100 protein-coding genes and 3 tRNA genes (2 of these 103 only partly in view) are annotated in these 112,108 nt (G+C 67.6%); 47 read left to right on the top strand and 56 right to left on the bottom strand.

Annotation, left to right across the window (positions count from 1 at the left end):
* From ACH0CP_RS04575 to ACH0CP_RS04555, 5 genes are all read right to left on the bottom strand, one after another.
* A protein-coding gene (locus ACH0CP_RS04575) for a crotonase/enoyl-CoA hydratase family protein (protein WP_406875864.1) crosses the window boundary here: on the bottom strand, positions 1 to 717 show its 5' portion. 87 nt of this gene lie to the left of the window's left edge; the window shows 717 of its 804 coding nt (coding positions 1-717); it begins with the start codon at positions 715 to 717; its stop codon lies beyond the left edge, outside the window.
* 15 nt (positions 718 to 732) lie between these two features.
* Positions 733 to 3,009, bottom strand: coding sequence for a CoA transferase (locus ACH0CP_RS04570; protein ID WP_406875865.1), 2,277 nt, complete (start codon positions 3,007 to 3,009; stop codon positions 733 to 735).
* On the bottom strand, positions 3,006 to 4,415 hold the full coding sequence (locus tag ACH0CP_RS04565; protein WP_406875866.1) for a phosphotransferase family protein: 1,410 nt from the start codon (positions 4,413 to 4,415) through the stop codon (positions 3,006 to 3,008). The genes ACH0CP_RS04570 and ACH0CP_RS04565 overlap by 4 nt, the downstream gene beginning before the upstream one ends.
* Positions 4,412 to 5,524 (bottom strand): hypothetical protein, encoded by a 1,113-nt coding sequence (locus ACH0CP_RS04560; RefSeq protein ID WP_406875867.1) that lies wholly within the window; start codon positions 5,522 to 5,524, stop codon positions 4,412 to 4,414. The genes ACH0CP_RS04565 and ACH0CP_RS04560 overlap by 4 nt, the downstream gene beginning before the upstream one ends.
* A gap of 148 nt (positions 5,525 to 5,672) precedes the next feature.
* Positions 5,673 to 6,275 (bottom strand): NADPH-dependent FMN reductase, encoded by a 603-nt coding sequence (locus tag ACH0CP_RS04555; protein WP_406875868.1) that lies wholly within the window; start codon positions 6,273 to 6,275, stop codon positions 5,673 to 5,675.
* Positions 6,276 to 6,334: 59 nt separating this feature from the next.
* Between ACH0CP_RS04555 and ACH0CP_RS04550 the strand changes: the two genes are divergently transcribed.
* Positions 6,335 to 8,464, top strand: coding sequence for a transglycosylase domain-containing protein (locus ACH0CP_RS04550; protein ID WP_406875869.1), 2,130 nt, complete (start codon positions 6,335 to 6,337; stop codon positions 8,462 to 8,464).
* Positions 8,465 to 8,528: 64 nt separating this feature from the next.
* On the opposite strand, the gene gltB is transcribed toward ACH0CP_RS04550, so the two are convergent.
* From gltB to ACH0CP_RS04530, 4 genes are all read right to left on the bottom strand, one after another.
* On the bottom strand, positions 8,529 to 13,043 hold the full coding sequence (gene gltB, locus ACH0CP_RS04545; RefSeq protein ID WP_406875870.1) for a glutamate synthase large subunit: 4,515 nt from the start codon (positions 13,041 to 13,043) through the stop codon (positions 8,529 to 8,531).
* Positions 13,043 to 14,491, bottom strand: a complete 1,449-nt coding sequence (locus tag ACH0CP_RS04540; RefSeq protein WP_406875871.1) for an NAD(P)-dependent oxidoreductase — start codon at positions 14,489 to 14,491, stop codon at positions 13,043 to 13,045. Before ACH0CP_RS04540 ends, gltB begins: the two co-directional genes overlap by 1 nt.
* Positions 14,492 to 14,625: 134 nt before the next feature.
* Positions 14,626 to 15,426 (bottom strand): undecaprenyl-diphosphate phosphatase, encoded by an 801-nt coding sequence (locus ACH0CP_RS04535; RefSeq protein ID WP_406875872.1) that lies wholly within the window; start codon positions 15,424 to 15,426, stop codon positions 14,626 to 14,628.
* Between the two features lie 56 nt (positions 15,427 to 15,482).
* Positions 15,483 to 16,409: a complex I NDUFA9 subunit family protein gene (locus tag ACH0CP_RS04530; RefSeq protein ID WP_406875873.1), complete on the bottom strand. Its 927-nt coding sequence runs from the start codon at positions 16,407 to 16,409 to the stop codon at positions 15,483 to 15,485.
* Between the two features lie 109 nt (positions 16,410 to 16,518).
* Between ACH0CP_RS04530 and ACH0CP_RS04525 the strand changes: the two genes are divergently transcribed.
* The 3 genes from ACH0CP_RS04525 (at position 16,519) to ACH0CP_RS04515 (ending at position 19,184) form a co-directional block, all read left to right on the top strand.
* Positions 16,519 to 16,605 (top strand) — tRNA-Leu (locus ACH0CP_RS04525).
* 94 nt (positions 16,606 to 16,699) lie between these two features.
* Entirely contained in the window at positions 16,700 to 18,655 is a 1,956-nt protein-coding gene (locus tag ACH0CP_RS04520) for a hypothetical protein (protein WP_406888369.1), read from the top strand.
* Positions 18,656 to 18,881: 226 nt separating this feature from the next.
* A complete protein-coding gene (locus ACH0CP_RS04515) occupies positions 18,882 to 19,184 on the top strand; it encodes an ATP-binding protein (protein ID WP_406875803.1) in 303 nt (100 codons plus the stop codon).
* A gap of 51 nt (positions 19,185 to 19,235) precedes the next feature.
* Here the strand turns inward: ACH0CP_RS04515 and lepA are convergent, their stop codons facing one another.
* Positions 19,236 to 21,032 (bottom strand): translation elongation factor 4, encoded by a 1,797-nt coding sequence (lepA, locus tag ACH0CP_RS04510; RefSeq protein ID WP_294443978.1) that lies wholly within the window; start codon positions 21,030 to 21,032, stop codon positions 19,236 to 19,238.
* A gap of 382 nt (positions 21,033 to 21,414) precedes the next feature.
* Between lepA and ACH0CP_RS04505 the strand changes: the two genes are divergently transcribed.
* Positions 21,415 to 22,194, top strand: coding sequence for a CsgG/HfaB family protein (locus ACH0CP_RS04505; RefSeq protein WP_294443979.1), 780 nt, complete (start codon positions 21,415 to 21,417; stop codon positions 22,192 to 22,194).
* 39 nt (positions 22,195 to 22,233) lie between these two features.
* Here ACH0CP_RS04505 and ACH0CP_RS04500 read toward each other — a convergent pair whose 3' ends face one another.
* Together ACH0CP_RS04500 and pnuC are read right to left on the bottom strand one after the other, a co-directional pair.
* A complete protein-coding gene (locus ACH0CP_RS04500; protein WP_294443980.1) occupies positions 22,234 to 22,752 on the bottom strand; it encodes an ATP-binding protein in 519 nt (172 codons plus the stop codon).
* Positions 22,749 to 23,321, bottom strand: coding sequence for a nicotinamide riboside transporter PnuC (pnuC, locus tag ACH0CP_RS04495; RefSeq protein WP_294443981.1), 573 nt, complete (start codon positions 23,319 to 23,321; stop codon positions 22,749 to 22,751). Before pnuC ends, ACH0CP_RS04500 begins: the two co-directional genes overlap by 4 nt.
* Positions 23,322 to 23,388: 67 nt before the next feature.
* Between pnuC and ACH0CP_RS04490 the strand changes: the two genes are divergently transcribed.
* Both ACH0CP_RS04490 and ACH0CP_RS04485 read left to right on the top strand, forming a co-directional pair.
* Positions 23,389 to 24,702 carry an FAD-dependent oxidoreductase gene (locus tag ACH0CP_RS04490; protein WP_294443982.1) on the top strand — a complete coding sequence of 438 codons (1,314 nt, stop codon included), beginning with the start codon at positions 23,389 to 23,391 and terminating at the stop codon, positions 24,700 to 24,702.
* 66 nt (positions 24,703 to 24,768) lie between these two features.
* Positions 24,769 to 24,845, top strand: a tRNA-Pro gene (locus ACH0CP_RS04485).
* A gap of 149 nt (positions 24,846 to 24,994) precedes the next feature.
* On the opposite strand, the gene ACH0CP_RS04480 is transcribed toward ACH0CP_RS04485, so the two are convergent.
* The 4 genes from ACH0CP_RS04480 to ACH0CP_RS04465 form a co-directional block, all read right to left on the bottom strand.
* Positions 24,995 to 26,305 (bottom strand): c-type cytochrome, encoded by a 1,311-nt coding sequence (locus ACH0CP_RS04480; protein WP_294443983.1) that lies wholly within the window; start codon positions 26,303 to 26,305, stop codon positions 24,995 to 24,997.
* The gene (locus ACH0CP_RS04475) at positions 26,302 to 28,629 is read right to left on the bottom strand and encodes a xanthine dehydrogenase family protein molybdopterin-binding subunit (RefSeq protein WP_294443984.1); all 2,328 of its coding nucleotides are present in this window, start codon (positions 28,627 to 28,629) and stop codon (positions 26,302 to 26,304) included. The genes ACH0CP_RS04480 and ACH0CP_RS04475 overlap by 4 nt, the downstream gene beginning before the upstream one ends.
* A complete protein-coding gene (locus ACH0CP_RS04470) occupies positions 28,629 to 29,099 on the bottom strand; it encodes a (2Fe-2S)-binding protein (RefSeq protein WP_294443985.1) in 471 nt (156 codons plus the stop codon). The genes ACH0CP_RS04475 and ACH0CP_RS04470 overlap by 1 nt, the downstream gene beginning before the upstream one ends.
* A gap of 125 nt (positions 29,100 to 29,224) precedes the next feature.
* Complete coding sequence (locus ACH0CP_RS04465; RefSeq protein WP_294443986.1) at positions 29,225 to 30,667, bottom strand: M48 family metalloprotease; 1,443 nt, start codon at positions 30,665 to 30,667, stop codon at positions 29,225 to 29,227.
* A gap of 315 nt (positions 30,668 to 30,982) precedes the next feature.
* Between ACH0CP_RS04465 and ACH0CP_RS04460 the strand changes: the two genes are divergently transcribed.
* Positions 30,983 to 32,050 carry a fatty acid desaturase gene (locus ACH0CP_RS04460; RefSeq protein ID WP_294443989.1) on the top strand — a complete coding sequence of 356 codons (1,068 nt, stop codon included), beginning with the start codon at positions 30,983 to 30,985 and terminating at the stop codon, positions 32,048 to 32,050.
* 117 nt (positions 32,051 to 32,167) lie between these two features.
* On the opposite strand, the gene ACH0CP_RS04455 is transcribed toward ACH0CP_RS04460, so the two are convergent.
* The 5 genes from ACH0CP_RS04455 to ACH0CP_RS04435 all read right to left on the bottom strand — a co-directional run bounded on the left by ACH0CP_RS04455 (position 32,168) and on the right by ACH0CP_RS04435 (position 40,673).
* Positions 32,168 to 32,812 carry a hypothetical protein gene (locus tag ACH0CP_RS04455; protein WP_406875802.1) on the bottom strand — a complete coding sequence of 215 codons (645 nt, stop codon included), beginning with the start codon at positions 32,810 to 32,812 and terminating at the stop codon, positions 32,168 to 32,170.
* 259 nt (positions 32,813 to 33,071) lie between these two features.
* On the bottom strand, positions 33,072 to 35,003 hold the full coding sequence (locus tag ACH0CP_RS04450) for a glycoside hydrolase domain-containing protein (RefSeq protein WP_406893880.1): 1,932 nt from the start codon (positions 35,001 to 35,003) through the stop codon (positions 33,072 to 33,074).
* A gap of 8 nt (positions 35,004 to 35,011) precedes the next feature.
* Positions 35,012 to 36,571 (bottom strand): sulfatase, encoded by a 1,560-nt coding sequence (locus ACH0CP_RS04445; protein WP_294443993.1) that lies wholly within the window; start codon positions 36,569 to 36,571, stop codon positions 35,012 to 35,014.
* Positions 36,571 to 37,995: a sulfatase gene (locus ACH0CP_RS04440; RefSeq protein WP_294443994.1), complete on the bottom strand. Its 1,425-nt coding sequence runs from the start codon at positions 37,993 to 37,995 to the stop codon at positions 36,571 to 36,573. Before ACH0CP_RS04440 ends, ACH0CP_RS04445 begins: the two co-directional genes overlap by 1 nt.
* A 194-nt stretch (positions 37,996 to 38,189) precedes the next feature.
* Complete coding sequence (locus ACH0CP_RS04435; RefSeq protein WP_294443995.1) at positions 38,190 to 40,673, bottom strand: TonB-dependent receptor; 2,484 nt, start codon at positions 40,671 to 40,673, stop codon at positions 38,190 to 38,192.
* A 164-nt stretch (positions 40,674 to 40,837) separates the two neighbouring features.
* Between ACH0CP_RS04435 and ACH0CP_RS04430 the strand changes: the two genes are divergently transcribed.
* From ACH0CP_RS04430 to ACH0CP_RS04420, 3 genes are all read left to right on the top strand, one after another.
* On the top strand, positions 40,838 to 41,878 hold the full coding sequence (locus ACH0CP_RS04430) for an alpha/beta hydrolase (protein ID WP_294443996.1): 1,041 nt from the start codon (positions 40,838 to 40,840) through the stop codon (positions 41,876 to 41,878).
* A gap of 3 nt (positions 41,879 to 41,881) precedes the next feature.
* Positions 41,882 to 43,486 carry an alpha,alpha-trehalase TreA gene (gene treA / locus ACH0CP_RS04425; protein WP_406875801.1) on the top strand — a complete coding sequence of 535 codons (1,605 nt, stop codon included), beginning with the start codon at positions 41,882 to 41,884 and terminating at the stop codon, positions 43,484 to 43,486.
* A 67-nt stretch (positions 43,487 to 43,553) separates the two neighbouring features.
* Positions 43,554 to 44,279, top strand: coding sequence for an HPP family protein (locus ACH0CP_RS04420; RefSeq protein ID WP_294445191.1), 726 nt, complete (start codon positions 43,554 to 43,556; stop codon positions 44,277 to 44,279).
* Positions 44,280 to 44,315: 36 nt separating this feature from the next.
* On the opposite strand, the gene ACH0CP_RS04415 is transcribed toward ACH0CP_RS04420, so the two are convergent.
* The gene (locus ACH0CP_RS04415) at positions 44,316 to 45,950 is read right to left on the bottom strand and encodes a long-chain-fatty-acid--CoA ligase (protein WP_406888372.1); all 1,635 of its coding nucleotides are present in this window, start codon (positions 45,948 to 45,950) and stop codon (positions 44,316 to 44,318) included.
* Positions 45,951 to 46,069: 119 nt separating this feature from the next.
* Positions 46,070 to 47,227 (bottom strand): acyl-CoA dehydrogenase family protein, encoded by a 1,158-nt coding sequence (locus ACH0CP_RS04410; RefSeq protein WP_294444574.1) that lies wholly within the window; start codon positions 47,225 to 47,227, stop codon positions 46,070 to 46,072.
* 141 nt (positions 47,228 to 47,368) lie between these two features.
* Here ACH0CP_RS04410 and ACH0CP_RS04405 point away from each other — a divergent pair, with 141 nt between their 5' ends.
* Entirely contained in the window at positions 47,369 to 47,710 is a 342-nt protein-coding gene (locus ACH0CP_RS04405) for a hypothetical protein (protein ID WP_294444573.1), read from the top strand.
* An 8-nt stretch (positions 47,711 to 47,718) separates the two neighbouring features.
* Here the strand turns inward: ACH0CP_RS04405 and ACH0CP_RS04400 are convergent, their stop codons facing one another.
* Complete coding sequence (locus ACH0CP_RS04400; RefSeq protein WP_294444572.1) at positions 47,719 to 48,555, bottom strand: CoA ester lyase; 837 nt, start codon at positions 48,553 to 48,555, stop codon at positions 47,719 to 47,721.
* Entirely contained in the window at positions 48,552 to 49,565 is a 1,014-nt protein-coding gene (gene galE, locus ACH0CP_RS04395) for a UDP-glucose 4-epimerase GalE (protein ID WP_406888374.1), read from the bottom strand. The genes ACH0CP_RS04400 and galE overlap by 4 nt, the downstream gene beginning before the upstream one ends.
* Before the next feature lie 65 nt (positions 49,566 to 49,630).
* Here galE and msrA point away from each other — a divergent pair, with 65 nt between their 5' ends.
* Both msrA and ACH0CP_RS04385 read left to right on the top strand, forming a co-directional pair.
* Positions 49,631 to 50,176, top strand: coding sequence for a peptide-methionine (S)-S-oxide reductase MsrA (gene msrA, locus ACH0CP_RS04390; RefSeq protein WP_046407003.1), 546 nt, complete (start codon positions 49,631 to 49,633; stop codon positions 50,174 to 50,176).
* Between the two features lie 4 nt (positions 50,177 to 50,180).
* A complete protein-coding gene (locus ACH0CP_RS04385) occupies positions 50,181 to 50,486 on the top strand; it encodes a hypothetical protein (RefSeq protein WP_294444569.1) in 306 nt (101 codons plus the stop codon).
* Positions 50,487 to 50,489: 3 nt separating this feature from the next.
* On the opposite strand, the gene ACH0CP_RS04380 is transcribed toward ACH0CP_RS04385, so the two are convergent.
* The gene (locus ACH0CP_RS04380) at positions 50,490 to 51,407 is read right to left on the bottom strand and encodes an L-threonylcarbamoyladenylate synthase (RefSeq protein ID WP_294444568.1); all 918 of its coding nucleotides are present in this window, start codon (positions 51,405 to 51,407) and stop codon (positions 50,490 to 50,492) included.
* A gap of 37 nt (positions 51,408 to 51,444) precedes the next feature.
* Here ACH0CP_RS04380 and ACH0CP_RS04375 point away from each other — a divergent pair, with 37 nt between their 5' ends.
* Together ACH0CP_RS04375 and ACH0CP_RS04370 are read left to right on the top strand one after the other, a co-directional pair.
* Positions 51,445 to 53,127, top strand: coding sequence for an acyl-CoA dehydrogenase (locus ACH0CP_RS04375; RefSeq protein ID WP_294444567.1), 1,683 nt, complete (start codon positions 51,445 to 51,447; stop codon positions 53,125 to 53,127).
* Positions 53,124 to 53,951 (top strand): arylamine N-acetyltransferase, encoded by an 828-nt coding sequence (locus ACH0CP_RS04370; RefSeq protein ID WP_294444566.1) that lies wholly within the window; start codon positions 53,124 to 53,126, stop codon positions 53,949 to 53,951. The genes ACH0CP_RS04375 and ACH0CP_RS04370 overlap by 4 nt, the downstream gene beginning before the upstream one ends.
* A gap of 109 nt (positions 53,952 to 54,060) precedes the next feature.
* Here ACH0CP_RS04370 and ACH0CP_RS04365 read toward each other — a convergent pair whose 3' ends face one another.
* From ACH0CP_RS04365 to ACH0CP_RS04355, 3 genes are read right to left on the bottom strand one after another with little or no spacing between them, the layout of a single operon-like run.
* Complete coding sequence (locus ACH0CP_RS04365) at positions 54,061 to 55,914, bottom strand: AMP-binding protein (RefSeq protein ID WP_294444565.1); 1,854 nt, start codon at positions 55,912 to 55,914, stop codon at positions 54,061 to 54,063.
* A gap of 52 nt (positions 55,915 to 55,966) precedes the next feature.
* Positions 55,967 to 56,185, bottom strand: coding sequence for a hypothetical protein (locus tag ACH0CP_RS04360; protein ID WP_294444564.1), 219 nt, complete (start codon positions 56,183 to 56,185; stop codon positions 55,967 to 55,969).
* Between the two features lie 41 nt (positions 56,186 to 56,226).
* The gene (locus ACH0CP_RS04355; protein WP_294444563.1) at positions 56,227 to 57,024 is read right to left on the bottom strand and encodes a PaaX family transcriptional regulator C-terminal domain-containing protein; all 798 of its coding nucleotides are present in this window, start codon (positions 57,022 to 57,024) and stop codon (positions 56,227 to 56,229) included.
* Between the two features lie 52 nt (positions 57,025 to 57,076).
* Here ACH0CP_RS04355 and ACH0CP_RS04350 point away from each other — a divergent pair, with 52 nt between their 5' ends.
* The 5 genes from ACH0CP_RS04350 (at position 57,077) to ACH0CP_RS04330 (ending at position 63,015) form a co-directional block, all read left to right on the top strand.
* Positions 57,077 to 57,979, top strand: a complete 903-nt coding sequence (locus ACH0CP_RS04350; RefSeq protein ID WP_294444562.1) for a fatty acid desaturase family protein — start codon at positions 57,077 to 57,079, stop codon at positions 57,977 to 57,979.
* Between the two features lie 51 nt (positions 57,980 to 58,030).
* Complete coding sequence (locus tag ACH0CP_RS04345) at positions 58,031 to 58,873, top strand: MaoC family dehydratase N-terminal domain-containing protein (protein ID WP_294444561.1); 843 nt, start codon at positions 58,031 to 58,033, stop codon at positions 58,871 to 58,873.
* A 39-nt stretch (positions 58,874 to 58,912) separates the two neighbouring features.
* On the top strand, positions 58,913 to 59,338 hold the full coding sequence (locus ACH0CP_RS04340) for a hypothetical protein (RefSeq protein ID WP_294444560.1): 426 nt from the start codon (positions 58,913 to 58,915) through the stop codon (positions 59,336 to 59,338).
* Positions 59,339 to 59,429: 91 nt separating this feature from the next.
* A complete protein-coding gene (locus ACH0CP_RS04335) occupies positions 59,430 to 61,619 on the top strand; it encodes a TonB-dependent siderophore receptor (RefSeq protein WP_294444559.1) in 2,190 nt (729 codons plus the stop codon).
* Between the two features lie 10 nt (positions 61,620 to 61,629).
* A complete protein-coding gene (locus ACH0CP_RS04330; protein ID WP_294444558.1) occupies positions 61,630 to 63,015 on the top strand; it encodes a PepSY domain-containing protein in 1,386 nt (461 codons plus the stop codon).
* A 63-nt stretch (positions 63,016 to 63,078) separates the two neighbouring features.
* On the opposite strand, the gene ACH0CP_RS04325 is transcribed toward ACH0CP_RS04330, so the two are convergent.
* Both ACH0CP_RS04325 and cpdR read right to left on the bottom strand, forming a co-directional pair.
* A tRNA-Val gene (locus ACH0CP_RS04325) sits at positions 63,079 to 63,153 on the bottom strand.
* A 47-nt stretch (positions 63,154 to 63,200) separates the two neighbouring features.
* The gene (gene cpdR / locus ACH0CP_RS04320; RefSeq protein WP_294442104.1) at positions 63,201 to 63,578 is read right to left on the bottom strand and encodes a cell cycle two-component system response regulator CpdR; all 378 of its coding nucleotides are present in this window, start codon (positions 63,576 to 63,578) and stop codon (positions 63,201 to 63,203) included.
* A gap of 119 nt (positions 63,579 to 63,697) precedes the next feature.
* Here cpdR and ACH0CP_RS04315 point away from each other — a divergent pair, with 119 nt between their 5' ends.
* Positions 63,698 to 64,531 (top strand): N-formylglutamate amidohydrolase, encoded by an 834-nt coding sequence (locus ACH0CP_RS04315; protein ID WP_294442105.1) that lies wholly within the window; start codon positions 63,698 to 63,700, stop codon positions 64,529 to 64,531.
* 257 nt (positions 64,532 to 64,788) lie between these two features.
* Here the strand turns inward: ACH0CP_RS04315 and ACH0CP_RS04310 are convergent, their stop codons facing one another.
* Both ACH0CP_RS04310 and ACH0CP_RS04305 read right to left on the bottom strand, forming a co-directional pair.
* Positions 64,789 to 65,562 (bottom strand): SapC family protein, encoded by a 774-nt coding sequence (locus tag ACH0CP_RS04310; RefSeq protein ID WP_294442106.1) that lies wholly within the window; start codon positions 65,560 to 65,562, stop codon positions 64,789 to 64,791.
* Between the two features lie 54 nt (positions 65,563 to 65,616).
* On the bottom strand, positions 65,617 to 67,065 hold the full coding sequence (locus tag ACH0CP_RS04305) for an FAD-binding oxidoreductase (RefSeq protein ID WP_294442107.1): 1,449 nt from the start codon (positions 67,063 to 67,065) through the stop codon (positions 65,617 to 65,619).
* Positions 67,066 to 67,123: 58 nt separating this feature from the next.
* Between ACH0CP_RS04305 and ACH0CP_RS04300 the strand changes: the two genes are divergently transcribed.
* The 4 genes from ACH0CP_RS04300 to ACH0CP_RS04285 all read left to right on the top strand — a co-directional run bounded on the left by ACH0CP_RS04300 (position 67,124) and on the right by ACH0CP_RS04285 (position 69,744).
* Positions 67,124 to 67,585 carry a hypothetical protein gene (locus ACH0CP_RS04300; protein WP_294442108.1) on the top strand — a complete coding sequence of 154 codons (462 nt, stop codon included), beginning with the start codon at positions 67,124 to 67,126 and terminating at the stop codon, positions 67,583 to 67,585.
* 97 nt (positions 67,586 to 67,682) lie between these two features.
* Positions 67,683 to 69,071, top strand: coding sequence for a DEAD/DEAH box helicase (locus tag ACH0CP_RS04295; protein ID WP_294442109.1), 1,389 nt, complete (start codon positions 67,683 to 67,685; stop codon positions 69,069 to 69,071).
* A 2-nt stretch (positions 69,072 to 69,073) separates the two neighbouring features.
* Positions 69,074 to 69,544: an NUDIX domain-containing protein gene (locus ACH0CP_RS04290; protein ID WP_294442110.1), complete on the top strand. Its 471-nt coding sequence runs from the start codon at positions 69,074 to 69,076 to the stop codon at positions 69,542 to 69,544.
* The gene (locus tag ACH0CP_RS04285; RefSeq protein ID WP_406875798.1) at positions 69,538 to 69,744 is read left to right on the top strand and encodes a DUF1289 domain-containing protein; all 207 of its coding nucleotides are present in this window, start codon (positions 69,538 to 69,540) and stop codon (positions 69,742 to 69,744) included. The genes ACH0CP_RS04290 and ACH0CP_RS04285 overlap by 7 nt, the downstream gene beginning before the upstream one ends.
* Here ACH0CP_RS04285 and ACH0CP_RS04280 read toward each other — a convergent pair.
* From ACH0CP_RS04280 to ACH0CP_RS04245, 8 genes are all read right to left on the bottom strand, one after another.
* Positions 69,730 to 70,539, bottom strand: a complete 810-nt coding sequence (locus tag ACH0CP_RS04280) for an energy transducer TonB (protein WP_294442112.1) — start codon at positions 70,537 to 70,539, stop codon at positions 69,730 to 69,732. The genes ACH0CP_RS04285 and ACH0CP_RS04280 overlap by 15 nt on opposite strands.
* 61 nt (positions 70,540 to 70,600) lie before the next feature.
* On the bottom strand, positions 70,601 to 71,215 hold the full coding sequence (locus ACH0CP_RS04275) for a glutathione S-transferase family protein (RefSeq protein WP_294442113.1): 615 nt from the start codon (positions 71,213 to 71,215) through the stop codon (positions 70,601 to 70,603).
* A gap of 51 nt (positions 71,216 to 71,266) precedes the next feature.
* A complete protein-coding gene (locus tag ACH0CP_RS04270) occupies positions 71,267 to 72,139 on the bottom strand; it encodes a dienelactone hydrolase family protein (RefSeq protein WP_294442114.1) in 873 nt (290 codons plus the stop codon).
* Positions 72,140 to 72,230: 91 nt separating this feature from the next.
* Entirely contained in the window at positions 72,231 to 72,968 is a 738-nt protein-coding gene (locus tag ACH0CP_RS04265; RefSeq protein ID WP_294442115.1) for an NYN domain-containing protein, read from the bottom strand.
* A gap of 98 nt (positions 72,969 to 73,066) precedes the next feature.
* Positions 73,067 to 73,831: a ZIP family metal transporter gene (locus tag ACH0CP_RS04260; protein ID WP_294442116.1), complete on the bottom strand. Its 765-nt coding sequence runs from the start codon at positions 73,829 to 73,831 to the stop codon at positions 73,067 to 73,069.
* Between the two features lie 71 nt (positions 73,832 to 73,902).
* On the bottom strand, positions 73,903 to 74,358 hold the full coding sequence (locus ACH0CP_RS04255) for a GNAT family N-acetyltransferase (protein ID WP_294442117.1): 456 nt from the start codon (positions 74,356 to 74,358) through the stop codon (positions 73,903 to 73,905).
* Positions 74,358 to 75,494, bottom strand: a complete 1,137-nt coding sequence (locus ACH0CP_RS04250; protein WP_294442118.1) for a M14-type cytosolic carboxypeptidase — start codon at positions 75,492 to 75,494, stop codon at positions 74,358 to 74,360. The genes ACH0CP_RS04255 and ACH0CP_RS04250 overlap by 1 nt, the downstream gene beginning before the upstream one ends.
* Positions 75,491 to 76,090, bottom strand: coding sequence for a hypothetical protein (locus tag ACH0CP_RS04245; RefSeq protein WP_294442119.1), 600 nt, complete (start codon positions 76,088 to 76,090; stop codon positions 75,491 to 75,493). The genes ACH0CP_RS04250 and ACH0CP_RS04245 overlap by 4 nt, the downstream gene beginning before the upstream one ends.
* A 130-nt stretch (positions 76,091 to 76,220) precedes the next feature.
* Here ACH0CP_RS04245 and ykgO point away from each other — a divergent pair, with 130 nt between their 5' ends.
* On the top strand, positions 76,221 to 76,346 hold the full coding sequence (ykgO, locus tag ACH0CP_RS04240; protein WP_003046794.1) for a type B 50S ribosomal protein L36: 126 nt from the start codon (positions 76,221 to 76,223) through the stop codon (positions 76,344 to 76,346).
* A gap of 17 nt (positions 76,347 to 76,363) precedes the next feature.
* Positions 76,364 to 76,978: an HAD family phosphatase gene (locus ACH0CP_RS04235; RefSeq protein ID WP_294442120.1), complete on the top strand. Its 615-nt coding sequence runs from the start codon at positions 76,364 to 76,366 to the stop codon at positions 76,976 to 76,978.
* A 36-nt stretch (positions 76,979 to 77,014) separates the two neighbouring features.
* Here ACH0CP_RS04235 and pyk read toward each other — a convergent pair whose 3' ends face one another.
* Positions 77,015 to 78,469, bottom strand: coding sequence for a pyruvate kinase (pyk, locus tag ACH0CP_RS04230; RefSeq protein WP_294442121.1), 1,455 nt, complete (start codon positions 78,467 to 78,469; stop codon positions 77,015 to 77,017).
* Between the two features lie 72 nt (positions 78,470 to 78,541).
* Between pyk and ACH0CP_RS04225 the strand changes: the two genes are divergently transcribed.
* The 3 genes from ACH0CP_RS04225 (at position 78,542) to ACH0CP_RS04215 (ending at position 80,741) form a co-directional block, all read left to right on the top strand.
* Entirely contained in the window at positions 78,542 to 78,835 is a 294-nt protein-coding gene (locus tag ACH0CP_RS04225) for a DUF1244 domain-containing protein (protein WP_294442122.1), read from the top strand.
* 113 nt (positions 78,836 to 78,948) lie between these two features.
* Entirely contained in the window at positions 78,949 to 80,337 is a 1,389-nt protein-coding gene (locus ACH0CP_RS04220; RefSeq protein ID WP_294442123.1) for an amidohydrolase family protein, read from the top strand.
* A 161-nt stretch (positions 80,338 to 80,498) separates the two neighbouring features.
* Positions 80,499 to 80,741 carry a DUF2312 domain-containing protein gene (locus ACH0CP_RS04215; protein ID WP_227771924.1) on the top strand — a complete coding sequence of 81 codons (243 nt, stop codon included), beginning with the start codon at positions 80,499 to 80,501 and terminating at the stop codon, positions 80,739 to 80,741.
* A 79-nt stretch (positions 80,742 to 80,820) separates the two neighbouring features.
* Here the strand turns inward: ACH0CP_RS04215 and ACH0CP_RS04210 are convergent, their stop codons facing one another.
* Entirely contained in the window at positions 80,821 to 82,284 is a 1,464-nt protein-coding gene (locus tag ACH0CP_RS04210; protein ID WP_294442124.1) for an ATP-binding protein, read from the bottom strand.
* A 94-nt stretch (positions 82,285 to 82,378) separates the two neighbouring features.
* Between ACH0CP_RS04210 and ACH0CP_RS04205 the strand changes: the two genes are divergently transcribed.
* The 11 genes from ACH0CP_RS04205 to ftsH all read left to right on the top strand — a co-directional run bounded on the left by ACH0CP_RS04205 (position 82,379) and on the right by ftsH (position 93,904).
* Positions 82,379 to 82,915 carry a DUF1003 domain-containing protein gene (locus ACH0CP_RS04205; protein WP_294442125.1) on the top strand — a complete coding sequence of 179 codons (537 nt, stop codon included), beginning with the start codon at positions 82,379 to 82,381 and terminating at the stop codon, positions 82,913 to 82,915.
* Positions 82,916 to 82,962: 47 nt separating this feature from the next.
* Entirely contained in the window at positions 82,963 to 83,706 is a 744-nt protein-coding gene (locus tag ACH0CP_RS04200; RefSeq protein ID WP_294442126.1) for a YebC/PmpR family DNA-binding transcriptional regulator, read from the top strand.
* Between the two features lie 10 nt (positions 83,707 to 83,716).
* Positions 83,717 to 84,220 (top strand): crossover junction endodeoxyribonuclease RuvC, encoded by a 504-nt coding sequence (gene ruvC / locus ACH0CP_RS04195; RefSeq protein ID WP_294442127.1) that lies wholly within the window; start codon positions 83,717 to 83,719, stop codon positions 84,218 to 84,220.
* 78 nt (positions 84,221 to 84,298) lie between these two features.
* Positions 84,299 to 84,895 (top strand): Holliday junction branch migration protein RuvA, encoded by a 597-nt coding sequence (ruvA, locus tag ACH0CP_RS04190; protein ID WP_294442128.1) that lies wholly within the window; start codon positions 84,299 to 84,301, stop codon positions 84,893 to 84,895.
* Positions 84,896 to 84,967: 72 nt separating this feature from the next.
* On the top strand, positions 84,968 to 85,990 hold the full coding sequence (gene ruvB, locus ACH0CP_RS04185) for a Holliday junction branch migration DNA helicase RuvB (protein ID WP_294442129.1): 1,023 nt from the start codon (positions 84,968 to 84,970) through the stop codon (positions 85,988 to 85,990).
* A 54-nt stretch (positions 85,991 to 86,044) separates the two neighbouring features.
* Positions 86,045 to 86,422: a hypothetical protein gene (locus tag ACH0CP_RS04180; protein WP_294442130.1), complete on the top strand. Its 378-nt coding sequence runs from the start codon at positions 86,045 to 86,047 to the stop codon at positions 86,420 to 86,422.
* Positions 86,423 to 86,529: 107 nt separating this feature from the next.
* Positions 86,530 to 88,803, top strand: coding sequence for a phosphoenolpyruvate--protein phosphotransferase (gene ptsP / locus ACH0CP_RS04175; RefSeq protein WP_294442131.1), 2,274 nt, complete (start codon positions 86,530 to 86,532; stop codon positions 88,801 to 88,803).
* 158 nt (positions 88,804 to 88,961) lie between these two features.
* A complete protein-coding gene (locus tag ACH0CP_RS04170; RefSeq protein WP_294442132.1) occupies positions 88,962 to 89,852 on the top strand; it encodes a helix-turn-helix domain-containing protein in 891 nt (296 codons plus the stop codon).
* A gap of 66 nt (positions 89,853 to 89,918) precedes the next feature.
* Entirely contained in the window at positions 89,919 to 90,860 is a 942-nt protein-coding gene (locus ACH0CP_RS04165; protein WP_294442133.1) for an outer membrane protein assembly factor BamD, read from the top strand.
* Positions 90,861 to 90,864: 4 nt separating this feature from the next.
* Positions 90,865 to 91,848: a tRNA lysidine(34) synthetase TilS gene (tilS, locus tag ACH0CP_RS04160; protein WP_294442134.1), complete on the top strand. Its 984-nt coding sequence runs from the start codon at positions 90,865 to 90,867 to the stop codon at positions 91,846 to 91,848.
* Positions 91,849 to 91,933: 85 nt separating this feature from the next.
* Positions 91,934 to 93,904 carry an ATP-dependent zinc metalloprotease FtsH gene (ftsH, locus tag ACH0CP_RS04155; RefSeq protein ID WP_294442135.1) on the top strand — a complete coding sequence of 657 codons (1,971 nt, stop codon included), beginning with the start codon at positions 91,934 to 91,936 and terminating at the stop codon, positions 93,902 to 93,904.
* Between the two features lie 176 nt (positions 93,905 to 94,080).
* Here the strand turns inward: ftsH and ACH0CP_RS04150 are convergent, their stop codons facing one another.
* From ACH0CP_RS04150 to ACH0CP_RS04135, 4 genes are all read right to left on the bottom strand, one after another.
* Positions 94,081 to 95,196, bottom strand: a complete 1,116-nt coding sequence (locus ACH0CP_RS04150) for a DUF3667 domain-containing protein (protein WP_294442137.1) — start codon at positions 95,194 to 95,196, stop codon at positions 94,081 to 94,083.
* A gap of 100 nt (positions 95,197 to 95,296) precedes the next feature.
* Positions 95,297 to 96,544 carry a cytochrome P450 gene (locus tag ACH0CP_RS04145; protein ID WP_294442138.1) on the bottom strand — a complete coding sequence of 416 codons (1,248 nt, stop codon included), beginning with the start codon at positions 96,542 to 96,544 and terminating at the stop codon, positions 95,297 to 95,299.
* 55 nt (positions 96,545 to 96,599) lie between these two features.
* A complete protein-coding gene (locus ACH0CP_RS04140; RefSeq protein ID WP_294442139.1) occupies positions 96,600 to 97,856 on the bottom strand; it encodes an ABC transporter permease in 1,257 nt (418 codons plus the stop codon).
* Positions 97,853 to 98,782 carry an ABC transporter ATP-binding protein gene (locus ACH0CP_RS04135; protein ID WP_406875794.1) on the bottom strand — a complete coding sequence of 310 codons (930 nt, stop codon included), beginning with the start codon at positions 98,780 to 98,782 and terminating at the stop codon, positions 97,853 to 97,855. The genes ACH0CP_RS04140 and ACH0CP_RS04135 overlap by 4 nt, the downstream gene beginning before the upstream one ends.
* Before the next feature lie 75 nt (positions 98,783 to 98,857).
* On the opposite strand from ACH0CP_RS04135, the gene queG reads away from it, so the two are divergent.
* The gene (gene queG / locus ACH0CP_RS04130) at positions 98,858 to 99,901 is read left to right on the top strand and encodes a tRNA epoxyqueuosine(34) reductase QueG (protein WP_294442141.1); all 1,044 of its coding nucleotides are present in this window, start codon (positions 98,858 to 98,860) and stop codon (positions 99,899 to 99,901) included.
* On the opposite strand, the gene ACH0CP_RS04125 is transcribed toward queG, so the two are convergent.
* A complete protein-coding gene (locus tag ACH0CP_RS04125) occupies positions 99,876 to 100,241 on the bottom strand; it encodes a hypothetical protein (protein ID WP_294442142.1) in 366 nt (121 codons plus the stop codon). The two genes, queG and ACH0CP_RS04125, sit on opposite strands and share 26 nt — an antisense overlap.
* Positions 100,238 to 100,906 (bottom strand): EI24 domain-containing protein, encoded by a 669-nt coding sequence (locus tag ACH0CP_RS04120; protein WP_294442143.1) that lies wholly within the window; start codon positions 100,904 to 100,906, stop codon positions 100,238 to 100,240. Before ACH0CP_RS04120 ends, ACH0CP_RS04125 begins: the two co-directional genes overlap by 4 nt.
* A gap of 165 nt (positions 100,907 to 101,071) precedes the next feature.
* Between ACH0CP_RS04120 and ACH0CP_RS04115 the strand changes: the two genes are divergently transcribed.
* The 4 genes from ACH0CP_RS04115 to ACH0CP_RS04100 all read left to right on the top strand — a co-directional run bounded on the left by ACH0CP_RS04115 (position 101,072) and on the right by ACH0CP_RS04100 (position 105,357).
* The gene (locus tag ACH0CP_RS04115; RefSeq protein ID WP_294442144.1) at positions 101,072 to 102,064 is read left to right on the top strand and encodes an adenosine kinase; all 993 of its coding nucleotides are present in this window, start codon (positions 101,072 to 101,074) and stop codon (positions 102,062 to 102,064) included.
* A gap of 92 nt (positions 102,065 to 102,156) precedes the next feature.
* Positions 102,157 to 102,570, top strand: a complete 414-nt coding sequence (locus ACH0CP_RS04110) for a hypothetical protein (RefSeq protein ID WP_406875792.1) — start codon at positions 102,157 to 102,159, stop codon at positions 102,568 to 102,570.
* Positions 102,571 to 102,600: 30 nt separating this feature from the next.
* A complete protein-coding gene (gene hrpB / locus ACH0CP_RS04105; RefSeq protein ID WP_294442146.1) occupies positions 102,601 to 105,066 on the top strand; it encodes an ATP-dependent helicase HrpB in 2,466 nt (821 codons plus the stop codon).
* 9 nt (positions 105,067 to 105,075) lie between these two features.
* Positions 105,076 to 105,357 (top strand): ETC complex I subunit, encoded by a 282-nt coding sequence (locus ACH0CP_RS04100; RefSeq protein WP_294442147.1) that lies wholly within the window; start codon positions 105,076 to 105,078, stop codon positions 105,355 to 105,357.
* 49 nt (positions 105,358 to 105,406) lie between these two features.
* Here ACH0CP_RS04100 and ACH0CP_RS04095 read toward each other — a convergent pair whose 3' ends face one another.
* The 7 genes from ACH0CP_RS04095 to thpR all read right to left on the bottom strand — a co-directional run.
* Positions 105,407 to 106,312, bottom strand: coding sequence for a hemolysin family protein (locus tag ACH0CP_RS04095; protein ID WP_294442148.1), 906 nt, complete (start codon positions 106,310 to 106,312; stop codon positions 105,407 to 105,409).
* A complete protein-coding gene (ybeY, locus tag ACH0CP_RS04090) occupies positions 106,313 to 106,822 on the bottom strand; it encodes an rRNA maturation RNase YbeY (protein WP_294442149.1) in 510 nt (169 codons plus the stop codon).
* A gap of 56 nt (positions 106,823 to 106,878) precedes the next feature.
* Positions 106,879 to 107,883 carry a PhoH family protein gene (locus tag ACH0CP_RS04085; protein WP_294442150.1) on the bottom strand — a complete coding sequence of 335 codons (1,005 nt, stop codon included), beginning with the start codon at positions 107,881 to 107,883 and terminating at the stop codon, positions 106,879 to 106,881.
* 229 nt (positions 107,884 to 108,112) lie between these two features.
* Positions 108,113 to 109,453, bottom strand: coding sequence for a tRNA (N6-isopentenyl adenosine(37)-C2)-methylthiotransferase MiaB (gene miaB / locus ACH0CP_RS04080; RefSeq protein WP_294442151.1), 1,341 nt, complete (start codon positions 109,451 to 109,453; stop codon positions 108,113 to 108,115).
* 10 nt (positions 109,454 to 109,463) lie between these two features.
* Positions 109,464 to 110,198 (bottom strand): 1-acyl-sn-glycerol-3-phosphate acyltransferase, encoded by a 735-nt coding sequence (locus ACH0CP_RS04075; RefSeq protein WP_294442152.1) that lies wholly within the window; start codon positions 110,196 to 110,198, stop codon positions 109,464 to 109,466.
* A gap of 7 nt (positions 110,199 to 110,205) precedes the next feature.
* Positions 110,206 to 111,783 (bottom strand): MFS transporter, encoded by a 1,578-nt coding sequence (locus ACH0CP_RS04070; protein ID WP_294442191.1) that lies wholly within the window; start codon positions 111,781 to 111,783, stop codon positions 110,206 to 110,208.
* A gap of 48 nt (positions 111,784 to 111,831) precedes the next feature.
* Positions 111,832 to 112,108, bottom strand: partial view of an RNA 2',3'-cyclic phosphodiesterase gene (gene thpR, locus ACH0CP_RS04065; RefSeq protein ID WP_406875791.1) — the 3' portion only. Its footprint extends 266 nt past the window's final position; only the last 277 of its 543 coding nucleotides appear in the window; its start codon lies beyond the right edge, outside the window; its stop codon occupies positions 111,832 to 111,834.

Genomic DNA, 112,108 nt, shown 5'->3' with positions numbered 1-112,108 from the left:
CTCGGCGCGATTCTGCGCCCAGGCATCTTCCTCACGCTCGATCTTTCCGTCGACGATGCCCTGCGCCATCCGCTTCGACGCCTGCACCGACAGCGGCGCGTTGACGGCGATCCGCTCAGCGAGCGCAAAAGCTGTGTCGAGCAGCTGCTCGCGCGGCGCGACGGCGTTGATCAGGCCAAGCTCCAGCGCGCGATTGGCGTCGATCGGATCGCCGGTCAGGATCATCTCCATCGCGATCTTCTTCGGCAATTGCTCGGGCAGGCGGAACACGCCGCCCGCCGCCGCGAACAGGCCGCGCTTGGGCTCCGGCAGGCCGAACTTCGCCTCCTCCACTGCGACGGCAAGGTCGCAGGCCAGCGTGATTTCCAGCCCGCCGCCCAGCGCCATGCCGTTCACCGCGGCGATCACCGGCTTCGAAATCGCATGGCTGACGATCCCGGCAAAGCCCCAGGCGGCCTTGGTCTTGTCGTCCGGCGCCAGGCTCTCACCGCGTGACAGCGCGACAAGGTCGGCGCCCGCGCAGAAGGACTTATCGCCCGCGCCGGTCACGATGACGACGCGGATCTCGGGATCCTTGTCGGCCGCCTCCAGCGCATCGCCCACGCCCTCGTGGACGAAGCGGTTGACCGCGTTGCGCGCTTCCGGCCGGTTGATCGTGATGAGCATCACGTTGCCGCGCGTCTCTACGGTGACGGCCTCGTTGCCGAGTTCAGCCATTTCTACAGTCCCTTTCTAGGCAGCTTGTTCGATGATCTTGTCGGCAAGCAGCGGCGCGATCGCGTCATCGCCGAGGCCGAGCCAGTGCTTGAGAACCGCCACGCTGTCCTCGCCGATGCGCGGCGCCGGCCGCTGGTCGGGCTCCGGCACTCGCTCGAAATGCGCGATCGGCCCTTCCGCCTGGAACGGCGCGTCCAGCAGCGGATGATGCGCGGTGCGGAACGTTTGAAGCGCGCGATAGCCGGGCGCGTCGGGCATCTCGATCACGCGGATCATCATCCCCGCCGGCACGCCTGCCGCCTGTAAGGTTTCCATCACCTCTTCAGGCGCTTTGGTCCGCGCCCATTCCTCCGCCGCGCTACGTGCCGCCTCGCCCACCACGCTCGCCAGTGCCGCCCGGTCTGCCGCATCGCGCAGCGTAACGGCGCACCATTCGTCCTCGCCGACGCACGGCAGCAACCAGTCCTCCGCGGGTATGCCGCCGTCGATCTTGATGCCGGCCTGCCGCGCCGCCAGCGTCGCGATCTCGGCCGCCTTGTGGCCCAGCATCACCTCGGCCTGACTCACGCTCGCCGTCCCGCCGGTGCCGGTGCGCAGCCGCCGGATCAGCAGCGCCAGCGCGCCGACCGTGCCGATCCGTCCTGCGACATGATCGGGGTACACCGTCACCGTGTCGGAAAAGCTGTCCGGCTCGCCGGGATACACCCATTGCTTGGTCAGCCCGGCAGAAGCGCGCACCAGCGGGCCGTAGCCAAGCCGCCCGGACCATGGCCCCGTCGGTCCGAACGCCGAACTGTCGATTGCCAGCAGCCGCGGGTTTGCCGCTGCCAGCGTCGCCGCGTCGAAGCCCAGGGCGGCAAGCGTCCCGGGCTTGAAGTTCGACAGCAGCACGTCCGCCTGGCGCACCAGGTCGAGGAACAGCGCCTTGCCGCGGTCGGACCGCAGGTCGATTGACAGGCCACGCTTGTTGCGATGCCCCGCGGCCCAGGTCAGGCTGACGGGCGCATTGTCGCGCGACTGGCGCTGTCCGTCCGGGAAGGCGGCATTCTCTACCTTGATCACGTCCGCGCCCAAGTCCGCGAGCACGCGACCCGTCTCGCCGCCGACGACGATCACGCCCATGTCGAGCACCCTGATGCCCTCCAGCGGGTAATTCGCCCGCGGCGGCGCCCGGAATATAGCGCGCGGCGTCTCGAACGTCGCGGTGCCGCCTGCCGCCGGTGCCGGTCCGCAGACGCCGGCCCGCGCGCCGTCGATCTCGATCGTCCCGTTGGGGAAGGGGAGGGTGCAGCCCGGCGCCATCTCCACCGGCACGAATGCCTCGCGCGCGGTCATATGCGCCGTCACCACCGCCTCGTCGAGATCGAGCAGGCCCGCTACCGGAATGCCCCGTGCAGCGCCTTCTTCCTCGATCTCGGCGCGCGTCTTGTCCGCGAAGAAGCGGGTGATCGCCGGCAGCAGCGTGGTCGATCGGAAGCGCGTCGCCAGCTTCTCCCACTCCGGTCCGGCAAATTCCGCCGGCTCGCCCATCCAGGCATACATCGCGCGCCACTGCCGCGGCGCCAGCACGCACAGCCGCACCAGTCCGTCGGCGCACGGAAGGATGGGGTAGCGGAAGCGTTCGTCGGTCCGCCCGCGATCCATCTTCCAGCTCGGCACGCCCGATTGCGCACTGCCGTTCAGGCCGAAGCCGGGGTCGAGAGCCTGCATCCCCGCTTCCAGCAGCGACACGACCACATGGTCGCCCTCGCCCGTCCGCAACCGGCGAAAGAAAGCAGCGAGGGTCGCCACCGCAATGTGCGGCGCAGCAGTCTCGTAGGTGAGCTGCCCCGGCGGCAGCAGCGGCGGCCGCCCCGGCAGGCCCGAACGGGACAATCCGCCCGTCAGTGCCTGCAGCACCGCCTCGCTCGCCTGCCAGTCCCGCCACGGGCCCACGGGTCCGAAGTCGCTGATCGTTACCAGGATTAGTTCGGGCGCGGCGGCGCGGATGGCAGCGTGATCAAGCCCGGCGAACCCGGCCTCGATCATGATGTCCGCCTCGCGCGCGAGGTCGATGAGCCGCGCTGCGTCTGCCGGCAGGTCGATCGTGGTGGCCTTCTTGCCCAGGTTCGCGGCGACGAACGACAGGCTGGTGCCGCCGACCTTGGCGCCAGCCTTTCGATCCGCCCCGCCGCCGCTCGGCTCGATCCGGATCACCTCCGCGCCAAGCTCGCCCAGCAACCGCCCGATCGCGCCCAGCACGCCCGGGGCGGCATCGATCACGCGGATTCCCGAAAGCGGCAGGTCCGTCATAACGGCCAGGCCAGCTCCCGCCGCGCCGCGCTTTGGCGGTAGAAGTCGAAGAACGGCGTCTCGTCCCCGCCCGCTTCGGCCACCGCGTCATGCTGTGCGATCAGAGCCGTCGCCAGCGCGGCCCAGATGCCGTCGAGCGCGTCGAGCGTCTCGCCATCATGGGTCACCGGGGCATCCTCGCCCAGCAGGGCTCGCATGTCGGCGATGTCCGCGCGTCGCCACGCCGCCGCCTTCTCCGCTTCCTGCGCGCCGAGCAGCGCGAGCAGCGCCGCCACGGTCAGGGTCGATCCGGCGAACGCATCGACGGCGCCCACCTTCTCGCCTGCGCCCGCCGCCGCGATCCCGGCGCCGATCAGCACCTGCGCCAGGTCGCTCGAAGGCATTACAGGCACCGGGTCATAATGCCGCCCGCCCAGCTGCGCGGCGATGATCGCGTCCTGCCGCCGCGCCGTGTACCAGCCCGAAACCGCCAGCACCGGATCCTGCCTTCCACCGTCGACGAACTCGCGGAAGGCGGAAATCCAGATCGCCATTCCCTTCACCGAGGCGAACAGCGACCACCAGCGCATCGCGGCAGGATCGACGCTCAGCCCGCTCGCCCGCTCCCAGATCGCGATCGCATCGGGGCGGGGCAGCATGCCGCTCGCCGCACCGGGGATGAAATGGTCCCAGATCGGGTCCAGTGCCCAGCCAAGATCCTCCAGCGGATCGCCGAGATGCGCCATCTCCCAGTCGAACATCGCGCGCATTCCGCCCGCGCCGTCATGCATGACATTGCCGGAGCGATAATCGCCATGGACGATCGCGACACGCTGCGCCGGCGGCGGCGGATTGGCGCGCAGCCAGCGGATCGCGGCACGCGCGATCGGCTGCGGCTGCAGCGAATCCTCCTCGATAACGCCTTCCCAATAATCCAGCGCGATGCGCCAGCACTGGTCGGGTTCGGGCATCGGCACATGATCGGCGAGCGGTGTGCCGGTCGGATCATGCGCCGCCAGCCGGCCGAGCGCGCCGAAGAACGCCTCGCCGAGCGCCGCGCCATGGGCGCCGAATGGATCGCGGGCGAAGCTGCTCGCGACTTCGCCGCCCTCGATCCGCTCCATGATGAAGAACGGCCGGCCAAGCTCGGCGCCATCAGGCTCCAGCGCCACCGCGCGCGGCACGGGAACGACACCGGCCGCGCTTTGGTAGGCGCGAAACTCCGTCGCGCTCTCCGTATCGATCAGGCCCTTGGCCGGCTCGCGCCGCAGGATCAGCTGGTGGACTTCCGTCCCGGCATGGGCATCGAAGCGATAGGTCTCACGGCTCGCGCCGCCGGGGATCCTGGCAAGATCCGCGACCCGCACCGGCTGTTCCCAGACGCGGGTGAGATAGGCTTCGATCTCGGTTGGGGTCAGCGTCGTCATGCCGGGTCGAGCACGCCCTTGAAGCCCGACGGCGCGTGCGGCCCCATCACAAGTTGCTCAAGCACCCCCTTGCCGCGCCTCACCTTGCCGTCCGGCCCGGTCATCGTGACGGTGGCCAGCGCCTGGATGTGCAGATGGTGCGGCTGCATCGGGTCCATCTCGGCGGGCACGAAATCCTCGCGCTCCACCGTCAGCCCGTCGCCCTGGTGCCGGCCGTGGCTCCATTTGGGATGGGTGTAGCCAAGGCCGAGCATCATGAACTGCTGGCCAAGGTCGAAGTCGACCTTCGTCTCCTGGCCCTGTTCGTCCTTCAGCGTGACGCTGGCGGCCTGGGCGTGGCGCGAACCCTGCTTCCACTGGATCTTGTAGTCGGATTCGAAATGCGTCTCGTCCTCGATCCCGCCACCCAGCGGCTTCCACGCCGCGCGGCGGTTCCAGAAGCGGCCGTGCTCGTCGTCGTTGGTGTGGAAATAGAAGTCGCCGTCCTCCATCGCGGTCGGGCTCCACAGCCAGAAGAACTGCGGCGCGATCGGCGGGCTGGCCGGCTGCGCATCGGGCGCACCGATCGGGCGCACGCCCCAGGAGCGATCACGCGTCCCGAGCCAACCATTCACCTCCGTTCGCACGCCATCGACGTCGATCCAGCCCCGATAGCTGCCATTCTGGGTCATCCGCGTCACATCCATCAGCACGCGGGGACCATTTCTGCGCGTGAATCGCGGCTCCTCCAGCGGGAAGGCGCGACCAGTGAAGGTCAGTTCGGCGCGGATCTTGTGCTCGGGCGAATCCACCGTGAGCTTCACCGACTTCAGCGGCTCGAGCACCTCGACCGCTATCCCGCCAACCTGCGTGTCCATCCGCTCCATGTTGAGGCCGCGGCTGGCGTGCAGGTTCACCTGCTTGCCGTCCTTCAGCCAGCAGAAGCTCGCGTCGATGATGTTGATATGCGGATAGACGCCCATCGCGGCGGCGAAAAAGCCGTCCTCGTCCGCGCCCGGGGCATAGCCGTTGAAGAAAAAGCGATCGTAGAAATTCCGGTCCGTTCCCGCATAGGCGACCGGCTCGGCCGTCTGGTGGATCGGATATTCATCGCCCTTGGTCAGCACCATGCACGCTCTCCCGACTGGAACCTGCCGCTCTCATGGCGGCTCGGAAGGCGGGTTGGACCAGCGGCGGCGGCGCTGTCAACGCTGCAATAACATTAGTTACGCCGGCGCGCCCAGCGCCAGCGACGAAGGGAGGGCGCTTCTCATCTCCTCAGGCCGAACCCACCAGCGGCGCGAAGCGGGCCACCTGCCGCCCAACCATGCGCAATTGCTCGATAACCGCAGGATCGTTTGCGCCACCCTCGTCGTCGAACTTGGTGATCGCGCTGTTGATCGCGGCGGCGAACGGCGTCGGCCAGCCGCGCAAAGCATGGACGATCGAGCGCAGCGCCGCGATCGTCGATCCGGTCGCCTGCCAGCCATAAGCGGTCGCGATCAGCCCCACCGGGATGTCCGCCAGATATGCCCGTTCGGTATCCCGCGCGGTCTCCTCCAGCAGGTCGAGTGCGTTCTTCACCACGCCCGAAATGCTGCCGTGATAGCCGGGCGAGGCGATGATCAGCGCGGAGGCGCCGCGAACCGTATCGACGAATTCGCGTTCCTCGGGCGTACGCTGTGCCGCGCGCGGATCATACAGCGGCAGCTTCGCCATGTCCGCGCCCCCGAACATGCGGGTGCGAAAGCCCTGCTCGCATGCGGCATCCAGCGCGATGCGCAAGGCGCGTTCGGTAGAGGAGGGGCCACCGATCGTCCCGCCGATGCCTACGACCAAGGGTCGCTCATTCATTTCAAGTGCTTCCGCTTGGCCGCTCATTTCCCTATTCCTCGCACGATGCGCATTCTTGCGGCAACTGTCATAGTGACGTAATACAGATGGCAGAACGCCGGAACGACGATATGCGCCCCGATCCCTTTGACCCAAGTCCCTTTGATCGGGGGCGTCTGAGATATAATCATGCTCCCGGCGAGCCGCGTTCGCCGCTGCCGGATTTCGAGCCTTGGCAGGAAGCCGATCAGCCCGCAACCGAGCTTGGATTTGCGGATGTTCCGCCGCGCCGCCGCCGCATACCGTGGCGCTGGGTTTCACGGGCGATGGGCGCCCTCGTGATCCTGTTCGTGCTGGCGATCGGCTGGCTCGCCGTCACCGCGCCCTTGTCGCAGTCGCTTAAGCCGCCGACGCCCCCTTCGATCACGCTCACTGCCGCCGATGGCACGCCGATCGCGCGCCGCGGTGCGATCATCGGCGAACCGGTCGATGCGACGAAGCTGCCGGCGCATGTGCGCGAGGCGTTCCTCGCAATCGAGGACCGCCGTTTCTATTCCCACTGGGGGATAGATCCGCGTGGCATCGCGCGCGCCGCATTCGCCAATCTGGGGTCGGGCGGCGTCCGTCAGGGTGGCAGCACGATCACGCAGCAGCTGGCGAAGAACGCCTTCCTCGATTCCGATCGCACCGCCGCGCGCAAGATCCGCGAAGTGCTGATCGCCTTCTGGCTGGAGGCGTGGCTGTCGAAGGACGAAATTCTCTCGCGGTACCTGTCGAACGTCTATTTCGGCGACAACGTCTACGGCCTGCGCGCGGCGTCGAAACATTATTTCGGGCGTGAGCCGGAGAAGATGAACATCGGCCAGGCCGCGATGCTAGCCGGTCTTGTGAAGGCGCCGTCGCGGCTCGCACCGACCAGCAACCTCAAGGGTGCGCGCGAACGCCAGGCCGTGGTCGTCGCAGCGATGGAGGATGCCGGCTTCCTCACGAAGCGTGAGGCCGATGCGGTGCAGCCGCAGCGCGTGCTCGCCCGCCGCGCGCAAACCTTGCCGAGCGGCACCTACTTTGCCGATTGGGTGCTTCCCGAGGCGCGCGACCAGGCGGGCGAGATCAAGACCGAGGCCACCGTGCGCACCACGCTGGATCGCGATCTGCAGCGCAATGCAGAGCGCGTGATCCGGCAGGCCGGCCTCCGCCAGGCGCAGGCGGCACTCGTCGCGATGAAGCGCGATGGCTCGGTGGTGGCGATGGTCGGCGGGCGTGATTACAAGAAGAGCCCGTTCAATCGTGCGACGCAGGCGCGTCGTCAGCCCGGTTCCACCTTCAAGCTCTTCGTTTATCTCGCCGCGCTGCGTGCCGACATGTCGCCCGACACGACCGTCGACGATTCGCGGGTCGAGATCGCCGGATGGAAGCCGAAGAACGACGACAATCGCTATCTCGGCGAGATCACGCTTCGACGCGCCTTCCAGCGATCTTCGAATGTCGTTGCGGCGCGGCTGACGCAGGAAGTGGGCGTGCGCAACGTCATCCGCGCCGCGCGTGATCTCGGCATCACCACGCCGATCGCCAACGAGGCGACGATCGGTCTTGGCACTTCCGAAGTCTCGTTGCTGGAGCTTACCTCTGCCTTCGCCGGCGTCGCCGAAGGTCGCTATCCGGTGCAGGCGCATGGGCTCCCGGATGCGAAGGACAAGAGCTGGTACCAGTCGCTCACCGGCGGGCAGAAGCAGATGCCCAGCCGCATCCATGATGACATGCTGACACTGCTCGCCTCGTCGATCCGGGGCACCGGGCGCGCGGCGGCGCTCTCGGTCCCGGCTTATGGCAAGACCGGCACGTCGCAGTCTGGTCGCGATGCATGGTTCATCGGCTTTGCCGGCGATCTCGTGGTCGGCGTGTGGGTCGGCAATGACGACAATACGCCCAACCCTGGCCTGCACGGCGGCGGCATCCCGGCGCAGATCTGGCGCAACTTCATGGTCAGTGCGCTCGACCTCGCGCCCGTGGTCAAGGTGCCGGAGGTGGAGGATGTCGATCCCGAGGCGGGCATGATGGGTATGGTCGAGAATGAAGTCGCGCCCATCGCGGGCCGGCTTGAAGGGCTCGGCATGGATCTGGAGATCGGCCCCGACGGCTCGGTCAGCATCGCCCGTCAGCCGCCGCCACCGCCGCCCGCCCCGCGCCGCCGCGAGGAACTGGAGCCGGCCTTCGAGGAAGAAGGCCCGAACTTCTAGCGCGTGAAAAGTGGGCGGGGGCATCGGCATGCCCCCGCCCGTTCTACTAGCGCCGAGCGCTGCGTCACTCCGCGGCTTCCATCGCCGGCGTGTCGTCCAACGGGTGAGTCAGCCGCTCCAGCATCTCCCGCGGCACCACTTGCCAGAAGCGGCCCGCCGTGCGGTCCCAGTCCTCCAGGATGCCGCGCGCCCACTTCGAATCCGTCGCCCCGGCGTGCCGCTCGATCAGGCCGCGCAGCACGCCGGCCCAATGGGCCGAGGCCAAGCGCTGCCACACGATGCTTTCCGGGTTGGCGCGCCGCGCAAAGCTGTCGTCATGATCGTAGACGAAAGCCATGCCGCCCGTCATGCCGGCGCCGAAATTGTGGCCGACTGAGCCCAGCACCACGGCCGTGCCTCCGGTCATATATTCGCAGCCGTTGGCGCCGCAGCCCTCGACCACGACGGTAGCGCCCGAGTTGCGTACCGCGAACCGTTCACCAGCCTGTCCGGCCGCGAACAGCGCACCCGATGTTGCACCGTACAGCACCGTGTTGCCGACGATCGTATTATCCTGGCTGCGGAGCGGTGAGGACACCGCCGGCCGCACCACGATCACGCCGCCCGACAGGCCCTTGCCGACGTAATCGTTGGCGTCGCCGAACACTTCCAGCGTGATGCCCTTGCACAGGAAGGCGCCCAGGCTCTGCCCGGCCGACCCGCGCAGGCGGATCGTGACGTGGCCATCGTTCAGCGCGCTCATCCCGAAGGTGCGCGTGATCTCGCTCGACAGGCGGGTGCCGACCGCGCGGTGCGTGTTGCGCACCGAATAGGTCAGCTGCATCTTCTCCCGGCGCGAGAAGACGGCGGCGGCATCCTTGATAATCTGCGCGTCCAGGCTGTCGGGCACCTCGTTGCGGAAGGTGTTGAGCGAAAAGCGCCGCTCCGCATCCGTCGCATCGACCTTCGCCAGGATCGGGTTGAGATCGAGGTCGTCGAGATGCTCCGCACCGCGGCTCACCTGCCGCAGCAATTCGGTGCGGCCGATCACTTCGTCCAGACTGCGCACGCCCAGCCGCGCCAGGATGTCGCGCACTTCCTCGGCAATGAACGTCATCAGGTTGATGACCTTCTCGGGCGTGCCGACGAACTTCTCGCGCAGCCGCGGGTCCTGCGTGCACACGCCGACCGGACAGGTGTTCGAATGGCATTGGCGCACCATGATGCAGCCCATCGCGACGAGGCTCAGCGTACCGATGCCGAACTCCTCCGCGCCCAGAATCGCGGCGATCACGATGTCGCGCCCGACGCGCAGGCCGCCGTCGGTGCGCAGCTTGATCCGCCCGCGCAGGCCGTTCAGCGTCAGCACCTGGTTGACCTCGGAGAGGCCCATTTCCCACGGCGTGCCGGCATATTTGATGCTCGTCTGCGGGGACGCGCCGGTGCCACCGACATGGCCGGAAACCAGAATCACGTCGGCATGCGCCTTGGCAACGCCTGCCGCGACCGTCCCGATGCCTGCCGACGACACGAGCTTCACGCACACCCGCGCCCGCGGATTGATCTGCTTCAGATCGTAGATCAGCTGCGCCAGATCCTCGATCGAATAAATGTCGTGATGCGGCGGCGGCGAGATCAGCGTCACGCCCGGTGTCGCGTGGCGCAGCTTGGCGATGAACTCGGTCACCTTGAAGCCGGGCAACTGCCCGCCCTCGCCGGGCTTGGCGCCCTGTGCGACCTTGATCTCGATTTCCTCGCAGGCGTTCAGATATTCGGCCGTCACGCCGAAGCGCCCCGACGCGATCTGCTTAATCACCGAATTGGCGTTGTCGCCATTTTCGTACGGCTGATACCTGCTCTTGTCCTCGCCGCCCTCGCCCGACACGGCCTTGGCGCCAATGCGGTTCATCGCGATCGCCAGCGTTTCGTGCGCTTCGGGGGATAGCGCGCCAAGGCTCATGCCAGGCGTCACGAAGCGCTTGCGGATCTCGGTGATCGGCTCGACCTGGTCGATCGGCACGCCTTCCGCGGGGAAATTGAACTGTAGCAGATCGCGCAGATAGATCGGTGGCAGATCGCCGACGCCGCGTGAGAATTGCAGGTACGTCGAATAGCTGTCGGTAGAGACGGACGTCTGCAACAGATGCATCAGCTGCGCTGAGTAGGCGTGCGCCTCGCCCGTATGCCGCTGGCGATAGAAGCCGCCGATCGGCAGGTTCACCACCGCCTCCTCGAACGCCGCGTCGTGCCGGTCCTTGGCGTTGATGTGCAGCGAGGCATAGCCTTCGCCCGAGATCTTCGCCGGCATGCCCGGGAAGAAGTCGTTCACCAGCGCGCGGGACAGGCCCACCGCCTCGAAGTTATAGCCGCCGCGATAGCTGGAGATCACCGCGATCCCCATCTTCGACATGATCTTCAGCAGCCCTTCCTCGATCGCCTTGCGATGGCGCTTCAGGCATTCGTCCAGCGAAAGATCACCGAACAGCCCACGCGCTTGGCGATCGGCGATCGCGGCTTCGGCGAGGTAAGCGTTCACCGTGGTCGCGCCGACGCCGATCAGCACCGCATAATAATGCGTGTCGAGGCACTCCGCCGTCCGCACGTTCACCGATGCGTAGGAGCGCAGCCCACGCCGCACGAGGTGCGTGTGCACGGCCGCTGCGGCCAGCACGCCGGGGATCGCGATCCGCTCCGGTCCGACATGTTCGTCGGTCAGGAAGATCTCGCTCTTACCCTGCCGCACCGCCTGCTCGGCCTCGTTGCGGATGCGCTGGATTGCGGCGCGCAGCTTGTCCGCACCGCCGCTCGCCTCGAACGTGCAGTCGATTTCTGCCGCCGCGCTCCCGAAATAGGTCTTCAGCCGCGCCCAGTCGGTAGAGGTTAGCACCGGCGAATCCAGGACCAGCACGCGCTCGCGCCGATCCTCGGTGTCGAGGATGTTGGCAAGGTTCCCGAACCGCGTCTTGAGGCTCATCACGTAGCGCTCGCGCAGCGGGTCGATCGGCGGGTTCGTCACTTGGCTGAAATTCTGCCGGAAGAACTGGCTGATCAGCCGCGGCTTGTCGGAAATGACGGCGAGCGGCGTATCGTCGCCCATCGATCCGATCGCTTCCTTGGCGGTCTCCACCATCGGCGCGAGGATCAGCTCCATGTCCTCCAGCGTCTGGCCGGCCGCCACCTGGCGCTTTGCCAGCTCCGCGCGGTCATAGCGCGGCACGCCGGCGGCGGGCGCAGGTGGCAAGTCGTCGATCGTCGCGAAATTGCCGATCATGCCGGCATAGTCCGCCTCGGCCGCGATCCGGTCCTTGATCGCGCGATCGTCGTACACCTTGCCCTCAGCGAGATCGACCGCGATCATCTGCCCGGGTCCAAGGCGCCCTTTGGTGGTGATGGTCGATTCCGGCACCACCACCATGCCGCTTTCCGATCCCACGATCAGCAGGCCGTCGGCGGTCTGGGTGTAGCGCAGCGGGCGAAGCGCGTTGCGGTCCATCCCCGCCACGGCCCAGCGCCCATCGGTCATCGCCAGCGCCGCCGGCCCGTCCCACGGCTCCATGACGGAGGCGAGATACTGGTACATGGCGGCATGCGCCGGCGGCATGTCGCCGCTCATCTCGCCCTGCCACGCTTCGGGCACCAGCATCAGCTTCGCGGTCGGCGCGTCGCGCCCCGAGCGGCAGATCGCCTCGAACGTCGCGTCCAGCGCCGCCGTGTCAGACGCGCCGGCCGGGATCACTGGCTTGATGTCCTCCGAATGCTCGCCGAACGCGATCGACGCCATGCGGATCTCGTGGCTCAGCATCCAGTTCTTGTTGCCGCGGATCGTGTTGATCTCGCCATTGTGCGCGAGGCACCGGAACGGCTGCGCGAGCCACCATTGGGGGAAGGTATTGGTCGAATATCGCTGGTGGAAGATCGCGACCCGGCTCTCGAAGCGCTTGTCGGTCAGGTCCGGATAGAAGACCGACAGGCTCTCGGCCAGGAACAGCCCCTTGTAGATGATCGAGCGGCAGCTGAGCGAACAGATGTAGAAGCCTTGGATCTGCGCCGCGATCACGCGCTTCTCGATCCGCCGGCGGACGAGATAGAGGTTCTTCTCGAATTCCGCGGCGTCGACTTCGTCGGGCATCGGCCCGGCGATCATGATCTGCTCGATCTCCGGCCGTGTCGCCTGCGCCTTCAGCCCGATGACGCTGACGTCGACGGGCACCTGCCGCCAGCCGTAGATGGTATAGCCCGCCTCGATGATCGCACTTTCCACGATGGTGCGGCACGTCTCCTGCGCGGCAAGATCGGTGCGTGGCAGGAACACCATGCCCACCGCCAGCCGGTTCGGCCGCACCTTGTGCCCGCTCATCGCGATTGCATCGTCGAAGAACCGCACCGGCAGGTCGACGTGCAGCCCCGCGCCGTCGCCGGTCTTGCCGTCAGCGTCGACCGCGCCGCGGTGCCACACCGCCTTCAGCGCATCGATCGCCGATTGCACCACGCGGCGCGACGGCTTGCCATCGGTTGCTGCGACCAGGCCGACACCACACGCATCGCTCTCGAATTCCGGGCGGTACATGCCATGGGTGGCGAGATATTCGCGCTGATCCATCACGCCGCCTCCTTCGCGGGCTGCGCCGCGACCTTGCTCTTGAGATATTTGTGCATCGTCGCCGCGACATCGCGGCCATCGCGGATCGCCCATACGACCAGGCTCGCCCCGCGCACGATGTCACCCGCGGCGAACACGCCGTCGAGGCTCGTCATCAGCGTCTTGTTGTCGACCAGCACCGTGCCCCAGCGCGTAACGCCAAGCTCCGGCGTGTCCCACAGGTGCGGCAGTTCCTCCGCATCGAAGCCGAGCGCCTTAATCACCATGTCCGCAGGCATCTCGAACGGGCCGCCCGGATCCGCCTCGGGCGCGCGTCGACCGCTCGCGTCAGGCGCGCCCAGCCGCATGCGGTTGGCGCGCACCGCCGACACATGCGCGTCGCCGACGAAGGAATGCGGCGCCGAAAGCCAGACGAACTCCGCGCCTTCCTCCTCAGCATTGGTCACCTCTCGCTGCGATCCCGGCATATTCGCGCGGTCTCGGCGATAGAGGCAGCGCACGCTTTTGGCGCCCTGGCGGATCGCGGTGCGCACACAGTCCATCGCCGTGTCGCCGCCGCCGATAACGACGACATTCTTGTCTTTGGCGTCAAGCCCGCCGTTGTCGAACGCTGGCACCGCATCGCCAAAGCTCTTGCGGTTGGAAGCGGTGAGATAGTCCAGGGCGGCGATGACGCCCGGCACGTCTTTGCCTGGCGCGTCGATCTCGCGCGCCTTGTAGACGCCGGTCGCGATCAGCAACGCGTCATGCCGTTGGCGCAACTCGGCAAAGCTAGCGTCCTCGCCAACCGCAAAGCCTTCGTGGAAGACGATCCCCGCCTCCTTCAGCCGATCGACCCGGCGCACCACGACGGGCTTCTCCAGCTTGAAACCGGGGATGCCGTAGGTCAGGAGCCCGCCCGCCCGATCGTGCCGATCATAGACGTGCACCTCATAGCCATAGCCGCGCAGATATTCCGCGGCCGTCAGGCCGGCGGGGCCGGCCCCGATCACGCCGATGGATTGGCCGCGCGCCGGCCCCGGCACCAGCGGCTCCACCCAGCCTTCTTCCCAAGCCTTGTCGGTAATGAATTTCTCGACCGATCCGATCGTCACCGCACCATGGCCGGAGAATTCAATCACGCAATTGCCTTCGCACAGGCGATCCTGCGGGCAGATGCGCCCGCAGATCTCCGGCATGGTCGACGTCGCGTTGCTCAGCTCATAGGCCTCGCGAAGCCGGCCCTCGGCGGTCAGCCGCAGCCAGTCGGGAATGTGATTGTGGAGCGGGCAATGCACCGTGCAATAAGGCACGCCGCATTGTGAGCAGCGCCCGGCCTGCTCTTCCGCGCTCGGCACCGCATAGCGGTTGGCGATCTCGCGAAAGTCTTCCGCGCGCAATTCGGCCGGTCGCTTGTCCGGATAGGACTGCGGGGTCGTCACGAATCGAAGCATGGTATCAGCAGCCATAAGCCCTCCGGAAACGGAGGTCTCACATATGCTACCGACCATCAAGGCAGCACTGATGACCTATTTCACTGTTCCCCGCCGCGCTTGCCCATTCTGCGACCTTCAGCAGCATCAAAGAAGGTCCGGATCAGTACCTATCGAAAATTCACCATCACGAGCGCCAGCGCGCCGGCGACGATCCGATACCAGGCGAACGGTGCGAAGCCGTGCTTTGTCACCACCGCCATGAACGCCTTCACCACCACCAGCGCGACGATGAAAGAGACGAACGCGCCAACCCCGATCAGCTGCAGGTCATTGGCGGTGATCGCGTCGCGATGCTTCACCATCTGCAGCACGGTCGCGCCCGTCAGTGTCGGGAGGGCGAGGAAGAAGGAAAACTCGGCGGCCGTGCGCCGGTCAATTCCAAGTGCCATGGCGCCCATGATCGTCGCGCCGGACCGGCTGACGCCCGGGATCATCGCGATGCACTGGACCAGGCCGATCTTAACCGACTGCCCCGTCGTCACACCCGAGATGCCGCCAACGTCGCGCGTCTTGGCCAGTTTCTCGACCACCAGGATGCCGATGCCGCCGATGATCAGCGCCCAGGCGACCACAACCGCATTTTCCAGCAGCGCCTCGATCTCGTCGTTGAAGGCAAGGCCCAGCGCCACGGCGGGGATGAAGGCGATCAGCAGGTTGCGCACGAAAGCGACGGAGTGCGGCTCGCCCTTCATCAGGCCGGACAGCACCGCCATGAACGTGCGCCAGTACAGCACCACGATCGCCAGGATGGCACCTGGCTGGATCGCGATGTTGAACACCGCCCAGCGCTGCGGATCATAGCCGAGCAGTTCGGTGGCGAGCACGAGATGCCCGGTCGAGGAAACGGGCAGGAACTCGGTGACGCCCTCGACAATGCCGAGGATGATCGCGGTCAGCAAATCGGACATGACAGCCTTTCAGGTTGCCCGCCGCTGCGGGCCGATGCGCGAAGCGATGGGGCGGATCAGGCCGCGGTGGGCTGTGCGAAGCGGCCGGCGCGCTGATATTTCACCAGCCAGCCCGGCGCCACGGCCGCTAGCGGCGTCGGCGTGATGCCAAGCGCCTGCAGCCCCTCTGCGCCGTCGCCCACGATGCTGTCACGTTGCAGCAGCTTCCACTGATCGCGTGAGATCGGGGCACCCGGCAGCGCGGCGAGCAGCGCGCCGGCGGCATCGGGCAGCTCCAGGAACGAGCGATGCCGCCCGATCATCCGCGCGATCCACTGGTGCAGCTCCATCATCGTCATCACGTCCGGCCCGCCGAGCTCGAACGTGCGCCCGCCGAATTGCGCGCCGTCCGCCATGGCGGCGGTGACAGCGTCGCCCACATCGCCCGCGAACACCGGCTGGAAGCGCACATTGGGCCTCAGCACCGGCACGAACGGAAGCGCCGCGATCATGCCCGCGAACATGTTGATGAACTTGTCCTCGCGTCCGAACACCGTGGACGGGCGAAGGATCGTCGCCTGCGGGAAGGCGAGCCGCACCGCTGCTTCGCCCGCGCCCTTGGTCTGCGCATAAAGCGACGGCGCATGCTCGTCCGCGCCGATCGCCGACAGGTGCACCAGCGTGGATGCGCCCGCCGTCCGCGCGGCCTCGGCCACGTTCCTGGCCCCGGTCACGTGGATTCGGTTGAGATCGCCGGTGAAGCTGCCGACGAGGTTCACCACCGCGTCGGCGCCGCTCACGGCGCGCGCAATCGTGTCCGGCTTCGTCACGTCGGTCGCGACGAACTGCGTCTGCCCCAGCCCGCCCAGGGGCTTCAGGAACCAGGCCTCGCGCGGATCGCGCTGGGCAATGCGCACGCGGGCGCCTGCCTTGAGCAGAACCTGTGCGACGTAGCGGCCAAGAAAACCGCCGCCGCCGATCAATGTGACCAGCTTGTCCTTCATGTTTCGCTCCGCGGAAAAGATGCGCTGCCACTAGCCGCCACACACGGCTGTTGACAAGGCCGCCGCCCCGGCCCTAGAGGCGCCGGCCTACCGGGGCTTCAAGCCCAGTGCCCAGATGGCGGAATTGGTAGACGCACCAGCTTCAGGTGCTGGCGATCGCAAGGTCGTGGAGGTTCGAGTCCTCTTCTGGGCACCACCTTCCCCGCAAGGGGTTGAAAATGCGCAAAACCTTCAGAATTCCGTAACTTGCAGCGAGCGAGACGGTACAAATGAAGGTACAAAACGCCGACATGGCCGCGCACCTCCCGCACATCGAGGTCGACAAGAAAACTGGCAGGCTACGCTACAGGCGGGTCTATCGCGAGGCTCTTCGACCCTACATCCAAGGCAAGCCTGTCCAGCTGAAGCGAGCGCTCGGCGCGACGCTCCCTGTGAAAGACCGGGCCGTGATCCAGCGGTACTGGCAGTTCAACGAGGAATGGGAACGCAACGTCCGTCGAGCCCGCAACATCCTGTCGGGTACTGGCGATGCTCTTGGCGAGGACGTCGTCTCATTTCTTGCGGAGAAGTTCGCCCGGGATTGGCACCAGGGCGACGAACGTGCCTTGGTCGAGAAGGGAGGCGCGTGGGTCGAAGGAGCTCCCGACGCGTGGGACACGCATTTGTCCGATTTCATGGAGTGGCGGCTCGACCAGGATGAGCAGGCCATGGTCGAGTTCTGGGGTAGCTCGGCGAAGCGGCTGCTTGCTGATGCCGGTATCGATCATGACCCGAGTGAGTCTCTCGGGTTCGATCGGCTCTGCCGAGCGCTCAACGATAAGGCGATTGAGATCAGCGAGGCCCTCCAGGCCCGTCTACGCGGGAAGATTTTGCCGATCCCGGCGGAGCCGATCCCGCCGACTCGCGTGGAGCCTCAACCCGCGGCAGCGGGGCAATCCTTCGCCTCGATCGTGCGAGAGATGCTCGACAACCCGCGATATGGTGTGGGTGCAAGCACGAAGCAGGCTTGTGGAACAGCCCTCCGGCTATGGACCGAGGTGCACGGCGACGCGACACCTGAGACTATCACCAAGCGCATGGTCACAGATTGGCTGGATATGCTCGCCAAGCGTCCGACCGGTCTCACGCCAACCGAGCAGCGTCTGCCGCTTCCCAAGCTCGTTGAGCGATTTGAGGGACGCGACGTCCCACACATGGCCCTTAAGACCCAGAAGCAGCACCTGAGAATGCTCGCGGCCCGCTGGGTCAAAGGCCAGCAGGAGGGCTATATCTCCGATGACCTCCACAATCCGTTCAAGCCGCCGATGCCGGCTGCGGCTCGGAAGGATGACCCGCCAGAGTTTAGCGTCGCCGAACTGTCGGCGATCTTCCGCCTTCCGGTGTTCACGCTCGGTGAGCGCCCCACGCGCGGCAAGGGAGAGGCCAGCTTCTGGATGCCGCTGATCCTCCTGTGGACCGGTGCTCGACCAGAAGAGGCGGCGCAGCTTACAGTCGCGGACTTCGCCGACGATCCCGAGATCGGTCGCTGGATGATGACGATCACTGATCAGGGCGAGCATCCGATCAAGGGGGATCAGAACCTGAGGACCTCGAAGCGTGGCACCGGGCGTCGTACATTTCCGGTTCCACAGGCGCTCATCGACCTCAACCTCCGCGACGAGGCGGCCGCCGAATGCCCCGTCTGCAAGGCCCGCGCGAACAAGGACCCGCGGCAGGCCGAGGCGACGAAAGAGATGAGCGAGAAGGACAAGGAGGAACTCCTCGTCCACCTCATGCGCACCTATGAGATGAAGGTCGCCGCGGAACGCTGCGCCCGGCTCGACGGAGACATCGTCGCGGCGGACCTCTACATCCGCCAGCTCACCTTCTTCGAGCTGATCCTTGAAGGCTGCGGCAAGGGGATGGACGTCATCGATCTCCACACCCGCCGCCCCCAAACGCCGGGCGAGGGCGACCGGGACGTCAACTGCGGCCCGCTCACCGACATCCTCGACAAGCTCCGCCGCGACGCGTGGAAGGAAGCCGGCGAGCCCGCCGGCCCGTCGATCGACCTGCGCGAATTCCAGCCCGATGGCGCCATGAGTACGTACGGCGACATGAGGCCGGAACGTGAATACGCCCGTAATCAGGCGCAGGCGCGGATCGCAGAGGCGCAGGCCGTGTGGGAAGCCGCGGCGCGGGAGGATACCTGGGCGGCGTTCAAGGAACAGGCGGGCGCGGCGTCGTGGATCGGGCGGTATGATTGAGGCCGCTTCAAGGCGCTAGGCGGAGCCTGGCGACTGGCGCGGAAGCGGCGCCGGGCGTGTCGATCGATGACGCGGCTTTGCCGCGGGAGGTTGAGTGGTCAAATCTCCGTTTTCCGCCCCCTGCTTTTGGTAAGGAGTCAATAAGTTGGCGGGAGTCATCCGCAAACGTCAGCAAGGCGAAACCGATATGTCTTTTGTTGCAGTTCCGAAGGGTTAGCGTCTAGCAATGGTGCTGGGGGGGCAGCACATGAGCGACGACGTTCTGTTTGGCGAAAAGTTTTTGACCCGATATGCGGGTCAGATAATAGCTGACCCGGCAACCGCGATAGTTGAACTCGTGGCAAATGCTTGGGACGCTCATGCGACCCGCGTTGACATTACCTGGCCCGATGGAAAACGGGCGTTTACGATACGTGACAATGCAACGAGGTGGGCCGAGTGTGGATCAATCCTCCCCGCCGCGGCAAAGCCGCGTCGTCGATCGACACGCCCGGTGGACCCGGGCGGCCGTCGGCCGCGCTTGCGCTGATCTTCGCCTAACCCGCCGATCGCTGCGCGATCGACGTGTTAGCCTCGGGCGCTACGCGTCGTCGCCCATCCTCAGCGCCGCGATGAACGCCTCCTGCGGGATGCTCACCGAGCCGTATTCCCGCATGCGCTTCTTGCCTTCCTTCTGCTTCTCCAACAGCTTGCGCTTGCGCGTCGCGTCGCCGCCATAGCATTTCGCGGTCACGTCCTTGCGCAGCGCCGCGATCGTCTCGCGCGCGATCACCTTGCCGCCGATCGCCGCCTGGATCGGGATCTTGAACATGTGGCGCGGGATCAGGTCCTTCAGCCGCTCGCACATGCCGCGCCCGCGCGTCTCCGCGGTGCCGCGGTGGACGATCATGCTCAGCGCATCGACCGGCTCGTTGTTGACGAGGATGCTCATCTTGACGAGGTCGCCCTCGCGATAGCCGATCTGGTGATAGTCGAAGCTCGCATAGCCGCGGCTGATGCTCTTCAGCCGGTCATAAAAATCGAACACCACTTCGTTGAGCGGCAGTTCGTACGTCACCTGCGCGCGCCCGCCGACATACGTCAGGTTCTTCTGGATGCCGCGGCGGTCCTGGCACAGCTTCAGGATGCTGCCGAGATATTCGTCGGGGACGTAGATGGTCGCCTCGATCCACGGCTCGCTGATCATCGCGATCTTGTTGGGATCGGGCATGTCGGCCGGGTTGTGCAGCTCGATCATGCCGCCGTCATGCGTCAGCTCGATCTCGTACACCACGCTCGGCGCGGTGGTGATCAGGTCCAGATCGTATTCGCGCGTCAGCCGCTCCTGGATGATCTCCAGGTGGAGCAGCCCCAGGAAGCCGCAGCGGAAGCCAAAGCCCAGCGCCGCGCTCGTCTCCATCTCGAAACTGAACGATGCGTCGTTCAGCCGCAGCTTGCTGATCGATTCGCGCAATTTCTCGAAATCGTTGGCGTCCACCGGGAACAGCCCGCAGAACACCACCGGCTGCACTTCCTTGAACCCGGGCAGCGGCGCGGCCGCGGGCTTCTTCGCATCGGTCAGCGTGTCGCCGACGCGCGCCTGCGCCACGTCCTTGATCTGCGCGGTGATGAAGCCGATCTCGCCCGGCCCCAGGTCCGCCAATTGCTCGATCTTGGGGCGGAAACATCCGACGCGGTCCACCAGATGCTGCGTGCCCGCCTGCATGAAGGTGACCTGCTGGCCCTTCTTCAGCGTGCCGTCGATCACGCGCACCAGGATGACGACGCCCAGATACGGGTCGTACCAGCTGTCGACCAGCATCGCCTTCAGCGGCGCGTTGGGATCGCCCTTGGGCGCCGGGATCCGCTCGACGATCGCGTCCAGGATCTCCTCGATGCCGATGCCCGACTTGGCGCTGGCGAGGATCGCGTTCGACGCGTCCAGGCCGATGACATCCTCGATCTCCTTGCGCACCTTTTCCGGCTCGGCCGCGGGCAGGTCGATCTTGTTGATGACGGGCACGATCTCATGGTCATGCTCGATCGACTGGTACACGTTGGCCAGCGTCTGCGCCTCGACCCCCTGCGCCGCGTCCACCACCAGCAACGCACCCTCGCACGCGGCCAGGCTGCGCGACACTTCGTAGGCGAAATCGACGTGCCCCGGCGTGTCCATGAGGTTGAGGACATGGCCCTTCCACTCCAGGCGCACCGTCTGCGCCTTGATGGTGATCCCGCGCTCCTTTTCAATCTCCATGTTATCAAGCACTTGCGCCGACATCTCCCGCTCGGAGAGGCCCCCCGTGCGTTGGATCAGCCGGTCGGCCAGCGTCGATTTGCCATGGTCGATATGGGCAATGATCGAGAAGTTACGGATCTTGGAAAGCTCGGTCGCCACGAAATTCTGCCAGCTTGAGTGAGTGCCGCGGCCGTTAGCACCTCCGAAGACAATCCCAAAGCGGCGCTCTGGTCGCATCTTCGTCCCCCCGGTCGCGGGGCGAATGCGCGGTTGCACGAAGGCGCGCAGAAACGACGCATCGGATCAGGAGCCACGTCATCATGAAACGTCACTTCCTCTCGCTCGTCGCAGCCTTCGTCGCCAGCGCCCTCTGCCTCGCGCCCGCCATCGCTGCGGACTTGACGCAGATCAGCACTCACGCAATCGCGTAACCGTCCGCCGGCAAGGCGCGAGGCTAGATGCCAGTCTCGTGCTGCCGGGGTCGCACAATGAAATATCGCCTGCACACCAAGGTGGTGCTGGCGACTTAAGGGGGAATCTCATGCGCATTCCGTTTGTCGCCGCCGCCACCGCCATGCTCATCGCGGCCACACCCACGCTGGCGCAGAACAAGGGCTCTTCCGCCCATCAGGCGCAGCAGAAGGGCGAGGCGCAGATCCCGGTCTGCACCAAGCGCCTCGGCTCGCTCGCGATCGTCGAGCCTGACAACCAGTGGTGGCGCGAGTTCAATCTCGGCAGCCCGGAAGCGATCATCAAGATCTTCGTCCAGAAATCGGGTTGCTTCACCATGGTCAACCGCGGCCGCGCGATGGTGAGCCGCAACATGGAACGCGCCATGGCGGACTCAGGCGAGCTGCAGGCGGGGTCCAACCTCGGCAAGGGCCAGGTGCGCGCGGCGGATTACTTCCTCCAGCCCGATATCGTAACGGCGAACCGCAACTCTGGCGGCGGCGGCCTCGGCGGCGCGATTGGTGGCATCGGCGGGCTGTTCGGCGGCGCTGGCCGGACGATCGGCGCGATCGCCGGCGGCATCAACGTGAAGAAAGGCGAAGCGAAGACGACGCTCAGCCTCGTCAACGCGCGCACCACCGAGGAAGAAGCGATGACCGAGGGCTATGCCCGCAAGTCGGACGTGAGCTTCGGCGCAGGCGGCGGGCTCTTCTCCGGCGGTACCTTCGGCGGCGCGGCCGGCGGCGGCTATCAGGATACCGCGATCGGTCAGATCATCGTGCTGAGCTACCTCGACGCCTACACCAAGCTCGTGAGCCAGCTCGGCGGACTGCCCGACAACGCCGCCGCTGCTGCGCCGCGCGCGCGGTAAGGATGGCGAGGGCGGTGCCGCTCAGTACTGGCGCCGCCCCTAGGCCATGTGACGGCGGATCGCGTCCAGTGCGGTGCGCGTCCGCTGCTCGCCATGGCCGCTGACCAGCGCCCAAGGGACGGCACGGCGATCAAGCTCGCGGCGCGACAGGTCGAAGAACTTCCGCCGCAAATCGGGCGTGCCGAACAGGCGGGTGCCATCCTCCTCCCACGGCAGATCGATGTCGAAGAGGAGATACAGATCCGCGGTGTTGGTCCAGCGGTCGAACCATGGATCGCGCTGGTCGAACAGCATGTCGGCCCAGACCGCCGTCATCAGCGGATCGGTATCCAGGATCACCGGCAGCGGCCCCGCCGCGACCGCCGCGCGGGTTTGATTATCGTGCGTCCGGGCAATCGTCACCAGATCCGCCATGGTGAGATCGGTGCCATTCCGCTCGCAATAGGTGCGGCCATATTCGGCCACCACTACGGAGCCGAACTGCTCCGCGAGGTGGGGCGCGATGGTCGACTTGCCGGTTGATTCCGGGCCGTGGAGGCAGATCGTGCGCAAGGTCATGCCAGTCTCAGTGTGCGGCGCATCACGGCTAGCCAGCTGATGAGGCCAGCAACCGCAAGTGCCAGATAGATGAGATACAGTCCGGCGAAGAGGTAGAGCCCCTTTGCCAGGTAAAGCGGGATGGAGGCGAGGTCCACGGCGATCCACAACCACCAGTTCTCGATCCGCCGCTGTGCCATCAGCAACTGCGCAGCGACGCTGGCGGCCGCGATCGCCGCGTCCCACCACGGATAGGAAGCATCGGTGAAGCGGTGCATCGTCATGGCCCATGAGGCGCCGAGGATGATCGTCACCGCGGCCCAGCGAACTCGCGAGAGCGGCGACATGGTGCCGACAGCCACCTCACCGAGCGTGCTACGGGCACGTTTCCACTGCGCCCAGCCGTAGAGATTGGCGGCAGCGAAGAACCCCTGAAGTGCCGCATCGCTGTACAGCCGAGCTTCGTACACGACGACGCCGAACAGAGTGACAGAGGCGACGCCGGCAGGGAACGTCCACATGCTCCGCCGCGCGGCCAGTGCGACACAGGCGATCCCAAGCGCGGTCGCAAGCCATTCCATCACTGACATGGGGATGGATAAGCATGCTTGCCCTGAAGCGCCAAGCGGTTAGCTTGCGCTGGGAGGAGAGCGAAATATGCGCCACATCGCCGTCATCGGCTCGGGCCCGGCCGGCTATTACACGGCCGAAGGCTGCCAGAAGCAATTTGGCGACGGCGTCCGCGTGGACATCATCGATCGTCTGCCCGTGCCTTATGGCCTCATCCGCACGGGCGTTGCGCCTGATCACCAGTCGATCAAGGCGGTATCGCGCCGCTACGAGACCACGGCGCTCAGCGACAACGTGCGGTTCGTGGGCAATGTGACGGTGGGCCAGGACGTCACCATCCCCCAACTGCTCGAGATGTACGACGCCGTCGTGCTCGCGACCGGCGCCCCCCATGATCGGCCGCTCGGTATCCCGGGTGACGATTTGCCCGGGGTCGTGGGATCAGCAGCGTTCGTCGGGTGGTACAATGGCCACCCTGATTTTGCCGATCTGGCACCTGCTCTCCACGGCCCGGGCGCGGTGGTTGTCGGCGCGGGGAATGTGGCGCTCGACGTGGCACGGATCCTTGCCAAGACAGGCGACGAGTTCGCCGGATCGGACATCGTTGCCCATGCCCTGGATGCGCTGGGGCCGCACACCATCGAGAACGTGACGATCCTCGCCCGTCGCGGACCGCACGAGATTGCGATGACGCCCAAGGAACTGGGCGAACTGGGTCACCTTTCACGCGCGACGCCGATCGTCGACCCCGCCGACCTGCCCCCGGCAGAGGCCGACGCGGTGCTCGATCCGGGGCTGCGCAAGGCGGTCGGCCACCTGCGCGCATTTGCGGTGAATACGCCCACGTCGCCGATCACCGTCACGTTCGACTTCTTCGCCATGCCGGTGGCGATCGAGGGCGAGGGCCATGTGGAGCGCGTGATCGTTGAGCGGACGGCGCTGGATGCCACGGGTCGTGCGGTCGGTACGGGGGAGACATATTCCATTCCCGCCAGCCTCGTCGTCAGCTGCATCGGCTATCGCACGCCGCCGATCGACGGGGTCCCGTATGACGAGGCATTGGGGCGGTTCGCCAATGTCGAGGGGCGGATCGGCGATGGGTTGTACGCCGTGGGCTGGGCACGAAGGGGGCCGACGGGGACGATCGGCACCAACCGGCCGGACGGGTTCATGATCGCCGATCACATCGCGGCGGACACGGCAGACGACAGCGGCAAGCAGGGACGCGCGGCACTTGATGCGCTGCTGGCGGAGCGGGGTGTCGACGTCGTCACGTTCCGTGACTGGCAGAAGATCGACGCGGCCGAGATCGCCGCGGCGCGGGATGGTTCACCACGAGAGAAATTCACCGCCGTACAGGCGATGCTCGCTGCGCGGGATCGGGACGAAATCCTCTCTTGATGCAGTGAGTTTCGCTGATATAAGCCGCCGCCTGTCACCGGCCCCGTGCCGGCCGACAGCCCTGGTCGGGGAATAGCTCAGCCTGGTAGAGCACTGTGTTCGGGACGCAGGGGCCGGAGGTTCGAATCCTCTTTCCCCGACCAACTTCACCATCAGATAGATGATTTACCGCCACCGGCGGGCGCCGAAATGGCGTGCAAAGCCGGTCGTTCGGCGCGCACGCGATGGCGCCGGGCGTTCGCGTATGGCGCGCGACCGGTAGCAGATGGAGCGTAATGGTCGTCGATGGTGGCTATTCGGACTCGGTTCTCGCCTTTTTCACGCGATCCGGCGTCACCGTCGGTCGCTTGTTGCCGAAATGCTGGAGCACGTAGTTCGCCACCGCGGCCACTTCGGCATCGGTGAAGGACGCGCCGAAGCCGGGCATTGCCACATGGCCTTCCGGCGTTTCGATCGACGAGCCGCGCAGGATCACCTGGACCAGGTTGGTCGCGCCGGGATCGTTGACCGTCTGCGAGCCGCGTAGCGCGCCGTACTTCGTCTGCACGCCTTCGCCATTCCAGCCGTGGCAGCTGGCGCAGTGACCCTCGAAGAGGCGCAAGCCCAGGAGATCTTTGCTGCCCGTTTTCGCGCCCGCCGGTGCGTACAGCGTCGAGGCGGCCATGAGCGGCGGATTGGGATCGACCTTCCCGCCACGCTCGCTCTGCTGCGGCGGCAGCGAGCGGATATAGACCGCCATCGCGCGCAGATCCGCGGGCGTCAGGTGCCTGAGGCTGAGGCTGATCGCTTCCGCCATCGAGCCGCTTGCCGGACCCCGGCCGGGTGCATGTCCGGTGCCGAGATACGTCGCGATCTCCTCGACCGACCAGCCGCCCATGCCAGTCTCGCGATCGGAGGTGATGTTATAGGCCTTCCACCCCTGGGTGATCGCGCCGGCATAATTGCGGCTGCGATCGAGGCCGTACATGAAATTGCGCGGCGTATGGCATTCGGCGCAGTGACCGGCGCCTTCGACGAGATAGGCCCCGCGGTTCCATTCGGCCGAACGCGCGGGATCAGGCTGGATGGGATCTCGCGGACCGTTGAACAGCTTCCACGCGCGCATCGCGTAGCGCTGATTGAACGGGAAGCTGAGGCCGTTGGGCTGCACCGCCACCGCGACCGGTGCGAGCGTGTTGAGATACGCGCGGATCGCCAGCACGTCATCGACGCTCATGTTGGCATAAGCGGTGTACGGAAAGGCGGGATAAAGCTCCCGCCCCTCATCATCAACGCCATGGCGCATGGCGCGCACGAACTGGGCATCGCTCCAGGCGCCGATGCCATGCTGACGATCGGGCGTGATGTTCGAGGAATAGATCGTGCCGAACGGCAGCTTGAAGGCAAGGCCGCCGGCATAGGCCTGACCGCCCGGCACTGTGTGGCAGGCGATGCAATCGCTGGCGGTGGCGAGATAGCGGCCCTTCTCGATCAGCGCCGCACCCCTGGGCTGCGCTGCGCTCGCCTGCACCGCCTCCAGCCGGGCAGGCCAGAAGAAGAAGGCGCAGGCACCCAGGAACACCAGCACGGCAAGGCCGAGCGCGATCCGGCCCCAGCGCTTCATGCTGCGTCTCCCTTGCGGCTGAGCATCGCGGCGGCGGCAGCACCCGCCACCATCGCGCCGCCGACCACCGTCTTGCGCGCATCATCCGCCATCAGCAGTTCGCGATCGATCGGCAGCTTGCGCAGCCGGACGCCCGTGGCGGCGAAGATCGCGTTCGTCAGGGCCGGCGCCGCTGACACGGTGCCCGATTCGCCGATACCGCCGGGTTCGTCCTCGCTGTCGACGAGCTTCACCTTGAACGGCGGCACTTCATTGATCCGCATCTGGCGATAATCGTTGAAATTGCCCTGATCGACCTGGCCGTTGGTGAAGGTGATTTCGTTGTAGAGCGCGGCCGACAGGCCGAAGATCGTCCCGCCTTCGATCTGCGCGACGACGCTGTTCGGATTGATGACGACGCCGACGTCAGCCGCGGCGGTGAGCCGGCGCAACTGGACCTCGCCCATCGGGGTCACATGCACCTCGCACACCAGCGCGATGTGGCTGCCGAAACTGTCGTGGAGCGACACGCCCATCCCGGTGCGCGGGCCGAGCGCGCGGCCCCAGCCGGCCTCACGCGCCGCGACCTTCAGCACGTTGCGCGAGCGCGGATTGTTCGCGAGCATCCGCAGCCGGTAGGTCACCGGATCCTGGCCGACCGAATGAGCGCATTCGTCGATGAAGCTTTCGATGACGAAGACATTGTGCGTCGGCCCGACCCCGCGCCACCAGTTGACCTTCACCGGCGCATTCTCGCGCACCCAATCCACCCGCACGGTGGGGATGGCGTATGGCGTCTCCGCCGCGCCTTCGACGGCGTCGGTATCGATCGTGCCGTCGGGAAGCCCGGTCGGCAGATAATCGCCCAGCACCGAGCCGCCCGTCACCCGATCGGTCAGCACCACGGGCAGGCCATCGGCATTGAGGCCGGCGGCGATCCGATCGTGATAGGCGGGCCGGAACAGATCGTGACGGATGTCCTGCTCGCGCGTCTGGATCACCTTCAGCGGGTAGGGCACCTGGCGCGCGAATTGCGCCGCCTGAACGATATATTCGGGCACAAGCCGGCGCCCGAAGCCGCCGCCGAGATACTGATTGTGTACCCGCACCTGCTCGGCCGGCAGGCCAAGCACCTTGGCCACCTGGCCCTGCGCCGCGGTGGGCACTTGCGTCCCGGCCCAGATGTCACAGCCGTCGGGCGTCACATGAACGGTGGCGTTAACTGGCTCCATCGTCGCATGGGCGAGGAAGGGAAGATCGTAGCGCGCCTCGACGCGGGAATGCGCGTCGCGCATTGCGGCGTCGGCATCACCCACCACGCGGCCGACGATCGGCTTGCCGTCATCAGCCGCCTTTACCAGCCGATCGCGTATTCCCGCCGTCCGCACGCCGGCGCGGGGGCCGAGATCCCATTCCACCTCGAGCGCCTGCAGCCCCTTGTGCGCCGCCCAGAAATGATCGCCGACCACCGCGACGGCATTGTCGATGCGCAGCACATCAACGACGCCCGGCACCTGGCGGGCAGCTGCATCGCCGAGCCGCTTCAGCCGGCCGCCCGGGACGGGGCAGATGTCGAGTGCGGCGACCTTCATGTCCGGCAGGCGGATGTCGATCCCGAACACCGCGGAGCCGTTGGTCTTGGAAGGCGTATCGACCCTTGGCGGCGAGCGGCCGATGAGCTTGAACTCGCCCGGCTTCTTGAGCGGCACATCCTGTGGCACCGGACGGTTGGCGACGGCATCGACCAGCGCGCCGTACAGCATCGATTGGCCATTGGTGCGGCAATAGACGCGGCCCTGATCGGCGAAACACTGATCGACCGGCACGCCCCAGCGCTCTGCCGCCGCCCCGATCAGCATCGTGCGCGCTGCAGCGGCGGCCTGGCGCATCGGTTTCCACGCGCCGCGTACCGAGGTTGACCCGCCGGTCGCCTGGCTCTTCAGGATCGGCTGGCTGTAGAGCTTCTCGTCGGGCGGCGCGTGCGCCACCTCGATCTGATCGAGCGACAGTTCCAGTTCCTCCGCCATCAGCATCGCCTCGGCGGTGTAGATGCCCTGCCCCATCTCCACCTGCGGGATGATGAAGGTGATCTTGCCGGTGCGGGGGATGCGGATGAAGCCGCCGGGCGCGAAACCCTGGAAGGCGGCGCCTTCCTCCGGCCCGCCGGGCGTGATGGCGCGCAGCGTCGGCTGTTCGCCTTTTCCCTTCGCCTGGGCCCACGCCTTTCCCGAGGCCGCAAAGCCCATCATCACCGCACCGGCGAGGAGGAAGCGACGGCGGGTCGGCTCGCTGAGGTCGGCCGGCTGGAGGAGGGCATAGGCCGGGCCGTGAGGGCGGGTGGGCATCAGGCCTGCTCCGCCGGGAGGCCGGCGGCGCGCTTGATCGCGGCGCGGATGCGCGGATAGGTGCCGCAGCGGCAGATGTTGCCGGCCATGGCGGCGTCGATCGCGGCATCATCCGGCGCGGGATTGCGGCCGAGAAGCGCGGCGGCCGACATGATCTGGCCCGACTGGCAATAGCCGCACTGGATGACTTCGTTCGCCAGCCACGCCTGCTGCACTGCCTGCCCCTGCGGCGTTTCGCCCACGCCCTCGATCGTCGTGACCGCGCGGTTGCCGACGGCGCTGATCGGCAGCACGCACGAACGCACCGGCTTCCCATCGAGATGGACGGTGCATGCGCCGCATTGCGCGATACCGCAGCCGAACTTGGTGCCCATCAGGCCGACCACGTCGCGCAGCACCCACAGCAGCGGCATATCGTCCGGCACATCCACCGGATGCGGCTCGCCATTGATCTGGAGAATCTGCTGCACACCCCGTCCTTCCCGTAAGCGGCGACCAACGAACGAGATCACATCTTGTTCGGACGGGCCGCCGCCGATGTACGCAACGCAGGTTAGATGCGGAGCTTCCGGAAGGAAGCGGGCGGCGTCAAGCCTCAGTTGCTGCCGGCGAAGGTGACGATCTTGACTGGCTCGCCCGGACGGATCGGCTGATCGGCTGGCCGACCGTTCAACAATTCGAACAAGGCGCGTGGCGCGGGATCGGCGACGCGTCGAACCAGCGATTCCGTCGTGTCACCCTGTCCGGCAATGACGGTTCGTACGAAACGCGGGCGAAGCGCCGCCGCCTCGGCCGGCGTGAGCATGCGGAACGAGCGGAACAGGCTGGCGATCGCAGCGGCTGAACGATCGGCCGGGGGCGAGGCGATGATGAAGTGGTACGCCTGCCCGTCGCCGCCGTCATAAACGGCGATGGCGAGCGGCACGTAGCCGTTCTGCACCGCGACGTTGATCTGCATGATGATCGCGGGAAGGCCGTTGATCACGGTGCGCGTCACATCGGCCACTTCGCCATGCGCGGCACCAACGATGTGCGCGGCCAGGCGCTCGGCATACAAGCCGAGGTTGCCGGCGACGAGCGGCCCGCCGCCGAATTCGCCGGAGATCCCGTCCGGCCCCTGGATGCTGATCGCGTCCGGCGCATTGGTGAGCGAGAAGCCCGGCGGGGCCTCGAACGAGATCCGCATGATCGGATGCGCAAAGCGCCGGCCGAGGACGAAACCCTGTTCGGGATCGTCGCCGTAAAGGAGGCCATCGACTTCCGCGAAATAGCGCGCGGCATTGTCCGGCAGTTCGTTGTCGGCAAGGCCGGTCTTGCGCGCCGCGGCTTCCGCGCGCTCGATGCGGCGCTTCGTCAGCGGGTGGCTCAGCGCCCATTCCGGGACGCCGCGGGCACTGTCCCGCCCCGACGTGGCGGTGAGATATTGTTCCTGTCGCTGGAGCGCCGACAGCATGTCCGCCGCCTCGTAGACGTCATAGCCGGCACGGCGCAGGTAATCGACGCTGAGATCGTCCGCTTCATATTCCTGCGCCCGCGAATAGCGCTGCCCAAGATATTGCGCGGCCTGGTTGGCGAGCCGGGTCAGCCGCTCCGACCCGGTGACGCTTGCCGCGATGACGCCAAGCGTGCGCCAGATCGAGCGGCGTTCCTGGCGCTGCGCGTGGCGGCCGGCGATATGGCCGACCTCATGGCCCAGCACCGAGGCGAGTTCCGCCTCGCTGGTAACGATCGCGAGCAGGCCGCGGGTGACGTAGATGAAGCAGCCGGGGACGGCGAAGGCGTTGGGTACGTCGCTGTTGACGAGGGTGAAGGTGCATTGGCCCGGCAGCCCCGCGGCGGCGGCCACCCGCTCACCCACCGCGGCGACATAGGCCGCTTCCTCGCCCCGATAGGGACCGCCGAACCCCGCCAGAAGCTCCGGATGGACCGCCGCGCCATAGGCGTGTTCCTCCTCGGTAACCTCGGGCGGTGGCTCCGGGCGGCTGCACGCCTGGAGGAGGCAGGCGCTCATGGCCAGCGACAACAGCGCGCGGCGCATCGTCACAGCCAGCCCAGGAGCGCGAGCAGCAACAGCGAAACGCCGGCCGACAACGCGAGCGAGCCGGCACAACCCAGCTTTCGGGAAAAGAGGAAGAACATCACGCCTCCTGAACGCCTGTGCCGAACGGCTGAACGCGAAAGGAGTTCGATGCGTCGTCTCGCTGTCGACTCCCATGCGGGCCGGGCGGCCTTCGCGACAGGCCGTGCCGGGCGCAACGGAAAAACGGTTCGCAAACGGGCCTCCAGCATCTAGAGTATCGTACGCCTTGAATCACGCCGCCCGGCGTACGCCCCTGAGAGTTCCCCCGAATCCATGTATCTGCCGACATCGACCGTTCCCGCGGACGCTTCTCATGCGGGAGCGCCCGGCGCTCCGGCCGAGCTCGCGCTCGATCTGAAGACGATTGCCCGCCAGGTGGCGGCCTTTCGTGAGCCGAACAATGCGCGCGGGGTTGCGGAACTGGCGGTGAGCGCGGCGCCGCTGGCGGTGCTGTGGATCCTGATGTGGCTGTCGCTCGACGTGCATTACGGGCTGACGCTGCTGCTGGCGGTTCCCGCCGCGGGCTTCCTCCTTCGCCTGTTCCTGATCCAGCATGATTGCGGGCACGGCGCCTTCTTCAAGGGGCGGCGCGCGAACGACTGGGTGGGCCGGTGCATCGGCGTGCTGACGCTCAGCCCCTATGATTTCTGGCGCCGCACGCACGCGATGCATCATGCGGGGACGGGCAACCTCGACCGGCGCGGGATCGGCGATGTCGACACGCTGACGGTGCGCGAGTTCGCGTCGCTCACCCGCTGGGGACGGTTCCGCTATCGCCTGTATCGCAGCCCGCTCGTCATGTTCGGGATCGGGCCGGCGTATCTGTTCTTCCTTCGCTATCGCCTGCCGCTCGGTTTGATGCGCGGCGGTTGGCGGCCGTGGGCGAGCACGATGGGCACCAATATCGCGATTGCCGCGCTCGCCACCGCGCTGATCCTGACGGTGGGGATCAAGGCGTTCCTGCTGATCCAGCTGCCGATCACGCTGATCGCGGCGACGGTGGGCGTGTGGCTGTTCTACGTCCAGCACCAGTTCGAGCACACCTATTGGCAGCAGAGCCAGCGCTGGAGCTTCCACGAGGCCGCGCTCTACGGCAGCTCGCATTATGCGCTGCCGCCGGTGCTGCGCTGGTTCACCGCCAACATCGGGCTGCACCAGATTCACCACCTCTGCAGCAACATCCCCTTCTATCGACTGCCCAAGGTGGTTCGCGCGCTACCGGAGCTCGCCCAGATCAACCGCCTGACGGTGAAGCAGAGCCTGAAATCGGTGCGGCTGGTGCTGTGGGACGAGACGGCCGGGCGGCTGGTGTCCTTTACGGAGGCGCGTGCCAAGGCCTGACGCTGCTGCAATCGCGGCGATTTTTGCGCAGCGGGAAATAAGGGTACGCGCCGTATCCTCCGTCGTAAATGCATCGAGAGGCGGATTGGCCGCCCGGCTCATGTGCGACGGCAACAATCAAAGCCCGGCGGGACAAAGCTTCGGGCCGGTCATGGAGCTCGACCAGCTCCTGCATACGGACCGACGTAAAAGCGGAGCGGGCCGCAGTTGACGTCCCGGTCGCCCTCGGCGGGTGTGGAGATCGATGACGTCCATCCCCTTGCCGCAGCCTTCAAGGATCAGCTCGAAGAAGGTGAGCTGGCGGATGTAGAGGTCCGCCGCGACGATGTCTCCGTCGAGCCGGGCGCAGCGTTCCGCGGCGATCTTCATCTCATAGGTGCGCATGAGGTGGACGAGGAATTCCTCCTTGTCCTTCTCGCTCATCTCCTTCGTCGCCTCGGCCTGCCGCGGGTCCTTGTTCGCGCGGGCCTTGCAGACGGGGCATTCGGCGGCCGCCTCGTGGGCGAGCGTATCGGGGTGCTTGGTGCCGGGGCGCAGGGGGGCGTGGCCGTAGCGATCGGGCTGGTGGTGCTTCAGCATGAACATCAGCAAGCGATCATTGTACCAGCGGCGCTCGCCGACCTGCTCGCCCTTGTGGAAGACGGGGATAGGGACGCCCTCCACCGCGCGCTCCATGGCGATATCGGTGAGGCGCTGGACGCCGCTGGCGAGCGCGGCCTCCCACGCGGCGCGGAAGCTGTCGGCGCCGGGGTGCAGGCGCATCTGGTACGCGCCCTCCGTGGTTTTGCCGATGCGGCGGGCGGCGGCCTTTACCGATCCGGTTTCGGCGAGCGCGCGGATGAAGCCGCGCTGCCGCTCCGCCGTCCAGCCGTTGTGCCGCTTCTTGCGGGGGAGGGGGGGTGAAGGCGAGCGGATCGGGGAGATCGGCGGGGATGAGAGCGGGCGGTTCCATGGGGCGGAACGTTGCGCGAACGGCGGCGTGTAGGACAGAGCGCCGCCCGGGAGGATGGGGCGGCGCGGCTCAGGGGTGCGGGGCGGGGACCAGCGGCACGCGCGTGCCGTCGTCGCGGCGCAGGGTGGCGCGGCTGACCAGCGCGGTGGCGGCGACGAGGCGCGGCGTGCCGGGCACGATCGGGTAGAGGCCGAGGCTGCCCCAGACGTACCACGCCGTCATCGCGCCGGCGTCATCATCCATGCCCTCCGCGAAGCCCTGCGGCGCGAGGGCGAAGCTGCGGCCGTGCCAGGGCTGCGGGCGCTTGCCCTCGTTGGCATAAGGGTGATCGACCGGCTGGGTGAGGTAGCGGTGGACGATCGCGCTGGTCGCCGCCGGCCGGCCGAGTGCGGCGTAGAGCCACGGGACGTGGATGTCCGGCTGGTTGGTCATGTTGTAGAGGCCGCGGGCGAAGAAGGTGTCGAGTTCGCGCAGGAAGCGGTCCCGGCCGAGCGTCTCCACCATCCAGTCGAGATCGAACACCGGCGCCCAGCGATATTGCCACAAGGTGCCCTGATAGAGGCCGCGCGCCTTCACCACGTCCGCGTCGGCGCCGAGGTTTTCGAAGGTGGCGCGCCACATCGGGCGGTATGCGAGCGCCTTCGCGCGGAAGCGGGCGGCGGTGGCGGTGTCGCCGAGATCGGCGGCGAGCTCCGCAATGGCCCAGTCGTCATAGGCCGCCTCGATCTGCTGATCGGGCGTGTCGCGCTGGAGCGTGTCGGATTCGCGCACCATGCCGTCGAGCGCGGCGCGGGCGTCGAAGCCGGTGATGCCGCGGCGGCGGAAATCGAGCAGCGCGACGCCGGCATGCTCGGTACGGACGGTGAGGAAGGGCTCGGTTCGCGTCGCCCAGCGCTGCTTGCCCTCGCCGTAGAGCGCGACGAGCGAGCGGGCGATGTCCGCGGCGCGGGCGGGATCGATGAGCGCGATGAGCGGGAGCTGGGTGCGGTAATTGTCCCACAGCGCCCAGCTGGCGTAGCGCGTCTCGCCCGGAAGGGAGCGGTGGATGCGCCCGTCGCTGCCGCGGTGGCGGCCGTCCGGATCCTGGATCGCGACCGGCGTCTGCATGACGCGGTAGAGCGAGGTGTAGAAGAGCGCGCGGCGTTCGCGCGGGGCGGAGACGTCGAGGCGGGAGAGCTCGTGCTGCCAGCGCGCGCGGGTGGCGGCGAGGACGGTGGCGAAGGGGCGGGCGCCGAGCTCGGTATCGCGCACCATTGCCGCGGCGGCGGGATCGACGGTGGAGAGGCCGGTGCGCACCTCCACCACCGCGCCGCGCCTGAGGGTGAGCGGCAGGGTGGCGGCGGCGCCGGTAACGGTGGCGAGGGGGGCCGGTCGGCCGTCGATCGTGACGCGGCTGGCGCTGTGGATGGTGTACGCGCCCTCGTCGCACACGGTGCCCGCGGTCATGCTGGCGCGAAGAACCGCGGTGATGGTCGCGGCGTGGCGGCGGGTATAGGCGTTCGCCGCGTCGAGCCGGAGGAGGTAGCGGCCGGGCTTCGTCACGGTGAAGCGCAGCAGGCCGGCGCCGCGCGTCGCCGTCATCTCTGCGGTGATGCCGTTGGCGTAACTGACGCGGTAGCGGCCGGCGGAGGCGCGCTCGCTTGCCTTGTCGAACGCGGCGAGCGGCGGGGCGCCTTCGGGAAGCAGCGAGACGAGCAAGTCGCCGCCGCCGCCGCCGCAGCCGACGCCGACCGCGCGGGTGTGCGAGAAGCCGCGTAGCTGGCGGGCGGCGAAGTCATAGCCTGCGTGGTTCTTGGGATGCGTGTCCGGGCCCAGCTGCACCATGCCGTAGGGTGCGACGGCGGCGGGGGTGAGCTGGCCGAAATCACCGAGCGTGCCGACGAAGGGATCGACGAGGTCGACTGCCTTCTCCCGCGCGGCCGCGGGCGCGGCGACGAGGAGGGCGGTGGCGGCCGCGAAAGCCGTGCAGACGCGGTGCCATCGCGCGCGGCAAACGAGCATCATCGGTATCACTTGTGCGGCGGACGGAAGAAACTGGCCGGGAATGGCGCCATGGCGGGGCCGTTTGGATCGCGCAGTTCGTTGCGCTCGCCAGCGTCGGCGCTCAGCGGGATCTGCATGCCGTTGGTTTCTTCGAGCAGCCGGAAGAGCTTGGCGCTCATGCGTTCGGCGAGATCCTCATGGCCGGGGCGGGCGAGGAGATTGTCGTTCTCGTGCGGGTCGGCGGCGAGGTCGTAGAGCTCGTCGAGGTCCCAGATGCCATGGAAGTGGATGTACTTGTAACGATCCTCGCGCAGCGCGTGGACGGTCGGCGTCTGCGGGAAATTCCGTTCCCAGTAATATTCGTACATCAGTTCCTTGCGCCACGGCACCTCGGCCGCGCCGCCGCTTGCCGGCGGGACGGTGACCAGCGGGAGCATGTTCGATCCCGCGAGGCCGTCCGGCGCCTCCAGCCCGGCGGCGGCGAGCATGGTGGGGGCGACATCGATGTTGGCGACGACCTGTTCGACGGTGCCGGCGCCGAACAGCGACGGGCAGCGCATCAGCATCGGCACGCGCATCGATTCCTCATAAGCCGCGCGCTTGTCGATCAGGCCGTGTTCGCCGAACATGAAGCCATTGTCGCCCATGTAGAGGATCAGCGTGTCATCGAGTTCGCCGCGCTGGTCGAGCAGATCCATGATCCGCGCGATGCCTTCGTCCACCGCCAGCAGCGTTTCCATGTAGCGCTTGTAATAATCCCCGATGTCGAGCGTGCCGTGGTACGGATAGTCGACGCCGTGCCAGCTGTTGCGCTGGTTCTCAACCCACATCGGGCGGCCGGGAACGCCCGGCTTCATGTTCGCCGGATAGCGGAACGTTTCCTTGTCGTAGCGGCCCTTGTGGCGTTCCGCCGGGATGAATTCGGAATGCACCGCCTTGTGCGCGAGGTGCATCATCCACGGCTTCTTTCCATCGCTCTGGCCGATCCAGTCGAGCGCGTAGTCGGTCAGCTCGTCAGTGATATAGCCCTTCTGCGGGACATGCCGGCCGTTGACGTTGAGCCCGTCGGGGTGCGGCAGATAATAGCCCTGGCCCTTGAAGCTGACCCAGTGATCGAAGCCGGGCTGCGGCGAATCCGTCTCGATCCCCATGTGCCACTTGCCGATGAACGCGGTCTCATAACCCGCGGCTTGGAGATATTCGGGATAGTAAGTGAGGCCGGGCGGGATCGGGTGATTGTTGTCCACCACGCGATGCTGGTGCGCATAGAGGCCGGTGAAGATCGAGGCGCGGCTGGGCGAGCAGAGCGCGGTGGTGACGAAGGCGTTGCGGAAATGAATGCCCTCGCGCGCCAGGCGATCGAGCGTCGGCGTCTCGCCGAAATCCTGCGCCTTCATGAAGCCCATCGCGTCATACCGATGATCGTCGGTGAGGATGACGAGGATGTTCTTGGGCTTCACGCCGGCCTTGCGGTGCAGCTTCAATTGCTTCGTCGCAGGCGCGGCGCCGGCGGCGAAGCTGTAGAGGCCGAAGGCGCCCCCGGTGCCGGCGAGAAGCACGCCGCGGCGGTCGATACCCTTGGTCATCAATGTTGGCCCACGTGGGAGTAAGGATCGGTCTGCCCGGCGAGCCAGGGGTCGCGGGTCTCGCCTCGGATGGCGCGCAGCCGCTCGGCGAGCTGGGCCTTGATCGCGGCATAGGCAGGATCGGCGGCGACGTTCACCAGCTCGTCCGGATCGCGGGTGAGATCGTACAATTCCTCCGCCGGGCGCTGAAGGTACGCCGCCTGGCTGCGCTTGCCGAGCGGGAGGGCGGGATCGGCGCTGATCGCCTTCCACGATGGCGAGCCCGCCACGTCCCCGGCGATCGGGTACGGCAGCTGCCACGCGAGGTTGAGGATGTAATTGTGAGTGCGCGTGCGGATGCTGCGCATCGGATAATATTGGTTGATCTCGTGAAAATCGTGGCTGGCGACCACGGCGTCGCGCGCGGGATCGCCGGCCTTGCCGAGGATCGGCAGCAATGACGTGCCGGACAGCTTGTAGGCGGCAGGCGGGGCGACGCCGGTCCAGTCGAGCACGGTGGGAGCGATGTCCGTCCAGCTGACCATCGCGTCGTTCACCGCCGGGGCGCTGCCCGGCGCGTGGACGATGAGCGGCAGGTGGAGGCCGGCATCGTAGAGGTTGGTTTTCGCACCGGGGAAGGGGCGGCCGTTGTCGCTGAGGAAGATCACCAACGTATCATCGGCGCGGCCGGTGGCGGCGAGATCATCGAGGATCATGCCGACGCCGGCGTCGAGGCGGCTGAGCGATTCATAATATTCTGCGATGTCCTGCCGCACGGCCGGAAGATCGGGCAGATGCGACGGGATCTGCACGCGGCGCGGATCATAGCTTTCCGGCTTCACGCCCGGCCAGGCACGATCGTTGCCGTAGTCCACCGCGGCGCGATGCGGATCGCTGTACGCGATGGTGACGAAGAAGGGCCGCTCGTCCGTCGAGCGGATGAAGCTCGCCGCGGCGATGGCGAGTTCGCGCACGTCGCGGATGCCGCCCCGCTCGGGCACCAGTTCCGCCTCATAGGGAAAGGCGCTGTCCGGCCCGACATGCTTCTTGCCGACGAGCGCGGTGGCATAGCCGGCGCGGCGCAGCATCGCGGGCAGCGTTTCGATCCCCGGCAGCAGCGACTGATGATGCACGTCGTGCTGCAGGCCGTACATGCCGTTCTGATGCGTGTAGAGCCCGGTGTTGATCACCGCGCGGCTAGGGCTGCACGAGGAAACGGCGGCATAGCCGTGGCGGAAGAGCGTGCCGCCGCGCGCGAGGCGATCAAGCCGCGGCGTCTTCACCGCAACGCCATAGCAGCCAAGATCAAGGCCCTGATCGTCGGAGATCAGCAAGAGGACATTGCGCTGCTTCTTCCCCGGCGGGGTGACGGCCTGAGCAAAGGCCGGGGCGGCGCTGGCGGCGGCGATGCCGGCCATGCCCTTCAAGACGTTACGTCGATCCATGATCGCAACGATAGCGGCACAGGCGGCGCGCGCGAAGAAAGGAATGCGGAGACGGGAATGCGGGAGCGGCTGGGCCTGAACGAACGTCACCCCGGGATCGGCGCGGGATCCTGCCTCTCGCGGGTTGGCGAGGAAGCGGGACCCGGGGCCGAGCCCGGGGTGACGAAGGTTCAGGCTAGATCAGTGGTGTTCGATCAGAACTCCACCGCCGCGCTGAAGCGGAACGAGCGGCCGAGGATCGGACGGGCGAGGATCGCCCCCGTGCCCTGGCCACCGATGATCCGCGGATTGCCTTCAGTGAGGCCGATCTCGTCCGTCAGGTTGTTGCCGGTGACCTGCAGGCGGATCCGCTCGTTGAGCAGCACCGAGACGCCGGCATCCAGCTGATAGAAGTGCGGCAGCAGCTGCAGGTTCTCCGGATCGGAGAAGCGATCGCCGGTGTATTGCAGCGTGGCGAACAGCGACGGGCGGATGTTGCCGACGTCGACGTCAACCGCGGGCGTCACGCGCCATGCCCATTTCGGCTGGCGCTGCACCCGGTTGCCGGTGTTGTCGATCGCGCCGTTGCCGGTGAAGAAATCCCGGTACTTCGCGTCGAGATAGGTGCCGGCAGCGGTGATGCTGAACCACGAGGTTGGCCGGATCGCGCCTTCCACTTCGACGCCGGTCGCCTTCGCGCCGCCGTTCGAGCTGGTCGGCACGTTGTTGATCAGCGTGGTGGTGGCGAGGCCCTTGAACCGGTTGTGGAACACGGTTGCGTAGAGATTGGCGATCCCGGTCGAGACCTTCACGCCGCCTTCGTAGGTGTCGACTTCCGCGGTGGCGGCAAGGCCGGTCTTGTCGGCAATGTTGATCGCCGAGGCTTCGCGCAGATTGTCGAACTGCGGGAAGCTGTTGCCGCGGCTGTAGCGGGCGAAGACGCCGATCTCGCGATTGAAATCGTAGTTCGCGCCGGCCGTCCACGACCAGGCATCGTTGCGGTAGCTGACGTAGCGCGGCGCGCCGAGCACGGTGACCGAATTGTCGTACAGCGTCAGCGGATTGCCATCGAGGTTGATGTTGCCGCCCGCGATCGGCGTGCTGATCGTCGCGTCGATCAGGTGGCGCTGCCAGCGCAGGCCGCCGTCGATGCGCAGTTCCGGCGTGATCTGGAACTCGTCGACCGCGTAGAAGGCGTAATCCTCACCCTCGTAGAAGGCGCGGACCTGGAAGGCCGGCCCGCTCGAGAAGCCGTTGAGCGTCGCCGCTCGGCCGCCGTTCAGCGTCATGTTGAGGCGGCGTGCGTTCGGCTCCGCGGCGAGCAGCACCTGGTTGCCGAGCGCCCACTGATCACGCGAGGTGTAGTTCGCGTAATAGAAGCCGCCGGTCAGCTTGTTGTTGCCAGCCGTCCACTCGAACGCCGAATCCGAGACGAAGGACGAGATCTTCTTGCGCACTTCCCAGATGCCGGCGCGCATCACGCGGGCGTCCGCGCCGCCGGCGACCGCGCCGCCGGCCGTGGCATAAGTGAGCGAATCGACCGTCGAGCCGGCGCCGCCCAGCGTCACCGCCATCGCGGCGGCCGTAACCGGCGCCTCGACCGGCACGAGGCCGAAGGTGTTGGCGTTGCCGCCGAGGTAGCTCGTCCGCTCACGCAGGCGAAGGCCGTCGGCCACTTCATATTCGAAGTTGATGCCGGTGTTGATGACGTTCGCGCCGCGGCCCTTCTCCAGATCGACGGTGCGGCCGACGACGTTGGTGGTGACGCGCGTGTCCGGCCCGAGGAGCGTGCCGGTGCCGGCCGGGAAGCCGGGATATTCGGAAATGTCGCCCTGGGCGTTGGAGATGATCGGGATCGGCAGCAGCCACTGGCCGCGATCGTTCAGATAGCGGGCATAGACCTCGACCGAGCCCTTGTCGCCGAAATCATGGTGGATGTTGGCGGTGATCTGGCCGCCCTTTTCGGCGCGGAAGCGCGGATCGCGGATGCCGTTGCCCTGTGCGTAATAGCCGCCGACCATGAAGCCGGTGTCCTCGCCGAGCGGACCCGAGACCCAGGCGTCGCCGCGGATCTCGTCGTAATCGGTGTAGGACAGCTTCGCGAGCGCCTTCAGCTCGTTACCACCGATGCGCGGCACGACGTTGACGGTGAGGCCCGGCTGACCATTGGAGAACAGCGAACCGGTGCCGCCGCGCACGGCCTCGACGCGCTGCACCGTCTCGTCGAGGCGGATCAGCTGCGAGTTCTCGAGGAACGAGAGCGTCGAGGGCGGGAAGACCGGGGTGCCGGCATATTGGAAGGTGACGAACTGCGCGTCGCCGCCCGAGGGATAGCCGCGCACGAAGATGTTCGCGCCGTTCTGGCCGCCCGAGCTTTCGGCCATGACGCCCGGCACGGTGCGCAGGAGATCGGCGGTGCTGTTGGGCGCCGCGCGCTCGATCGCGTCGTTGCTGAGCGAGGTGACGGCGAAGGACGCATCCTGGCGGCGCGTCCCGCCGCCGGCGGTGCCGACGACGATGATGTCCTCGCCCGACGGCTGCGTGGTGTCGACGAGGCCCTGTTCGGGCTCGGCGCGCTGCGCGCTGTTGGCGGCCTGCGTGGCGGCGGGATCGGTCTGCGCGATCGCAGGCGCGGCGGCGAGCAAGGCGCCGCTTGCCGTGCCGATCATCAGACGGCGGAAGGTGATGGTGGAAAGCATATCTGTTCCCCTGAACGGATGTCGGCTGCACTCTCGATCGGGCAGCTCGAAGGCGCGTATTTAGTGCTGGGAGGATGCTTAGTCGATCAAGGAAGGCATGGTTAGCGGTGGAACGGGGCGATCAATCGACTAGTGTAGCCATCCCGCCACAGTTCAGGTTGCCGATGAAACAGCACATCCTTGCCTTCTCCTTGCTTCTTGCTGCGCCGCTCGCCGCGCAGGACGTGACGGTACCTGCGATGACGCTGCCGCCGTCCAGCCTGTTGAGTGCCGAAGCGAAACGCGTGATGATTCGGCAACAGGCGATCAAGCCGCCCGAGTTCGGCAACGACATCGACGCCGCGCGCGCCTTCTGGGGCCGGTACAATGACGAGCGGCTGGCCGAGATACGGCGGCATTTCCGCACCGTGGAGCGGCGCGAGACGATCGGCGGCGTGGCGGTGGACGTGGTGCGGCCGGCGGTGGGCGTCGCCCCGCGCAACCGGAACCGCGTGCTGATCAACGTGCATGGCGGCGCGTTCCTGTGGGGGGCGGGGAGCGGGGCGCTGGTCGAGGCGGTGCCGATCGCGGCCACGATGGGGATCGAGGTGGTGACGGTCGACTATCGCCTGGCGCCCGAACATCGCTTCCCGGCCGCGTCGCAGGACGTGGCGGCGGTCTATGCCGCGCTCCTCAAGCGCTATCGGCCGGAGAATATCGGCATCTACGGCTGTTCGGCGGGCGGGATCATCACCGCGCAGACGGTGGCGTGGCTGCAGCGCGAGAAGCTGCCGCGGCCGGGCGCGATCGGCACCTTCTGCGGCACCGGCGCGGCTTATGCCGGCGACAGCGCATACCTGTCGGATCCGCTGACGGCGGGAAAGCCGATGCGCGAGGGCGCACTGCCAAGCACGCTGCCGACGCCGTATCTCGCCGGCGTGGCGGCGGATGATCCGCTGGCCTATCCCTATGGCGACGACGCGGTGATGGCGGCGTTTCCGCCGGTGCTGCAGCTGGCGGGCAGCCGCGACTTCGCCGCCAGCATCCTCACCGCGCAGCATCGCAAGCTGACCGCGCTTGGCGTGCCGAGCGAGCTGCAGCTGTTCGACGGGCTGGGCCATGCCTTCTTCGTCTGGCCGGACATGCCGGAATCGATCGAGGCATATCGGCTTGTCGCCGGGTTCTTCGATCGGCATCTGGGGACGGCACAAGGCTCGAGGAAGTAGAAGATGATGCGTTCGCATTGGGCGCTGGCCGCCGCGCTGGCCGCCACCGCTCTGGTCGCCGGCCCGCTGCCGGCGCAGCAGGTGCAACAGGCTCAGCAGCAGCAGCAGCAGCAGCAGCAGCGCCCCTCGCCGGCGGACATTTACGGGCCGCTGTTCAGCGCGGTGCAGGTCGGGCGGATCTTCCCCGACGGGAAGACCTTCGTCGATGCAGTGCCCAAGCGCGCGCCGGACGCGATCATGGCGGATTATGCGCGCGTGGCGCCAAGGACGCCCGACGCGCTGCGCGCCTTCGTGCTCGAGAATTTCACGGTGCCCGGCGTCAACGACCGCGGGGCGGATGACCTGCGCAGCCATATCCGCAACCTGTGGCCGATGCTGGTGCGCCAGCCTGCGCCGGTGGCGACCGGCAGCTCCGCGCTGCCGATGACGGCGCCGTACGTGGTGCCCGGCGGCCGCTTCCGCGAGATCTATTACTGGGACAGCTATTTCACGATGCTGGGCCTCGCCGTGGACGGACAGCAGCCGCTGATCGAATCCATGCTGGCCGACTTTACCGACACGATCGAGCGATACGGCCACATCCCGAACGGCATGCGCACCTATTACCTCAGCCGCTCACAGCCGCCGTTCTTCGCGCTGATGCTGGATCTGTCGAAGGACGATGATCCCGCGCTCGCCGCGCGGCGGTTGGCGGCGCTGAAGCGGGAATATGCCTATTGGATGAAGGGCGCCAATTGCCTCGACGCGAGCGGCGCGTGCGAGCGGGTGGTGCGGATGCCCGACGGCACGCTGCTCAACCGCTACTGGGACGATCGCGCACTGCCGCGTGATGAATCCTATGCGGAGGATCTGATCACCGCGAAGGAGGATCCATCGCGCCCGGCAGAGACGCTGTACCGGCACCTGCGCGCGGGCGCGGAAAGCGGCTGGGACTATAGCAGCCGCTGGCTGTCGGACCCGCAGCGGCTGGCCTCGATCCGGACAACGGACATCGTGCCGGTCGACCTGAACAGCCTGATGCTGATCATGGAGGAGGCGATCGCGAAGCGCAGCGCGGCGGCCGGAGACCAGGCGACCGCCGCGGAGTTCACCCGGCTCGCCGCCAAGCGCAAGGCGGCGCTGAACCGCTATTTCTGGGTGGCCAAGGAAGGCCGCTACGCGGATTGGGACCGGACGACGCGCTCGCCGACGCCGCGGGTTTCCGCCGCGATGTTCTATCCGCTGTTCGCCGGCGCCGCGTCGCCGCAGCAGGCGGCGGCAGTTGCCGCGACGACCCGCCGGACGCTGCTGGCACCCGGCGGGGTGCGCACGACGCCGCTGCGCACCGGGCAACAATGGGACGCGCCGAACGGCTGGGCGCCGCTGCAATGGGTGGCGATCGCCGGCTTCGACAAGTCCGGCCAGCCGGACCTGGCGCGCGAGATCGCCAAGCGCTGGATCGACACGGTGGCGACCACCTATGGCGAGACCGGCAAGATGCTGGAGAAATATGACGTCGACGAGCGCAAGCCCGGCGGCGGCGGCGAGTATCCGACGCAGGACGGCTTCGGCTGGACCAACGGCGTCGCCAGCGCAATCCTGGAAAAATATGGCGCGGCGCTGAAATGAAGCGCTTTCGCGCGGCGCGGCGGCGTGTCTAGGGCAGGCACGCTCAGCCATTTTGCGGGGTGCGAGGGTGCCGATCTTCCAGCCATTACTTGCCGGCGCGAACCTTTCCGATCGCGTGATCGCGTGCCTGGGCGCCGCGATCGGCATCGCCGCGACGATCTTCGTCTGCGCCTTCTGGCCCTCCGACCTGGTCGACCTGCCGGTGATCGTCGCGCCGCTTGGCGCATCCGCGGTGCTGGTGTTCGCGGTGCCTGCCAGCCCGCTGGCGCAGCCCTGGCCGGTGGTGGGCGGGAACGTGATTTCCAGCCTGGTGGGCGTTGCGGTGTTCAAGCTGGTGCCGGACGTGATGATCGCGTCCGGCGTGGCGGTGGGACTGGCGATCCTCGTCATGTCATTGCTGCGCTGCCTCCACCCGCCGGGCGGCGCGGCCGCGCTGACCGCGGTGATCGGAAGCAACGGCATTCACGCCGCGGGCTTCGGCTTCGCCTTCGTGCCGGTGGGGATCAATTCGATCGCGCTGGTCCTTCTAGGCATCGCCTATCACCGCGTGACCCGCCGGTCATACCCGCACCAGCCGGTCGCGGCGCCGGCACTGCCGCCGGGCCTTCATCTCGCCGACATCGACGCGGCGCTGGGGGACATGCACGAGAGCTTCGACATCAGCCGAGAGGATCTGGATGCGCTGCTGTCACGCGCCGAGGCGCATGCGGAACGCCGCCGCGGGCGAGCGCCGGCGCCGCCCGGGTCGGTTCAGAAGCCGGTGCCGGCAGGACGAAGCACAAACACAGGCTGATGGCGCTTTGCGCTTCGTCCGCACCCAGCTGGCGATTCAGCGCTCCTGCGCGAACGGCAGCGTGTAATCGGCCATCCGCTGACGGATCAGCTTCTTGTCGATCTTGCCGGTGGCGCCGAGCGGGATCTCCTCCACGAACACGACGTCGTCGGGCATCCACCATTTGGCGATCTTGCCTTCGAGGAAGGTGAGGAGATCATCGCCCGTCGCGACCTCGCCGACCTTGAGCTGGCACAGCAGGATCGGGCGCTCGTCCCACTTGGGGTGCGCAACGCCGATGACGGCGGCGAGCGCGACCGAGGGGTGGCCGAGGGCGATATTCTCGATCTCGATCGAGCTGATCCATTCGCCACCGGACTTCACCACGTCCTTCGCGCGATCGGTGATCTGCATGTAGCCGCGCTGATCGATCGTCGCGACGTCGCCAGTGTCGAAATAGCCTTCCTCGTCGAGGATCTCGCCGCCCTCGCCGCCGAAATAGGAGGAGACGATCGTCGGCCCCTTGATCTTGAGGTGGCCGAAGGTCTCCCCATCGTGCGGCAGGGGATTGCCGTCATCATCGGTCAGCTTGAACTTGAGCCCGCACATCAGGCGGCCCTGCTTGATCGTGTGGGCGACGCGCGCGTCCTCGTCCATCGCCGCGACTTCGGCGCTGGGCGTGGAGAGCGTGGCGAGCGGGGACGTTTCGGTCATCCCCCAGCCTTGCGTCACCTCGACGCCATATTCGTCGCGGAAGGCGCGGACGAGCATCTCGGGCACGGCGGAGCCGCCAATCGTCACGCGCTGCAGTGAATCGATCCGCCGGCCCGAGCTGCGCAGATGTTGCAGCAGCCCCTGCCAGACGGTGGGCACGGCGGCGGAATACGTGACGCCTTCCGCCTCGATCAGGTCACAGATCGACTCGCCGTCCATCCGCGGCCCCGGCAGCACCAGCTTCGCGCCGACGGCGGGGGCGGAATAGACCACGCCCCAGGCGTTGGCATGGTACATCGGGACGACCAGCAGCACCGTGTCGCGCGCCGACAGCGCCAGCGCATCGGCCTGCAGCGTCAGCATGGTGTGGAGGTAATTGGAGCGGTGCGAATAGAGCACGCCCTTGGGGTTACCCGTCGTTCCGCTGGTATAGCAGAGGCCGCAGGCGAGATTCTCGTCGAACCCGCCCCAGGCATATTCCGCCGGCTCGCCAGCGATCCAATCGTCGAAGGCGGTGGCGGCATAGTCGGTCGCCGGCATCGAGGCCGCGTCGCACAGGAAGATCACTCGCTCTATCGAGGGCACCTGCGGCAGCAATTGCGCGACGGTCTCGGCGCAGTTCGGATCGGCGAACAGGATGCGATCGCCGGCGTGATTGGCGATATAGGCGATCTGTTCGAGGAACAGCCGCGGGTTCAGCGTGTGCAGCACCGCGCCCATGTTGGTGGCGCCATACCAGGCGGCGATGTGGCGATGCGTGTTCCAGCCCATGGTGGCGACGCGATCACCCTGGCGAATGCCGGCGCGGGCGAGCGCGGCGGACACCTGCTTCGCCATGTCGCGGATGCTGGCGTAATTGCTGCGCGTGACATGGCCGGCGGCGTCGCGCGACACGATTTCGCGCGTCGGCTGCCACGTGGCGGCATGATCGAGGAAGGTATCGACGGTCAGTTGCCCCGACTGCATCAGGCCCAGCATTACTCACACTCTCCTACATTAGGGGACACCAAGACTGGATCGCCGGCCCCTCAGGCGTTCCAAGGGTTGGAACAGGCGAGCCCCCCGGTCAAGCCCGGGGGGAAGAAGCAGGGCGCGGATCAGCCCTGCGCTGCCTTCCAATCCCGCTTCACCTTCTTCGCGAGGCTCCATTTGTGGACTTCAGTGGGGCCGTCATAGATGCGGAAGGCGCGCACCTCGCGGAACACCTGCTCGACGATTGTGTCGCCGCTGACGCCCGTCGCGCCCATCACCTGGACGCAGCGATCGGCGATGCGCATCAGCGCTTCGGACACGGCGACCTTCGCCATCGAGCTTTCCACCGTGCCGAGCACGCCGGTGTCGAGCACGTCGGCGCACCAGTCGATCATCAGCTCGGCCTGCTTCAGGTCGATGAGGTTCTCGGCCAGCATGAAACCGACACCCTCATGGTCGACCAGCGGCTTGCCGAAGGCGTGGCGGCGGTTGGCATAATCGGTCGCGATCTCATGCGCGCGGGCGCAGGCGCCATGCCAGCGCATGCAGTGCGTCAGCCGCGCGGGCGCCAGGCGGACCTGCGCCAGCTTGAAGCCGTCGCCGGGATCACCCAGCATCTGGTCGGCCGGCACGCGGAGGTTGTCGATCGTGACCACGGAGTGGCCGCCGGGCATCGAGCTGTCGATCGTGTCGAGAACGCGCTCGATGCGGATCGCCGGATCGGGCAGGTCGACGAGGAACATCGACGCGCCCTCATCGGCCTTGGCCATGACGATGCCGACCTTCGCGCCATCGGCGCCGGTGATGAAGGTCTTGCGGCCGTTGATGACCCAGTGATTGCCGTCGCGAACCGCGGTGGTCAGCATCATCGACGGGTCGGAACCGGCGCCGCCATCGGTTGCGGGCTCGGTCATGAAGAAGGCGCTGCGCGCCTCGCCGCTGACGAGCGGCTTGAGGAAGCGTTCCTTGAGTTCCGGGCTCGCTTTCTGGCCGAGGAGGTACATGTTGCCCTCGTCCGGCGCCATCACGTTTACCGCAAGGGGGCCCAGCGGCGACAGGCCCGACGCGCGCAGCACGTCGGCGGTTTCGCGGTGGGTCAGATGGCCGCCATCGGGCAGGATGTGCGGCGTCAGCACGCCGGCCGCGCGCGCCAGCCCGCGCATTTCCTGCACCAGTTCGTCGGACGGCCCGTGCGTGCCGCAGCGCGGATCACGCTCGAACGGCACGATCTTTTCGCGCACGAACGCCTCGACCCTGGCGGCGATCTCCTGGCCTCTCGTCATCCCCATTCCCGCATGATTGTTGTCAGATGGAGGCGCTAATGTCGTGTTTCGTTTCGTGTCGCCAGCCCTATCGGCGCGCAGCGCGCGGTGCGTTCCGTCGGATCACGTGCCGTGATAGGCTGCCTCAGGGGAGACCGGCGCATGATCATGATCATCATTGCGGTTGTGTACGGCGCGGCGATGCTCGGCGTGGCGCGGTGGGCGAACGTGCGGTTCCGACGTGAAGACCGGCTGCCGATGCAATGGCTGCTGAACGAGGACGTGACCTGGTCCGCGCCGCGGCGTGTGGCGCTGGCGTTCATGCCTGCGCTGTCGATCCCGATGCTCGCCGCGTTGACCTTGCTGTTCCTCAACGTGGCGCCGCGACCGGGCCAGGAGCATCTGGTGTTTCCGGTGTTCGTCGGGATCGGCGCATTGTTTGTGGCTTGCCAGTTGCTGCACGTCTGGCTGATCGACAGGACGCTGCGCCGGGCTGGTCGATAGCGCGGCCTTTAATCGACCAGCGCGAGCAGGCGGCGCGCGCTTTTCAGGTGCGGGGCGTCGATCATCTTGCCGTCAAGCTGCAGCGCGCCGGCGCCGGGGTTCGCCTCGAACGCGGCGATGACGGCGCGGGCGTGCGCCAGTTCGGCCTCGCTCGGCGTGAAGGCCTGGTTGATGACGGCGACCTGCGTCGGGTGGATCGCCAGCATGCCGGTGAACCCGTCGCGGCGGCCGCGCGCCGCATAGGCGGCGAGACCGTCGAGGTTACGGAAATCGGGAAACACCGTTTCGATCGCAGGCACCCCGGCGGCGTGCGCGCCGAACAGGGTGAGCGCACGGACCACGCGATAGGGATCGGTGTAGCTGCCGTCCTCCTCACGCGCGCTGGTCGCGCCGATCGCGGCGGGGAGATCCTCCGCGCCCCAGGTGACGCCGGCGAGGCGGCCCGCGACGCTGCCGAAGGTGCCGAGCTGGAACACCGCCGCGGCCGTCTCGCTGGCGACGGGCAGGATCGCGTAATCGCCCGGCAGGCGATCGGTGAGGGTGGCGACCGAGGACGCCCCTTCCGCCTTGGGCAGGACGATGCCGTCGAGCGACAGGCCGGCGAGCGCCTCCAGATCGGCGGCCACATCGTCGCTGTCGATCGGGTTGATGCGCACGAAGATGGCCGGGCCATCCTCGCGCGGGGCCTCGATCCAGGCGCGGACGGCGGCGCGCGCCTCGGGCTTGCGATCAGGGGCGACGGCGTCCTCGAGGTCGAGGATCAGCGCGTCAGCGCCGGTCGCCACTGCCTTGGGGAAGCGTTCCGGCCGGTCACCGGGGACGAACAGGAGCGATCGAAGCTTCATTTACCCATCTCCGCAAGCTTGCGTTCCCAGGCGAGCGCATCGCGCACGATGCCGTCGAGATCGGCGCGCTTCGGCTGCCAGTCGAGCCCGGCGAGGATCGCGCTGTTATCCGCCACCAGCTCCGCCGGGTCGCCCGCGCGGCGGCCCTCGATGCGGCGCTCGATCGTCATGTTGGTGACGCGATCAACCGCGTCGAGCACTTCGAGCACCGAGAAGCCGCGCCCATAGCCGCAATTGAAGGTGAAGCTTTCGGTCGGGGCGGCGATCAGCTGCTTCAAGGCGGCGACATGCGCATCGGCAAGGTCGGAGACGTGGATGTAGTCGCGCACACCGGTGCCGTCGCGGGTGGCGAAATCGGTGCCGAACACGCCGACGGCAGCGCGCTTGCCGGTCGCCGCCTCGACCGCGATCTTGATGAGGTGGGTGGCGCCAATGGTGGACTGGCCGCTGCGCGATTGCGGATCGGCGCCCGCGACGTTGAAGTAGCGGAGCGCGCCATAGTTCATCGGATGCACAGCGGCGACATCGCGCAGCATCGCCTCCGTCATCAGCTTCGACATGCCGTACGGATTGATGGGCAGTTGCGGGTCGGCCTCGGTGATCGGCGACTTCGTCGGGTTGCCGTAGGTCGCCGCGGTCGATGAGAAGATGAAGTGCGGTACGCCCTCGGCCACCGCGCTTTCGATCAGGCTGCGCGTCGCGGCGGTGTTGTTGCGATAATATTTGAGCGGGTTCTCGACCGATTCCGGCACCACGACCGAGCCGGCGAAATGCATGATCGCGCGGACGTTGTGATCGCGGATCACGTCGCGCACGCCCGGATCCTCGACCGCGATGTTGACGAAGGCGGCGCGCGGATCGACCGCCCAGTCGAACCCGGTGACGAGATTGTCGATCACGACGACGTCATGGCCGGAATCGAGCAGCGCCAGCACCGCGTGGCTGCCGATATAGCCGGCCCCGCCCGTCACCATCACCTTGCCGCCCAAAGTTTCGCCGCCAAGCGCCATGTCGATCTCCCTCTTTGCGTGCGACCTAGCGGCTTCCTACATGGGCCGCAAAGGAGACTGCATCCATGACCGAATATGCGACGCTTGCCGGTGGCTGCTTCTGGTGCACCGAGGCCGTGTTCAAGGACGTGATCGGCGTGGAAAGCGTCGAGAGCGGCTATATCGGCGGCACCGTGCCCAACCCGACGTACAAGCAGGTGTGCAGCGGCGATACCGGCCATGCCGAGGCGATCCGCGTCGGTTTCGATCCGCAGCAGATCAGCTATGGCGACCTGCTCGACATCTTCTTCGCGACGCATGATCCGACGCAGCTCAATCGCCAGGGCAATGACGTGGGCACGCAATACCGCTCCGCCATTTTCCCGATGACGGTGATGCAGGAGGAGCAGGCGAACCAGGCGATCGCGCGGGCGCAGGAAGACCATGACAAGCCGATCGTCACCACGATCGAATATGCCGACGAATGGTATCCGGCCGAGGATTACCACCAGGAATATTGGAACGGCGAGGGCCAGCGGAACCCGTACTGCCTGGCGGTGATCCCGCCCAAGCTGCAGAAGCTGCGCAAGAGCTTCGCGGCGCGATCCAAGGCCGCGACCGTCTCCGCCTGACGCGATGGCGTTCGACCTCCGCGCCGCGCTGCTGAAGAAGGCGGAGGTCGAAACCGCGCGGCTGGTGGACTTCGAGTTCCGGCTGCGCGCCCGCACGATGCGGGTGCTGGCGGCGCAGATCGGGGAGGATGCGGATGCGCTGGTCGGGCGCATCGTGCACGCGGACGATGCGGCGATCCTTGACGGGCTGGAGACAGCACGGGGGTTGCCGCCCGGGACGCTCGGAGCGGACTATCGCCGCAGCCTGGCCGAGGCGCGGGCGCAATTGATCGACGAGGTGGGCGATCCGTCGCCCTATCGGCTTGCCTGAGAACTAGCGGTGCGCGGCGCGGCGCAGGCGATCGTTGATCGCGGCGCCGATACCGTCGTCCGGCACGGGGGCGATGGCGATCTTCGCCCGGGGGGCAGTGTCAGCGCGGTGAAGTGCGTCGAACAGGCGGGCGGCGGCCTCTACCGGGTCGCCGGCGGCCGAGAGCGTGTCATCGCCGGCGATATCGCCATAGCCGATCAGCCATTCGTCGCCGTCACGCTCCGTCGCGTTGAGGCGTAGCGGCTTGGCGGGCGCATAGTGCGCGGCGAGCTGGCCGGGGGCAGTCACTTTCTGGCCGGGAACGGCCGCTGCGAGGCCGAGCTGCTCCGCGGTGATCGGGCCCGGGCGAAGGATCGTGCCATTTCCGACGATGGTGGATTCAAGGCCGGCGATCGTCGGGCCATCGTCGATGATCAGCGGCACGCGGGTGCCGAGGCTGGCGGCGACGTGTTCGGCGCGGGTCGGGCTGATCGCGTTGCTGGCGTTGGCGGAGGGGGCGGCGAGCGGGCGGCCGGAGGCGTGCAGCAGCGCCTGCATCGCGCGGTGGGCGGGCACCCGCAGCGCGATCGTGTCGAGGCCAGCGGTCACCAGGCCGGCGATCCCGGCGTCGGGGCGCAGCGGCAGGACGAGGGTCAGGGGCCCCGGCCACCAGCGCTTCGCGAGCGCGCGGGCGGCATCGTCGAACAATGCGATCCGTTCGGCGGCGGCGCGATCGGGCAGGTGGACGATCAGCGGGTTGAAGCTCGGCCGGCCCTTGGCGGCGTAGATCCGCGCGACGGCATCGGCATTGGTTGCGTCAGCGGCGAGCCCATATACCGTTTCCGTCGGCACGGCGACGATCCCGCCCGCGTGGATCAGCGCCGCCGCCTCGGTGATCGCAGCATCACCAAAGGGCAGGATTCGAGGGATTTGAGCCGTCATCGCGTGCCGGTATAGCGGCGCGACACTGGAGAAGAACATGCCTTACACCGCCCCGGTCGCCGAGCAGCGCTTCGTGCTCGAGCATATCGTGCGCATTGCCGAGCTTGCCGCTACGGAACGCTACCATGCCGCCAGCCCCGACGTGATCGAGGCGGTGCTGGAGGGAATCGGGCAGCTGGCCGAGGGCGAATGGGCGCCGCTGGCGCGCGCCGGCGACACCGTCGGGGCGAAGTGGACGCCGGACGGGGTGGTGATGCCCGACGGCTACAAGGCGGCGTACAAAGCCTATGTCGAAGGCGGCTGGGGCACGATCGGCGTGCCGGAGGAATTCGGCGGACAGGGCCTGCCCTTCGCCGTGCAATGCGCGGTGCTGGAGACTTTGGGCAGCGCCAACATGGGATTTGCGCTGGCGCCGATCCTGTCGGTGGGGGCGATCGAGGCGTTGCAGCATCACGGCACGCCCGAGCAGCAGGCGACGTGGCTGCCCAAGCTTGCCACCGGCGAGTGGACCGGCACGATGAACCTGACCGAGCCGCAGGCGGGCAGCGACGTCGGCGCGCTTCGGGCCACTGCCACGCCGCGCGGCGACGGCACCTATTCGATCAAGGGCACCAAGATCTTCATTTCGTTCGGCGACCATGACCTCGCCGACAACATCGTCCATCTGGTGCTCGCGCGCACGCCCGATGCACCCAAGGGAACGAAGGGCATTTCGCTGTTCCTGGTGCCCAAGGTGCGCAGCGACGGCACGCCCAACGACGTTCGCGTCGTGTCGATCGAGCACAAGATGGGGCTCCATGCCTCGCCCACCTGCGTGCTGTCGTTCGGCGACCATGACGAGTGCGTCGGCGAGCTGATCGGGCCGGAGTTCGGGGGCATGCGCGCGATGTTCACGATGATGAACAACGCCCGCCTCAACGTGGGCCTGCAGGGCGTGCAGGTGGCGGAGGCCGCGACACAGAAGGCGGTGGAATATGCCCGCGAGCGCATCCAGGGCGCGCGCGAGGGGCAGCCGGCGGCGATCATCGAGCATCCCGACGTGCGGCGCATGCTGATGCGGATGAAGGCGCAGACGCAGGCCGCGCGCGCGCTGGTCTATTATGCCGCAGGACAGGTGGACCGCGCCAATCTGGGCGATGCTGCGGCGCGTGACCGGCTGGAGATCGCCACGCCGCTTGCCAAGGCGCATGGCACCGACATCGGCAATGAGGTCGCCAGCCTTGGCGTGCAGGTGCACGGCGGCATGGGCTATATCGAGGAAACGGGCGCAGCGCAGTTCTTCCGCGATGCGCGGATCACCCCGATCTATGAAGGCACGAACGGGATCCAGGCGGCGGACCTTGTGGGCCGAAAGCTCTCGCTGTCGAACGGCGCGGCGTTCGCGACGCTGATCGAGGATCTGCGAAGTGCCTCCCATCTCGCGCTGGGCGATCTGGTCGATGCGTGCGACGCGGTCGGCCGGCGGTTGCAGACGGCGGATGCCGATGATCGGCTGGCGGCGAGCTATCCGTTCCTGACGATGCTGTCGGTCGCGACCTGCGGCTGGCTGTTGGAGCGCGAGGCGGCGGAGGCCGGCGACGACGCGTTCGGCAAGGCAAAGAAGGCGGTCGTTGCCTTCTACCTCGACCAGATCGTCCCCGAGGCGCTGGGCTTGCGCGCCGCGGCGGAGGCGCCGGCTGCGCCGCTCTACGCACTCGAGGCGGAGGCGTTTGCCGCATGAGCCTGCCGTTCAACCTGCCCGCCTATCTGGAGCGCATCCGCCTGCCGGCACGCGCGACGGTCGACCATCATGGCCTGTCGGCGGTGCAGCGCGCGCACCGACTGGCAATCCCGTTCGAGAATCTCGACGTGCCGCTGGGACGCGGGATCGACATTTCGTCCGACGCGGTGTTCGGCAAGCTCGTCGTCGCCGGGCGCGGCGGCTATTGTTTCGAGCATAACCGGCTGTTCCTGGATGCGCTGGAAGCGCTGGGGTTCGAGGCGCGGCCGCTGCTGGCGCGGGTGTGGCTGAACGGCGGCGGCGTGCCGCCCAAGACGCATACGCTGAGCCTCGTGACCTTCGGCGACGAGCAGTGGATCGCGGATCCGGGCTTTGGCGGCAGCTACACCCCGGTGATGCCGCTGGTGGATGGCGCCGAGGCGGAGGCGCCCGATGGCGCGACGTTCCGGCTGGTGCGCGATGCGGAGCATGGCTGGATGCTGCTGCGCGATGGGCATAGCGCGACCACCGACGGGCGTGGCGGGGGCGAGGGCTTCCAGCCGCAGTACAGCTTCACCACCGACACGGTGTGGCCGGCGGATCTGGAGATGGCGAACCGCTGGACGTCGACCGCGCCCGACACCCGCTTCACCACGCTGAAGGTGGTGAGCATCGTACTGCCGCACGGCTTGGCGACGCTGACCGACCGGCAGTATCGCCGGCGGGCGGGCGAGGAGGAGACGGCGGCGGTGATCGAGGATCCGCGCGTCTATCGCATGCGGCTGAGCATGATGTTCGGCATCGACCTGTCGAAAGAGGATGTCGCGGCGCTCGGGCTGTTCTGAGCGGGCGCGTCGCGAATAGCCGATACATGAACGCCGCGGTCCTGATGGAGGCCGCGGCGTTGGAGGATATGGGTTCCCGCCTTCGCGGGAATGACGGGTCGGCCGGGCGTTACGCGTCGACCTCGATCACGCCGTCGCTGAGTTCCTCGGTGAACAGCGCCTTCACAACATCGTCGCGCGCCGTCAGCGTCGCGCGCTGGTTGACATAGCCCTTGTCGGTGATCTCGCCGGCGTCGATCGACGGGGGCGTGCGCAGGATGGCGAAGCGGCGGATGCGGCGCGAGGAGCCGCCGGCGGCGGCGTTGAACGCCTCCAGCTTTTCCTTCACCAGCGCCTCAAGCGTCGGGATCGGATCGGCGCCGGGCGATGCCTCCGCCAGCGTCTGAAGCGCGGCCTGCGAGGGCCAGGCGAGGATGGCGATATAGGGCTTGTCCTGACCGGCGATCACCACGTCCTGAATGTACGGCGAGCAGGCGGCGCAGATGTCCGGGCGAAGCGTGCCGACCGAGACCCAGGTGCCGGTCGACAATTTGAAATCCTCGGTCACGCGGCCGTCGAACACAAGGCCGAGCTCGGGCCGCTCGGGATCAATGAACTTGGCCGCGTCGCCGAGCATGTAGAAACCTTCCTCGTCGAAGGCTGCGGCGGTCTTTTCCGGGTCATTGTGATAGCCTCTCGTGACGGTCGGACCCTTCACGCGAACTTCCAGCTTGGCGCCGTTGGGCACGAGCTTGAGCGTCGAGCCCGGCAGCGGCAGGCCGATCAGGCCGACGCGTTCCGATGCCCAGTGAACGACGGTGACGCCCAAGGTTTCCGTCGCGCCGTACATGGTGGTGAAGGGCATGCGCTCACCCGTCTCGGCGATCGCCAGCGCCTGCATGCGATCGTAGAGATCGTCGGACAGCGTCGCGCCGCCATAGCCCATGCCGCGCAGGTTCTTGAAAAACGCCTGGCGGAGTGTGGAATCGCGCTCCATCGCGTCGGCCAGCATGGCAAAGGCGACAGGGGCCGAACCGAAGCTCATTGGGGAGACTTCGCGCAGGTTCGCGATCGTCGTCTCGAACATGCCGGGGATCGGCTTGCCCTCATCGATGTAGAGCGTGCCGCCGCCGGCGATATTGGCGTTGAAGTGGATCGTGCCGGCGGAGATGTGGTTCCACGGCATCCAGTCGAGCGAGATCGGGTGATCGACCGGATCGGGATCGTCGCGCAGCCCCTCGGACGCGGCGATCAGGTTCACGAACATGCCCTGATGCTGCGGCACGCCCTTGGGCATGCCGGTCGAGCCAGAGGTGAAGAGATATTTGCCGACCGTCTCGTGCGTCAGCGCCTCGCGCGCTTCGTCCACCTTCTGGGTAGCGACGGTGTCGGTCAGCTCGGCAAAGGGGATGGTGCCGGCGCTGCCGTCCATGGTGACGAAGGTGAGGGAGGGATCGAGGCTGCGCAGCGTGGCGAAGGCGCGTTCAAACTGCGCGGCATTTTCGGCAAAGACGATGCGCGGGCGGACGGTGTTGAAGCAATGCTTCAGCTTGGCGTGATCGGTCGAGATCAGGCTGTACGCGGGACTCAAGGGTGCGATCGGCACGCCGGCGGTGAAGCAGCCGAGCATCAGGATGCCGTGCGCGACCGAATTGCCGCTGATGCACATCACCGCGTCGTTCGCGCCAAGGCCGCGATCGAGCAGCCATTGCGCGACGCTGTCTGCGGCGGCCTTGCCTTGCGCATAGGTGACGCCCTGCCATGGGCCGTGGTTGGGCGCACGCTGCATCAGCCAGGGGCGATCCGGGTGGAGCGCGGCCTTCTCCGCCATGAGGTGCGGGATGGAGCGCGGCGGCCTGCCCATGGCGTGGTTCGAGCTGATCAGAATCGTGCCGTCCGGACGATGCTCGACCGAAATGTCCGGCCCCTTCTGCGGGAGGCGCTTGAACGGCGGCTGGCTGGGCATGGCGGGGGCGGTTGCCATCGGGGTCTCTCCTGGATTTTGCCCCGATATAAGCCAGGTGTATTAGTTTCGCCTAGCGCTGAATCGCCTTCGCCTTGCCGCCTTCGCGTATCGACACGCCGACGAGGACCGCGGTGGAGAGGAGGATCGAGGAGACGAGCGCACCGACCGCCAGCAGGCCCTCACTCGTCATTTCGACACGGGCGCAAAGACGCGCGCGCTTGCCGAGGCGCAGGGTGAGCTTCGCGCGCTGGCTCTGGTGGTGCGGCAGGGGAACAAGATCATAGGCCATGGCGCATCAACGCCTTGGGCTGGGCGCGCGGTTCCGCCGTTTCAGATCCTCGCCCAGCACGCCTTGCCGACCGCATCGTAGCGGCGCATCGCCGCGACCTGCTCGGCGCGCAGGCCGGTATCCACCAAGGCGGCCGGCAGCAGCGGATCGCGGTTGATCGCGCGGATCACGGCCTGCCCGAGCAACAGCGTCTCGCGCGCCGCTTCCTCATCGGACATTGTGGGCAGGCGATCGAGGCTGACGGCCATCTCGTCGATCCAGTGGCGATAGCCCCGTTCGAGCGCCGCGGCGGGCCACAGGGTGCGCCAAGTCTCGTCCTCGGCCGGCAAGGTGGCGGCGTCGCCGATGACCGTCGCGTCGGGGTCTAGGCCGATCGCGGTAAGGTTCGCAGCGAGGTCGGGCAGCGGATCGGCGAGGTTGTCGGGACGCAGCCACGCGCCCGATGCCGTGCGGGCAAAGCCGTAGAGCAATAGCGCGCGCTCGCGCAGCCGGAGGCGGCGGCGGTCGGTGCGGCCGAGATGATCGGCGAGCACCATCACCCAGCGGCCGTTCCACTCGCGCACGCGTGCTTCCGCATCGGCCCAACTGCGGGCGCGTCGATCGAGCGCCACGCCTGCCGGGCCGATCGCGTAGAGCCCGCGCTCCACCTGTTCGACGATCCCCTCACGGCAAAGCCGGCCGAGCGCCACCCGCATTGCGGCGCCATCGACCTGCATGATCGCGGCACGGCGGACGAGATCGGCAACCCGCATCGGCTCGTGCGACGACGACAGGAAGCCCAGAGCCAGCACGCGCGCGGGGATCGGGCGGCGCCAGTCTTGTAACGCAAATTGACTCATGCCGCGCTCATGCGTTATATTTTCCACTGCGTCACTGGTAGGATCCATCGTCATGAAGCCTGCGCCGCTTACCGATTATATCTCGAAGGAAGAACTGGCCGTGCTGATGCGGCCGTCGAATGCGCGCGGCTGGTGGGTGGTGGCGGCCAACTGGGCGATCATTGCCGGCGCGTTCGCGCTCGCGATTGCCTGGCCCAATCCGCTGACGATCGTGCTGGCGGTGCTGTTGATCGCGGGACGGCAGCTGGGGCTTGGCATCATCGTCCATGATTGCGCGCATCACGCGCTGTTCGCCTCGCGCACGCTGAACGAGCGGGTGGGGCAATGGCTGGCGGGCAATCCGATGAACACGTCGCTGGCGAAATATCGCAGCTATCACCTGAAGCATCATCGGTTCGCGGGCACGCCGCAGGACCCGGACATCATCTTCGTCCACGCTTATCCGATCACGCGTGACTCGCTGAAGCGCAAGTTCGCGCGTGATCTGACGGGGCGGACGGGCTTTCGCGACCTGATGCGGGAACTGCGCCAGTTCCGCTTTGCGGCCCAGTGGCCATGGCTTGCCTTCCACGTCGGGCTGTTCACGGCGCTAACGCTGGCGGGGGGCTGGTGGGCCTATGGCCTGTGGTGGGTGGCGCAATTGTTCGTCTATCCCGCGATCGTGCGACTGCGGCAGATCGGCGAGCATGGCGTGGCGGCGGAGCGCAGTGACCTTGATCCGCGCCGCAATACCTCGACGACGGTGGCGCGCTGGTGGGAGAGGCTGTTCGTCGCGCCGAACCATGTGCATTATCATCTGGAGCATCACCTGGCCGCCGGCGTGCCGCCCTATCGCCTCGCCGCGATGCACCGCCTGCTCGTCTCGCGCGGCTATTATGACGGCTACACCTGCGTATCGAACGGGTACGCCGATGTCATTCGCCGCGCGGTGAAGCCGATGCCGGCGGTTGCCTGACGCGCCCGCCGCACTTAGCCGCTCCGAGGAACGGCCAAGTGGAGAGGGTTGATGCAGGAGTTCGACGGCTGGACGCCAACGGTGAGCGAGCAGCAGGACGATCTGGTCGCGGCGCCGCTGCGTCGGCTGGCGGCGCTGTTCGATCATGACGGGGCGCACTGGCCAGCGGGCGAGCTGCCGCCGCTCGCGCACTGGATGTATTTTCTGCCCGAGGCGCCGCAATCGACCATCGGCGTCGATGGCCATCCGGCGCGGGGCGCCGCGCTGCCGCCGATCGAGGCGCCGCGGCGGATGTGGGCCGGCGGCCGCCTGACGTTCCACGCGCCGCTGCCGATCGGTGCCAGCGCGACACGGCGAAGCATCGTCACCGACGTGAAGGTGAAGGATGGGCGATCTGGCCGGCTGACCTTCGTCACGGTGCGGCACGACATCATGATCGATGGCGCGGCAGCAGTGGTGGAGGAACAGGATCTGGTGTTCCGCGGTGACGGCAACGGCACACCGCCCGCCGCCCCCGCGGACCCGCGCGAGGCGAGCGCGCGGCGCGCCATTGCCCCCGATGCGACGGCGCTGTTCCGCTTCTCCGCGCTGACCTTCAACGCGCATCGCATCCATTACGACCGGCAATATGCCGTCGAGCAGGAGCGTTATCCCGATCTTGTCGTCCACGGTCCGTATCAGGCGATGCTGCTGGCGGACCATTTGCTGCGCACCCGGCCGGGCGAGCGCCTGACCCGTTTCTCGTTCCGCGGGGTGCGCCCGCTGTTCGTGAACCAGCCGGCGGCGCTCAATCTCGCCGGCGAGGGCAAGGTGGCGCTGTGGACCACTGACCAGGACGGCTGTGCCTGCATGGAGGCCGAGGCGGAAATCCAGGCCACGCCTGGGACACAATGACCAAGTGACGCGGCTGGCGCCGACCGCTAATCCGGCGGCGTGACTGCGCTTCGCCGCCTCCTGGCGCAACGCCATCTGGCGGTGCTGATCCTTGCCGCGGCGCTGGCGATGAAGCTGCTCATCCCGGGTGGTTACATGCTCTCCGTGGAGCATGGCCGGATGGCGATCACGCTTTGCCCCGGCACGGTGCCGGTGCCCAAGCCCAATCCGATGCCGATGGCCGGCATGCACGGCGATGGTGCCGGGCATCATGACGACAAGCCGGTGCATGCGCAGGCGGAGATGCCCTGCGCCTTTGCCGGCCTGTCGCATCAGGCGCTGGGCGCGATCGACCCGATCCTGATCGCAGGCCTGATCGCCTTCATCATGGCGCTGGGCGCCGCCCCTTCGCCCCCGCTTTCGGTGGCGCAGGCGCGCCGCTTGCGGCCGCCGCTGCGCGGCCCGCCCCTTCTTCCTCTGACCTGATCCCCAGCGACAGGCGCCGCGCCGCGCCGCGCGCGCCTGTGCCCCATCACGCCTCCGTGCCGCCGGCGCGGGGCGACCAGAGGTATTGTCGATGTTCCGCGTTTCCATGTTGCTCGGCGCAGTGGCGCCGGGCCTGTTGCTTGTGCCTGTGTCGGCCCATGCCGAAGCCCCTGATCCAGCCGACCGCGACCTCGCCACTCGCGACATCGTCGTCACCGCCGAGCGGGAGCACCGCCACCTGGATACGCCGTCCGATGTCGGCAGCCGCCTTGGTCTGACGCTGCGCGAAACGCCGGCCACCGTCGATGTGGTCACGCAGGAAGCGTTGCAGGCGAAGGGCCTGCGCACCGCGGTGGAGGCGTATGGCAGCGTGCCGGGCGTGGTCGCGGGGCTGCTGCCGGGGGAGCCGGCGAGCGCCAGCATCCGCGGCTTTTCGACCGGCGCGGTATCCTATCTGTTCGACGGGATGCGGATCGCGGATTCGACGATCCTCAACCGCAATTACGACAGCTTCAACTTCGCGCGGGTCGAGGTGCTGAAGGGCCCTGCCTCGATCCTCTATGGCGAAGGTGCGCTGGCCGGCACGATCAACCTAGTGCCCAAGAAGCCGAGCTTCGACGCGCAGGCGATCGACATGCTGGCAAGCTACGGCAGCTTCGACAGCGCGCGGATCGGGCTGGGGATCAACCAGCCGCTGGTCCGGAACGTGGCGCTGCGCAGCGACCTGTCGGTGGCGCGCAGCGACGGTTACGCCGACGACACCGGTACGCGCACCATCCAGTCGACATCGAGCCTTGCCTGGCAGGCGAGCGAGCGGCTGTCGGTTTCGCTGGCGTTTGACTATTTCCAGGATCGCGCACGCACGCCCTATCAGGGCACGCCGCTGGTGCCGGCGAGCGTGGCGCGTGACCCGAGCGGGATCGTGACGGCGCCGGGCGGTTATGTGCTCGATCGCGCAATGCGGAACCGCAACTACAATGTCGCCGACGGGCGAATGGATTCGGACAGTTACTGGGGCCGGGCGCGGATCGCTTATGATCTGGGCGGTGGCTGGACGCTGACCGACGAGGCGAGCCTGTATCGCGGGAATCGCGAATGGGAGAATTCGGAGGATTTCACCTTCGACGAGGGCTCACGCCTGCTCGATCGCGGCACCACGCGGATCGCACATGATCACGATTTCTGGTCGAACCGCGCCTATCTTGGCGGCGACTTCGCGCTCGCTGGCATGCGCCACCGCATCAACATCGGCGTGGAATATGGCGGGACTCGCTTTGGTACGCAGCGGCGCTTCGGCACCGCGGCACCCGTCGATCCTTTCAACCCGGCGCGCGGCGTATTTCCGGCGGACACGGCGGCGAACTTCCCGGGGCCAGGCAATCGCGCCGATTTCACCTCCCGGGTGAAGAGCTGGGCGCTGTTTGCGGATGACGCGGTGAACGTTGCGGATCGCTGGCTGCTGCTGGGCGGGCTGCGCTTCGACCGCATCACGCTCGACCGGCGGATCGACGATCTGAACCTTGGGACGACGCAGCGGTTCGGGCGCAGCTACAGCGCGCTGTCGGGCCGGATCGGCAGCGTCTATGACGTGGCGCCGAGGACGCAGCTCTATGCGCAATACAGCCATGCCGTGGCACCGGTCGGCTCGCTGCTCCTGTCGAACGTGCTGCGCGCGAGTGTCGACCTGACCAAGGGCAATTCGATCGAGGGCGGGATCAAGACGAGCCTGTTCGGCGACCGGATGACGCTGACCGCCGCGGGATACTGGATCCGGCAGGACGGGATCATCACGCGAGATCCAATGCGGCCGAGCGTGCAGGTGCAGGGCGGGGCGCAATCCTCGCGCGGCGTGGAAGTGTCGCTGTCGGGCGCGATCACGCGGCACCTGTCGATCGACGCCAATGGCGCGCTGCTGAAGGCGCGATACGACGATCTGACCGGCGCGGGGGGCGTCGACCTCAGCGGCAACCGGCCGGTCAACGTACCGCAGCGGCTGGCGAACCTGACGCTTTATTATGAGCTGCCGGGCACGCCGCTGACCGCGAGCGGGGCGGTACGGCACGTCGGCAATCTCTACACGGGGACAGACAATGCGATCCGCGTGGATGGCTATACGATCCTCGATGCGGCGCTGACCTATCGCGCCGACTGGGGGAGCGTCACCGTGCGCGGACGCAACCTTGCCAATCGTTTCTACGGCTATTGGTCCGGCTATAGCCCGAGCCAGATCTATGTCGGTGCGCCGCGCAGCGTCGACGTGACGCTTGCGACGCGATTTTGAGGGGGCGGGGATGAGCGACGCACTTGCCACGTCCCGAGCCTATCGGGCGATCTGGCGATGGCATTTCTATGCCGGGCTGATCGTGGCGCCGTTCCTGCTGATCCTGTCGGTGACCGGCGCGATCTACCTGTTCAACGACGAGCTGAACGCGGCGCTCAGCCCTCAGCTGTACCGCGTCGCGCCGCATGCGAAGAGCGCGCCGCCGTCACGGATGGTGGAAGCGGCGCTGCACGTGCATCCGGGCACCGTCACGCGCATCGACCTCCCGGAGCGGACGGATCGATCGGCCATCGTCTTCATCACGCCGGCGAACGGGGAGCCGGTGCGGGTGGCGGTCGACCCGGGAAGCGGGCGTGTGCTCGGCTCGTTCGTCTATGTGCGCACATTGGTGGGCTTTGCCGATACGATGCACGGATCGCTGATGATGGGCACGACTGGGGAGCTGATCGTCGAGCTAGCCGCCTGCTGGGCGCTCGTCCTCATCGCGACCGGGCTGTACTTGTGGTGGCCGCGCGGATCACGGCGGTTCGGCGGCGTGCTGTTCCCGCGGCTGCGCGCGCGGGGGCGGCTGTTCTGGCGCGACCTGCATGCGACGACAGGCGTGTGGGGGATCGCGCTGATCGCCTTCCTGCTGCTGACCGGGCTTCCCTGGGCATTGGTGCAAGGCGAGGTGATGCAGCGCGGCGCGGGGGCGCTCGGCCTCGGTTATCCGGCGGCGCATCGCACCTACAGCGTGCCGAACAGCCCGACAATGAAGGGCGCGCTGGGCGAAGCGGCATGGACGATGGAGAAGGCGCCGATGCCGGCGTCCCAGGCGCATGCGGCGCCGGGTCATGCCGGGCACGCCCCGGCGAGCGGCGGCACGGATCACACGGCAGTGGCCGGGCTGGATGCGATCGCGGCCAAGCTCGCGCGGGAGCATGGACTGGCCGGCGGATACCGGCTGTTTCCGCCGACCGACCCCACCGGCGTCTATACCGCGTACAGCTATCCCGATCGGCCGCAGGGGCAGCGCACGCTCTATTTCGATCGCTACAATCACCACCTCATCGGCGAGGTGGGGTTCGCCGACTACGGGGTGGTCGCGAAAACGATCGAGCTCGGCGTGCAGCTGCACATGGGCAATTATTTCGGGCTGGTGAACCAGCTGGTGATGCTGGCGACGTGCGTCGCGATCATCCTGCTGGTGGTGAGCGGCGCGGTGATGTGGTGGCGCAGGCGACCGCAGGGCACATTGGCCGCGCCGCCGCGCGTTCCGCAGGCGCGGATCGTGGGCGCGATGGTGATGCTGACGGTGGCGGGCGTACTGTTCCCGCTGCTGGGCGCGTCGCTGATCGTGGTGGCGGCGATCGAGTGGATCGTCGGCGTGGTCGCGCGGCGGCCGTCGCCGGCCTGAGCGCGCGCCGGAACGCGGACATCAAAAAACCCGCCAAGCCGATGGCCTGGCGGGTTTTTTAAATGGTGGGCGTGGCAAGGATTGAACTTGCGACCCCTGCGATGTCAACACAGTGCTCTACCACTGAGCTACACGCCCCCCGGGAGCGGGGCCATTAGCCGGACGTGGCGGCCGGCGCAAGCCCGTCAATTCAATCCGGCAAATTCGCCCACTTCGAACATGCGATCGACCTCCAGCACGAGATCGCGCAGGTGGAACGGCTTGGAGAGGACGCGCGCCTGCGGCATCGTCTTGCCCGCCTTCAGCGTGACGGCGGCAAAGCCGGTGATGAACATGACGCGCAGGTGCGGGCGAAGCTCGCTGGCCTTTTGCGCCAGTTCGATGCCGTCCATCTCCGGCATGACGATATCGGTGAGCAGAAGGTCGAACTCCTCCTCCTCGACCAGCGGGAGCGCGGCGGTGCCGCGATCGACGGCGGTTACGGCGTAGCCGGACTTCTCCAGGGCGCGGGCGAGATACTCGCGCATCACCTGGTCATCCTCGGCCAACAGAATTCGGATCATCAAACGGTTCCTGCCCTTCGATGGCCGAGTATGCGGAAACGTCTTAACATTTCCAGACGATTGGCCTTCGGAGTGTCCCGGATTGCGGCACTTCCACTTGTTCCATAGGCTGAGCCGCAATGCGCCCTTCCTACGATCTGATCGGCGAGGTTCCGCCGGCAAGCCCGGTGATCCTTTCCGTGCCGCATGCGGGGCGCGACTATCCACCGACGGTGCAATCCTTCGCCCGCGTACCGTTGGCGGCGCTCACGGGGCTGGAGGACCGGCATGTCGACGCGGTCGCGCTGGCGGCGCGGGGCGTGGAGACGATGATCGTGCAGCGCGTCGCGCGCGCCTGGATCGACCTTAACCGGGCCGAGCATGACCGCGATCCGCGAATCGACGACGGCGCACCGGCCGGCCATTTGAGCGCCAAGGTGCGCAGTGGGCTCGGGCTGGTGCCGCGGCGGACCAGCGCCGCCGGGGAATTGTGGCGGCGCAGGCTGAGCGGCGACGAGGTGGTGGCGCGGATCGAGAGCACGCATCGGCCCTATCATGCGGCGCTGGAGGCAGCGCTAAAGGCGGCGCAGGCGCGGTTCGGCGTCGCGGTGCTGCTGGACATCCATTCGATGCCCCCGATCGCGGGCAGCGGTGCGCGGATCGTGATCGGCGATCGCTTGGGCCGAGCGGCGGCGAGCCGCTTCGTCGGCCGCATTAGAGACGAACTGGTCGGCTGGGGCATCGAATATGCAGTGAATGCGCCTTACGCCGGCGGGCATATCCTGGAGCGGCATGGCCGCCCCGGTGCGCAGATCCACGCCGTGCAGCTGGAGATCGACCGGACGCTCTATCTCGATTCGCGGCTCGACCAGCCCGGCGCGGGGTTCGACCAGGTAGTGCAGCTGGTGCGGGGGATTATCGACGTGCTGGCGGACGAGGCGATCGCCCTGCCTTCATCGCTGGCCGCGGAATAAAAAAACCACCTCGGGCGAGGCCCGAGGTGGCCAAGGTTCAGGGAGGAGACACACCCGAAGGCGTGTCATACGGTTCCGCGAAAGGGGGGACACGGAAACCGTACCTCAATAACTTAGGAAGCCGGCATTTGGTTTCAAGCTGATTCGCGAGCCACTCGTCGCAACGGCAGAACGGCGGAGACGCTGTTCGCGGCCCCGGCGTTCAGTCATCGCAATTCCGCCGGCGGCCGGACGGATCCGGCGCCGCCGAGCCGCTATCAGACCAGCGGGTTCGGCGCCGGGATCTTGCCCAGATTCACCTGGCGCGCGAACACGTCACGCATCAGCGACAGCGAGAAGAGGTGCGCGTACAGCAGCGGGAGCATGCCGTTCTTGGTCATCTTGCGCAGCTGATCGCCGCGCAGGTCCGCGAGCTTCTCTTCGTTCACCATCTGGAAGCCGCGATAGACGAATGGCTGCGGATTGCTCTCGTGCTGGATCGAGACCTCGCCGTCCATCAGCAGCTCGGCCTCGCGAAGGTCGTTCATGAACGCCGAGGTGCGGGCGCCGGCCTGCTCGAACTGCTCGTTGAACTGCAGGATGTTCTTGGTCGCTTCGCTCGGCTGGCCATCGACGAACAGCGGCTCGCCTTCGTCGAAGCGGCCGATCGTGTCCGAGGTGGGATCGAAACAGAGCGACAGCTCCTCCGCATCCGGGCGCAGCCGGGCGAGGAGGTACGGATAGCGGCGGACGTAAGCGGGCACGTAGAAATTCTCGTCGCGCAGCTTGCCTTCGTCATCGACGAAGACGTTGACGCCCTCGTTCAGGCCCATCAGCGCGATCGGGATCGCATCGTCACCTGCCGAGAAGACGATCGGCATGAAACGCTGCACCAAAGTGAATTCGTCCACCGTCACCGGCACGGCATGCTGCGTCGCGAGGAACGCCGCCGAGGTTGCGGGACGGACGCGGTAATCGGCGTGCAGCTCGCTCGAGAGCGGCTCCAGGCCGTTGTAGAAGAGCGGAAGTGGCGGCTGCGGCGCGGTGGCCATTGAATCTCTCCGGATACTGGGCGGGCGGCCCCAGCCACCCGGATGAACCGCGCCCTATTCGCCCCCTGCGCGCGGCGCAAGCGTGACAAGCTTCCCGGGATTGAACAGTTCATTCGGATCGAAGGCGGCCTTGATCGCGCGCAGGGCAGCCATACGGGCCGGGGATGAGAGCCGTTCAAGCTCGCTAACTTTCATCTGGCCGATGCCGTGCTCCGCCGAAATCGAGCCGCCGGCGGCCACCACCAGATCATCGACGAAGCGGGTGACGACCGGCGCTTCCTCCGCCAGCCAGCGGGCACGATCCGCGCCCTTGGGTGCGCGCACGTGGAAATGGACGTTGCCGTCACCGAGATGCCCGAAGCCGCTGGCGCGCGTGCCGGGGAAGCGCGCCTCGCACGCCGCCGACGCCTCGATCATGAAGCGCGGCATGGTTTCGACCGGGACGGAGATGTCGTGCTGTGCCGCCGGACCCGTGGCGCGCTCCGCGTCGGAGATCGAATCGCGGATGCGCCAGAACGCCTCCGCCTGTGCCTCGCTGGCGGCGATCGTCGCGTCCGCAACGATGCCGTCCGCAATGGCGGCGGCGAGCACCTGTTCGACGACCGACTGGGGCGAAGCGTCGCTGCCCGACACCGCCTCTATCAGGACGTGCCACGGATGGTCGTCCGACAGCGGCGCGCGGGCGCCCGGCACATGCGCCAATACCGCAGCGAGCGATTCGGCCGGCAGCAGCTCGAAGCTTTCCACCGCCTCCGTCGTCGCCTGAAAGCGGCGCAGCAGGGTGAGCGCGGCGTCGGGCGAGGCGAGGCCGACCCATGCCACGGTGCGCGCGATGATGGCGGGCGCAAGCCGGAGCGTCGCCGCGGTGACGACGCCGACCGTGCCTTCGGCGCCGATCAGCAGTTGCGTCAGATCATAGCCGCGATTGTCCTTCTTCAGCGCGGACAGGCCCTGGTACAGGCTGCCATCGGGCAGCACCGCCTCGATCCCCGCGACGAGCCCGCGCATCGTTCCCCAGCGCAGCACCTGCGTGCCGCCGGCATTGGTGGAGACGAGGCCGCCGATCGTCGCCGAGCCGCGGCTGCCGAGCGTCAGCGGGAAGCGGCGGCCGGCCCGGTGCGCGGCCTCGTGCAGGTCGGCGAGGATGACGCCGGCCTCGGCCACCGCAAGGTTCGCTTCGGCATCGATGGCGCGAATCGCGTTCAGGCGGCGCAGCGACAGGATGGCGGCGCTGCCGTCCGGCGGCGGCGTCGCGCCGCCCACCATCGAGGTGTTGCCGCCCTGCGGCACCAGCGGCACGCCGGCGGCCGACGCCGCGGTGACGATCGCCTGCACTTCGGCCACGGAGGCGGGCTGGAGCAGGATCGCAGCGTGGCCGTGCCAGCGCTGGCGCCAGTCCGTTTCCCACGGGCTGATGAGATCACGGTCGGTGACGATCGCTGCGGGCGGCACGACCGGCGCAAGCGATTGCAGAAGACGGGTTTGAGAAGGGGTCACTGCCATATATTCGCCCCAATTCATCCGATGTTCAAACAGTTCAGGCCACCGACCGCCCGATCCGATGTCATTCCTTGCCCGTCCTGCCCTGCCCCTCGCGCTACTTGCCCCGATCGTCGTTTCGGCGAGCGGGCCGCGTAGCATGGAGGGCGCGGCGGTCGCGCAGATCGGCTTTCGCGAGCGCGTGGTGATCCGGATCCCGCGCCTGCCGCCGCGTCGCGCTTCGGCGGACGAGGGGATCACCTGGCACGAACGCAAGGCGCCAAAGTGCGTTGCCGCGTCGACCCTGGCGAGCGCGGCGATCGCGGAGACCGGCGACGTCGACTTGATCGTCACCGACGGACGGCGTCTGCGTGCCAAGCTCGACGATGATTGCCCCACGTTGAACTTCTACACCGGCTTCTACATCAAGCGCGCGCCGGACGGGATGGTCTGTGCGAAGCGCGACGCGCTGCGTTCGCGATCGGGCGCGCGGTGCCAGATAAGCCGTTTTCGGACGCTGCAGCCAAAGAATAGCGGGAAATAGCCGGGAAATTTCCCGTTTTCCTTGACAACACGGGCGCAATCGCGTCTCGCGCGCAAGATCAGGCGCGGCATCGACCCGCGCTCTTTTCAGGATCGCCATGAGCTTCGCCGACCTCGGCCTATCAGACGAACTTCTCCGCGCCGTTGGTGACACCGGCTATACGGAGCCGACGCCGATCCAGGCGTCCGCCATCCCCAGCGTGCTGATGATGCGCGACATCATCGGAATCGCCCAGACGGGCACCGGAAAGACCGCGTCTTTCGTGCTGCCGATGATCGACATCCTGGCCCACGGCCGGGCCCGAGCGCTGATGCCGCGCAGCCTGATCCTGGAGCCGACTCGCGAACTTGCCGCGCAGGTCGCCGAAAATTTCGAGATTTACGGCAAGTATCACAAGCTCTCGATGGCGCTGCTGATCGGCGGTGTTCAGATGGGCGATCAGGTGAAGGCGCTGGAAAAGGGCGTCGACGTGCTGATCGCGACGCCGGGCCGCCTGATGGACCTGTTCAGCCGCGGCAAGATACTGCTCAACGGCTGCAACATGCTCGTCATCGACGAGGCGGATCGCATGCTCGACATGGGGTTCATCCCCGACATCGAAGAAATCTGCACCAAGCTGCCCAAGCAGCGCCAGACGTTGCTGTTCTCGGCCACGATGCCGCCGCCGATCAAGAAGCTGGCCGACAAGTTCCTCAGCAATCCCAAGACGATCGAAGTCGCGCGCCCCGCCTCCACCAACATCAACATCACCCAGTGGGTGGTGCCGGTGAAGGGATCGGCCTTCGACAAGCGCGAGCGGCTGCGCGATCTGCTGCGCGCCGAAGACGTCACCAACGCGATCATCTTCTGCAACCGCAAGACGACCGTGCGCGAGCTCAACAAGAGCCTGAAGAAGCATGGCTTCCGGGCCGGTGAGATCCATGGCGACATGGAGCAGTCGGCGCGCATTGCGGAGCTCGACCGGTTCAAGCGCGGTGAGATCAACATCCTCGTCGCCTCCGACGTCGCGGCACGCGGGCTCGACATCAAGGGCGTGAGCCACGTCTTCAACTTCGATGCGCCGTGGCACCCGGACGATTACGTTCACCGCATCGGCCGCACCGGCCGCGCTGGGGCCACCGGCACCGCTTACACGATGGTCGGGCCGGATGATGCCGAGAACATCGAGAATATCGAGAAGCTGACCGGCCAGAAGATCCCGCGGCTGGCGGCGTCTGCGGCTCCTTCGGCCCCTGCTGCTGACGAGGCGGGAGAGGCACCGCGGCGTGGTTCGCGCCGTAGGGGCGGGGCGAAGCCGGCGGCGGACGAGCGGGCGGCACCGATTGCACCGGCAGCGCAGGAACCTCGCGCACCGCGGCGTGAGGAGAAGGCGCCGGCCCGCGCTCGCGACGAGCGGCGCGAGCAACCGCAGCGCGATGACGGCGCGGCCGACGATGGCTGGAACGGGCCGATCCCTGCATTCCTGAGCGTCTCGCTCGGCAGCTGACGATGGTGGCATGGCGCTACCGGATCGCCGGGCGCGTCATGCGGCTCTACTGGCGTGTCGCCCGCCCGCGGACTTTCGGCGTGCGCGCGGTGCTGCGGGATCCGCAGGGGCGGATCGCGCTGGTGCGGCACCATTATGTCGCAGGCTGGTACCTGCCGGGCGGCGGGGTCGACAAGCGCGAGAGTGCGGAAGAGGCGATCCGGCGCGAATTGCGCGAGGAAGTGGCCGTGGCGGAGGCGCAGATCGCCGGGGTGCTGGGGGTCTATCACAACCGGGTGGAAGCGAAGGACGATCACGTGATCGTGTTCATCGCCGATGTGGCACGGCCGGATGAGCTGCGCGCCGCCGATCCGCGCGAGATTGCCGAGGCCGGATGGTTTGCGCCTGATGCGCTGCCGGAAAGAACCTCGCCCGCTACGCGACGGCGGATCGCGGAGTTGCTGGGCGGGCGGCAGGGGCATGGGACGTGGTGAGCGACGCGTCGCCCCAATCGCCGCCGTCGCCGTGCATCGGCGTGTGCCGGCTGGATGCAGCGGGCGCGATGTGCCTTGGCTGCTTCCGTACCTTAGTAGAAATCGGCGACTGGTCGGGGGCGGACGCGGCCCGGCGGCAAAAGATCGTCAGTGCAGCCGAGGAGCGGCGGTTCGAGCAGGCGACGTCACCACGGGGTTAGGCGGCGGCGGCGGACGGTTTCCACCGTCTCGACCGTGTCGGCCTCCACTTCCCATGTGTGATTCTCGACGATGGTCGATTCGACCGGGCGGCCGGCGGCGTCGCGCGAGGGGCGGTAGCGGAAGCGTTCGCGGATCAGGCGGCAGGTGATGGCGTCGACCGTGGCGTTGCCGCTGGAGCGGGTGACCTCGCAGTAAGGCACGCGGCCGCTACGGTCGACGACATAGCGGACGCCGACCGTGCCGTTGAAGCCAGTGACGAACAGCTCCTCAGGAAGGTCGGAGGTGCTCATCCGTCCGCGCAGGAAGCGGGGCGGGGTCTCGCCGGCGTCGCGGCCGCGCGAACCATCGCCGTCGCCATCACCGCCGCTGCCGAAGCCGTCACCCGAACCGCCGGCGCCGGTGCCCGGCCCGCGCACCAAGGCGGAGCCCGAGGTGGGATCGTTCTGGGTGAAGGGCTTGGGTGCAACAACCACGGGTGGCGGGGGCACGGGGATGACCACCTCCGGCTCCGGGGCTGCGATTTCCGTGGCGCGGCTGCGCAAATTCGGTGCCGATGCGCGCCCTTCCGGTCGTTTGGCGGCGAGCTTTGGTGCAGGGATGGTGCGCGGTGGTGGCGGTTTGGGTGGCGATTCCGCCGAAAAGAGCTTCAAACTCTGCTCGACCGCGTCCGGAAACCGCACCGAGAGGCCGCGGATCAGCGCATAGCCAAGCGCCAGCTGGACCGCGATCGCGAGCAACGCGGCGACGACGCGGTCCCGGTTCCAGGGATGACGATGCGGCACGGCATAGGCCATGCGCGGCTAAACGCATGACGCTGCTGAACGGCTGCTGGCCGAACCTATCGGCCCGGCAGCGCTATTGCTGCTGGCCGGCGATGAGCGCGTCGTCGATCTCGCGGGCACGGACCGCCGCGGGGCGATCATTGATCCGCGCGAGATAGGCGTCGAACACATCGGACTTTGGCAGCGAGCCGAACTGCACGCCCCAGCCGATGTGGCTGCCGACATAGACGTCCGCCGCAGTGAAGCGGTCGCCGGCAATAAAGTCGTGCGCGCTGACCGCCTTTGTCAGCGTATCGACCACGCGATCGAGATCGCCATAGCCGACCATCGCCTTCTGATCGTCGTTCACCGTTACGCCTAGCGCGCGATCAGTGGTTGCGGCCTCGACCGGCCCGGCGGCGAAGAACATCCAGCGATAATAATCCGCGCGTTCGTCCACGGTCGGCGCGAGGCCTGCTTCGGGGAAGCTATCCGCCAGATAGGCGATGATCGCGCCGCATTCGGTGACGACGCGGCCCTTGTGGACGATGGTGGGCACCTTCGCCATCGGATTGGCGGCGAGGAAGTCATCAGGCTTCGCCGTCCAGTCGACGAGCCGCGTCTCGTACGGCGCGCCGACTTCCTCCAGCATCCAGCGGGCGATCCGCCCGCGCGACATAGGGTTGGTGTAGAAGATCAAGTCCGCCACGGCATCTCTCCCGGCCGATTCTTTCGCGAACAGAATAGGAACAAAGATCCCCTAGCCGTCAAGATGTTTATGCAGGAACGCGGTGGTTCGGCCCCAGGCGAGATCGGCCGCAGCCTTGTTGTAGCGGGCGGCCGAGGTGTCGTTGTTGAAGGCGTGATCGACGTTGGGATAGGTGAACGCCTCGACCGGCTTGCCGGCTGCCTTGAGCGCGGCGACCCATGGCTCGCCGGTCTGCGCGACGCGGGCGTCGGTGCCGGCATAATGGAGCATCAGCGGGACAGAGACGCGGGCAGCTTCGGACGGAGCGGGGGCCGGGCCGTAATAGGAGACGCCGGCGTCGATCCCGCCGGCCACCGCCATGCGGTTCACGAAGGCGCCGCCCCAGCAGAAGCCGATCATGCCGACCTTTCCGTCGCTGCGCGGCAGGCGGCGCGCCTCATCGGCAAAGGCACGCGCCTGGGCCAGCGCGAGATCATAGTCGACGCTGCCGATCAGTGCGCGCGCCTTGTCCTCATCCGCCGGGGTGCCGCCCTGCGGCGCGAGGAGGTCGGGCGCGATGGCGATGAAGCCGTCCAGCGCCACGCGGCGCGCGACATCTTGGATATGCGAGGTGAGGCCGCGGTTCTCGTGTATGACGAGGACCACGCCGAGCTTCTTCTTGCCCCTGGGCATGGCGACATAGGCGCGCGCGGGTTTTCCCGCCTGCGTGCCGGTGCGCATTTCCGTCTCCAGCCGCTTGTCGGCGGGATCGATGATCGCGGCCGCGGCTGGCGAAGCAGCGATCCCGGCGATCAGCGCCTCCGCCGCGACCGCCGACCCGGCGAGCGCGGTCATCTGGCGCAGCAGCGTGCGGCGATCGCGATGTTCGTGGGTGAAGGCATCGTAAAGCTGGACGGCGCGGTCGCGCAGCGAAGGATCGGTCACACGTCTCTCCTCGAATCGGCCTCCACCCCGGGGCTCGGCGGCAGGCTAGCGGTGGAGAGATGGAGGTGAAAGGTTGGCAACGGTTCGCCGCTCACTTCGGACGAATGTGAACGGCCATGTTGTTTCGCCGAACGTGGAATTTTCCGCATTTCTCGATGAGCGTTGCCATCTTCGGGCAGCCATAGCTGCGGGGATCGAAGTCTGGCGTCAGCACCTTCAAACGGTTTCCCAGCGCGCCTAGCGCGTACCAGCCGTTTGCGTGATCAACGTCACTCAGGGCCGACATGATCAGCGGGACAGCTGCTGACGGCGGGTGTTTGCCAGGTTCCGTCGGGGTCGGTGGCACCGGAATCGCGGGCCTCAGGTTTGCTGACTCCGGAGCAGGATCGAGCTTTTCGATGTAGATGAAGCGCTTGCACGCTTTCCTGAAACTCTCCGGCGTGTTGCGTGCGCCGAACCCGAAAACATCGACACCTTGTTCACGGATGCGCGCCGCCAGCCGAGTGAAGTCGCTGTCGGACGATATGAGGCAGAAGCCGTCGAACCTGCCGGAGAAGAGAAGATCCATCGCATCGATGACGAGCGCGATGTCGGACGCGTTCTTGCCCACGGCATAGGCAAAGGTCTGGCCGGGAAGAATGGCGTGGACTGACATGATGTCCGTCCATGGCTTCAGCCGAGCTTCGGTGAAATCGCCGTAGGCTCTGCGCACGCTGGCCTCGCCGAGTGTAGCGATCTTCTCGAACAGCGGCGATGCGATCCGCGCCGGTATATTGTCGGCGTCGATCAGGACGGCGAGTCGGGGAAGGCGATCGGCAATCGACGTCATTTGCCCAAGCTAGGATGTACTGGTGATGCAAAGATTAAACCTGCGCACCATTCGTTCTGGTCAAGGAAGATCCATTTACGACCCGGACAGTTCGACCGTCAGCCGCCGCCGGACTTGGAGAGGATGAAGGCGAGGAGGAAGCCGGTGACGGCGATGAGGCCGGAGAATTCGTGAGTCTTCTCGGTCGCTTCCGGGATCATCGTATCGACCAGCATCGCGAGGATCGCGCCGGCAGCGAGCGCGGTGACGGTGGAGATGACGGCGGGGCTTGTGCCGGCCAGCGCGACGTTGCCGATCATCGCGGCGAGGCCCGAGGCGAGCGCGATCCCGCCCCACACGCCGAAGACGTAAGCGGCGCTGCGGCCGGCCCTCTTCATGCCCGCCGCGCTCGACAGGCCTTCGGGCACGTTCGACAGGAAGACGGCGGCGACGGTGACCGCGCTGACCTTGCCGCCGCCGAGCAGGCTGACGCCGATGACGACCGATTCCGGGACCCCATCGAGCAGCGCGCCGACCGCGATAGCCGTGCCGGAGCCTTCGCTGGCATGCGCCTGGCGTTCATCAGGATTGGACCCGGAGCGCTTGCGGTGGCGCGCGCCTCGGCGCGAGATGACGACATTGGCGGCGGTGTAGAGCGCGGCGCCGGCTAGGAAGCCGAGCGCGGTGGAGCCGAAGCCGCCCTGTTCGAGCGCTTCGTCCATCAGATCGAAGGCGACCGCAGAGATCAGCACGCCCGCGCCGATCGCCATCACGGCGGCGATCAGCCGCTGCGGCAGCGAGGCGAACCAGGCGATGGCAGCGCCGAGGATCAGCGCCGAGCCGCCGACCGCGCCCCAGAAGCCAGCCGCCCACATCGTGCCCATGCCCTCATCCCCCTGCCGCGCGATGCGCCGGGGGGTGCAACGCACGGGAGGCGCAAGCTCTCCCGCAGGCGCTACAGCGCGAGCGTCATGAAGCGGTTGTGCGGGCTTTCGGGATAGCCGCCGAATACCGGGCCATCGACGAAGCCGGCGGCCTCGTACATCCGGTTGGCAGCGTCGAACATCGGCGCGGTGCCGGTTTCGAGGCTGATGCGGGAATAGCCGCGGGTGCGCGCGAGCGACACCAGGTGGTGGAGGATCGCGCGGCCGACGCCGCGGCGCAAATGGCCGGGCGCGGTGCGCATCGACTTGATCTCACCATGATCGGGCGCGAGCTGCCGCAGCGCGCCGATGCCGAGCAACATTTCGCCTTCCCACAGGCCCCAGAAGCTGATGTCGGGGCGGCGCAACGCCTCGGCACCCATCGCGTGAGCGTTGTCTGCTGGCGTCGTGCCGCGCGCCTCGGCGAGATGGTGCGCGATCAGCGCCACGACACGGGGATCGTCGAGGCCGCCTTCGCGCATTTCCATCACACTTCTCCGATCATCCCGGTGATCACTTCGAGGCACGCGACGCCAAGCTTCGCCGAGCGCTCGGGCGACCAGCCGTGGACCGGATCCGGATTGGGATCGTGATCCTTGAACGGCATCTCCAGCGTGACGCTGACCGCGCCGAAGCGCTCCGCGACCTGGTTGGTCGACATGGACAGGTTCGCGCGGCCGGGCTGCGCGACATCATAGCCGAGCTTGGTCTGGAAATCGGGCGTGTGCGCGGCGAGTCGCTGGCCGAACTGGAGGAATGCCTCGCTCTGGCGCGGGGTGAGCGAGGGGATGCCTTCGAAGCCGGCGATGAAGTTCGCCGGGATCGCCTCGTCGCCATGGACGTCCATCGCGAAATCGACGCCGCTCTCGTCCATTGCGGCGAGGACGTGGAACACCTCCGGGCTGCGATCGAGCGAGGGGGCGTGCCATTCGCGGTTGAGGTTCACGCCGGCGGCATTGGTGCGCAAATGGCCACGGCGCGTGCCATCCGGGTTCATGTTCGGCACGACATGCACCGTCGCGGCCTCGAGCAGCGCGGCGGCGGCGGGGCTGGTGAGCCAGTCGAGCGCGCCGTCCATCCAATATTCCGCCATCGATTCGCCCGGATGCTGGCGGGCGTAGAGCCACACCTGCTTGGGCCCCGAGCCGAGGCGGAAATAGTCGATCGCCTGGCCATCGAGCGTGGTGCCGAGTTCACGATGCGTGACGCCGGGGCGCGCGGCGATGCGCGCGACGAGATCGGCGTGCTGCTCCATCGTGTAGGGCGCGAAATAGGCGAACCAGGCGATCGGCGCGTCGCCCGACCAATCAAATTCGAGCACGCCATCGACATAGCGCGTCTCGATCATCCGCCACTCGCGCCGATCCGTGGAGACGCGGGTGCGATAGCCGGGCCAGCCGAAGGGGTAGGCTGATTGCGCGGCGTTGAGGATGCGGAAGGTAAGGCGGCGGGGCCCGCCCGCATTGGCCCCCACCGCGTCGCCGAGGCCGGCGACGCGGAAGTAGAACCACTGGAAGAAATCGGACTGGTGATCCTTGACGATCTCCAGATCGACCCGATCGCCATCGATCGCGACGAGGCGAATATTGCCGCTGTCGAAGGCGGCGTTGATGCTGAGACTCATGGCACCTGGATAGTGCGCCCACTCTCTCCGGGGAAGCCGGTGAACAGCGCGCGGGCGAGCCGGCGCGCGATGGCGGGCGTATCCGCATCGGCGGCGCTGGCGTCGGTCAGCGACTGTGCCTGGCCTTCCCAGACGGCGTCGGCGCCGTGGCGGATGCGCACCGACAGCTCGGTGAGGATGCCTTCGCCGGCACCTGACCCGCCGACCGGGAAGCTGACGCCGCCGCCGAGCCCGACACCGCCGCCGCGCCCGCCGCTGATCCCGCCGCCGCCAAGGCCGATTGACACCGGCGAGCGGCGCGGCGGCAGCGGCCGTGCGACTCGGCTGAACGAGACGGTGGCGAGGAACTGGGGCGTCGTGCCGGGCGGCGGGGGCGTATAGCCGAGCCGCAGCAGCTCGCTTTCCACGGCGGCGGCATAGGTCTTGTACTCGATACTGGCCATGCCGCTGCCGGCGAGCGGCTCCACCGCGATGGTGCCGCGATCCGTCATCGCGTTGAAGTGATAGCGGGTTGCCTGCACCGGGAAACGGCTTGGGCCGGTGGCGCAGCCGCCCAGGGCGGCAGCCAGGCCGATCATGATCAATCCCTTGCGCATCGCCAATTCCCCTGTTGTTACGCAACCTCAACGCACGGCGCTGTCGCCCGCTCCGACTTGACTTGCAAGGGGGGTGGCACTAGGCGCGCACGCTTTCCGATCACGCCTATTATAAAGAAGCGAATCCGCCATGAAGATCCGCAACAGCCTGAAGTCGCTCAAGGACCGCCATCGCGACAACCGCGTCATCCGTCGTCGCGGCCGGACCTATGTCATCAACAAGACGAACCGCCGCTTCAAGGCCCGCCAGGGCTGATTCAAGCGGCTGTCGTCATGTCGAGGCCGACTGCCGTCGTCTTCGACATCGGCAACGTCCTGTACGATTGGGACCCGCGGGTCCTCTACCGGCGCCTCATCCCCGATGATGAGGCGCTGGACGCGTTCCTGCGCGACGTGTGCACCAAGGAATGGCATTTCCAGCATGATGCCGGGCGGCCGTTCGCGGAAACGTCGGCGGAGCTGAGCGCGCAATATCCCGAGCATGCGCATCTGATCGCGCAATGGGGGCCGCGCTTTTCCGAACAGATCCCGGGGCCGGTGGCGGGGATGCCCGAACTGGTCGCTGAGCTGGATGACGCGGGGGTGCCGCTCTACGCGATCACCAACTTCTCCGACGAGTTCTTCGCGCCGTTCCGCGCGCAGGAAGCGGCGATGTTCGGCCATTTCCGCGACATCGTGGTATCGGGCGCGGAGCGGCTGGTGAAGCCGCATGCGCCGATCTACGAACTGGCGCTGAAGCGCTTCGACCTGGCGCCGGACGAGGCGCTGTTCGTCGATGATCGGCAGGACAATGTCGACGGCGCGGCGGCCGTCGGCATGCATGCGGTGCTGTTCACGGACGCCGCGACGCTGCGCGCGGACCTCAGGCGCTTCGGGCTGCTCGACTAGCCGCGGCCGGGCGACCCGCGGCCGCCCGGCGCCGGATCAGCCGTAACCCTTCAGTTCGTCACCCACGATGCGCACGACGTGGATCACGTTGGTGGAGCCGGGCGTGCGGAAGGGGACGCCCGCGGTGATGATCACCCGGTCGCCCGGTTCGACGATGCGGTGGCGCAGCGCCATGCGCTTGGCCTTGGCAACCATCTCCTCGAACGAATCGACGTCGCGGGTGTGGACCGCGTGGGTGCCCCACAGGAGGCCCATGCGACGCGCCGTCTCCATCCTGGGCGTCAGCACGAGGAGCGGAACCGAGGGCCGCTCGCGCGCGATGCGCCGCGCGGTGGAGCCCGAGGTGGTGAAGCAGATGATCGCCCGGGCCGAGATGGTGATGGCGATGTTCTTCGCCGCTTCCGCCAGCGCGTCCGCGGTCGTCGGATCGGGGCGGGTGACGGTGAAGCGCACGCGATCGCCGTGCATCGGATCGCGTTCCACCGCCTCGCCGATCGCGTTCATCATCGCGACCGATTCGACCGGCCAATTGCCGGCCGCGCTTTCGGCCGAGAGCATGATCGCGTCCGCGCCGTCGTAGATCGCAGTCGCGACGTCCGACACCTCGGCGCGCGTCGGCGAGGGCGAGGTGATCATCGATTCGAGCATCTGCGTCGCGACCACTACCGGACGACCCTGACGCCGCGCCGTCTCGACGATGCGCTTCTGCAGTGGCGGCACCGATTGCGGCGGGAGTTCGACGCCGAGGTCACCGCGCGCGACCATGACGCCGTCGCACATCTCGACGATTTCCTCGAGCCGCTCGATCGCGGCCGGCTTCTCGATCTTGGCGAGGAGCGCGGCGCGGCCGCCGATGAGCTTGCGCGCCTCGGCGAGATCCTCGGGCCGCTGCACGAAGGAAAGCGCGATCCAGTCGACGCCTTCCTCGATCGCAAAGGCAAGGTCCGAGCGATCCTTGTCGGTCAGCGCCGCCATGGGCACGACGACGTCGGGGACGTTCAGGCCCTTGTTGTTGCTCAAGGGGCCGCCGATCTCGACCCGCGTGACGATGCGATCGGCATCGTGTTCGGTGACGCGCAGCACCAGCTTGCCATCGTCGAGCAGCAGGCGGGCGCCCGGCTCGATCGCCTCGAAGATCTCGCGGTGCGGCAGCTCGACACGGGTCGAATCGCCAAGGTCAGGATTGCGATCGAGCGTGAAGGTGGCGCCCTGCGACAGCACGACGCGGCCATCGACGAAGCGGCCGACGCGGAGCTTGGGCCCCTGCAGATCGGCGAGGATGGTCGTGGGGCGGCCGAACTTCTTTTCCAGCGCGCGAATCGCCTTGATCACGCCCACCTTCGAGGCCTGATCGCCGTGGCTCATGTTGATGCGGAACGCGTCGGCACCCGCCTCGTACAAGTGCGAGATCATTTCCGGCGTGTTGCTTGCCGGGCCCAACGTCGCGAGCACGCGTACCTTGCGGCTGCGGGGGCTGATCGCTCTGGTCATGATATTCGTTCCTCGGCTTTGCCGCGGCCGGCCCTAGCCTCTATCTCCACCGGATCAACCGTGGAGAATGACATGGACCCGATCGACGCGATCGACGACCACGCGGCAGCCGAGGCCTTTCGCCGCCTCGTGCGGCATCTGAGGCACCGGACCGACGCGCAGAATGTCGACTTGATGGGCCTTGCCGGCTTCTGCCGCAACTGCCTGTCGGACTGGATCGGCGAGGCGGGCGACCTGTCCAAGGATCAGGCGCGCGAGGCGATCTACGGCATGCCCTATGCGCAGTGGAAGGCGGAGCATCAGGCGGAGGCGACGCCCGAGCAGTTGCGCCGGATGGAGGAAAGCGTGGCGAAGAACGCCGCCTGAACGCGATTCGCCGGTGTCGGGGCGAGCAGCGCGCTTGTTTCGCCCCTGCACTTTCTTCTAGGCCGCTTGCCGAATGACGCCCCCGCAGCGGGCGGCGCAAACGGGGGGTGGCAATGATTCGAACGATTGCGATGGTAGCCGGCGTGATGGCGGCCGCACCGGCGGCGGCGCAGACCGCAAGCCCGGCAGCAGCACCGGCCGAGGCCGCAGGCGCGACGCCGGTCGCGACGGCACCCGCTGCATCCGTGCCCGCGGCGCAGAAGACCAGCTACATCCATGCCGGCGCGCTGCTCGCCCGCGCGGGCCAGCCGCCGCGCGCCAACAGCACGATCATCGTGCGCGCCGGCAAGATCGCCGAAATCCGCGACGGCTTCGTGGCGCCGGAACCGGGCGCGGAACTGATCGACCTCAAGGACAAGTTCGTCCTGCCGGGCCTGATCGATCTTCACGTCCATCTGCTGGGCATCGGCGGCGATCCGATGCGCGCGCGCCTGACCGCGCTCAACACCGAACAGGCCGACGACCTGCTCTATGGCGCGGGCAATGCGCGTACGACGCTGCGGTCCGGCTTCACCACGGTGCGCGACCTGGGCGGTGATCCGCGCGCGATCCGGGCGCTGCGCGATGCGATCGCGCGCGGCGACGTCGACGGACCGACGATCATCAACGCGGGCGCGCCGATTTCCGTCACCGGCGGGCATGGCGACCCGCTGAACGGCATTGCGGAACCGTTCGCCCATGCGATCGCGCCGACGGTGGAGAATACCTGCGACGGCGTCGACGACTGCGTCCGCGCGACGCGGCGCCAGGTTGGCCTTGGCGCACAGGTGATCAAGATCACCGCGACAGGGGGCGTGCTGTCGAACGTGTCCGGCGGGCTTGGCCGCGCCTTCACGCCCGAGGAGATGAAGGCGATCGTCGACACCGCGCACGGGCTTGGCCGCAAGGTTGCCGCGCACAGCCATGCGGCCGAGGGCACGAAGGCGGCGCTGCTCGCCGGCGTCGACACGATCGAGCATGGCAGCTTCCTCGACGACGAGACGATCGCGCTGCTGCGGCGCACGGGCGCCTATCTGGTGCCGACCGAGATCGCGCCCGTGGCCGCGCTGGCGCAGGCGCGCGCCGGGGCGCTGCCGGCCGCGACCATCCCCAAGGCGGAAGCGGCCGCCGCGGCGATGCAGGAAAGCCATCGCAAGGCCTACAAGGCCGGCGTGCGCTTCGCCTTCGGCACCGACAGCGGTGTTTCCCATCATGGCGAGAACGGGACCGAATTTGCTTTGCTGGTCGACAAGGTGGGGATGAGCCCCACCGAGGCGATCCGCAGCGCGACGCTGACCGCCGCGGAGGTGCTGGGCCAGGGCACCACGATCGGCAGCATCGAGCCGGGGAAGAATGCCGACATCATCGCGGTGGACGCCTCGCCGCTTGGTGACGTGCGCGAACTGGAGCGCGTGCGCTTCGTGATGCGCAATGGCGCCGTCGCCCGCCGCATCGGTGAATAGCGGCTGATCGCATAAGATTTGATCGCGGCGGCGCCTTTCCATAAAGGCCGCCGCCGCAACCGACACGATCAATTGCTCCGCCACTCGCACGTCACCCGCGCGAGGCTGGCGGCGCTTCAATTTCATGGGGATATTCGATGGTCGAGGAACGTGGTGAGGGCATGGGTGGCGGCCAGGTGGCAGCCGAAGAACTGCGCCTGCTGATCGAGCGCGCGGAGCGGCTCGAGGAAGAGAAGAAGGGCATCGCGGACGACATCAAGGACGTGTTCGCCGAGGCGAAGAGCCGCGGATACGACCCGAAGGCGATCAAGAAGATCATGTCGATCCGCAAGAAGAAGCGCGAGGAATATCAGGAAGAGGAAGCGATCCTCGAAACCTACATGCAGGCGCTTGGCATGCTTTGATTCGATGCCGGGGCGGCCCCTTCCCCTGTTCCAACGTGGAAGGGGTGGCCGGTTCGAGGGAATTAGCCGTGCGCGCGCCTCAGGCGGCTTCCGCGGCGGCGGTGGTCCAGCCCAGGCGGGCGATGGTGATCGAGCGCTTCCCCGACAGATCGGTGCGGGTGATGATGAGATCGCGGCTTTCGATATAGGTCATTAGTCGGCGGACGCGGCCGAGCGAGGACGTGCCGTAGGTTCGGGCCAGCGCGGCGTCGCTGGGGCAGGGGGAGCCTTCGCGCGCGGCCTTGGCGACGAGCAGGAACGGGCCGACCATCTCGTCCGGCAAGGCGCCGGCGAGCGCGATCGCCTCCGCCCATTGCGGATCGTGGATGTCGAAGATGCCGGCCCGCGCGCACGACAGGCGGCGGGTAAAATCGCCGAGGTCGACGCCCGAGCGCGAGAGCCCCTGCATGCGGCAGCGGACCTGGAAATCCTGGAACAGCACCGATGCCGGGCGTCCGGCCGATTCGGGATCCTCGACGATCGCCTGCAGCACATTGGCGACGATCGCCAAAATTTCCTCCGGCGTGCGTTCCGGCTCCGACGGGAGCGCTGTGGGCGCGGGGCGGGCCATGTCGGCGATGATCTCGTCCGCCGGTACGCGGCGCGGGCGCGCTTCGAACGCCATCGGCAGCTGGGGCGCGGCCTCCGGCTCCGGTGCGGCGAAGATCAGTTCCTGCAGGTCCGCCGGCGGGGCGGAGGGGAGCGGCGTCAGCTTCGGGCTGCCGCTGCGCGCGCTGGTTTCGACCGCGCCGATCTTCACCGTCAGCGGGCGGCGGCAGACCGCGGGGCCGAGCGCGAGGAAGGTGCCGCGCGGCAGATCGCGGATCGCCTCCGCCTGGCGGCGCTCCATGCCGAGGAGATCGGCGGCGCGGGCCATGTCGATATCGAGGAAGGTGCGGCCCATCAGGAAGTTCGACGCTTCGGCGGCGACGTTCTTGGCGAGCTTCGCCAACCGCTGAGTCGCGATGACGCCGGCGAGGCCGCGCTTGCGGCCGCGGCACATGAGGTTCGTCATCGCAGATAGCGACGCGCGGCGCACGTCCTCGGCCACTTCGCCGCCGGTGGTGGGGGCGAAGAGCTGCGCCTCGTCGACCACGACGAGCGCGGGATACCAGTGTTCGCGCGGGGCATCGAACATCGCCGAGAGGAAGGTGGCGGCGCAGCGCATCTGGCCCTCCGCTTCCAGCCCTTCGAGGCTGAGCACCACGGACGCGCGGTGTTCGCGCAGGCGGCCGGCGATTCGCGCGATCTCGCGTTCCGAATAGTCCGTCGCCTCGACCACGACATGGCCGTAGGCTGGCCCGAGCGTGACGAAATCACCCTCCGGGTCGATCACCACCTGCTGCACCTGGCCGGCCGACCGCTCCAGGAGGCGGCGCAGCAGGTGCGACTTTCCCGAGCCCGAATTGCCCTGAACAAGCAATCGGGTGGCCAGCAATTCCTCAAGGTCGATCAGGACCGGCGCGCCCGAGGCATCGGCGCCCATGTCCACCGCTATCGTCATGGGCGTGCGTTTGGCCGAAACCGGCCAGCAGGGGAAGATGTTTGCGAAAATGCCAGCGCCGCCATAGCGATACGAGGTAGCCGGAGAATGCGCGATGCAGGAGCACAGGGCGGACCTCGAGGAGCTGGCGCGGCACCTGCTCGGCAAGCCATCGTCGGCGCTCGACGAGGAGGAACGGCGGGTCCTGTCGGCGATCGCGTCGGGCACGACGGGGGTACGCGATGCGTCCGACGTTGCCGAGGAACAGGCGACATTCGGCGAGCGGCTGGCCGACCGGGTGGCGGCCGTCGGCGGCTCCTGGGGCTTCATCGGCACCTTCACCGTGGTGCTGCTGGGCTGGATGGTGCTGAACAGCAACGTGCTGGGGCGGCTGGGGCTGGTGTTCGACCCCTATCCCTACATCTTCCTCAACCTGATGCTGTCGACGCTGGCGGCGGTGCAGGCACCCGTCATCATGATGAGCCAGAACCGGCAGGCGGCGAAGGACCGGCTGACCGCCGCGCTGGATTACGAGACCAACCTTCGGGCGGAACTGGAAATCCTGCGGCTGCATCGCAAGATGGACGAGGGTGTGATCGCGCGACTGACGCGGATCGAGGCAATGGTGGCGGAAAAAGGCAACGGCGGATGAGCGCAGCGACTTGAGCAGGGCACATATCCGGCGCTAGAGGCGCGCACATGGCAGGTCATTCCAAGTTCAAGAACATCATGCACCGCAAGGGTGCACAGGATAAGAAGCGTTCGGGCATGTTCTCGAAGCTTTCCCGCGAAATCACCGTCGCGGCAAAGATGGGTTTGCCTGATCCGGACATGAATCCACGCCTGCGCGCCGCGGTGAATGCCGCCAAGGCGCAGTCGATGCCCAAGGACAACATCCAGCGCGCGATCGACAAGGCGAGCCGCGGCGACGCGGAGAATTACGAGGAAATCCGCTACGAGGGTTTCGGCCCCGGCGGCGTCAGCCTGATCATCGAGGCGCTGAGCGACAATCGCAACCGCACCGCGACGAACGTGCGCACCGCGGTGAGCAAGAACGGCGGCAACCTCGGCGCGTCCGGCTCCGTCAGCCACGGCTTCGATCGCATGGGCCTGATCAACTATCCGGCGAGCGCGGGCGACGCGGACAAGGTGTTCGAGGCGGCGCTGGAGGCGGGTGCCGAGGACGTGACGTCGAGCGAGGACGGCCACGAGATCTGGACCGCGCAGGGCGATCTCCACGAAGTCGCCAAGGCGTTGGAGCCAGTGCTGGGCGAGGCGGAAAGCGCGAAGCTCGCGTGGCGGCCGCAGACCATGGTGGCGGTGGACGAAAGCGACGCGGCGACCCTGTTCAAGCTGATCGACGCGCTGGACGATGACGACGACGTCCAGCAGGTGTGGGGCAATTACGAAGTCTCCGACGAGGTGATGGCGAAGCTGGGCTGATGGCCCGGCGATGATCATCCTTGGCCTCGATCCGGGTCTTGGCACCACCGGCTGGGGCGTGATCGCGGCCGAGGGCAATCGGTTGCGGCATCTCGCCAACGGGCAGATTCGCACCGATCCGTCGATGCCGCTGCCGCGGCGGCTGGCCAACCTCTACAATGCGCTGATCGACGTGATCCGGGCGGAGCGGCCCGATGGCGCGGCGGTGGAAGAGGTGCTGGGCAATACCAATGCCCAGTCGACGCTGAAGCTGGGCCAGGCGCGGGGCGTGGTGCTGCTGGCCGCGGCTGGCGCCGGGCTCACCATCGGCGAATATCATCCCTCCACGGTGAAGAAGGCGGTGGTGGGTACCGGCGGCGCGGAGAAACGGCAGATCCAGGCGATGATGGGCGTGCTGCTGCCGGGCGCGAAGCTTGCCGGGCCTGACGCGGCGGACGCGCTGGCGGTGGCGATCTGCCACGCGCATCACCAGGCGAGCGCGGCGGGGATGATGCGGCGGGCGCGGCACGACTGAGGCGATGGCCCGCCCGCGCGGGTGTTGGCCGCCACTGGCGGACCCGCTATTGCCCCGATCCATGACGGACAGCAGCCGGTGATCGCCTATCTAAAGGGCGTGCTCCACAGCACGACCGCCGACCATGCGGTGATCGAGGTGGGCGGGATCGGCTATTTCGTCGGTGCCTCGTCGCGCACGCTCGCGGCGCTCGGCCCCGTCGGCGAGGCAGTGATGGTGCATACCGAGATGCTCGTCGGCGAGGATTTCCAGCGGCTGGTTGGCTTTGCCAGTGCGGACGAGCGCGACTGGTTCCGCCTGCTGACCGGCGTTCAGGGCGTTGGCGCGCGGGTCGCGCTGGCGATCCTGTCCGCACTGGAGCCGGCCGAGCTCAACCGCGCGGTCGCGGCGCAGGACAAGGCGATGGTGGCGCGCGCCAATGGCGTCGGCCCGAAGCTTGCCGAGCGGATCGTGCGCGAGCTGAAGGACAAGGCCGGCGGGATCACGCTGGGCCCTGCGGCGGCCGCGCAGGTGGCGCCGGTGGGCGCGAGCGGAGACGCGGTATCGGCGTTGCTCAACCTGGGTTTCCGCCCGGCGGAGGCGAGCGCGGCGGTGGCGGCGGCGGAGGACGAGCTTGGTGTCGGCGCGACGCTGGACGCACTTGTCCGCCTCGCCCTGCGCAAGGCGGCGAAGTGAGCGGGGTGCGCTGCGCCAGGGTGATGACAAGCGGCGCTGGCGTGCCGGCGAAACTGCGGTATCGAGCCGGCAATGAGTGACGAGGATCGCCTGATCACGCCGGCGCGCCGGGCCGAGGACGCCGATGCGGCGCTGCGCCCCAAGCGGCTGGACGAATTCGTCGGCCAGGCCGCGGCGCGCGACAATCTGCGCGTGTTCATCGAGGCGGCGCGATCGCGTGGCGATGCGCTGGACCATGTGCTGTTCTTCGGCCCGCCGGGCCTGGGCAAGACGACGCTGGCGCAGATCGTGGCGCGCGAGATGGGCGTCGGCTTCCGCGCGACATCGGGCCCGGTGATCGCCAAGTCGGGCGACCTGGCGGCGCTGCTCACCAACCTCGAGGATGGCGACGTCCTGTTCATCGACGAGATCCACCGGCTGCAGCCGGCGGTCGAGGAAGTGCTGTACCCGGCGATGGAGGATCGCGCGCTGGACCTCATGATCGGCGAGGGGCCGTCGGCGCGCAGCGTGCGGATCGACCTGCCGCGCTTCACCCTGGTCGGCGCGACGACGCGGCAGGGGCTGTTGACGACGCCGCTGCGCGACCGGTTCGGCATCCCGATCCGGCTGCAATTCTATACGGTGGAGGAGCTGACCCGCGTCGTGACGCGTGCCGCGTCGATGCTCGACCTGCACATTGCGCCTGATGGAGCGGCGGAAGTGGCGCGCCGCTCGCGGGGCACGCCGCGCATTGCCGGACGGCTGCTGCGCCGGGTGCGCGACTTCGCCAATGTTGCCGGCGTCATCGAGGTGGATGCCGTGGCGGCGGACCGGGCGCTCAACCGCCTGGAAGTCGACAAGCTTGGCCTTGATGCGATGGACCGGCGCTATCTGACGATGATCGCGGATATCTATCGCGGCGGCCCGGTGGGCGTGGAGACGCTGGCGGCGGGGCTTTCCGAGCCGCGTGACACGATCGAGGAAGTGATCGAGCCCTATCTGATCCAGCTCGGCCTCGTCGCGCGGACGGCGCGCGGACGCGTGCTGAATGCCGGCGGATGGAAGCACCTAGGGCTCGATCCGCCGAGCGGAAGCCAGGATGGACTGTTCGATTGAGCGGGAGCCGCTGTCGGCCAGCGGCGTTCATTCATTTCTAGCAAGAGGATGACGATGTCTCACACGCCGCCCGTACCCCCCGGTAACCAGTCCCCCTTCCCGATCCAGGAACCGCCGCACGCGCCGACCGAATCGGAAATCCCGGTCGCCGCTGCACCCGAGGCAACGGGACCTGAGAATAGCGGGCCTGAGAAGACGGGAGAGCCCGAAGCGCTGGTGAAGACGGCGGCCAAAACGTCGCAGCCATCGGACGATGCCGAGGGCTGGGCCGCGCCGGAGGCGAAGCGCGGCTGGTCGCTCGGCCGGATCGTGGGTGCGGCTGCCGGCGTCGGTGCGGTAGCGATCGGGGTTGCCGCAGTGCTGTTCCCGCGCGAGGCACCGGCCAAGGACAAGCCCAAGCCGAAGCCGAAGGCCAAGAAGCAGGCCAAGTGACATGATGCTGAGCGCCGCCGGAACCTCGCAAGTGCGCGGTTTTTCCGGCGGTGCAGCAAACAAATGTTGCGTGGCACCCATGGCACCCGCCTGCTAGCCAAGCGCCCATGCCGCTTTCCGCCGCCGCCTCCGCCCGCGAGATCCTGGTCAATCTGCATGACGTGATGGCCGCGCGTACCAATGCGCAGGCCAAGCTGAACCAGGTCGTCGACATCATCGGCGAGGCGCTGGATAGCGAAGTCTGCTCGATCTACCTCCTGCGCGAAGGGGTGCTGGAGCTGTTCGCGACGCGCGGGCTGGACCCGGCGGCGGTGCACGTCACGAAGCTGGCGCTGGGCGAAGGCCTGGTCGGGACGATCGCGGAAACGGGCGAGGTGCTGAACCTCGACCAGGCGGCGAGCCACCCCGATTTCGCCTACAAGCCTGAAACGGGCGAGGATCGATTCCACAGTTTTGCCGGCGTGCCGATCATCCGGCGTGAGCGTTCGGTCGGCGTGCTCGCAGTGCAGCATGCCGAGCCGCGCCGCTACGCCGATGTCGAGATAGAGGCGCTGCAGACCGTCGCCATGGTGCTGAGCGAGCTGATCGCCAATGCCGGCCTCATCGACCAGGGTGGTCCGAAGGATCGGCCGCAGCAGTCGACCGCGACGGTGCGGCTGCCCGGCCAGAAGCTCGTCGACGGGATGGCCGCCGGATACGCGGTGTTCCACCAGCCGCGGATCGTGATCGAGCATACCGTGGCGGAGGACACCGAGGCGGAGCGCCACCGCGTCTATGCCGCGTTCGACAAGATGCGCGAGCAGATCGACCGCATGACGCGCGAGGCCGAGTTCGGCGTCGGCGGCGAGCATGAGGAGGTGCTCGAGACGTACAAGATGTTCGCCTATGACGAGGGCTGGTCACGGCGGATCAACGAGGCGATCGACAGCGGGCTGACCGCGGAGGCGGCGATCGAGCGCGTGCAGCAGCGCACGCGTCAGCGGATGCGGCAGATCGACGACCCGTTGCTCGCCGACCGGATGCACGACCTGGAGGATCTGTCGAACCGCCTGCTGCGGATAGTTTCGGGTCAGATGGGCACGGCGGCGCAGATGGGCCTTCGCCAGGACACGATCCTGATCGCGCGAAACCTGGGGCCGGCGGAACTGCTGGAATACGATCGCCGGCGGCTGAAGGGCGTGATCCTGGAGGAAGGATCGCTGACCGCGCACGTCACCATTGTGGCGCGCGCGATGGGCGTGCCCGTGCTTGGCCGGGTGCGGGACGTGCGCCGGGTGATCGTGGAAGGCGACCTGCTGCTGCTGGACGTTGGCGAGGGATCGGTGCTCGTTCGCCCGTCGACGGCGATGGAGGAAGCGTTCGAGGCCAAGCTGGCGCTGCGCCAGAAGCGCCGCGCTGCTTATGCCGCGCTGCGCGATGTGGCACCCGAGACGAAGGACGGCCATCGCATCCGCGTGATGGTGAATGCGGGCCTGCGCGATGACGTCGCAGCGCTGGACGTGACCGGCGCCGACGGGATCGGGCTGTTCCGCACCGAGTTCCAGTTCTTGGTCAGCGCGACGCTGCCGCAGCGCGAGCGCCAGCAGCGGTTGTACCGCGAGGTGCTGGACGTGGCCGGCGACCGGCCGGTGATCTTCCGCACTGTCGATATTGGCGGGGACAAGGCGCTGCCGTACCTGACGCAGGACCATGCCGACGAGGAAAACCCGGCGATGGGTTGGCGCGCGCTGCGGTTGGCGCTGGAGCGCAACGGTCTGATGAAGGCGCAGGCGCGCGCGCTGCTGGAAGCGGCGGCGGGGCGGACGCTGAACGTCATGTTCCCGATGGTCAGCGAGGCTTGGGAATTCGCCGAGGCTCGCGCCTTGTTCGAGAAGCAGCGCGAGTGGATCGCCTCACGCAACCGCCGCCTGCCGCTGGAGGTGCGTTATGGCGCGATGCTGGAGGTGCCGAGCCTTGCCTATCAACTGGACCTCTTGCTGCCGCAGGTGGATTTCCTGTCGATCGGCACCAACGACCTGACGCAGTTCCTGTTTGCGGCGGATCGCGCCAATCCGAAGCTCGCCGAGCGGTACGACTGGCTTTCCGCCTCGATCCTGCGCTTCCTGGCGCGCGTGATCGAACCGTGTCGTGCGGCAGGCGTGCCGCTCGCCGTATGCGGCGAGATGGGTGGGCGGCCGCTGGAGGCGCTGGCGCTGATCGGCATCGGCATCGAGCGCCTCTCCATCACGCCTGCCGCGGTTGGCCCGATCAAGGCGATGATCCGGTCGCTCGATCGCGCCGCCATCACCGCGGAGATGACGCGCCTGCTGGCGGACCCGCCACGCGACATGCGCGGCGCCTTGTCGCACTGGGCCGAGGCGCAAGGTGTTGAACTGGGCTGAGTTGCCCCGTCGGGCTATCCTGCCGGGCCGAAGTCACGCCGAATTGCGGTGAACCGTCAAACGAAAGCGGTGTGGCTCGATTGACACAGGTAGCCTGCTCTGTGACACGTGCGGGGGCAAGGGTGGACAGGGTCGATCCGCCCGGAGCGGAGATCTGAATGACTGAGGCCGAGCGCGGCGAGAAGGCGACGCTCTTTCCCCAACCCGTCGGCGAGAGGCTGCGCGAGGCTCGCGAGCGGCTTGGCATGTCCTTGTCCGAAATCGCGGCACGCACGCGCGTGCCGCTGCGGCACCTCGAGGCGATCGAGGCATCCAATTACGGGGCGCTGCCGTCTTCCACCTACGCCGTCGGCTTCGTCCGGGCCTATGCCCGCGCGGTCGGCGAAGACGAGGTGGCGCTGGCGCGGGACGTGCGCGTCGAAGCGATGAACGCGCCGCGCGAGAAGCCGCGCTACGAACCGTATGAAGTCGCCGATCCGACGCGCGTGCCGAGCCGCGGGCTGGTGATTGCGGCTGCCGGCGTCGCGCTGGCGATCGTCGTGCTGGCGGTTCTTTGGTTCGCGACCGGGCTGATGCGCGGCGGCGATGCGGATGCGCCCGCGGGCGCGCCCTCCGTCGCAGTCGCGGTGCCGGCAGCGCAGCCATCCACCGCGCCGAGCCCGGCGAGCGGTGGCCAGGTCGCGCTGGTGGCGACCGACGAGGTGTGGCTGCGCGTCTACGACAAGGCGGACAAGACGCTGTTCACCGGCACGCTGAAGAAGGGCGAGCGGTTCGACGTACCGCCGGATGCGGACGCACCGATGATCAACGTCGGCCGGCCGGACAAGCTGCAGGTGACGCTGAACGGATCGGTGCTGCCGCCGCTCGGCACGGGCGAGCGCCCGATCAAGAACGTGCCGGTGGGTGCGGCGGCGCTGCTCGCCAAGTCGAACGGCCAGGCCGAGACGGCGAGCGCCGCTATGGCGCCGGCCGCGGTGCCGGTGCGCCGCACCGACACGGCCGTGCCGCCGGCATTTGCGGGATCGGGCAGTGATCCCGCGCAACCTTAAGCCTGGAGACAGGATCGCGAAGCTAGCTATAGCGCGCTGGCAAGATCATGCCGGGGGGTGTCGTTGATGCGTAAGTTCCTGATCGCCGTCACGCTGGCTGGGTGCGCGACGCCGGCATTCGCCCAGTCGGGGCTGGAAGGCCGGGTGGGCAAGCTCGAGAGCGAGATGCGCGCGGTGCAGCGCAAGGTGTTCCCGGGCGGCGCAGGCGCGTATCTCGAGCCGCAGGTACGCCCGACCGAGACGCCGCGCGAGGTGATCGGCGCGCCCTCGTCGAGCGCGGTCGACGATTTGACGCAGCGCGTGTCATCGCTGGAATCGCAGATCGCTTCGATGACCGGGCAGATCGAGCAGGCGCAGTTCCGGCTGCGGCAGCTGGAAGAGCAGTTCAACGCCTACAAGCAATCCACCGACGCGCGGCTGAGCAGCGGTGCGCCCGTGCCGATGGGTGGCGGCGTCGAAATGACAGGCCCCGTCGTGCCGCCGCCACCGCGCGCGACCGGCACCACGCCGGCGCGCCCCGGCATTCGCCCGCCAGGGAGCCTTGAGGCGCAGCTCGGCGAAACGACGCCCGCCGCGCGCCCGGCAGCAGCGGGCGGGATCGAGAAGCCCTCGACCGGCCAGCCGGACGAGGACGAATATATCTACGGCTACCGTCTGTGGGCGGCGAAGCGCTACGCCGAGGCGGCGGAGCAGCTGAAGAAGGTGGTGGCGACTTACCCGCGGTCGCGCCGCGCGAGCTACGCACAGAACCTGCTTGGCCGCTCATATCTCGACGACGGCAAGCCAAGCCTCGCCTCGATCGCCTTCTACGACAATTACAAGAAATATCCGGATGGCGAGCGTGCGCCCGAGAGCCTCTATTTCCTCGGCCAGGCGCTCTTGAAGCTCAACAAGCCGGCGGATGCGTGCAAGGTCTATGGCGAACTGAGCGATGTCTATGGCGACAAGATCGGCCAGGGCATGAAGGACAATGTCGCGCGCGCCCGCACCTCCGCAAAGTGCAAGTGAGCGGGTGGCCGACCCGGCCGATGTCGAGCGTTTCCGCACCGATCTGATCGCCCTTACCGGCGAGGCGCCGAGCTTCGCGCGGCCGATTGGCGTCGCCGTATCTGGAGGCCCGGACAGCATGGCGCTGCTGGTGCTGGCGGCGCGCGCCTTTCCGCAGGCCTGTATCGCGGCAACGGTGGATCATGGGCTGCGCGAGAGTGCGGCGAGCGAAGCGCGGATGGTGGCGGGGCAGGCCGAAGCGCTCGGCGTGCCGCATACGACGCTGACCGTTGCGACACCGATCACTGGCGCGAGCATGCAGGGGCAGGCACGCCGCGCGCGCTACCAGCTGCTGGCCGGTTGGGCGGAGGAGATGAAGGCGCTGGCGGTGGCGACCGCCCATCATGCCGACGATCAGGCCGAAACCTTTTTGATGCGCGCCGGGCGTGCCTCCGGCATCACCGGGCTTGCGGCGATCCGGCCGCGAGCGACGGTGGCGGGGGCCACGCTGGTGCGGCCGCTGCTCGGCTGGCGGCGCGCGGCGCTGCGCGCGATCGTGCGGCGCGAGGGCGTGTCGTTCGTCGACGACCCGTCGAACGCCGATCCGCGACATGACCGTACGCGCTACCGCCGCCTGCTCGACCAGAACGAGTGGCTCGATCCGCCGGCGCTGGCGCGCACGGCGGCCTGGGTGGGCGAGGCGGAGCGCGACCTGGCGGCGATCGGCGCGCTGATGTGGCGTGAGCGGGCACAGGTGACCGAGGGGAACGTGACGTTTGTGCCCGATGACCTGCCGCGTGACACGCTGCGGCGGATGGCGCGGCGGGCGATCACGACCGTGCGCGAGCACCACGGAATCACCACCCCCCCGTTCGAGGCGGGCGCCAATATCGAGCCGCTGCTCGATTCGCTGCTGATGGGCAAAAGAGCGACTCACGCAGAGGTGATCGCGGCGGCGCGCAAGACCGGCTGGCACTTCCGCCCCGCCCCGCCGCGTCGATCACTCTGACCGGGGAAATGGCGCGGAAATCCGCGCTCCGTTCCATTGCCATTAACATCGCGCAGCCTACATTGCAGGCGTTGAAAGGTAACGCATGAACGACAACGACAAGCAGTCTGGCGGCGACAACGGCGGCAATGGCCCCAACCCCTGGATGAAGAGCCTGCTCATCTGGGTGGGCATCCTGCTGTCGCTGGCAATCGTGGTCACGATGTTCGACGGCCGCACTGCGGCTGGCGGCGGCACGTCGATCGCCTATTCGCAGTTCCTCGACAAGGTCGATGAAGGCACCGTCAAGGACGTCACGATCTCGCGCGAGCAGATCAGCGGCACCCTTTCGAGCGGCGAGAAGTTCCGCACCGATCCGGTGAGCGATCCGCAGCTTACCGACCGCCTGCGCAAGGCGGGCGTCGAGATTTCGGGTAAGCGCGACGATGGCCCGTCGATCTGGATGGTGCTGCTGTACCAGTCGCTGCCGTTCCTCCTGTTCCTGGGCATCGCTTTCTTCGTGGTGCGCCAGATGCAGAAGGGTGGCGGCGCAGGCGGCGCGATGGGCTTTGGCAAGAGCCGCGCGAAGATGCTGACGCAGAAGGAAGGCAAGGTCACCTTTGCCGACGTCGCGGGCATCGACGAGGCGCGCGAGGAGCTGGAGGAAATCGTCGAGTTTCTGAAGGACCCGTCGAAGTTCGCCCGTCTTGGCGGCAAGATCCCGAAGGGCGCGCTGCTGGTCGGCTCGCCCGGTACCGGCAAGACGCTGCTTGCCCGCGCGATCGCGGGTGAGGCGGGCGTGCCGTTCTTCACCATCTCGGGCTCGGACTTCGTCGAGATGTTCGTCGGCGTCGGTGCCAGCCGCGTGCGCGACATGTTCGAACAGGCCAAGAAGAGCGCGCCATGCATCGTCTTCATCGACGAAATCGACGCGGTCGGCCGTCATCGCGGTGCCGGCCTCGGCAATGGCAATGACGAGCGCGAGCAGACGCTGAACCAGCTTCTGGTGGAGATGGACGGCTTCGAGGCGAACGAAGGCATCATCATCATCGCGGCGACCAACCGCCCCGACGTGCTTGACCCCGCGCTGCTGCGCCCGGGCCGCTTCGACCGCCAGGTCGTGGTGCCGCGCCCGGACATCGAGGGCCGCGTGAAGATCCTCGAAGTGCACATGAAGAAGGTGCCGCTGGCGCCGGACGTCGACAGCCGCACCATCGCGCGTGGCACGCCGGGCTTCTCGGGCGCGGATCTCGCCAACCTCGTCAACGAGGCGGCGCTGACGGCGGCGCGCAAGGGCAAGCGCCTGGTTGCCATGGCCGAGTTCGAAGAGGCCAAGGACAAGGTCATGATGGGTGCCGAGCGGCGCTCCATGGTGATGACCGAGGACGAGAAGCGCATGACCGCCTATCACGAGGCGGGCCACGCGATCGTTGCGCTGCACGAGCCGGCGTCCGACCCGATCCACAAGGCGACGATCATCCCGCGCGGCCGCGCGCTGGGCATGGTGATGCGCCTGCCGGAACGCGACAGCTACAGCTACCATCGCGACAAGATGTACGCGAACCTGGCGGTGGCGATGGGCGGCCGCGTCGCGGAAGAAATCATCTTCGGGTACGACAAGGTTTCGTCGGGCGCGTCTGGTGACATCCAATATGCCACGGGTCTCGCACGCGACATGGTTACCAAGTGGGGCATGTCGGACAAGGTCGGCCCGGTCGACTATGCACAGCCCGAGGGCGAGAGCTTCCTAGGCTATTCGTCCTCGCAGCCGACGCACATGTCGAACGAGACGGCGCAGCTGATCGATCATGAGATTAAGACGATCGTCGAGGGCGGGCTGTCACGCGCGAAGACGGTGCTGACCGAGAACATCGACCAGCTTCACCTGCTGGCCGGCGCGCTGCTCGAGTATGAGACGCTGTCGGGCGACGAGATCAAGAAGCTGATCGCGGGCGAGAATATCGGCCGCATCGATCAGGGGCCGAAGAAGGCCGCGATCCCGTCGGTCGGCACGTCGATCCCCAAGACGCACCGCCCGCAGGGGCCGTTCGGCAACCCGTCTCCGGCGGGCGCCTGACGCGCCGCCGGGCCGCGCCGGTGTGGCGCGGGCCTGGTGAGCTAGAGAATAAATGGCGGATGCCGTGCGATGGCTCGGCATCCGCTTTTTTGTGCCCGTAGCGGGCCGGCGTGAGTGTGACTGAGGGAGAAGCGGGACCCCGGCTCAAGGCCGGGGTGACGTGTACCAGCCGCCCGTCAGGCGAGGCCGAGGTAGAGGAGCAGCAGCGCGAAGGACGGGACGACGCCGCCGACGATGAGCATCACGAGCAAGGTGGTGCGCACCAGCGCGCCGGTGCGGCCGAGGCGATACGCGCCCTTCATCTGCTTGTAGATGTGGAAGGGCGGGATCAGCACTGCGGCGGTAAACAGGATGCCGGGCGAGACGCCGAGCGTGCCGAGGATCGCCAGTGCGATCGTCAGCAGCGACATGAAGGTGAGCGAATAGGTGGTGAACACCGCGTGATCATACAGGCCGAAGCGGCGGCTGAAGGGGAACAGGAGCCACAGGAACGGGATCGACAGCGGGATCAGTGCCCAGCTGAACTTATAGGCCGAGGTCTTGAGCTTGTAGAGCAGCAGCGTCGGGTTCTCGCGCGCGTGGCGAACCTTGGCCTGCAGCCAGTTGTCGCCGTCCGCGGCGGGCGCACCTTCAACGTCGAAGGTGGTGGCGAGCGGCAAGATCCGTTCGGCCTCCGCCAGCTGGCGCCGCGATTCGGTGGCCTTAGCGAGCCGCTGTTCGAGCCGGGCGATATCCTCGGCATCGGGGCTGGCGGCGGCGCGCTCCCGACCAAGGGACTTCGTGATCTTCGCCACTTCGGCATCGGCGCGGGTGCGCTCCTGCGTCAGCTTGGCGCGCGCATCGGCAATGCCGCCGTTCAGGCCCGGCTTCAGGAAGTCGGGCCCGCCAAAGCTCCAGCCCGGCAGGTTCGCCACAATGGCGAACATCAGGAAGACGGTGAACAGGAACATCGCGAGCGGCGAGACGAAGCGCGCGCGTTCGCCGTCGACGTAGCGGCGGGTAAGCTCGCCCGGCCGCCGGATGAGCATCGGCAGCGTGTGCCAGGCCTTGCCCTCGAAGTGGAACACGCCGTGGGCGATATCATGGAGGATCGCGCCGGCGGTGCGGTGCACGTGCGCCGACTGGCCGCAATTGTGGCAGTGCGCGCCGATCAGGCCGGTGCCGCAGTTGAGACAATTGGCAGGATGAGCGTGCGTGTCCGCGGAAGATAACGCACCAGCGTGCGGCTCCACGGCGCGGCCGATCAGCCCGCCGGTCACGATATCAACCCCTGCTTCAAACCCGTCGGCCATGCCCCCGCCTCCGCCTGCTCTGCCTTCATAAGGGCGGGCAGGGGCAAAGCAAAGCGGCCGCCGGACGAGCGGCGGCCGCAATGGCTCAGGGATCAGCCGATCAGTATTTGCTGATTTCCACCGGCAGCTTGCGATAGCCGTGGACGAAGCAGGCGGCGACCCGCTCCGGCGCGCCGGTGACATTCACGCGCATCCGCCGCTTGGCCATTTCTTCCAGCAGGATGCCGATCTGGAGCTCCGCGAGGCGCGCCCCGACGCAGCGGTGGATGCCGTGGCCGAAGGCGAGGTGACGGCGGGCGTTGGGGCGATCGACGACCAGCTTGTCGGCGTCCTCACCAAACACGCTCTGGTCGCGGTTACCCGAAATGTACCACATGGCGAGCTTGTCACCGGCCTTGATCTGCTGGCCCATCAGCTCGGTATCCTGCGTCGCCGTGCGGCGCATATGCGCGAGCGGCGTCTGCCAGCGGATGATCTCGCTGACGGCGTTGGGGATAAGCGAGGGATCAGCCTCCAGCTTGGCGCGCTGGTCAGGATATTTGTCGAGGCCATAGGCGAGGCCCGACATGGTGTTGCGCGTCGTATCGTTGCCGCCGACGATCAGCAGGATGAGGTTCCCGAGGAACTCATGGTCGTCCATCTCGCGCATGGCATCGGAATGGATCATCATGCTGATGAGATCGGGCTGCGGCGGCTTGTTCAGCTTCTCGTTCCAGAGGCCGCGGAAATAGGTGCCGCACTCATACATGTGCATCAGCCGCTGCTGGCGCAGATCCGGGTTCTTGATGATCTCGATATCGCCGGCCCAATCGGACCAGAAGGTGAGCTTGCGGCGATCCTCCCACGGGAAGTCGAACAGGATCGCCAGCATCTGCGTGGTGAGTTCGATCGAGACGGTGTCCACCCAGTCGAAGGGCTGGCCCCAGGGGAGCGTATCGAGCACCTCTTCGGTGCGGCGGCGGATGTCGGAGGAGAGGCGCGTCATTTCCGACGGGGTGAAGGCGGGCGCAACCGTTCGGCGCTGCGCCGTGTGGACCGGGCGATCGCGCGCGATGAACATCGGCATGCGCACCGCGTTGGGATCCTCGGCGTCGAAATTGGCGATCGTGATGCCGCCTGCTTCCGAGGAATAGAGATCGGGAAGCGATTCGACTTCGACGATCGGCTTGTAGGAGGAGACCGACCAGTACGGCCCGAATTCGGAATCCGCGACATAGTGGACGGGCGCCTCGGCGCGCAGCTTTGCGAAGGGTTCGCGCCAGGTATCGTCCCGATACAGTTCCGGCCGGCTGACGTCGAAGGGGTCGACTGCCCGCGTTTCCGCCACGTTCTTGGCAAGCGTCGCCATCAATTCTCTCCCGCGTCTATTTCAGTTGCGAGAGAAAACCTAACTGACAGTCTTGTCAATACGTGGCGCGATCCTTCGCGTTACGGTTGCGACCAAACCGTCTCTTCCAAGCGCCAGCCGGGCTTCCGGATTGCAGCACGCCGCGGCGGAACAGCCGCGCGCCGACCCAGATGAAGATCGCCACCCACAGCAATTGCCAGGCAAGCGCGACGATGTGCGGCCAGATTTCGGGCGAGTTCGCGGCGCGGCCGGCCATGGCGAAGGGCGAGGAAAGCGGGAACCATTCCGCAACGCGCGCGACCCAGCCGTCCGGGTTCGACGCCGCCGCCGAGGCGAGCGCGAACATCGCCACCTGGAGGATGGTGATCGGCAGCGAGAGCATCTGGATCTCGCGCATCGTCGATGCCTGTGCGCCGACGCCAAGGAAGACCGAGCCGAGCAGCAGATAGGCGGTGGTGAAATAGGCCGCGAAGAGGATCGCGAAGGTGCCGAAGCCGACTGCCGGGGTAAGCTCTGCAATGCCGGCGCTGGCCGGGAGCAGCGCGCCGATCTGGCTGACGATCGTGCCCCAGAAGGCGACGAAGAGCACCGCGACGCCGAACATGCCGAGGAGCTTGCCGAGGAAGACACTCTCCAGCGGCACCGCGGCGGCGAGCACCTCGATGACCTTGTTGTTGCGCTCCTCCGCCATGGTGCCGACGACCTGGCCGGAGAGGAACAGCGTCAGGAAGAAGATGCCGAACACGGCGAAGAAGCCCGAGGCGTTGCGCCCGCCCAGCGATGGCGAACTGCGTTCGGCACGTACCAGCATCGGCGTGCTCACCTGCTCTACGCCGCTGCGGTTGATGCGCAGGGCCTGTTCGGCGAGCGCGGCGAGATAGAGCGCGGGGCGGCGGCTCTGGCCGTAAAGGATCTGCGGTCTCTCAAGCGGGCCGCTCATCACGGCGGCGACGTCGACGTCGCGTGAGTCGAGCGCGGTGCGTGCCTGGTGCGAGACGTTGCTGGCCGACGGGCGCAGATCGAGCACGGGGGGCCTGGCATCGGCGCTGAACAGCGGGCGCAATGCGCGATCGGCGGCGACGAGCGCCCCGGCTTCCGCAGGCGACGCGATCACCACCAGCCGCTCCTTGTCCGCAGAGCCGGCGGAGACCGAGGCGGCGCCAAGGCCGCCGATCGCGCCGAACGAGCCCATGATGACGGGCGCGAAGAGAAACAGGAGGAAGATCGGCGTGAAGACCGTGGCGACGAAATCGCGGCGTGCGATCGTCAGCGTTTGGCGCAGGCGCCGGCGGATGTTGCCGGAGGCGCTCATGCGGCGTGCTCCGGCGCGGCGGGCGCAGCAGCGGCTTCGCCGACGATCCGCACGAATGCCTCGTGCAGACCCGGGCGCTCGATCGAGAGGCCGGAGATGCCATAGCCAGCGTCGATCAGGCGCTTCAGCAGCCCTTCGATCCCCTCGCGCGGGAGCTCGAACGTCCAGCCGTCGCCATCGGCCACCGCATCCCGCGGGAGTTGTTCGCTGAGGCCCGGATTGGGGAAGTGCGGCACGTAATGGACCTGTTGCGGGAGCATGCCGCGCGCCTCGTTGACCGTGCCTTCGAACCGGCGCTTGCCGCCGGCGATGATCGCCAGCCGATCACACAATCTCTGGGCGTGGGCCATGACATGGGTGGAGAAGAGGATCGTCGCGCCGCGATCGCGTTCCTTGAGAATGAGCGCCTCCAGCCGTTCCTGATTGACCGGATCAAGGCCGGAAAAGGGCTCGTCGAGGACGAGGAGATCGGGCTGATGGACGATCGAGCCCAGCAACTGCACGAGTTGCGCCATGCCCTTTGAAAGCTTGCGGATCTTCTGGTCACTCGCATGTCCCAGGCCGGCTGATTCGAGGAGTGTGCCGGCGCGTGCGCGCCCTTCCCGCCACGGCAGGCCGCGAAGGGCGCCCATGAAGGCGATCGCGTCGCGCGCTTTCATCGCGGGGTAAAGACCGCGTTCCTCGGGAAGGTAGCCGACCCGGTCGCTGGCGTCGCGCGGATGCGGCGTGCCGAGCAGCGTGCGGGTGCCGCTGTCGGGCTCGATGATGCCCAGCAGCATGCGCAGCGTCGTCGTCTTGCCGGCGCCGTTCGGGCCGAGCACGCCATAGACGGCGCCGCGTGGCACGACGAGATCGATGCCGTCCACGACGGGGCGGTCACCAAAGCGTTTCACCAGACCGCTGGCGATGATGGCGGGATCGGACACGTCGTTCACTATCCTCGTAACGTGCGCTGGCGAGGCGGACGTGTCTTCGCAGGCGTCTCGTGGTAGCGGGGCGTCATGTCGCAAGACAAGCTTGAAGCAGCGTTAAAGGCGAAGGCGACGGAGCTTGGCTTCGCGGCGTGCGGGATCGCGCGCGCCGATGCCGCGCCGCGCGCGGGCGAACGGCTGCGCCAGTGGCTGGCCGAGGGCTGCCACGGCGACATGATGTGGATGGAGGCGCGTGCGCACCATCGCGAATCGCCCGCTGGGCTCTGGCCGGAGGCGAAGAGCGTCATCGCCCTCGGCATGAGCTATACCCCCGCAGAGGACCCGCTGCGGCTGGCCGGCGAGGGGAGCATCGGGCGCATCTCCACTTATGCACAGGGCGCGGATTACCACGATGTCGTCAAGAAGGCGCTGAAGGCGCTCGCGCGGTGGCTGGTGACGGTCGCGGATGGTGACCTGAAGGTGTTCGTCGACACCGCGCCGGTGATGGAGAAGCCGCTGGCGGAAGCAGCCGGCCTCGGATGGCAGGGCAAGCACACCAACCTAGTCAGCCGCACGGACGGCAGCTGGCTGTTCCTGGGCGCGATCTACACCACCATTGCGCTGGAGCCCGACCAGCCGGGCCAGCCTTCCTGCGGATCGTGCGACGCCTGCCAACGGGCCTGCCCGACCAACGCCTTTCCGGCGCCATATCGGCTGGATGCGCGGCGGTGTATCTCGTACCTCACGATCGAATATGCCGGCCCGATTCCGCACGAGTTCCGGCATGCGATGGGCAATCGCATCTATGGTTGTGACGATTGCCTGGCAGTGTGCCCGTGGAACAAGTTCGCCGCGACGGGGCGGGCGAACCGGGCATTCGCGCCGCGCGCCGAGCTCGCCGCGCCGGAACTTGCCGACCTGCTGGCGCTGGATGACGCGGGGTTCCGCCAGGTGTTCTCGGGATCGCCAATCAAGCGGATCGGGCGCAACCGGATGATGCGCAACTGCCTGATCGCGGCCGGCAACAGCGGCGACGCGGCGCTGATCGCTCCCGCCACCCGGCTGCTGGACGATCCTGATCCGGTGGTGGCGGAAGCCGCCGGGTGGGCTATTTCCCGCCTTCGCGGCGGGTGAGCGCGGCGACGCAGCTGGCGCGATCGATCGCACGGCCATCGGGCTGGCGCGCATCGACATAGGTGACGCGGGGCTCGGACGAGCCCTTGGGATAGAGATAGGTATCGAGCACGCAGATCCGGCTCTGGAACTGGAGCTTGCGGGCGTTGCCTTCGCGCACATCGGCATTCGGCGCGCCGAACAGGCGGGTAAGCGCGGCGGCGTCCTGCCCGATCACGCGCTCGAGGCCAGCGCTGGTGAAGGGGAGTGGCACGCGATCCGCCGGCACTGCCCCGCCGCCGGGCGCGGTGGCGCAGCCCGAGGCGAGCAGGAGGATGACAGCGGGGGCGAGAAACTTCATCGACGACTCCGGTGGAACAGATGCGTGGCCATCGCCGCGCCGAGCACCGGCGCGAGGAAGTTGGCCACGGGCACGAGGAACAGGCCTGCTGCGGCAAGCCCCAGGAGGAAGCGGCGTGCCGCAGTGGCGCGGCGCCACGCCGGCATATCGGCAGGCGACAAATGGCGCGCCGCGACCATGTCGCCGAGGTCGCGGCCGAGCAACCAGGCATTGACCGCGAGGAACAGTGCCGCGGTGCCGATGCCGGTTGCGAGCAGCACCACATAGAGCGGCAGCAGCAGGAGGTTGATCGCGACGAACCGAACCGCGGAGCCGATGCCCATCCGCAGCGAAACGGCGAGCGGCACATCGCGGGCGCTCGCCAGCGCGTCACGATAATATTTCGCCTCGACCGCGGCGACGATCGTGTCGGCGAACAGGCCGACGACCGCGACCGCGACAGCGCGGAACAGCAGCCAGAGCGCGAGCGCGGTGACCACCACCGATGCCGCGGCGGCAAGCGCATTGCCCCACGACCAAGTGGCGAGGAATGCATCCATGCCCCACCAGACGCCAGCGCCAAGCACGAGGAACAGCGCCAGCGTCAGCGCGATGCTGCGCGCGAGCACGCCGAGCACCGCACGATCGCCGAGCTGTCCGAGGCTGAGAGCGAAGGCACCGAGCATTGCGGCGGGAATTGCGCGCAACCCGCCAGTTGCGCAAGGGACTGGGCACAGTTACGGCGCGCGCAACCCTCAACCCGTTCCGGATGAGCCTGTCCCGCCGTTGCGTGCGACCCACGCAGGCGGTGATCGGCGCCAAGGAGCGGCATTGTTCCAGGACCGCTCTTCTTGACCCAGCCTGCTTACGACATCGTCGCGATCGGCAATGCCATCGTCGATATTCTTTCGCCCGCGACCGATACCTTCGTTGCCGACAATGGCATGACCAAGGGCGCGATGGCGCTGGTCTTCTCACCCGAGGAAGCGGACGCGCTCTACGCCAAGATGGGCCCGGGGCAGGAAGTGTCCGGCGGTTCGGCGGCGAACACGATCGCAGGCATGGCGGCGCTGGGCGGCAAGTGCGCCTTCATCGGCCAGGTGGCCGACGATCAGCTGGGCAATGTCTTCGCGCATGACATCCGGGCGGCCGGCATCCGCTTCGATACCGAGGCGCGGCCGGGCAGCCCGACCACGGGCCGCTGCCTGATCTTCGTGACGCCGGACGGCCAGCGCACGATGAACACCTTCCTCGGCGCGTCGCACTATTTGCCCGAAGCGGCGCTTGACCGCACGTTGATCGCGGATGCCAAGTACCTCTACCTCGAGGGCTATCTCTGGGACCCGGAAGAGCCGCGCGCTGCCATGCGTGCCGCGATCGACGTGGCGCGGGCCGCTGGTCGCAAGGTGGCCTTCACCCTGTCGGCGGAATTCGTGATCGACCGCCACCGCGCGGCGTTCCTCCAGCTGATCGAGGATGGCCTCATTGACGTTCTGTTCGCCAACCAGGCGGAGATCATCTCGCTGACCGAGGCGGCCGACGCCGATGCCGCGATCGCCGCGGTGAAGGGCAAGGTGCCGCTGCTCGTCGTGACGATGAGCGAGGAGGGCGCCTGCGCCATTGCCGGTGACGAGCATGTGCGGGTACCTGCGGCGCCGGTCGACAAGGTGGTCGACACCACCGGTGCGGGCGATCTGTTTGCGGCCGGCTTCCTCCACGGCCAGGCGCAGGGCTGGGACCTGGAACGTTCGCTGAAGCTTGGCGCGGTGTGCGCGGCGGAAGTGATCAGCCACTTCGGTGCGCGGCCGCTGGCCGATCTGAAGGCGCTCGCCACCCACGTGTAGGGGGAAGGGGCGCCGCACGCTCCTCGGTTGCAACGTTGGAACGCTTCGCCGGCACCGCTCGTATCCTCCGCGGCAAGAGGAGGAGGCGGGCGATGATCGGCAGAGCTCTGGTTGTTGGAGCGGGGCTTGTCGCGGTCCCGGCCGCGGCACAGCAGGCGGCGCCGCTGGCCATGACCTGTCATCTGAAGATCGGCGGCCTTCCTTCACCCCGGATGACGACGTTCACGCTGTCCGGTAATACCCTGTTCTCCGATGCCGGCGGCGAACGGCGGCGGATCTCCACTGCCGGCACGCCGCTGTTCCTGGATCGCAGCACGGACAAAGACGGCGTGACCCTGTCCTACGCGTCGCATGTGCGCGACGGCACGACGGTCAGGCGGAACGTCTACTGGAAGACCGGCAGCAAGCCGCGCTACCTGCGCTTCAGCGAAACCTATGACTTCAAGCGCCAGACCATCACCACGACCGGCGAGCCCGGCGACAGCTGCCACCACGACGGGCGCTAAGCCGACGCGTCGGCCGAACGGCGGCGCGCGATGAGCGAGGCGCTGCCGATCCACGCGGTGTTGCCGGATCTGCTGGAGACGCTGCGCGCACGTTCCTCAGCGGTGCTTGTCGCGCCTCCAGGCGCCGGCAAGACGACGGCGGTGGCGCCGGCGCTGCTGGGCGAGGAATGGTGCACTGGCGAGATCCTGCTGCTGTCGCCGCGGCGGCTGGCAGCGCGAGCAGCGGCCGAGCGGATGGCGGCGCTGGCGGAAGAGCCGGTGGGGCGGACGTTCGGCTATGCGACCCGGCTCGACACGAAGAGATCGGCCGAGACGCGCGTCACCGTCGTCACCGAGGGGATCTTCACCGCGCGGATCCAGCGCGACCCGGAACTGGCGGGCGTGTCCGCAGTGCTGTTCGACGAGGTGCATGAACGCAGCCTCGACGGGGACTTCGGGCTGGCGCTGGCACTGGATGCGCAAGGCGGCCTGCGCGAGGATCTGCGCATCCTTGCCATGTCGGCAACGCTCGATGGGGCGCGGTTCGCCGCGCTGATGGATGGCGCGCCGGTGATCGAGAGCGAGGGGCGAAGCTGGCCGCTGGCGCTGCGCCACGTCGGCCGCACCCATGAACGAATCGAGGACGCGGTGGCGGCGGCGGTGCGGCAGGCGCTGTCGGAGGCGGAGGGCGGCGTGCTCGCCTTCCTGCCGGGGGTGGCGGAGATCGAGCGGACGGCGGAGCGGCTGGAGGGGATCGCCGGCGTGGCGCTTCACCGGCTTCACGGCAGCCTCGACCCGGCAGCGCAGCGCGCGGCGATCCGCGCCGAGCCGGATGGACGACGCAAGCTGGTGCTGGCGACCTCGATCGCGGAGACGAGCCTGACGCTGGACGGAATCCGCATCGTCGTCGATTCGGGGCTGGCGCGCCGCCCGCGCTACGACCGGGCGGCGGGGATGACCCGGCTGGTGACCGAGCGGGCAAGCCAGGCGGCAGTGACGCAGCGTGCGGGGCGCGCGGCGCGGCAGGGGCCGGGTGTCGCCTATCGCCTGTGGGAGGAAGCGGCGACCTCGGGGTTGCCGCGCTTCGACCCGCCGGAGATACTGGAAGCGGACCTTTCCGCGCTGGTGCTGGCAAGCGCGATCTGGGGCGTTGCCGATCCGCGCGACCTGAAGTGGATCGACCCCCCGCCGGCCTCCGCAGTGGCGGAGGCGCAGACGCGGCTGGCGAGTCTGGACGCGGTGGACGATGCCGGCCGCCCGACTGCGCACGGCCGGGCGATGGCCGCGCTGCCGATGCCGCCGCGGCTCGCCCACATGCTGCTGCGCGCAGGCGAGATCGGGCTGGGCGGCGTGGCAGCCGAAGTCGCGGTGCTGCTCGGCGAGCGCGGGCTTGGCGGTAGCGACGTTGACCTGGAATTGCGGCTACGGCGCTGGCGCAGTGACCGCTCCCCTAAGGCGCAAGCGGCGCGCAAGCTCGCCGAGCGCTGGGCGCGGGCGGTGCCGCGTGGCGGCGGCGAGCGCTCGCCGGTGCTCGATCTGGCAAGCGCGAGCGGAGTCGAGGTGGCGGTGGCGCTCGCTTTTCCCGATCGGGTGGCGAAGCGACGCGATTCGTCGGGCGAGCGCTGGGCCTCGGTGGGCGGGCGTGGGTTCCGGCTTGATCCGACCGCGTCGCTGGCGCGCGAACCTTGGCTGACGGTAGCGGAAACGCAGGGCATGGCGGCCGGCGCGCGGATCCTCTCCGCCGCGCCGATCGAGGAGGCGGTCGTGGAGGCGCTGTTCGCCGACCGGATCGAGACGCGACGGACGGCCGATTTCGACCCCGCGACCGGCGGGGTGCGGCCGGTGCGCGAGCGGCGGCTGGGGGCGATACGCCTGTCCGGCGGTCCTGACAGCGATGCCGATCCCGTCGCGCTCGAGACGGCGCTGGTGACGGGGGTACGGGAGCATGGGCTGGCGCTGCTGCCGTGGAGCAAGGACATGGCGGCGTATCGCCAGCGCGCTGTTTATGCGGGCGTGCCGCTCGACGATGAGGCGCTGCTCGAGCGGCTCGACGAGTGGCTGCCGCCGCTGGTGGCGGGGCGGCGTAGGCTGGATGCCATCCCCGCGGGTGCGCTCAGGGAGGCGGTGCGCGGGCTGCTTTCCTGGGACGAGCAGCAGCGGATCGAGCGGATCGCCCCGTCGCATTTCACCAGTCCCGCGGGCAGCAGCCACCCGATCGATTATGCTGCGGAAGGCGGCCCGCGCGTCGAGCTGCGCGTGCAGGCGCTGTTCGGGCTGGCGGAGCATCCCACGATCGGCGCCGAGCGTGTGCCACTGGTACTGTCGCTCACTTCGCCGGCCGGTCGACCGATCCAGACGACGCGCGACCTGCCGGGTTTCTGGGCCGGCAGCTGGGCCGCGGTGGCGAAGGAAATGCGCGGCCGTTATCCGCGCCATCCTTGGCCGGACGATCCGGCGAGCGCGGCGGCGACGCTTCGGACGAAAAATGCCGATGCACGCGCGCGCAGTTCGCGGTAAGGCAGGCCCATGTCGACCGCCCGCATCTATCAGCGCCCGAAGAATGCCATGCAATCGGGCAAGTCTCGCACCGACCTCTGGCAGCTGGATTTCGCGTCCGACGACCCCAAGCGGCCCGATCCGCTGACCGGCTGGGCCGGCGGGGCGGAGACGCGCGAGCAGGTTCGGCTCGGCTTCCCGACGCGGGAGGCAGCAATCGCCTACGCCGAACGCGAGGGAATCCCTTACACCGTGATCCCCGCACCCGAGCGCAAGCTGAAGCTGCAGAGCTACGCCGACAATTTCCGCTGACGGCTGGATCGCCCCCCGGTCGCCCCGGGGGTGATCGCCACTAACGGCGTTACTCGTCCTCCGGCTCGGGGATCGGCGGGTGAAGGCGCACGCGATTGACGCGTCGCTCGTCGGCATCGACCACCTCGATCTTCCAGCCGCTCGGATGGTCCAGCCACTCGCCGGGCTCGGGCACCCGGCCGGCCAGCACTGCCGTCAGGCCGCCGATCGTATCGACGTCGCTGTCCGCCTCGGCGAGACGCTCGTCGACCGCCTCCCCGATATCCTCGAGTTCGACGCGGGCATCGGCTTCCCAGGCGCCGCCCTCAAGCGGGAACAGCAGGCGTGCGGGCGCCTCGTCATGCTCGTCCTCGATCTCACCGACGATTTCCTCGATCAGATCCTCGATCGTGACGAGGCCTTCGGTGCCGGAATATTCGTCCAGCACGATGGCGAGGTGGACGCGGGTCTGGCGCATGTCGGCAAGCAGATCCAGCGCGCCGCGGCTCATCGGCACGAACAGCGGCTGACGGATCAGTGCCGAAATGTCCGCTGGGTGCGGGGCGCCACTCGCCAGGATCGTGAACACGTCCTTGATGTGGACCATGCCGACGATCGTATCGAGCCGTTCGCGATAGACCGGCAGGCGGCTGACGCCAGCGTCGGCGAAGACGTTCACCAGCTCGGCAAAGGTCGTCTGTTCCTCGATCGCGATGATATCGGCGCGCGGCACGCCGACGTCGCCGGCATCGCGCTCGCCGAAATGGAGCAGGTTGCGGACCATCTGCCGCTCCAGAAGCGTCAGATCGCCCTTTGCCTCTGGCGCGGGATCGTCCTCGTGACGATCGATGGCATCTTCCAGCTGATCACGCAGCCGCCCTTCGGACGTGTCGCCGAAAATGAGGGAGCGCAAGCTGCGCCAGATGCCGGATTCATTGGAGTCGCCGTTTCCGGCGCTACTTCGGTCTTCGGACACTTAGTCCTCTCGTATGGCGTAGGGATCCGCAATGCCAAGCGTGGCGAGCGCGTCACGCTCGATCGCCTCCATCGCATCACCCTCTTCGTCGGTCATGTGATCATAACCTAGCAGATGCAGCGTGCCGTGCACGATCAAATGCGAGAGATGATCCTCGGTGGAGATGTTCCGCTCCGCCGCCTCCGCAAGGCAGACACCGCGGGCGAGCACGATGTCACCAAGCAGCACCTCGCCGTCGTCGGAATTCTGGCTGACGGTGTCGATCAGGTCCGGCTGCACCATCGGGAAGGACAGGACGTTGGTGGGCTTGTCCTTGTCGCGATACTGCCGGTTCAGCGCGTGCACCTCGTCATCCGACGTCAGCCGGACGCTGATTTCGACCGAGGCGTCGGTGGTGAGGATGGTGCCGTACGGGGTGGCGCCCACGGCGGCACGTGCGGCGGCGGTGGCGAGTTCCTCCCACGGCCCGCCTGGCCAGGACTCGTCCGTCGACAAAGCAATTTCGATCATGTCCTGCCTGTGTGCATCAAATCCGGGCGCTTGTGGAGCGACTTTGCGTGCGCCGATCAGGCTTCACGGCCCTCATAGGCCTCGACGATCCGTCCGACGATCGGGTGGCGCACCACGTCAGCCGCGCTGAAGCGGACGAGCGAGATACCCTCGACGCCTTCCAGCCGCATCGTCGCATCGGCAAGACCGCTTGCCGCGACGCCGCCGGGAAGATCGGTCTGGTTCGGATCGCCGCAGATCACCATCCGGCTGTTCTGGCCGAAGCGGGTAAGGAACATCTTCATCTGCGCCGGCGTGGTATTCTGCGCCTCGTCGAGGATGACGAAGGCGTCGGCGAGCGTGCGGCCGCGCATGAAGGCGATCGGCGCGATCTCGATCTCGCCCGATGCGATGCGCCGCTCGACCTGCTCGGCGGGGAGGCAATCGTAGAGCGCGTCGTAGAGCGGGCGCAGGTACGGGTCGACTTTCTCCTTCATGTCGCCCGGAAGGAAGCCGAGCCGCTCGCCTGCCTCGACGGCGGGACGGGAGAGGATCAGCCGCTGCACGCTGCCCGTGATGAGCTGCGCCACCGCCTGCGCGACCGCCAGATACGTCTTGCCGGTACCCGCCGGGCCGAGCGCGAAGATCATGTCGTTGCTGACCAGTTCGCGCATGTAATGCGCCTGCGCCGGCGTGCGCGGCACGATCGTCTTCTTGCGCGTGCGGATCATGATCGACGGCGGGCCGCCGTTGCTGCGCTCGGCAGAGATGATGCCGTCGAGCGTCGGTTCGGACGCCATGGCGATCGAGGCATCGACGAGGCCGCCATCGATCTCCTCGCCGCGCTGGATGCGCTGATACAGATCGTTCAGCACGTCGCGGGCGAGCGCGACCTGTTCGGCGCTCCCTTCCAGACCGACGCGGTTGCCCCGAGCCGTAATGTACACGCCGAGGCGGTTTTCGAGCGCAACGAGATTTCGGTCGTACTGGCCGAAGAGCACGCTCAGCAATTGGGGCCGATCGAAGGTGAGTTCGGTACGGCTGCGATCGCCCGGCTGGGCGGGTACGGGCTTGCGGCTCATCTTGCTCCTTGGCGGCGCGTCATCCGTGCCATTTCTGACAGCGCCAACAAGTTCGCGTAAGCCCCTTTCGTTCCGTCACGAAAAAGGCCCGGAAGTACCGCAACGATGGCGCGGCAGTCCGGGGCCATGATCGATGAAGGGACCGACGTTGTGCGATGTAAAAGGTGTATCCCTTTCGTGTGCGACCGGAGAACTTTGCACCCCGGAGACCATCGTCAGCCCGTTCAAGTCACGCGACAAAAGAAAGCTTCGGGACACCAGCAAGAGAGTTCGGGCCCGCCTGAACCAGGGTGACCGACACCAAGTCTCCGATCGCGTGGGCGCCGGAAAGATGAACGGATTGCAGCCACGGCGATTTGCCCAGCATCTGGCCCGGATGCTTGCCGGCGCGTTCGATCAGGACGTCGCACGTACGGCCCACGGTGCTGCGGTTGAAGGCATGCTGATCGCGGTTGAGCGCAGCTTGCAGGCGCTGTAGCCGATCATCCATCACGTCTTGCGGGATCTGCCCGTCGAGATCGGCAGCGGGGGTGCCGGGGCGCGGGCTGTACTTGAAGCTGAACGCCTGCGCGTATCCCACCGCATCCACGAGGCTCAGCGTCTCGGCGAACTCCGCCTCCGTCTCGCCGGGGAAACCGACGATGAAATCGCCGGAGAGCGCGATGTCCGGCCGGGCGGCGCGGATGCGATCGAGCAGGCGCAGGTACGAGTCGCGCGTGTGGCTGCGGTTCATCGCCTTCAGCACGCGATCACTGCCAGCCTGTACCGGTAGGTGGAGGAAGGGCATTAGGCTTTCGACGTCTCGGTGGGCGTCGATCAGGCCCTGTTTCATGTCATTGGGATGGCTGGTCGTATAGCGGATCCGCGCGAGGCCGGGGATGCGATCCAGCGTGCGGATAAGATCGTGGAGGCCGCGGCCATCCTCGTCTTCCCACGCGTTCACATTCTGCCCAAGCAAGGTGATCTCGCGCGCGCCAGCGTCTACCAATGCCCTAGCCTCGTCGACGATCGCGGTGAAGAAGCGGCTGACCTCTGCACCTCGCGTGTAGGGCACCACGCAATATGTGCAGAACTTATCGCAGCCTTCCTGCACGGTGAGGAAGGCGGTGGGTCCCACCTTGCGGCGTGCGGGGAGCGCGCCGAACTTGGACGCGATCGGCATGTCGGTGTCGACCGCGGCGGTGCCGGCAGCGGCGGCGGCGACGAGCTTCGGCAAATTGTGATAGGCTTGCGGGCCGACGACCACGTCGACCTTCGCGCGGCGGACGATCTCCTCCCCCTCCGCCTGGGCGACGCAGCCAGCGACCGCGATCATCGGCGCCTGTTCGCCGCGCCCGAGGCGATCCTTGCGCAGCCGCCCGATGTCCGAGAAGACCTTCTCGGTCGCTTTCTCGCGGATGTGGCAGGTGTTGAGCACCACCAGATCGGCGTCTGCGGCGTCGGCCGGGGTCAGGCCCTCGCCCGCCATCAACTCGGCCATGCGTTCGCCGTCATAGACGTTCATCTGGCAGCCGAACGATTTGACCGCGAAGGTCTTTGGCGTTGCTGGGGTTTTGGGGGTAGGCTTCATGGGGCCGCGCCTATAGCGCGCGCGGCGCCTCTCCGCCACCGGCCGCCGCGATCCGTGCGCGCGCCTCGGCAGCGGTGGCCTTGCGGCCCGGATAATCGTGCGGGTCGAAGGGATCGCAGAAGGTGAGGGTGGCCGTGAAGGTGCCGCGGCGGCGAAGCACGCGCAGCGCATGCGATTGGCCCGGCTCGTCACCGATCCAGGCGAGTTCACCGGTGGCGGCGCCGTAATCGATCCGGACCGGCTGGACGAGGACACCCGGCGGCGGGGGATCGAGCACCGCGAGGAGGGCGGCCTTGAACGGCAGCAGCGCCGTGCCGTCGCCGGTGGTGCCTTCGGGGAAGATGGCGATCGCCCAGGTTTCCGCGAGTGCGTCGCGCAAGGCGTTGATCTGGTCGGCGACCGCCATGCGATCCTCCCGACGGACGAAGAGCGTGCGGTTCAGCGTGCACAGCCAGCCAACCAGCGGCACCTCGCGAAGCTCCGCCTTGGCGACGAAAGCGGTGCCAGTGCGCCCGGCGAGGATCGGGATATCCATCCAGCTCAAGTGATTGGCGACGAACACGACGTCGCGCTTCAGCGGCGTACCGACAGTGCGTGCGCGCGCGCCGATGATCCGGCCGAGTACGCCCAGGAACAGGCGCGGCCATGGCGACGGCAGGCGGAACAGCCGCCACAGCAGATGAAGCGGCAGCGCGAGGAGCAGCGCTGCGACGAGCGCGGCCAACCGGAGGATCACGCGCGCCATCGGCGGATCAGGCGGGATCGAGACCCGGTTCGCCCGCGGCCCGGGCCCGCTCCTCGCGCGTGGCTTCGGCGCGCGGCACCAGCTTGAACGCCGCGATCGAGGCCCCGAGGGTGATCGGCACGGTGACGAGCAGCGACAGCATGCCGGTCGAGAGACTGTCGGTAAGCGTTGAGACGCGGCCCGCCAGATACGGCCCCAGCGCGAGGCCAAGCAGCGTCGTGCCAATGAAATAGGTGGCGGTGGCCGCTCCACGCATACGCGGCAGGACGAGATCCTGCGTCGTCGCGGCGGAATTACCCAAGGCCCAGCTGGCGGTGAATTGGGCAATGAAGAGGCAGACGTAGAGGATGATCGGCGTATCGGTGGTGAAGGCGATCGCCAGGAACGGCGTCGGTACCACGGCGCCCAGCGCCACCATGATGAGGCGGCCGCCGGGGTGCTTCTGGCGCAACTTGTCACCGAGGATGCCGCCGATGGTGACACCGAGGAACCCGGACAGCGCGCCTTGCCCGCCCAGGATCAGCCCGGCCTCGGCCGGTGAGATGCCGAGGTCGCGCATCGCATAAGGCGCGGCCCAGAAGCCTGCCGCATAGCTGAGGAAGGCGTTCAGGCCGTAAGCGACGACGGTGCAGAGAAATGCGGGCGTACCGATGATCAGTGCAAAAGTGGGCGCGTCGCGGTGGCGGAGGGTGATAGCCCAGGAGAAAACCGCATAGCAGCCGATGCCGACCGCGATCCATTGTGGCAGCGGTTCGCCCAGGCTGACCAGCAAGACGACTGCAGCCACGGTGACGGCCAAGCCGACGATGTTCCACATCAGCGTCCTGCCGCCGCAACGTGCCGCGCCGATCAGCGTTAGCGGTGGGATGATCGTCAGCAATTCTTCGAAGAACGCCTTGAACGGCGCAGGGTGCGGCGGCTGCGTCAGGCCTTCGGAAAGGCCGCGCACCGGTTCACGGATGGTGGCGATCCACAGTGCAAGGATGACGCCGGGGAAGCCGACGGCCATGAACGCGGCCTGCCAGCCGACCAGCCCGAATGGGCCGCCGTTCGGATAGGCCGCGTTCCAGCTCTGAACGATCAGGCCGCCGATGAAGAGCGAGATGCCCGCGCCGACATAGATGCCGGCGGAATAAATCGAGAGCGCGGTGCCGCGCAGCTTCTTGGGGAAATAATCCGAGATCAGCGAATAGGCCGACGGGCTGGCGGTCGCCTCGCCGATGCCGACGCCGATACGCGCGGCGGCCAGCTGGCCGCCGGACCGCGACAGGCCCGACAGCATCGTCATGGTCGACCAGAGCGCAAGGCCGCCACTGATCAGGCGCACGCGGTGCCAGCTGTCAGCGAGGCGGCCGAGCGGGATGCCGAACAGCGCGTAAAAGACACCGAAAGCCGTGCCATAGAGGAAGCCCAGGTCCTCGTCGCGCAGGCCGAGGTCCCGCTTGATATCCTCGGCGAGGATCGAGATCACCTGCCGGTCGATGAAATTGAGGATGTACACGACGAACAGGATCGCCAGCACGTACCAGGCGTAGCCGGTGGCACGATATTCGCCTTGCTGTTCCTCGACCGGCGTGGCTGCCATCCGCTCCCCCCAATTACTCACGACACGTTCCCCGCGCGTAACAGAGCTTCAGCCGAGGGGCCAGCGGGCGATCGGTTCATAGTGCGCGCCGTCATGCGCCAGATGGCTTTCATAGAGGATGAGGTGCGTCAGCGGAAAAGGCGCACTGGTGAGGGCCGCGTTGCGAGCGAGCCAGCGCTCCACTTCCAGTTCCGCGGACGCGCCGCGGGCGAGCCGCGCAACGGTTATATGGGGCAGGTAGGCGCGGTGCTCCGGCTGGAGCCCGGCACGGATGATCGCCTGATCGACCTTGCGGTGAAGCGCCGCCAGCGCCTCGTGCGGTGTG

It is taken from the genome of Sphingomonas sp. 179-I 2A4 NHS, assembly GCF_045369135.1.
Lineage (GTDB): Bacteria > Pseudomonadota > Alphaproteobacteria > Sphingomonadales > Sphingomonadaceae > Sphingomonas.
Note: the sequence above shows the minus strand (reverse complement) of the source record. Positions and strands in the feature narration are given on the sequence as shown.

Excerpts from the sequence above, each read along its gene's own strand:
- ptsP (WP_294442131.1), top strand. The coding sequence starts at position 86,530 with ATGCCGCTTTCCGCCGCCGCCTCCGCCCGCGAGATCCTGGTCAATCTG.
- ACH0CP_RS04570 (WP_406875865.1), bottom strand. The coding sequence starts at position 3,009 with ATGACGGACCTGCCGCTTTCGGGAATCCGCGTGATCGATGCCGCCCCG.
- ACH0CP_RS04380 (WP_294444568.1), bottom strand. The coding sequence starts at position 51,407 with ATGACGGCTCAAATCCCTCGAATCCTGCCCTTTGGTGATGCTGCGATC.
- ACH0CP_RS04500 (WP_294443980.1), bottom strand. The coding sequence starts at position 22,752 with ATGACCTTGCGCACGATCTGCCTCCACGGCCCGGAATCAACCGGCAAG.
- ACH0CP_RS04480 (WP_294443983.1), bottom strand. The coding sequence starts at position 26,305 with ATGAAGCGCTGGGGCCGGATCGCGCTCGGCCTTGCCGTGCTGGTGTTC.
- ACH0CP_RS04555 (WP_406875868.1), bottom strand. The coding sequence starts at position 6,275 with ATGAGCGGCCAAGCGGAAGCACTTGAAATGAATGAGCGACCCTTGGTC.
- ACH0CP_RS04215 (WP_227771924.1), top strand. The coding sequence starts at position 80,499 with ATGGGTGGCGGCCAGGTGGCAGCCGAAGAACTGCGCCTGCTGATCGAG.
- ACH0CP_RS04315 (WP_294442105.1), top strand. The coding sequence starts at position 63,698 with ATGCGCCCTTCCTACGATCTGATCGGCGAGGTTCCGCCGGCAAGCCCG.
- ACH0CP_RS04475 (WP_294443984.1), bottom strand. The coding sequence starts at position 28,629 with ATGCCCACCCGCCCTCACGGCCCGGCCTATGCCCTCCTCCAGCCGGCC.
- ACH0CP_RS04140 (WP_294442139.1), bottom strand. The coding sequence starts at position 97,856 with ATGAGCGCCTCCGGCAACATCCGCCGGCGCCTGCGCCAAACGCTGACG.
- ACH0CP_RS04565 (WP_406875866.1), bottom strand. The coding sequence starts at position 4,415 with ATGACGACGCTGACCCCAACCGAGATCGAAGCCTATCTCACCCGCGTC.
- ACH0CP_RS04540 (WP_406875871.1), bottom strand. The coding sequence starts at position 14,491 with ATGGCTGCTGATACCATGCTTCGATTCGTGACGACCCCGCAGTCCTAT.
- ACH0CP_RS04250 (WP_294442118.1), bottom strand. The coding sequence starts at position 75,494 with ATGAGTCTCAGCATCAACGCCGCCTTCGACAGCGGCAATATTCGCCTC.
- miaB (WP_294442151.1), bottom strand. The coding sequence starts at position 109,453 with ATGAAGCCTACCCCCAAAACCCCAGCAACGCCAAAGACCTTCGCGGTC.
- queG (WP_294442141.1), top strand. The coding sequence starts at position 98,858 with ATGTCGCAAGACAAGCTTGAAGCAGCGTTAAAGGCGAAGGCGACGGAG.
- ACH0CP_RS04370 (WP_294444566.1), top strand. The coding sequence starts at position 53,124 with ATGAGCCTGCCGTTCAACCTGCCCGCCTATCTGGAGCGCATCCGCCTG.
- ACH0CP_RS04335 (WP_294444559.1), top strand. The coding sequence starts at position 59,430 with ATGTTCCGCGTTTCCATGTTGCTCGGCGCAGTGGCGCCGGGCCTGTTG.
- ACH0CP_RS04535 (WP_406875872.1), bottom strand. The coding sequence starts at position 15,426 with ATGTCCGATTTGCTGACCGCGATCATCCTCGGCATTGTCGAGGGCGTC.
- ruvC (WP_294442127.1), top strand. The coding sequence starts at position 83,717 with ATGATCATCCTTGGCCTCGATCCGGGTCTTGGCACCACCGGCTGGGGC.
- ACH0CP_RS04310 (WP_294442106.1), bottom strand. The coding sequence starts at position 65,562 with ATGGCCACCGCGCCGCAGCCGCCACTTCCGCTCTTCTACAACGGCCTG.
- ACH0CP_RS04445 (WP_294443993.1), bottom strand. The coding sequence starts at position 36,571 with ATGACCAAGGGTATCGACCGCCGCGGCGTGCTTCTCGCCGGCACCGGG.
- ACH0CP_RS04305 (WP_294442107.1), bottom strand. The coding sequence starts at position 67,065 with ATGGCAGTGACCCCTTCTCAAACCCGTCTTCTGCAATCGCTTGCGCCG.
- ACH0CP_RS04225 (WP_294442122.1), top strand. The coding sequence starts at position 78,542 with ATGGACCCGATCGACGCGATCGACGACCACGCGGCAGCCGAGGCCTTT.
- ACH0CP_RS04520 (WP_406888369.1), top strand. The coding sequence starts at position 16,700 with ATGGCCGCGCACCTCCCGCACATCGAGGTCGACAAGAAAACTGGCAGG.
- ACH0CP_RS04505 (WP_294443979.1), top strand. The coding sequence starts at position 21,415 with ATGCGCATTCCGTTTGTCGCCGCCGCCACCGCCATGCTCATCGCGGCC.
- ACH0CP_RS04355 (WP_294444563.1), bottom strand. The coding sequence starts at position 57,024 with ATGAGTCAATTTGCGTTACAAGACTGGCGCCGCCCGATCCCCGCGCGC.
- ACH0CP_RS04070 (WP_294442191.1), bottom strand. The coding sequence starts at position 111,783 with ATGGCAGCCACGCCGGTCGAGGAACAGCAAGGCGAATATCGTGCCACC.
- ybeY (WP_294442149.1), bottom strand. The coding sequence starts at position 106,822 with ATGATCGAAATTGCTTTGTCGACGGACGAGTCCTGGCCAGGCGGGCCG.
- ACH0CP_RS04210 (WP_294442124.1), bottom strand. The coding sequence starts at position 82,284 with ATGACGATAGCGGTGGACATGGGCGCCGATGCCTCGGGCGCGCCGGTC.
- ACH0CP_RS04465 (WP_294443986.1), bottom strand. The coding sequence starts at position 30,667 with ATGCGCCGCGCGCTGTTGTCGCTGGCCATGAGCGCCTGCCTCCTCCAG.
- ACH0CP_RS04410 (WP_294444574.1), bottom strand. The coding sequence starts at position 47,227 with ATGACGAGAGGCCAGGAGATCGCCGCCAGGGTCGAGGCGTTCGTGCGC.
- ACH0CP_RS04530 (WP_406875873.1), bottom strand. The coding sequence starts at position 16,409 with ATGAAGGACAAGCTGGTCACATTGATCGGCGGCGGCGGTTTTCTTGGC.
- ACH0CP_RS04405 (WP_294444573.1), top strand. The coding sequence starts at position 47,369 with ATGATCATGATCATCATTGCGGTTGTGTACGGCGCGGCGATGCTCGGC.
- ACH0CP_RS04365 (WP_294444565.1), bottom strand. The coding sequence starts at position 55,914 with ATGGCAACCGCCCCCGCCATGCCCAGCCAGCCGCCGTTCAAGCGCCTC.
- ACH0CP_RS04350 (WP_294444562.1), top strand. The coding sequence starts at position 57,077 with ATGAAGCCTGCGCCGCTTACCGATTATATCTCGAAGGAAGAACTGGCC.
- ACH0CP_RS04085 (WP_294442150.1), bottom strand. The coding sequence starts at position 107,883 with ATGAGCCGCAAGCCCGTACCCGCCCAGCCGGGCGATCGCAGCCGTACC.
- ACH0CP_RS04170 (WP_294442132.1), top strand. The coding sequence starts at position 88,962 with ATGACTGAGGCCGAGCGCGGCGAGAAGGCGACGCTCTTTCCCCAACCC.
- ACH0CP_RS04245 (WP_294442119.1), bottom strand. The coding sequence starts at position 76,090 with ATGCGCAAGGGATTGATCATGATCGGCCTGGCTGCCGCCCTGGGCGGC.
- ACH0CP_RS04165 (WP_294442133.1), top strand. The coding sequence starts at position 89,919 with ATGCGTAAGTTCCTGATCGCCGTCACGCTGGCTGGGTGCGCGACGCCG.
- ACH0CP_RS04430 (WP_294443996.1), top strand. The coding sequence starts at position 40,838 with ATGAAACAGCACATCCTTGCCTTCTCCTTGCTTCTTGCTGCGCCGCTC.
- ACH0CP_RS04180 (WP_294442130.1), top strand. The coding sequence starts at position 86,045 with ATGTCTCACACGCCGCCCGTACCCCCCGGTAACCAGTCCCCCTTCCCG.
- cpdR (WP_294442104.1), bottom strand. The coding sequence starts at position 63,578 with ATGATCCGAATTCTGTTGGCCGAGGATGACCAGGTGATGCGCGAGTAT.
- ACH0CP_RS04360 (WP_294444564.1), bottom strand. The coding sequence starts at position 56,185 with ATGGCCTATGATCTTGTTCCCCTGCCGCACCACCAGAGCCAGCGCGCG.
- ACH0CP_RS04375 (WP_294444567.1), top strand. The coding sequence starts at position 51,445 with ATGCCTTACACCGCCCCGGTCGCCGAGCAGCGCTTCGTGCTCGAGCAT.
- hrpB (WP_294442146.1), top strand. The coding sequence starts at position 102,601 with ATGAGCGAGGCGCTGCCGATCCACGCGGTGTTGCCGGATCTGCTGGAG.
- ACH0CP_RS04455 (WP_406875802.1), bottom strand. The coding sequence starts at position 32,812 with ATGCGCCTGCACCCCGGCGCCGACAGCTTCCGCGCCGCGTGGGAGGCC.
- ACH0CP_RS04120 (WP_294442143.1), bottom strand. The coding sequence starts at position 100,906 with ATGCTCGGTGCCTTCGCTCTCAGCCTCGGACAGCTCGGCGATCGTGCG.
- ACH0CP_RS04075 (WP_294442152.1), bottom strand. The coding sequence starts at position 110,198 with ATGGCGCGCGTGATCCTCCGGTTGGCCGCGCTCGTCGCAGCGCTGCTC.
- ACH0CP_RS04265 (WP_294442115.1), bottom strand. The coding sequence starts at position 72,968 with ATGACGTCGATTGCCGATCGCCTTCCCCGACTCGCCGTCCTGATCGAC.
- pyk (WP_294442121.1), bottom strand. The coding sequence starts at position 78,469 with ATGACCAGAGCGATCAGCCCCCGCAGCCGCAAGGTACGCGTGCTCGCG.
- ACH0CP_RS04460 (WP_294443989.1), top strand. The coding sequence starts at position 30,983 with ATGTATCTGCCGACATCGACCGTTCCCGCGGACGCTTCTCATGCGGGA.
- ACH0CP_RS04345 (WP_294444561.1), top strand. The coding sequence starts at position 58,031 with ATGCAGGAGTTCGACGGCTGGACGCCAACGGTGAGCGAGCAGCAGGAC.
- ACH0CP_RS04280 (WP_294442112.1), bottom strand. The coding sequence starts at position 70,539 with ATGGCCTATGCCGTGCCGCATCGTCATCCCTGGAACCGGGACCGCGTC.
- ACH0CP_RS04200 (WP_294442126.1), top strand. The coding sequence starts at position 82,963 with ATGGCAGGTCATTCCAAGTTCAAGAACATCATGCACCGCAAGGGTGCA.
- ACH0CP_RS04550 (WP_406875869.1), top strand. The coding sequence starts at position 6,335 with ATGGCAGAACGCCGGAACGACGATATGCGCCCCGATCCCTTTGACCCA.
- ACH0CP_RS04290 (WP_294442110.1), top strand. The coding sequence starts at position 69,074 with ATGGTGGCATGGCGCTACCGGATCGCCGGGCGCGTCATGCGGCTCTAC.
- ACH0CP_RS04560 (WP_406875867.1), bottom strand. The coding sequence starts at position 5,524 with ATGGTGCTGACCAAGGGCGATGAATATCCGATCCACCAGACGGCCGAG.
- treA (WP_406875801.1), top strand. The coding sequence starts at position 41,882 with ATGATGCGTTCGCATTGGGCGCTGGCCGCCGCGCTGGCCGCCACCGCT.
- ykgO (WP_003046794.1), top strand. The coding sequence starts at position 76,221 with ATGAAGATCCGCAACAGCCTGAAGTCGCTCAAGGACCGCCATCGCGAC.
- galE (WP_406888374.1), bottom strand. The coding sequence starts at position 49,565 with ATGGCGCTTGGCGGCGAAACTTTGGGCGGCAAGGTGATGGTGACGGGC.
- ACH0CP_RS04440 (WP_294443994.1), bottom strand. The coding sequence starts at position 37,995 with ATGGATCGACGTAACGTCTTGAAGGGCATGGCCGGCATCGCCGCCGCC.
- ACH0CP_RS04515 (WP_406875803.1), top strand. The coding sequence starts at position 18,882 with ATGGTGCTGGGGGGGCAGCACATGAGCGACGACGTTCTGTTTGGCGAA.
- pnuC (WP_294443981.1), bottom strand. The coding sequence starts at position 23,321 with ATGTCAGTGATGGAATGGCTTGCGACCGCGCTTGGGATCGCCTGTGTC.
- msrA (WP_046407003.1), top strand. The coding sequence starts at position 49,631 with ATGACCGAATATGCGACGCTTGCCGGTGGCTGCTTCTGGTGCACCGAG.
- ruvB (WP_294442129.1), top strand. The coding sequence starts at position 84,968 with ATGAGTGACGAGGATCGCCTGATCACGCCGGCGCGCCGGGCCGAGGAC.
- ACH0CP_RS04300 (WP_294442108.1), top strand. The coding sequence starts at position 67,124 with ATGTCATTCCTTGCCCGTCCTGCCCTGCCCCTCGCGCTACTTGCCCCG.
- ACH0CP_RS04490 (WP_294443982.1), top strand. The coding sequence starts at position 23,389 with ATGCGCCACATCGCCGTCATCGGCTCGGGCCCGGCCGGCTATTACACG.
- ACH0CP_RS04255 (WP_294442117.1), bottom strand. The coding sequence starts at position 74,358 with ATGGAAATGCGCGAAGGCGGCCTCGACGATCCCCGTGTCGTGGCGCTG.
- ACH0CP_RS04295 (WP_294442109.1), top strand. The coding sequence starts at position 67,683 with ATGAGCTTCGCCGACCTCGGCCTATCAGACGAACTTCTCCGCGCCGTT.
- ACH0CP_RS04330 (WP_294444558.1), top strand. The coding sequence starts at position 61,630 with ATGAGCGACGCACTTGCCACGTCCCGAGCCTATCGGGCGATCTGGCGA.
- ACH0CP_RS04220 (WP_294442123.1), top strand. The coding sequence starts at position 78,949 with ATGATTCGAACGATTGCGATGGTAGCCGGCGTGATGGCGGCCGCACCG.
- ACH0CP_RS04110 (WP_406875792.1), top strand. The coding sequence starts at position 102,157 with ATGATCGGCAGAGCTCTGGTTGTTGGAGCGGGGCTTGTCGCGGTCCCG.
- gltB (WP_406875870.1), bottom strand. The coding sequence starts at position 13,043 with ATGGATCAGCGCGAATATCTCGCCACCCATGGCATGTACCGCCCGGAA.
- ACH0CP_RS04385 (WP_294444569.1), top strand. The coding sequence starts at position 50,181 with ATGGCGTTCGACCTCCGCGCCGCGCTGCTGAAGAAGGCGGAGGTCGAA.
- ACH0CP_RS04100 (WP_294442147.1), top strand. The coding sequence starts at position 105,076 with ATGTCGACCGCCCGCATCTATCAGCGCCCGAAGAATGCCATGCAATCG.
- ACH0CP_RS04145 (WP_294442138.1), bottom strand. The coding sequence starts at position 96,544 with ATGGCGACGCTTGCCAAGAACGTGGCGGAAACGCGGGCAGTCGACCCC.
- ftsH (WP_294442135.1), top strand. The coding sequence starts at position 91,934 with ATGAACGACAACGACAAGCAGTCTGGCGGCGACAACGGCGGCAATGGC.
- ACH0CP_RS04125 (WP_294442142.1), bottom strand. The coding sequence starts at position 100,241 with ATGAAGTTTCTCGCCCCCGCTGTCATCCTCCTGCTCGCCTCGGGCTGC.
- ACH0CP_RS04415 (WP_406888372.1), bottom strand. The coding sequence starts at position 45,950 with ATGCTGGGCCTGATGCAGTCGGGGCAACTGACCGTCGATACCTTCCTC.
- ACH0CP_RS04205 (WP_294442125.1), top strand. The coding sequence starts at position 82,379 with ATGCAGGAGCACAGGGCGGACCTCGAGGAGCTGGCGCGGCACCTGCTC.
- ACH0CP_RS04435 (WP_294443995.1), bottom strand. The coding sequence starts at position 40,673 with ATGCTTTCCACCATCACCTTCCGCCGTCTGATGATCGGCACGGCAAGC.
- ACH0CP_RS04450 (WP_406893880.1), bottom strand. The coding sequence starts at position 35,003 with ATGCTCGTTTGCCGCGCGCGATGGCACCGCGTCTGCACGGCTTTCGCG.
- ACH0CP_RS04235 (WP_294442120.1), top strand. The coding sequence starts at position 76,364 with ATGTCGAGGCCGACTGCCGTCGTCTTCGACATCGGCAACGTCCTGTAC.
- ACH0CP_RS04400 (WP_294444572.1), bottom strand. The coding sequence starts at position 48,555 with ATGAAGCTTCGATCGCTCCTGTTCGTCCCCGGTGACCGGCCGGAACGC.
- ACH0CP_RS04150 (WP_294442137.1), bottom strand. The coding sequence starts at position 95,196 with ATGGCCGACGGGTTTGAAGCAGGGGTTGATATCGTGACCGGCGGGCTG.
- ACH0CP_RS04260 (WP_294442116.1), bottom strand. The coding sequence starts at position 73,831 with ATGGGCACGATGTGGGCGGCTGGCTTCTGGGGCGCGGTCGGCGGCTCG.